The sequence below is a fragment of the Agrobacterium vitis genome (assembly GCF_013337045.2).
In the GTDB taxonomy this organism is placed as follows: domain Bacteria; phylum Pseudomonadota; class Alphaproteobacteria; order Rhizobiales; family Rhizobiaceae; genus Allorhizobium; species Allorhizobium vitis_B.
This window is the reverse complement of the sequence record NZ_CP118260.1, coordinates 1,065,344-1,147,840: the sequence shown is the minus strand read 5'-3', so window position 1 is coordinate 1,147,840 and position 82,497 is coordinate 1,065,344. Positions and strand designations below refer to the sequence as shown.

Annotated in this window: 76 protein-coding genes and 1 tRNA gene (1 of these 77 running past the window's edge); 31 read left to right on the top strand and 46 right to left on the bottom strand. The window is 56.3% G+C overall.

Translation table 11 applies throughout. The annotated features are described in order from the left end of the window. Positions 1–287 precede the first annotated feature (287 nt). From eutC to G6L01_RS22885, 9 genes are all read right to left on the bottom strand, one after another. Positions 288–1,043, bottom strand: coding sequence for an ethanolamine ammonia-lyase subunit EutC (gene eutC, locus G6L01_RS22925; protein ID WP_071205603.1), 756 nt, complete (start codon positions 1,041–1,043; stop codon positions 288–290). After that, the gene (locus G6L01_RS22920; protein ID WP_139190066.1) at positions 1,040–2,437 is read right to left on the bottom strand and encodes an ethanolamine ammonia-lyase subunit EutB; all 1,398 of its coding nucleotides are present in this window, start codon (positions 2,435–2,437) and stop codon (positions 1,040–1,042) included. The genes eutC and G6L01_RS22920 overlap by 4 nt, the downstream gene beginning before the upstream one ends. Before the next feature lie 149 nt (positions 2,438–2,586). After that, on the bottom strand, positions 2,587–3,666 hold the full coding sequence (locus tag G6L01_RS22915; RefSeq protein ID WP_070163361.1) for a lipocalin-like domain-containing protein: 1,080 nt from the start codon (positions 3,664–3,666) through the stop codon (positions 2,587–2,589). Next, the gene (locus G6L01_RS22910) at positions 3,656–6,064 is read right to left on the bottom strand and encodes an ABC transporter permease (protein ID WP_139190065.1); all 2,409 of its coding nucleotides are present in this window, start codon (positions 6,062–6,064) and stop codon (positions 3,656–3,658) included. Before G6L01_RS22910 ends, G6L01_RS22915 begins: the two co-directional genes overlap by 11 nt. Continuing rightward, complete coding sequence (locus G6L01_RS22905; protein ID WP_070163360.1) at positions 6,064–6,720, bottom strand: ABC transporter ATP-binding protein; 657 nt, start codon at positions 6,718–6,720, stop codon at positions 6,064–6,066. Before G6L01_RS22905 ends, G6L01_RS22910 begins: the two co-directional genes overlap by 1 nt. Positions 6,721–6,783: 63 nt before the next feature. Then, positions 6,784–7,332: a DNA-3-methyladenine glycosylase gene (locus G6L01_RS22900; RefSeq protein WP_070163359.1), complete on the bottom strand. Its 549-nt coding sequence runs from the start codon at positions 7,330–7,332 to the stop codon at positions 6,784–6,786. Between the two features lie 47 nt (positions 7,333–7,379). Beyond that, positions 7,380–7,655 (bottom strand): PilZ domain-containing protein, encoded by a 276-nt coding sequence (locus G6L01_RS22895; protein WP_081343937.1) that lies wholly within the window; start codon positions 7,653–7,655, stop codon positions 7,380–7,382. Between the two features lie 61 nt (positions 7,656–7,716). Then, positions 7,717–8,655 (bottom strand): hypothetical protein, encoded by a 939-nt coding sequence (locus tag G6L01_RS22890; RefSeq protein WP_070163358.1) that lies wholly within the window; start codon positions 8,653–8,655, stop codon positions 7,717–7,719. Between the two features lie 178 nt (positions 8,656–8,833). Continuing rightward, complete coding sequence (locus tag G6L01_RS22885) at positions 8,834–9,544, bottom strand: GntR family transcriptional regulator (RefSeq protein ID WP_070163357.1); 711 nt, start codon at positions 9,542–9,544, stop codon at positions 8,834–8,836. Positions 9,545–9,809: 265 nt separating this feature from the next. Between G6L01_RS22885 and G6L01_RS22880 the strand changes: the two genes are divergently transcribed. From G6L01_RS22880 to G6L01_RS22860, 5 genes are all read left to right on the top strand, one after another. Beyond that, the gene (locus tag G6L01_RS22880) at positions 9,810–10,898 is read left to right on the top strand and encodes an ABC transporter ATP-binding protein (protein WP_070163503.1); all 1,089 of its coding nucleotides are present in this window, start codon (positions 9,810–9,812) and stop codon (positions 10,896–10,898) included. A gap of 27 nt (positions 10,899–10,925) precedes the next feature. Beyond that, the gene (locus G6L01_RS22875; protein ID WP_070163356.1) at positions 10,926–12,215 is read left to right on the top strand and encodes an ABC transporter substrate-binding protein; all 1,290 of its coding nucleotides are present in this window, start codon (positions 10,926–10,928) and stop codon (positions 12,213–12,215) included. Positions 12,216–12,292: 77 nt separating this feature from the next. After that, complete coding sequence (locus G6L01_RS22870; protein WP_070163355.1) at positions 12,293–13,198, top strand: ABC transporter permease; 906 nt, start codon at positions 12,293–12,295, stop codon at positions 13,196–13,198. 3 nt (positions 13,199–13,201) lie between these two features. Continuing rightward, positions 13,202–14,020, top strand: a complete 819-nt coding sequence (locus tag G6L01_RS22865) for an ABC transporter permease (RefSeq protein WP_070163354.1) — start codon at positions 13,202–13,204, stop codon at positions 14,018–14,020. Positions 14,021–14,045: 25 nt separating this feature from the next. Further along, complete coding sequence (locus G6L01_RS22860) at positions 14,046–14,822, top strand: aspartate/glutamate racemase family protein (protein ID WP_070163502.1); 777 nt, start codon at positions 14,046–14,048, stop codon at positions 14,820–14,822. Here the strand turns inward: G6L01_RS22860 and G6L01_RS22855 are convergent. The 9 genes from G6L01_RS22855 to G6L01_RS22815 form a co-directional block, all read right to left on the bottom strand. After that, the gene (locus tag G6L01_RS22855) at positions 14,755–16,644 is read right to left on the bottom strand and encodes a putative bifunctional diguanylate cyclase/phosphodiesterase (RefSeq protein ID WP_070163353.1); all 1,890 of its coding nucleotides are present in this window, start codon (positions 16,642–16,644) and stop codon (positions 14,755–14,757) included. The genes G6L01_RS22860 and G6L01_RS22855 overlap by 68 nt on opposite strands. Before the next feature lie 293 nt (positions 16,645–16,937). Then, positions 16,938–17,789 (bottom strand): fumarylacetoacetate hydrolase family protein, encoded by an 852-nt coding sequence (locus G6L01_RS22850; protein WP_070163352.1) that lies wholly within the window; start codon positions 17,787–17,789, stop codon positions 16,938–16,940. 123 nt (positions 17,790–17,912) lie between these two features. Beyond that, complete coding sequence (locus G6L01_RS22845) at positions 17,913–19,319, bottom strand: FGGY-family carbohydrate kinase (RefSeq protein ID WP_070163351.1); 1,407 nt, start codon at positions 19,317–19,319, stop codon at positions 17,913–17,915. A gap of 14 nt (positions 19,320–19,333) precedes the next feature. Further along, positions 19,334–19,657, bottom strand: coding sequence for an L-rhamnose mutarotase (gene rhaM, locus G6L01_RS22840; protein WP_070163350.1), 324 nt, complete (start codon positions 19,655–19,657; stop codon positions 19,334–19,336). A gap of 2 nt (positions 19,658–19,659) precedes the next feature. Next, a complete protein-coding gene (locus tag G6L01_RS22835; RefSeq protein WP_070163349.1) occupies positions 19,660–20,673 on the bottom strand; it encodes an ABC transporter permease in 1,014 nt (337 codons plus the stop codon). After that, positions 20,670–21,671 (bottom strand): ABC transporter permease, encoded by a 1,002-nt coding sequence (locus tag G6L01_RS22830; protein ID WP_070163348.1) that lies wholly within the window; start codon positions 21,669–21,671, stop codon positions 20,670–20,672. Before G6L01_RS22830 ends, G6L01_RS22835 begins: the two co-directional genes overlap by 4 nt. A gap of 9 nt (positions 21,672–21,680) precedes the next feature. Beyond that, entirely contained in the window at positions 21,681–23,216 is a 1,536-nt protein-coding gene (locus G6L01_RS22825; protein ID WP_070163347.1) for a sugar ABC transporter ATP-binding protein, read from the bottom strand. A gap of 106 nt (positions 23,217–23,322) precedes the next feature. Continuing rightward, positions 23,323–24,318, bottom strand: coding sequence for a rhamnose ABC transporter substrate-binding protein (rhaS, locus tag G6L01_RS22820; protein WP_070163346.1), 996 nt, complete (start codon positions 24,316–24,318; stop codon positions 23,323–23,325). A 55-nt stretch (positions 24,319–24,373) separates the two neighbouring features. Further along, positions 24,374–25,186 carry a DeoR/GlpR family DNA-binding transcription regulator gene (locus G6L01_RS22815; protein ID WP_070163345.1) on the bottom strand — a complete coding sequence of 271 codons (813 nt, stop codon included), beginning with the start codon at positions 25,184–25,186 and terminating at the stop codon, positions 24,374–24,376. Positions 25,187–25,388: 202 nt separating this feature from the next. Here G6L01_RS22815 and G6L01_RS22810 point away from each other — a divergent pair, with 202 nt between their 5' ends. The 3 genes from G6L01_RS22810 (at position 25,389) to G6L01_RS22800 (ending at position 29,660) form a co-directional block, all read left to right on the top strand. Further along, positions 25,389–27,500, top strand: coding sequence for a bifunctional rhamnulose-1-phosphate aldolase/short-chain dehydrogenase (locus G6L01_RS22810; protein ID WP_070163344.1), 2,112 nt, complete (start codon positions 25,389–25,391; stop codon positions 27,498–27,500). Positions 27,501–27,538: 38 nt separating this feature from the next. After that, positions 27,539–28,831: an L-rhamnose catabolism isomerase gene (gene rhaI, locus G6L01_RS22805; RefSeq protein ID WP_070163343.1), complete on the top strand. Its 1,293-nt coding sequence runs from the start codon at positions 27,539–27,541 to the stop codon at positions 28,829–28,831. Positions 28,832–29,054: 223 nt separating this feature from the next. Beyond that, complete coding sequence (locus G6L01_RS22800; RefSeq protein ID WP_234891904.1) at positions 29,055–29,660, top strand: DUF1003 domain-containing protein; 606 nt, start codon at positions 29,055–29,057, stop codon at positions 29,658–29,660. 252 nt (positions 29,661–29,912) lie between these two features. Here the strand turns inward: G6L01_RS22800 and G6L01_RS22795 are convergent, their stop codons facing one another. Beyond that, on the bottom strand, positions 29,913–30,173 hold the full coding sequence (locus G6L01_RS22795) for a PepSY domain-containing protein (RefSeq protein WP_070163501.1): 261 nt from the start codon (positions 30,171–30,173) through the stop codon (positions 29,913–29,915). A 259-nt stretch (positions 30,174–30,432) separates the two neighbouring features. Between G6L01_RS22795 and G6L01_RS22790 the strand changes: the two genes are divergently transcribed. Then, entirely contained in the window at positions 30,433–31,095 is a 663-nt protein-coding gene (locus G6L01_RS22790) for a response regulator transcription factor (RefSeq protein ID WP_070163341.1), read from the top strand. After that, positions 31,092–32,414, top strand: coding sequence for a sensor histidine kinase (locus tag G6L01_RS22785; protein ID WP_070163340.1), 1,323 nt, complete (start codon positions 31,092–31,094; stop codon positions 32,412–32,414). The genes G6L01_RS22790 and G6L01_RS22785 overlap by 4 nt, the downstream gene beginning before the upstream one ends. A gap of 8 nt (positions 32,415–32,422) precedes the next feature. On the opposite strand, the gene G6L01_RS22780 is transcribed toward G6L01_RS22785, so the two are convergent. Beyond that, positions 32,423–34,894 (bottom strand): beta-glucosidase, encoded by a 2,472-nt coding sequence (locus G6L01_RS22780; protein WP_070163339.1) that lies wholly within the window; start codon positions 34,892–34,894, stop codon positions 32,423–32,425. 229 nt (positions 34,895–35,123) lie between these two features. On the opposite strand from G6L01_RS22780, the gene G6L01_RS22775 reads away from it, so the two are divergent. Beyond that, on the top strand, positions 35,124–35,783 hold the full coding sequence (locus G6L01_RS22775; protein ID WP_070163338.1) for a TetR/AcrR family transcriptional regulator: 660 nt from the start codon (positions 35,124–35,126) through the stop codon (positions 35,781–35,783). Positions 35,784–35,942: 159 nt separating this feature from the next. Further along, on the top strand, positions 35,943–36,335 hold the full coding sequence (locus G6L01_RS22770) for an acyl-CoA thioesterase (RefSeq protein ID WP_070163337.1): 393 nt from the start codon (positions 35,943–35,945) through the stop codon (positions 36,333–36,335). 4 nt (positions 36,336–36,339) lie between these two features. Here G6L01_RS22770 and G6L01_RS22765 read toward each other — a convergent pair whose 3' ends face one another. The 7 genes from G6L01_RS22765 to G6L01_RS22735 form a co-directional block, all read right to left on the bottom strand. Next, positions 36,340–37,095, bottom strand: a complete 756-nt coding sequence (locus tag G6L01_RS22765; protein ID WP_070163336.1) for a copper homeostasis protein CutC — start codon at positions 37,093–37,095, stop codon at positions 36,340–36,342. Between the two features lie 24 nt (positions 37,096–37,119). Next, positions 37,120–38,328 (bottom strand): MFS transporter, encoded by a 1,209-nt coding sequence (locus tag G6L01_RS22760; protein ID WP_070163335.1) that lies wholly within the window; start codon positions 38,326–38,328, stop codon positions 37,120–37,122. A gap of 110 nt (positions 38,329–38,438) precedes the next feature. Next, entirely contained in the window at positions 38,439–39,905 is a 1,467-nt protein-coding gene (locus G6L01_RS22755) for a M81 family metallopeptidase (RefSeq protein ID WP_071205601.1), read from the bottom strand. An 11-nt stretch (positions 39,906–39,916) separates the two neighbouring features. After that, the gene (locus tag G6L01_RS22750) at positions 39,917–41,836 is read right to left on the bottom strand and encodes a beta-N-acetylhexosaminidase (RefSeq protein WP_070163333.1); all 1,920 of its coding nucleotides are present in this window, start codon (positions 41,834–41,836) and stop codon (positions 39,917–39,919) included. A 34-nt stretch (positions 41,837–41,870) separates the two neighbouring features. Beyond that, positions 41,871–42,647, bottom strand: a complete 777-nt coding sequence (locus G6L01_RS22745) for an SDR family oxidoreductase (RefSeq protein WP_070163332.1) — start codon at positions 42,645–42,647, stop codon at positions 41,871–41,873. A gap of 1 nt (position 42,648) precedes the next feature. Next, a complete protein-coding gene (locus G6L01_RS22740) occupies positions 42,649–43,512 on the bottom strand; it encodes a MurR/RpiR family transcriptional regulator (protein WP_070163331.1) in 864 nt (287 codons plus the stop codon). 19 nt (positions 43,513–43,531) lie between these two features. Continuing rightward, positions 43,532–43,918, bottom strand: coding sequence for a RidA family protein (locus G6L01_RS22735; RefSeq protein WP_012654461.1), 387 nt, complete (start codon positions 43,916–43,918; stop codon positions 43,532–43,534). 112 nt (positions 43,919–44,030) lie between these two features. Between G6L01_RS22735 and G6L01_RS22730 the strand changes: the two genes are divergently transcribed. Genes G6L01_RS22730 through G6L01_RS22720 form a run of 3 tightly spaced genes read left to right on the top strand, consistent with a single transcriptional unit; the run spans position 44,031 to position 47,163 of the window. After that, entirely contained in the window at positions 44,031–44,537 is a 507-nt protein-coding gene (locus G6L01_RS22730) for a hypothetical protein (RefSeq protein WP_070163330.1), read from the top strand. A gap of 42 nt (positions 44,538–44,579) precedes the next feature. Beyond that, positions 44,580–46,061, top strand: a complete 1,482-nt coding sequence (locus tag G6L01_RS22725; RefSeq protein ID WP_070163329.1) for a M81 family metallopeptidase — start codon at positions 44,580–44,582, stop codon at positions 46,059–46,061. 1 nt (position 46,062) lies between these two features. Further along, positions 46,063–47,163, top strand: a complete 1,101-nt coding sequence (locus G6L01_RS22720) for a D-TA family PLP-dependent enzyme (protein WP_070163328.1) — start codon at positions 46,063–46,065, stop codon at positions 47,161–47,163. A 26-nt stretch (positions 47,164–47,189) separates the two neighbouring features. On the opposite strand, the gene G6L01_RS22715 is transcribed toward G6L01_RS22720, so the two are convergent. From G6L01_RS22715 to G6L01_RS22695, 5 genes are all read right to left on the bottom strand, one after another. Continuing rightward, positions 47,190–48,323, bottom strand: a complete 1,134-nt coding sequence (locus tag G6L01_RS22715) for an ABC transporter ATP-binding protein (protein ID WP_070163327.1) — start codon at positions 48,321–48,323, stop codon at positions 47,190–47,192. A gap of 103 nt (positions 48,324–48,426) precedes the next feature. After that, the gene (locus G6L01_RS22710) at positions 48,427–49,629 is read right to left on the bottom strand and encodes an ABC transporter substrate-binding protein (RefSeq protein ID WP_409050079.1); all 1,203 of its coding nucleotides are present in this window, start codon (positions 49,627–49,629) and stop codon (positions 48,427–48,429) included. A gap of 77 nt (positions 49,630–49,706) precedes the next feature. Continuing rightward, entirely contained in the window at positions 49,707–50,561 is an 855-nt protein-coding gene (locus G6L01_RS22705; protein WP_070163500.1) for a carbohydrate ABC transporter permease, read from the bottom strand. 2 nt (positions 50,562–50,563) lie between these two features. Next, on the bottom strand, positions 50,564–51,448 hold the full coding sequence (locus G6L01_RS22700; RefSeq protein WP_012654454.1) for a carbohydrate ABC transporter permease: 885 nt from the start codon (positions 51,446–51,448) through the stop codon (positions 50,564–50,566). Positions 51,449–51,457: 9 nt separating this feature from the next. Next, entirely contained in the window at positions 51,458–52,639 is a 1,182-nt protein-coding gene (locus G6L01_RS22695; RefSeq protein ID WP_070163499.1) for a Gfo/Idh/MocA family protein, read from the bottom strand. Between the two features lie 434 nt (positions 52,640–53,073). On the opposite strand from G6L01_RS22695, the gene G6L01_RS22690 reads away from it, so the two are divergent. Genes G6L01_RS22690 through G6L01_RS22675 form a run of 4 tightly spaced genes read left to right on the top strand, consistent with a single transcriptional unit; the run spans position 53,074 to position 56,981 of the window. Next, positions 53,074–53,826, top strand: coding sequence for a GntR family transcriptional regulator (locus G6L01_RS22690; RefSeq protein ID WP_174376625.1), 753 nt, complete (start codon positions 53,074–53,076; stop codon positions 53,824–53,826). A 28-nt stretch (positions 53,827–53,854) separates the two neighbouring features. Further along, positions 53,855–54,877 carry an SIS domain-containing protein gene (locus G6L01_RS22685; RefSeq protein ID WP_070163324.1) on the top strand — a complete coding sequence of 341 codons (1,023 nt, stop codon included), beginning with the start codon at positions 53,855–53,857 and terminating at the stop codon, positions 54,875–54,877. Continuing rightward, entirely contained in the window at positions 54,874–56,076 is a 1,203-nt protein-coding gene (gene nagA / locus G6L01_RS22680; RefSeq protein ID WP_070163323.1) for an N-acetylglucosamine-6-phosphate deacetylase, read from the top strand. Before G6L01_RS22685 ends, nagA begins: the two co-directional genes overlap by 4 nt. Beyond that, positions 56,073–56,981, top strand: a complete 909-nt coding sequence (locus tag G6L01_RS22675; RefSeq protein ID WP_070163322.1) for an ROK family protein — start codon at positions 56,073–56,075, stop codon at positions 56,979–56,981. The genes nagA and G6L01_RS22675 overlap by 4 nt, the downstream gene beginning before the upstream one ends. A 46-nt stretch (positions 56,982–57,027) precedes the next feature. Here G6L01_RS22675 and G6L01_RS22670 read toward each other — a convergent pair whose 3' ends face one another. After that, positions 57,028–57,219: a hypothetical protein gene (locus tag G6L01_RS22670; protein WP_071205597.1), complete on the bottom strand. Its 192-nt coding sequence runs from the start codon at positions 57,217–57,219 to the stop codon at positions 57,028–57,030. After that, on the bottom strand, positions 57,206–57,619 hold the full coding sequence (locus G6L01_RS22665) for a hypothetical protein (protein WP_139190062.1): 414 nt from the start codon (positions 57,617–57,619) through the stop codon (positions 57,206–57,208). Before G6L01_RS22665 ends, G6L01_RS22670 begins: the two co-directional genes overlap by 14 nt. A gap of 240 nt (positions 57,620–57,859) precedes the next feature. Between G6L01_RS22665 and G6L01_RS22660 the strand changes: the two genes are divergently transcribed. After that, positions 57,860–58,582: a TetR/AcrR family transcriptional regulator gene (locus tag G6L01_RS22660; RefSeq protein ID WP_070163320.1), complete on the top strand. Its 723-nt coding sequence runs from the start codon at positions 57,860–57,862 to the stop codon at positions 58,580–58,582. A 29-nt stretch (positions 58,583–58,611) separates the two neighbouring features. Here G6L01_RS22660 and G6L01_RS22655 read toward each other — a convergent pair whose 3' ends face one another. Then, entirely contained in the window at positions 58,612–59,988 is a 1,377-nt protein-coding gene (locus G6L01_RS22655; RefSeq protein WP_070163319.1) for a sigma-54-dependent transcriptional regulator, read from the bottom strand. Next, positions 59,985–61,856 (bottom strand): sensor histidine kinase, encoded by a 1,872-nt coding sequence (locus G6L01_RS22650; RefSeq protein WP_070163318.1) that lies wholly within the window; start codon positions 61,854–61,856, stop codon positions 59,985–59,987. The genes G6L01_RS22655 and G6L01_RS22650 overlap by 4 nt, the downstream gene beginning before the upstream one ends. A 232-nt stretch (positions 61,857–62,088) precedes the next feature. On the opposite strand from G6L01_RS22650, the gene G6L01_RS22645 reads away from it, so the two are divergent. Further along, the gene (locus tag G6L01_RS22645) at positions 62,089–63,423 is read left to right on the top strand and encodes a dicarboxylate/amino acid:cation symporter (RefSeq protein ID WP_070163317.1); all 1,335 of its coding nucleotides are present in this window, start codon (positions 62,089–62,091) and stop codon (positions 63,421–63,423) included. 73 nt (positions 63,424–63,496) lie between these two features. Here G6L01_RS22645 and eglC read toward each other — a convergent pair whose 3' ends face one another. Together eglC and G6L01_RS22635 are read right to left on the bottom strand one after the other, a co-directional pair. Further along, on the bottom strand, positions 63,497–64,924 hold the full coding sequence (eglC, locus tag G6L01_RS22640) for an endo-1,3-1,4-beta-glycanase EglC (RefSeq protein ID WP_070163316.1): 1,428 nt from the start codon (positions 64,922–64,924) through the stop codon (positions 63,497–63,499). 177 nt (positions 64,925–65,101) lie between these two features. Beyond that, entirely contained in the window at positions 65,102–65,791 is a 690-nt protein-coding gene (locus G6L01_RS22635; RefSeq protein ID WP_070163315.1) for an NnrU family protein, read from the bottom strand. A 272-nt stretch (positions 65,792–66,063) separates the two neighbouring features. Here G6L01_RS22635 and G6L01_RS22630 point away from each other — a divergent pair, with 272 nt between their 5' ends. After that, entirely contained in the window at positions 66,064–66,513 is a 450-nt protein-coding gene (locus tag G6L01_RS22630) for a pseudoazurin (RefSeq protein WP_070163314.1), read from the top strand. 96 nt (positions 66,514–66,609) lie between these two features. Here G6L01_RS22630 and G6L01_RS22625 read toward each other — a convergent pair whose 3' ends face one another. The 3 genes from G6L01_RS22625 to G6L01_RS22615 all read right to left on the bottom strand — a co-directional run bounded on the left by G6L01_RS22625 (position 66,610) and on the right by G6L01_RS22615 (position 68,829). Further along, positions 66,610–67,326, bottom strand: coding sequence for a Bax inhibitor-1/YccA family protein (locus tag G6L01_RS22625; protein ID WP_070163313.1), 717 nt, complete (start codon positions 67,324–67,326; stop codon positions 66,610–66,612). 95 nt (positions 67,327–67,421) lie between these two features. Then, the gene (locus G6L01_RS22620) at positions 67,422–68,246 is read right to left on the bottom strand and encodes an anti-sigma factor family protein (protein WP_070163312.1); all 825 of its coding nucleotides are present in this window, start codon (positions 68,244–68,246) and stop codon (positions 67,422–67,424) included. Further along, positions 68,230–68,829, bottom strand: coding sequence for a sigma-70 family RNA polymerase sigma factor (locus G6L01_RS22615; RefSeq protein WP_070163311.1), 600 nt, complete (start codon positions 68,827–68,829; stop codon positions 68,230–68,232). Before G6L01_RS22615 ends, G6L01_RS22620 begins: the two co-directional genes overlap by 17 nt. Before the next feature lie 384 nt (positions 68,830–69,213). Here G6L01_RS22615 and cyoA point away from each other — a divergent pair, with 384 nt between their 5' ends. The 5 genes from cyoA (at position 69,214) to G6L01_RS22590 (ending at position 74,270) form a co-directional block, all read left to right on the top strand. After that, positions 69,214–70,392: a ubiquinol oxidase subunit II gene (gene cyoA / locus G6L01_RS22610; protein ID WP_070163310.1), complete on the top strand. Its 1,179-nt coding sequence runs from the start codon at positions 69,214–69,216 to the stop codon at positions 70,390–70,392. 40 nt (positions 70,393–70,432) lie between these two features. Then, the gene (cyoB, locus tag G6L01_RS22605) at positions 70,433–72,436 is read left to right on the top strand and encodes a cytochrome o ubiquinol oxidase subunit I (RefSeq protein WP_070163309.1); all 2,004 of its coding nucleotides are present in this window, start codon (positions 70,433–70,435) and stop codon (positions 72,434–72,436) included. Positions 72,437–72,440: 4 nt separating this feature from the next. Continuing rightward, the gene (gene cyoC, locus G6L01_RS22600; RefSeq protein WP_070163308.1) at positions 72,441–73,058 is read left to right on the top strand and encodes a cytochrome o ubiquinol oxidase subunit III; all 618 of its coding nucleotides are present in this window, start codon (positions 72,441–72,443) and stop codon (positions 73,056–73,058) included. Beyond that, a complete protein-coding gene (gene cyoD, locus G6L01_RS22595) occupies positions 73,055–73,453 on the top strand; it encodes a cytochrome o ubiquinol oxidase subunit IV (protein ID WP_070163307.1) in 399 nt (132 codons plus the stop codon). Before cyoC ends, cyoD begins: the two co-directional genes overlap by 4 nt. Before the next feature lie 64 nt (positions 73,454–73,517). Then, complete coding sequence (locus G6L01_RS22590; RefSeq protein ID WP_070163306.1) at positions 73,518–74,270, top strand: SURF1 family protein; 753 nt, start codon at positions 73,518–73,520, stop codon at positions 74,268–74,270. Positions 74,271–74,444: 174 nt separating this feature from the next. Here the strand turns inward: G6L01_RS22590 and G6L01_RS22585 are convergent. Together G6L01_RS22585 and G6L01_RS22580 are read right to left on the bottom strand one after the other, a co-directional pair. Then, positions 74,445–74,534, bottom strand: a tRNA-Ser gene (locus tag G6L01_RS22585). 139 nt (positions 74,535–74,673) lie between these two features. Next, the gene (locus G6L01_RS22580) at positions 74,674–75,414 is read right to left on the bottom strand and encodes a YoaK family protein (protein ID WP_234891905.1); all 741 of its coding nucleotides are present in this window, start codon (positions 75,412–75,414) and stop codon (positions 74,674–74,676) included. A 269-nt stretch (positions 75,415–75,683) separates the two neighbouring features. Here G6L01_RS22580 and G6L01_RS22575 point away from each other — a divergent pair, with 269 nt between their 5' ends. Both G6L01_RS22575 and G6L01_RS22570 read left to right on the top strand, forming a co-directional pair. Then, positions 75,684–76,373, top strand: coding sequence for a response regulator transcription factor (locus G6L01_RS22575; protein WP_070163305.1), 690 nt, complete (start codon positions 75,684–75,686; stop codon positions 76,371–76,373). After that, the gene (locus G6L01_RS22570) at positions 76,373–77,674 is read left to right on the top strand and encodes a HAMP domain-containing sensor histidine kinase (protein ID WP_070163304.1); all 1,302 of its coding nucleotides are present in this window, start codon (positions 76,373–76,375) and stop codon (positions 77,672–77,674) included. Before G6L01_RS22575 ends, G6L01_RS22570 begins: the two co-directional genes overlap by 1 nt. 62 nt (positions 77,675–77,736) lie before the next feature. On the opposite strand, the gene G6L01_RS22565 is transcribed toward G6L01_RS22570, so the two are convergent. From G6L01_RS22565 to G6L01_RS22555, 3 genes are all read right to left on the bottom strand, one after another. Next, positions 77,737–79,548, bottom strand: coding sequence for an ABC transporter ATP-binding protein (locus tag G6L01_RS22565; RefSeq protein WP_070163303.1), 1,812 nt, complete (start codon positions 79,546–79,548; stop codon positions 77,737–77,739). Positions 79,549–80,035: 487 nt separating this feature from the next. After that, positions 80,036–80,197, bottom strand: a complete 162-nt coding sequence (locus tag G6L01_RS22560) for a hypothetical protein (RefSeq protein WP_174096416.1) — start codon at positions 80,195–80,197, stop codon at positions 80,036–80,038. A 108-nt stretch (positions 80,198–80,305) separates the two neighbouring features. Beyond that, on the bottom strand, positions 80,306–80,668 hold the full coding sequence (locus G6L01_RS22555) for a hypothetical protein (protein ID WP_070163302.1): 363 nt from the start codon (positions 80,666–80,668) through the stop codon (positions 80,306–80,308). Positions 80,669–80,889: 221 nt separating this feature from the next. Between G6L01_RS22555 and G6L01_RS22550 the strand changes: the two genes are divergently transcribed. Further along, the gene (locus G6L01_RS22550; RefSeq protein WP_081343935.1) at positions 80,890–81,363 is read left to right on the top strand and encodes a BA14K family protein; all 474 of its coding nucleotides are present in this window, start codon (positions 80,890–80,892) and stop codon (positions 81,361–81,363) included. 416 nt (positions 81,364–81,779) lie between these two features. Beyond that, positions 81,780–82,497 carry the 5' end (the start) of a mechanosensitive ion channel family protein gene (locus G6L01_RS22545; RefSeq protein ID WP_070163300.1) on the top strand. 1,208 nt of this gene lie beyond the right edge of the window, so 718 of the gene's 1,926 nt are visible here — the first part of the coding sequence; its start codon is at positions 81,780–81,782; the stop codon falls past the right edge of the window.

Below are 82,497 nucleotides of genomic sequence, written 5' to 3'. Positions count from 1 at the left end.
TCTCCCGGTAAAGCGCGTGCCTTAGCTTCGAACGGTTTGACCATTCAACGCTTGCATACGCCTAAACTTTCGTCACCGCGCAAAATGACTGATTCTCTTCTGGAATGATATACGCACCAGCGGAAAACTAACAGCATACACAGCTTGTTACGGCAACAGCAGACATATCGAACGTTTCATCGTAAATGTGCCGCATACAGTGAGTCGCGTCAAGTCGGCGCCGGAAGCTGAAGAAAAGCTTAGCCGACCAAATCGGTCAGAGATTAAAATTATTTATTAACAGTTACTTAGGACAAAGATTTCACGTTATGCGGGAGTGAGATCCCATCCGTTGCATTTTCCTTCAGGCCCACACCTGAGAGTTTCAACCGTAAGGCTTCCTTCACCAGCCAGGAAATCTTTTCCGCCGCCGTTTCGTAAGTCAATCCGTCGTCATGAATATTGGAAATGCAGTTGCGCTCACTATCGCGTCGTCCTTTACGCGGCGCAAAGGTGATATAGGCGCCAAGACTATCGGGAACGCTGAGACCGGGCCGCTCTCCAATCAGGACAATAGCCACTTGCGCGCCGAAGGCCGCCGCGGCTTCATCGCCAAAAGCGACACGCGCTTGTTTTCCAAGGACGACCGGGGCGACTGAAAACCCTCCGAGCCGGCGCACAGTCGCCTCATAGACCGAAACCGCATGGCGCTCCACCGCCGCTGCCGAAAGGCCATCGGCAATGATGAAGGCGATTTCGTAGGTCTTGCCCGGTGCCGGAAGGTCATGGCTATCCGGCATGCGCCCAAGATCAGGGCGGGTCAGGTAGGTCGCTCGATCTTTTGCCAGTGAGTGGACTAGCACTGTTTCAATGGGAGCAAGCGCGGTGGCCAATTTCTCGAAATCCACTTCCCCGTGGACGGCATCACGCGCCCTGGCATGGGCCAGTTGAAATTCCAGCACCGCCTGTGTTGGCATCGCATCGCCTGCCCGGCCAAGTCCAATGCGCGCCCGAGTGGCGCTGCGAAACCTTGCAAACGGGTCGAAATCGACGGAATTGCTCATGCCGATGCCTTGTAAGACAGAAGGTTGCGGGAAAATGCGTTGGACTGGGGCAATGGCGCCAATCGACCGGACCGATCGATCATCCCCATCCGCTTCAGCCACGCTTCGAACTCTGGCGCGGGCGGACGGTTGAACTGGTGACGAAGACCGACAATATCATGATAGGACAGGCTTTGATAATTGAGCATGACATCGTCTGCACCCGGCACGGCAATCAGGAAATTCACCCCTGCCACGGTCAGGAGCACCATCAGGTTGTCCATGTCGTCCTGATCAGCTTCGGCATGGTTGGTATAACAGACATCGACGCCCATCGGCACGCCCAGCAATTTGCCACAGAAATGATCTTCCAGTCCGGCGCGGATAATCTGCTTGGCATCATAAAGATATTCCGGCCCAATGAAGCCGACGACCGTATTGACCAGCAGCGGCTTGACCTCCCGCGCCACGGCATAGGCCCGAACCTCCAGCGTCTGTTCATCGACGCCGTGATGGGCATCAGCCGACAACGCGCTGCCCTGCCCGGTCTCAAGATACATGACATTGTCGCCAACGGTGCCACGTTTCAACGACAACGCCGCCTGGCGCCCCTCACGTAAAACCGCGAGATCGACGCCAAAACCCTTGTTAGCGGCCTGCGTTCCCGCAACGGACTGAAAGACGAGATCGAGCGGCGCGCCTGCCTCGATCGCCTGGATCGAGGTTGTCACATGGGTCAGGACACAGGACTGTGTCGGTATTTCGAAACGATCCCTGAGTTTGTCGAACAGATGCATCAACCTTGTACAGGCTTCGAGATTATCACTGGCCGGATTGATGCCGATTACTGCATCGCCAACGCCATAGAGTAGGCCGTCCAAGGTCGAGCCGGCCACCCCTTCCGGGTCATCGGTCGGATGGTTGGGCTGCAACCGGCTGGAAAGCCGACCCGAAAGCCCGATTGTCGAGCGAAATGCGGTGATAACGCTGCATTTCGCCGCAACTGTAATCAGATCGTGATTACGCATCAGCTTGGAAACAGCCGCCACCATTTCCGGTGTCAGACCGGGGGCAAGCGCTGCCAAAACTTCGCTCGTTGCCTCATAAGACAGCAGCCAGTCACGAAATTGACCAACAGTCATATGGGAGACAGGCGCAAACGCTGCGACGTCGTGGCTATCGACGATCAGCCGGGTAACCTCGTCGATCTCATAGGGGATCAGCATATCCTGAAGAAAAGTCTTCAAAGGAAGATCGGCAAGTACATAGCGGGCCGCGACCCGGCGTTCATTGCTGCTTGCGGCAATCCCTGCCAATTGATCCCCGGACTTTAGCGGGGAAGCGCAGGCCATCAGGCTTTTCAGATCGTCGAATACATGGCGTTGCCGCCCAAGGATGATCGAATAAGATGCCATCACCGTTCTCCTTGCAGACAAAGCGGGCAAATGCCCGATATGCCTGTCCATGCCATTCCGACCGCATGATTATCATGAGCCGGGCGCTCGACCTACTGTAAATGCAGCAAAGCAAAGCGCATGCCATATGAACAAACGGCTGTCTGGGTTCAATACCCGGTCATTTCAAGATAGCCCGCACCGGCATGACTACCCGAAAAGCGGATAGGACCTTCCCAATAGGGAAAGGTCAGGGGCATCCAGCTTTGCGCATTCACGGGCGTGGTGCGGATCGACATGGCTTTTTCAGGTAGTTCCAATTGCCACTCCACTGGCATGCTGCGGCCGGCAACCTGAACCTGCTTTACCGCCGTCAGCTTCAGGGCACCAGGTGGCATCGGCTCCGGCACCCCCTGCGGCGTGATCCAGGTGGAGACGGTATAATCGTCACCCTTGCCGCGCAGATGATAGCCCATCAGTTTTGCGCCGTCCTCAAAGTGGAGCGAGAACCAATCCCAACCTTTCTGGTCGGCGGAGAGCGGTTGGGAGGACCATTCCCGGTCCAGCCAGGCCTTACCGGTCACGGCGACAGGGCCATCCGGCAGATTCAAGACACCGTTCACCGAATAGAAGGGTTGGGAATAATAATAGCTCGCCTGCCCTTCCGCAGATTTCACCGAATAGCCATGATCTCCCTGCGCCACCAGCGGACCGGTGGCATGCAGCGATAGATCGTAGGAAAAATCGGCGCCCTTGGCCTTCATAGTCAAGGAGGACAGCGCATCGCCAGTGTTTCCGGTCGGTGCTCCTGCCATGAGTGACCAATCGTCGATCCAGGCGGAAAACGGCGCAAGCGTCACGCCCGCCTGGCCTATCCCTCCACGCGCAAATTTTTCTGCAGCATAATGATGATCCGCCGTGGTCAACGCCGCATGGCCCATCCAGATTTGTGGGCTGTTCCAACCCTCTGCCTCGCCCGGTTTCAATGCTGAACGAAACAGCGTCCATTGAACCCCGTAATCGCGTCCATCCGGTCCGGTCAGATTGGCCGTCACATACCACCACTCGATCCGGTAATCCGGGTGCGGGCCGTGGTCCATTGGAAAAGCAAACGCGCGGCCTGGCTGCGGCAAGGCGAAACCGTCGCCAGCCTTAGCACCAAGACCGGCAAAGCCCTGGGCAAAAACCGGATGACCACCCAGCAGCAGCACAAGAGCGAAAACCATGAACCGACTGATATTAGCGCTCATTGGCAAAGACTTTCAACAAATCCGATGGTTTCAATCGGGCAATGCCAGCAAGCGGGATGAGGGCCGAGAGCAACGAAGCCAACAGTGCAAACCCTACCAACCATAGCCACTGGACAGGAAATACATGCATTGGCAAGCGCCAGCCGAAGGCCTCGACATTGACCACGGCCAACAGAACCCAGGCCAGCCCAAGTCCTACCGGCAGCGCGGCAACGAGTGTAAAGCCCGCAAGGATAAGGGTGCGGGCAAGCTCCAACCCGGTTATCGCGCGACGGGTCAAACCCATTGCCCAGACGGGGGCGATCTGCGGTAGCCGCATGCCTGATAGAGTCATAAGGCTGGCAAACATCGCAAGTCCCGCGACCCCCAACGTCAACACGTTGAGAGCGGCTGTAACAGCGAAGGTCTTTTCGAAAATCGCCAGTGATCGCGCCTTGATCACTGCCTGATCCACGACATTGTCGGGCGGCAAGCCGAATTCGGTCATCAAAGCCTCACGCAGCGCACCGGTCTGTTCCGGCTGCACCCGCAGCCCGAACCGCAAGCGCGAGAGATCGGAAAAACGGCTGACCAATTCCGATTGGGTGACGATCACATCCTCATTGGGATTGCCGTAATCGGAATAGACACCAAGAATACGCGTCTTCCAGCCACCGGGCAGCGTGATCTCATCACCCACCGCCAAGGCCTCGCGGCGCATCATCTGTTCATTGATCAACGCCCCCTCACCCCGCGCCAGCTTGTCCCACACATCCGGCGTGGCGGCAAGCATCGGCCAATGATCACGGTAGGTCGCATCATCGACCACGCCATGAATAATCACGGTTTTGCCGCCGACCTCTCCCTGCGCACTCCAGATCGGCAGCACAGCCTTCACCCGAGGGGCAAGCCAGGCCTGCAAACGCTCGGCCTCGTCATCGTTGCGCGCCGTCACGTAAAGCTCAGCGGCCAATCTTTGATCCAGCCAGCCGACAAAGGTTAGACGAAAGCTTGACACCATGGTTCCCACCCCAACATTGGCCGATAGCGCCAGAAGAAGCGCCATCAAAGCCAACGACAGGCTGGGCAGTTGCTGGCGCGTATCGGCCCAGAACCATTGCCAAACCGGTCGCCTTGCTAGGGACTGCATCAACCGCAGCACGGGCACCAGAATGACCGGAAGCGCAAGCGCCGAGGCCAGCAAGAGCGCTCCCAATGTGGCAAAACCGGCAACAAGACCATTACCGAATTTCATCAAAATCAGCGTTACCGCAAATAGCACTGACGAAGCCAATGCCTGGAGAAACCAGGCGCGTTCCGACGCTAAAGCCCAGGCGCGTGGCTGGGCGGGGGCCAGCAGAGGCATGCGCCAGACCTGCCAGAGACTTTGCCCAGCGGACGCCAGCGTGCCGACAACCGCAATACCAATCCCTGTCGCCCACCATTGGGGCCGAAAAGCCAGCGTGCCGGGAACATCGGCGCCGTAAAGGCCCCTGAGGGTCAGCGCCACATCCGGCAGCAAGACAGAGGCAACGACATAGCCAAGTGCCACGCCCGCGACGCCCGCAGCCAATGCAAAGACCAACAGTTCCAGGAAAAGCAGGAGCATCAAGGCGCTGGCCGAGAGACCGAGAGACCGAAGCGTGCGAAAGGTCGGTCGTCTCTGCTCGAAAGCCAGCCGCACGGCCGCATAGACGATGAACAGGCCGACAACGAAGGACAGCAGTCCGAAGGCCGTCAGGTTGAGATGAAAACTGTCCGTTAATCGCGCAAGATCTCCTTCGCCATCAGGAGATTTCAGGCGCAGATCAGGCGCCAATGCCGCCAGTTGCTGTTGCGAAATCGGCTGTTCTGGTGAGACGATCAGCCGGGTCAATCCATCCCGCTGTGCCAACAATGCCTGCGCCCGACCGATATCGGTAAAGCCGGTCGCAAAAGGCAGATCCTTGACGATATTAAGTGGCGGTAGCGATTGCCCCTGAAGGGCATCCGCGGTGGCTTGCGAAACCGCGATCTGCCCCGGTGGAAGCAGGAAACGATTGATATTGCCATCACCGCGCAAATCGACAGGCTGGGCCATCGATGGAATTGTCAGCGGATCTATGCCGATCAACCGCAGGCGAAACGTGCCAAGTCGCATTTCCCCCTCAACAACCGGGGAAACCAGCAGCCCCGCTCGCCGCAGCGCGACATAGGTCGAAATGGGGATGGGCCTGCCATCTTTGCTTTGGATATCCGACAGGCGGTTTTGCCCAAGCATGGCGGCGGCCCGCGCATAAGAGGCCCGTGCCTCAGCATTGATAGCCTGCACTCCCGACCAAAGTGCTGTCGCCAGCGATAGACCGAGAAGCAGCATCGCCAATTGAAGCGGCTTGCGCCGCCAATGCGACAGCAACGCCAGAAAAGCCGTGCGCAGCATCAGGCCACCCGCCCGGCACGCAAATGCAGGTTTTCATCCAGCATGGCCGCCAATCGGGGGGAATGTGTCACCATCAACAGGGCCGCACCCGTCTCCCGCACCAGGGATAGCATCAACGCCATAACCGCGTTGCCTGTCTCTTCATCGAGATTGCCCGTCGGCTCGTCAGCCAGAACCAGTTTTGGCCGAACAGCTAGTGTCCGACCAATGGCGACGCGCTGTTGCTGGCCGCCGGATAGCTGCTCGGGATAGCGCGACAGAAGCGCCGCAAGCCCCAAACGTTCCGTCAATTCCTGTTGCCATTGGCCATCGTAACGCTCACCCAGCCGGGCGTGGAACGCCAGATTGGCCCGCACATCCAGCGAGGGGATCAGATTGAACTGCTGAAAAATCAACCCGACTGTGCCACGACGCAACCGGGCGCGACCTTTATCATCGAGCGCATCGATATCTTCACCGTCCACGCAAAGCTTTCCAGCATCGGCGCTGTCCAGCCCGCCCGCCAGATGAAGCAATGTGCTTTTTCCGCTGCCGGATTCCCCGGTCAAAGCCATGGTTCGCCCAGCGGCCAGGGTCAGGCTGACACCTTTGAGAACCTCCAAAGGACCTTCCGATGTGCGGTATGTTTTTTTTACTGCATCCAGTACCAGCACCATCGGCCTATCCAGTCGTTTGCATGCTCATCAACGCGGACCATAATCCGTCTGCGGGATATGGCGCTAGAAGACAGCCGGGAAAGGCTTGCTTAGAAATTTAGACCCCGCCAAACCGAAGCGCCAGGGGTGATCGACCGCTTTGGTAATGCCAATGCGAGGACCGATCGCCACACTTGGATGGACCGTGGCAGGCAGAAGCTGAAATGGTGGCAAGGCGAGAGGCAGGCCATCGTGTTGTGCGGTGATGCCCAATGCCTGGGCCAGACGGCCCGGACCTGCGCATAGAAAACGCGGCGCCACGCTACCACGCCGCGCCTGCATGACCTCCACACCCTGGCTTGGCGCGAGCGCCCGGATCAGAACCGCACTGCCGGGCCGGCAAACAATATTCAAGCACCAGTGAATGCCGTAGGAACGGTAGACATAGACGTGTCCGGCTTGACCAAACATCGCATTATTGCGCGGTGTGGGCCCCCGAAAGCTATGGGATGCCGGATCATTGCGCTCATAGGCCTCGGTTTCGACGATCATACCGCCGACACCCTCCACGAAAAGCTCAGCCCCAATCAGCTCGCGGGCAATATCGACAGCACTGCTGTTGAACTCAATCATGGCCTAGTGTTGAACTTTTCCACCTGGGGGACGCTTCTGAGTGCCTGTCAGGCGAATTCCACGCCAATTTCCGTGATTTTCCGCCACCGGACGATGCAGTGAACCTTGCGACCGCCATCCAACAGCAAATCAAATTCATCGGGAACATTGACAAAATTATCGCCCGCCAGTTTCGCGCCACCGGAGGAAATATTCTTGACGGTGCAGCTAAAGCTCGAAAATCCATTTTTCAAGATAATGCGTGCCGCTTGTAAGGTCCGTCCCCGATGGTCTTTACGCTTATTCTCCATTTTAAACCCCCGCCGATCCCAGATATAGACCATCCAGCAGTTATTACAATTTCATATCATCCCGATCACATCCAACCGGTCCAGCAAGACTTTATTATCTCAGCAAAGTCGTAAATATTTCATCCATCTGCATGGCCATTGCTTTTGGGCTGACTTGATTCAGGAGATTATCCATGGCGCGGCGGGCGCACAGCCAATCATTTTTACCATGGGTGCTTCGCGCCCGTTGTAAAACATCGATAATCTCGTCCTCCCCATCTCCTTGGACGAGATAGGGATAATCCTCACCCAGAAATGCGAGAGCATCGTCCTGAGCCGCATTCACCAGCACATTTGCACCACAGGCCGCCGCAATCACACCCTTGGTAAAAGGTTTATAACACCTCGCCAACGTCTCTTTCTGGGGTGCGCGAATGCAGTAATGCAAACTGTAGTCACCCATACGCGTAATGGTCTGGCGCATGGAATCGCTGAAAGCCGCGTCGTGAAAATCAACTGATTTTTCAATTTGAGGCGTCCTGACGGTATTTTTCAGAAAGCCGAAATAACCGGCGCGATAATCGTTACGGTGCTGGTTGCCCATGGCATAGATGCGTTCATCGGCACCATGCAGCAGCAGTCCAACCTGCCCTTTTGCACCAGGCGTGTTTGTCAGCCTGGCCCGCATTGCATCACGCGCCATATGTGAGCTGGCGAGATGCATATCGACATGATTGAAAACCATCTTGTCCAGGGGCGTATCGACATAGTCGAAACATATGCCCCGGCTTCGGCCATGCAGAATTTCCAGCGCCGAAGCGCCAATGGAAAGCGCCGCCCGCTTGGTAAACACATAAATCGCATCTTTAGGCTGAAGGCTCGCCCAGAGCATTTGCAATCCAGGTATTCGCTTGTTCGGCAGAGCCGCCATTTCAAACCGGTATTTGTCGCCGAGATAGGGCCTCGTCAACCTGGACAGTTGAAATGACCGCATGGTCGTACTGCCGAATTTAACCGAGGACCGACGATAGACGAACCTCACTGGATAAAGCATTTCAAAAACCCGCCGCACTACTATGATCTGTCAGGCGGTGGAATCGCTGCCCAGGACAGACTATTCTCTCCAATGCCAAATTCAAGATCTACGACTCGCATCCTTGCCTGACTAGCACCTGAACCATTCAGCGCTGACTTGAACCTGACAAATCGGCCACAAAAAGGCCAAAAGGGCGCTAAAGCCCCAACGCATCTTTCAATGCCAGACCTTCCCGAACCCGCAAATCCAGATCCGCTTCAATATGATCAATGTGATGCAGCATCAGCGCACTTGCACGCCTGGCATCCCGCTGCGCGAGAGCCTCAAGTATCTGTTCATGCTCGTTATGACCGCAACTAGAGGCCCCGGAACCACCATAAAGCGCGATGACCAACGATGATCTGGCCACCAGTTCATCCATAAATTTTTGCAGGATGGCATTGCCGGCAACTTTGGCCAGCATCAGATGGAAATCGCCCGAGGCCTTTATCTCGGCGCGCCTCGCCGCAGGCCCACGCTGGTGCAGATGGCGTTGCTCATCTTCCAACTGGGCACGAAATGCCACCAGATCATCCTCCGTCAGCCGCTCGACAGCTGCCAGAACGATACCGGGCTCGATCATTCGGCGGCAAGCAAACACCTGCACAGCCTCTTCAGGGCTCGGATTGGATACAAAAGCACCCCTATTTCGTTCCGTCTTTATCAGTCCTTCGAATGCAAGCATTTGCAAAGCGCTGCGCACAACGGTGCGACTGACATCAAACAGAAGGCCAACCTCCGCCTCGGAAAGCTTGGTTCCAGGCGTCAAACGCCGGTCGATAATCGCATTTCGCAAGGATTCGCGAATGGTGAACGCACGGTCTTCCAAATTTGAATCGTTAAAACTGATTTTTTCGTCAAGCTTCATAGCGTCACCCGTGCTGATGCCTGCCTTTGTACATCGAACTGACAAACTCGGAAAGTCACGGATTGCTGACAGGCAGGAAATCTATTGCGTACAATTTGACCATTGAGTGCAAACAATCGCACGCTTTTTGCGCAACATTGATTAAGACCCGGAAAATTCCATGGGTATTCAGTGGAAGCCGACAGGATTTTCTGGGTTTTCCAAAGGCCACAAGCATCTGGCACGTAAGATGCATGTAAAGCAGCGGTCATCAAGGGATCGCAGCATGAAACAAGCCGCCGCCATCGATATTGCCGCCGTTACCAAGGTTTACGGCCATACAACAGCCGTTCACAGCATCAGTCTGAAAATTCCGGCCGGCACCTATTGCTGCCTGCTCGGCCCTTCCGGTTGCGGCAAGACATCGACGTTGCGGATGATTGCCGGCCACGAGACCGTCACGACAGGCGATATTCTGCTGGGCAACACCAACATCACCGATCTGGCGCCCGCTGCGCGCGGCACGGCGATGATGTTCCAGTCCTATGCGTTGTTTCCGCATCTCGACCTTACCGAAAATGTCGCGTTCAGCTTGAAAATGAAGGGCATCGACAAAGCCACCCGCCGCGCCAAGGCGATGGAGATGCTGCAATTGATGCAATTAGAGGCCTATGCGGATCGCCGCCCTGCCCAGCTTTCCGGTGGACAGCAGCAGCGTGTAGCGCTGGCACGCGCCTTGATTACCGACCCGGAAGCGCTTCTTCTGGACGAACCGCTGTCAGCACTCGATCCGTTTTTGAAAATCCGCATGCGGGCCGAGTTGAAGAAGCTCCAGACCTCGCTTGGCATCACCTTCGTGCATGTGACCCATAGCCAGGAAGAGGCGATGGCGCTGGCCGACCTGATCGTGATTATGAACGATGGCCGTATCGAACAGGCTGCCGCGCCCCGCACCGTATTCGAGCGTCCGGCCTCAGCCTTCGTCGCTCGTTTCATGGGCGATCACAATGTCATTTCGGGCCGCGTCACCAGCGTTGCCGATGAGATCGCGATGATATCAGTCGCAGGCGGCGCAGATTTCGCGGCCACCGGCAAAGCGGTCATCGGCGAGCCCGCCGATATCGCGGTGCGCACCGACCATGTGCGGATCGGCCAGAGCCAAGTCCCGGGCCTTGGCTTCACCGGCTCTGTCACCAATGTCGAATATCGAGGTTCCACCGTGAAGCTGATGCTGAGTGGTGCGGGCATCGAAGACTTTACTGCCATCCTGACCGATGCCGCCTTCCATGCGCATCCGGTCAAGGTAGGCGAAGCCATTGCCGTTTGCTGGGAGGCGGATGACGCTATCGTTCTCGGCAAACCGGCGCAGAAATAACCAACCAATAACCAGAGGAGAACTTCCATGACTGATACCAAAAAGCCAAAATCCGGCGTGACCCGTCGTTCGCTTTTGAAGACGGGGGCTGCGGCAGCGGGTCTTGCCGCCGGTTCCGGCGCCATCACCGGTTTTCCGACCATCTGGGCGCAGACCAAGATCACCCTTCGTCAATTTGGCACCGGCGTTTCAAACATCAATGCCATCGCCGAAAAGTGCAAGGCCGACCTCGGCATCACCTTGGAAATGACCGCAACGGATTCCGACGCCGCCGCCCAGCGCGCCGTGACCCAGCCGAACTCCTATGACATCGCCGATGTCGAATACTGGATCGCCAAGAAGGTCTTCCCATCAGGCGTGCTTCAACCGATGGAAGTCAAGAAGCTCAAATATTACGACAAGATCGTACCGCTGTTCATCAACGGCAAACTGAAGCCGGAAAGCGTCATTGCCCAGGGTACAGCCCCGCATACCGTCGGCTTCGTCGAAAAGCCCGGCGCGAAAACCTTCGCCAAGGCCCCGACCGAGTGGATGACGATGGTACCGACCATCTACAACGCCGACACGCTCGGCATTCGCCCCGATCTCGTTGGCCGCGACATCACCAGCTGGGCCGATATCATGGACCCAGCGTTCAAGGGCAAGACCTCGATCCTCAACATTCCATCGATCGGCATCATGGATGCCGCGATGATCATGGAAGCCATGGGCAATATCAAATATGCCGACAAGGGCAACATGACCAAAGCCGAGATCGACAAGACCATCGATTTCCTGATCAAGGCCAAGCAGAGCGGCCAGTTCCGCGCCTTCTGGAAGAGCTTCGATGAAAGCGTCAACCTGATGGCCTCGGGCGAAGTCGTCATCCAGTCCATGTGGTCGCCAGCCGTTGCCGCTGTCCGCTCCAAGGGCATCGCCTGCAAATATCAACCGTTGAAGGAAGGCTACCGCGCCTGGGGCGGCGGACTGGGTCTTGCGGCGCATCTGAAGGGCGCGCAGCTCGATGCGGCCTATGAATATATCAACTGGTACACGTCCGGCTGGGTCGGCGGCTACCTGAACCGCCAGGGCTATTATTCCGCCTGCATGGAGACCGCCAAGAACTTCATGTCCGCAGATGAATGGGGCTATTGGATCGAAGGCAAACCCGCCCAGGGCGACATCATGTCTCCCGAAGGCAAGGTGATGGAAAAGGCCGGTGCTGTACGCGACGGCGGTTCCTTCGAAGAGCGCATGGGCAAGGTTGCCTGCTGGAACTCCGTCATGGACGAGGACCGCTACATGGTTCGCCGCTGGAACGAGTTCATCGCCGCCTGATCATATCAATAGAAAACAGTCTTCCCCGTTCGCGGGGAAGACATACGGCAGCCCCCAAGACGACAGGGAGACGAGCGATGGCAACAGTGCGGTTTATAGGCGTCGGCGAGCCGAAGCCAAGGCGCGAAATCCGCGTGCCTGCCTGGCTGACGGCCTATCTCCAGGCAGCCCCCCTGGCTCTTATCCTCGGTGGCTTCCTGCTGTTGCCGATCCTGATGATCGTCATTGTCAGCTTTTGGGATTATGATTTCGCCCAGATGTATCCCGGTTTTGTCACCTTCAACTACGCGGAAACGCTTGGCTCCTGGGTCACCTGGAAAACCTATCTGAACACGCTGAAATTCGCTGCTATTGTCTGGCTCCTGACGCTATTCATCGGTTTCTGGGTCGCCTATTTCCTCGCCTTCCACATCCGTAGCGCCGCCATGCAGAGCGTGCTTTTCCTGATCTGCACCGTACCGTTCCTCACATCGAACATCATCCGGATGATTTCCTGGATTCCTGTTCTGGGCCGCAATGGATTGGTCAACCAGGCGCTGGTCGGGACCGGCATTATTCCCCAACCGCTGGAATGGCTACTTTATTCAGACTTTGCCGTGGTGCTGGCCATGGTGCATCTCTACACCCTGTTCATGGTCACGCCGATCTTCAATACGTTGATGCGGATCGACAAAGCACTGGTCGAAGCCGCAAGGGATGCGGGCGCTTCGAGCCTGCAAATCCTCACCAATGTCATACTGCCGCTCGCCAAGCCCGGCATGGCTATCGGCACGATTTTTGTCGTCACCTTGACCATGGCCGATTTTTCGACGGTGCAGGTTATGTCCGGCGGCCAGAGCGCCTCAGTGGCGCTGATCATGAAAAACCAGATGTCGCTGCTGCAATATCCAGCCGCTGCCGCCAATGCCGTGGTGCTGCTGATCCTCGTCCTGCTGATGGTTGCGGGGATCTTGCGCATCGTCGATATCCGCAAGGAGCTTTGAGCCATGGTCCGGGAAAAACGCAGCCGCGAATTCTATCTGCTCGCCATATTCTTTGCGCTGTTCGTGCTGTTTTTGTATGGCCCGCTCTCGGCGATCCTGATCCTGTCGTTCCAGGGAGAAAATGGCGGGCTGACCTTTCCGCTCAATGGTGTTTCGCTGCATTGGTTTGCCAATCTGTTCGAAACCCAGGCCGTCGGCGATTTTGGCGGCGCCATCAAACGTTCGATCACTCTTGGGGTGATGGTGATGGTGGTCACCGTGCTAGTGTCGCTGCTGGCAGGCCTGGCGTTTCGCCGCAAATTCCATGGGGCGACCGTGCTCTTCTATCTCGCGGTCGCCAGTCTTGTCGTGCCGTCGATCATCATTTCGCTCGGCATCGGGGTCGTCTTCCAGCAATTGGGCTTCCAGCCAAACTGGTACAGTTCCGCCTTCGGCGCGCATTTGACCTGGACCCTTCCCTTTGGTGTGTTGATCATGTTCGCTGTCTTCAACCGCTTTTCACCTGCCTATGAAGAGGCCGCCCGCGACCTTGGCGCATCCTCCTGGCAAACCTTCCGTTACGTGTTGCTGCCGATGATCGCGCCCAGCCTGATCGGTGTCGGCCTGTTTGGATTCTCGCTCTCCTACGACGAATTCGCCCGAACGCTGATGACATCCGGCAGCTTCAACACCCTGCCACTGGAAATCTACGGCATGACGACCAATGTCACCACACCGGTTCTCTATGCGTTGGGTACGGTGACAACGGTGTTTTCCTTCCTGGTCATTTCCCTGACGATTTTCCTCATTCGCCGGGTCAGCCGGCCTCGTGGCCATGCCTGAGTGGGCAACCCTCGATCGGATTTTCATGCGCATTCTGCTTATCAATCCCAATACAACAGCCAGCATGACAGCGACGGCCGCGGACGCCGCCCGCCGCGTTGCCCATGCAGGAACCGAAATCCTGCCGCGCACCTCGCAGATGGGGCCGGTTTCTATCGAGGGTTATTATGACGAGGCGCTAGCTGTTCCCGGTCTGCTGATGGAACTCGCCGACGGAGAAAAACAGGGCGCAGATGCCGCCATTATCGCCTGTTTCGATGATACTGGCCTTGATGCCGCCCGTGCATTGGCCAATATTCCCGTCATCGGCATTTGTGAGGCAGCGATTGCGACGGTCAGCTTCATTGCCCGGAAGTTCAGTGTGGTAACGACCATGGAACGGTCTCGGTTACCGATCGAACATCTCGTTCGCCGTTATGGCGCATCCGACCGCTGCAAAGTGCGCGCCGCCGATATTCCGGTTCTCTCTCTGGAAGATCCATCCTCGAACGCACGGGAGCGGCTGCGGGCGGAGATTGCCAGAGCGCTAGCGCAAGACGATGCGGAAGCCATCATTCTCGGATGTGCCGGTATGGCCGATTTGACGGAATCCTTGAGCAATGAATTCGGCATTCCGGTCATCGATGGCGTTGCTTGTGCCGTCAAGCAGGCGGAGGCCCTGATTTCCCTCGGACTGCGGACAGCTAAAAACAATGCCTATGCCACGCCCGTCAACAAGCCCTATCTCGGTTTGCTTAAAGCGTTCGAGCCGGCTGTTTTATCGGCAGACAAAGCTGACGAGAATCGACAGATAGGTCATTGAAAAAGCGTGCATTTAAAGAGCTGCGCAATGACGATGGACGTTGACCGAGAGACTTGCGTCGCAACATGGCTGCCGCTTCCTTACGGTCCACCGCCTTGGAAAAGAGATAGCCCTGCCCCTCTTCACATCCCAGCCTCAAAAGCAAATCACGCTGCTCCTGTGTTTCGATACCCTCCGCGATGACGCGAAAATTCAAACGGTCGGAAATAGACAATAACCCGCCGACGATGACCGATGCAGGCTCTTCCTCCAGCAACCGGGCAATGAAGGAACGATCGATTTTGATAATATCGAGCGGAACGGTCAGAAGATGCGTCAAAGACGCAAAACCGGTGCCGAAATCATCGAGAGCCACAAGCATGCCTGCCTGACGCAATTGCTTGATCTGGTCCACGACATTGCGCTCGCGACTGCCCAGATAAATCGACTCCGTCAATTCAACGACAATCCGATCTACCCCGACACCAACCTTGTCCATTGCGCCGACTATCCGCTCGGTCAGGGAGCCGTCCAGAAAATCGCCTGCCGATACATTCAAACCGATACGGCCGAATTCAAGTCCGCTGTCCAGCCAATCGCGCGCATCCCGCGCCACATTTTCCAACACGCAAGCCGTCAATGCCCGGGCCAGACGAACATCGCTGGTCGCTTCATGAAAATGCGAGGCGGAAATGATATCGCCGTTACGGCTGGCAAGCCGGCTGAGAGCCTCAAATCCGACAAGGGAGCCAGAAGCAAGATCGACCACCGGCTGATAATAGGTCTCGATCCGATGTTCCCGCAATGCTTCGCTGACCTGCTGGAAAGAGCGAAACCGGCGGGCTATCGTCGAAACAGAACCGACCGAATATTCAACAAACTGCCCTCGGCAGCGTTCCTTGGCTTCATAAAGAGCGAAATCGGCATTCTGGCGTACATCATCAACGCTCTGTCCATGACGCGCAACCGCTCCGCCAATGGTTCCAGATGGATAAACCGTCTGGCCCGCGCAGATGCAGGGTTCCTTCAGGACAGCCAGGACATGAGCCGCATGGTAGCCGAGATCTACACAATCGACCCCGCGAACGATCAGAGCAAACTCGTCTCCACCGAGCCGGAATGCGGTGTCGCAATCCGTCATTGCTTTCAAGCGCATGCCAACGGTGCGGATCAGATCATCACCGGCCTGGTGGCCGAATGTATCGTTGACCTGCTTGAGATTATCGAGATCCACCAGCAGCAATCCCCAGGGATTGCGCTCCACATCTTCATTGATCACAGCTTCATTGAAGCCCGTGCGATTTGGCAATCCCGTCAGCACGTCGGTATAGGCAAGCCGTCTGCGCTCCTTCACCCGCAACTCGCGCTCCAAGCCAATTGCGCAAAGATGCACGCAGGCAGAAACAATGCCTTCCTCGATTTCGCTCGGACCGCGCTTTTGGCGGAAATAGAAGGCGAAGGTTCCCAATACCCGGCCATCGGAAATAATCGGCGTCGACCAGCACGCCAGAAAACCCAGTGGTAAAGCAAGCCCCTTGAATTCAGCCCAGAACGGATCGTTCTCAATGTCGGTCACCAGGACAGGGCGACCACGAAACGCCGCCGTGCCGCAAGAACCGACACCTTCACCGCAGGCCAAACCATTGATCGCCTGGGAATAATGCTCGGGAATGGAAGGACCGGCAAGATGCTGAAGGCGCCCCATATCGTCCAATGTCAAAACAGAACAGACAATATCACCAATCAGCGCCTCAACAGACCAACAGAGGAAATCAACGGTCTCTGCCAAGGGGTCGCCTCTGGCGATCTTTTCCAAGATCCTGTTTTGCAGCTTGATCAACATATATCCCCATTCCCTTTCACTGACCTAGCTTAACCAATAGGAATTAAGGGGCAGTTACAAACATTCGAACTTTCTTTAATACATGATGTAGCGCAGAAAGGCTGGCTGGAAAGCGTGCCTCCCCGCTCTGTTCTAACGATGATTTACAAATTGAAAAAAATTCCGTTCCATTTTGTGGGCCGGAAGACCTGGCCTGCGCGCTCAATCGCGGCACGGCTTAACGGCAAATGCGTCCCCGCAAAGAACCGTTCTAGGCGGGCGTAAGTAAAGCCCGCCCAGAAAAGGCCATCGCCTTAAAGCGCGCCGATCACCGGGTTGACCAGCAAGCCAACACCAGGAATATCCACTTCGAACACATCGCCCGCCTTCATGTACAAGGGCGGCTCGCGTCTCTCGCCAACGCCACCAGGCGTTCCGGTGACGATTACATCGCCTGCCGACAAGGGGGTGAAGGCGGAAAGATAAGCAATCAGCGCAGGAATGGAGAAGATCAGGTCGGCCAATGTCGCCTGCTGAACGATCTCGCCGTTCAGGCGCCCCGTGATGGAAAGCTGCGTATAATCCTCCACCTCATCCGCTGTCACCAGAGCCGGACCGAAAGCGCCAGTCGCTGGAAAATTCTTGCCCGGCGCAAATTGTGAACTATGGCGCTGCCAGTCGCGCACCGAACCGTCGTGATAGCAGGAATAACCGGCAATATGCTGCATGGCATCTTCCTCCGTGATATCGCGTCCACCGCGCCCGATCACCACAGCAAGCTCCGCTTCGAAATCAAGGCAATCCGACTGGCTCGGCTTAATCATCGGTTGGCCATGGCCAATCTGGCTATCGGCAAAGCGGATGAAAACGGTTGGATGACCAACTTCAGGCCGCTTGGTTTCTTCCCGATGGGCGACATAGTTGACGCCGATGCACAGGATCTTGGCCGGGTCAGGAATGACCGGCAGCAGAGTAACATCCGAAAATGCCAGTTCCGGTTTGCGGTCTCCGGCATAGTCGGCGGCGATTTCCAGGAGATCATCCAGGATCGCCTGTTTCAGGGTCAGGCAATCATAGCTGAGACGACCGGTAAGATCGACGATGCCACCGCCGACCACCGCACCGAACCCTGCCCGGCCAAGCCGGGTAAAACTGACGAATTTCATGAGGATGTCTCCGATCTGCATGCTGAAATAACGATGAGACTGGTTCCTATCGGAACACGCCACCATCACCGTATGTCTAACAAGCCGACAAACGCAAACCAAGCGGGTAAAATCGTCCGCACTTCACGTTGGCGTGGAGGCTTCAGGAAAGACCATGCCGCACCGTTCCTGAAAATCCTGAAAATACGTTTTCAAATCAAGCTGATCCGGGTGGACACGGATCTCACCCGGCATCGGCACCACCATGCCTGTCAACAGCGCGGCCCCTTCCGCCGTCCCCGTCGGCGTTCCACCTTCAGCCACCACAACCTCACGCCCGGTACAGGCGGCAAGAGCACGAAGGTAGAGCCAGTTTTTGGCAAACGGCCCTTCGACGATAACAGGGCCTGTCGCACTGATCAACGATAGCGACGATGCCGTCATCATCGCCGTATAAAGGCTCGCCGCTGCATAGAGCTGTGCCGCACCTTCCGGCACCACCGTCCATCCACCGTTTCGGGTCGGATAAGGACCGGAGCCCTCGACCACGCTTGGCAGGCGCATGACATCACCGCTTATTACCTGCCCCGCCGCGCGCTCGATCTCAGCCTCATCCGGGGCCTCCAATCCCTGGATCAATATTTCGAATTCCCGTCCCCCCATATAGCGGCACGAGGGTACGGCCTGGCCATGCGCATCGACATTGGCCAAGGTATCGCGAACCGGATCGAGATGCGCGACCGTGCTGCCGACCGCAAACCCAATGATCCAGGTGCCGGTGGAAACCACAGCGAAAGGTTTTTCACGCCGCAACAGATGCGGCAGCAGCGAGGCATTGCTATCATGAATGCCACAATAGACAGGAATAGAGCGGGAGAGCCCTATCTGTTCGGCCACAGATTGCGTGACATCCCCCAAAACGTCGAAAGCCGAACACAAGGGAGCGAGATAGGGACCAAGCTCCAATCGCTCAACCAGGCTTGAATAACAGCCCCGCTGCGGCCGCCATAAATCCGTATGACATCCCAGCGAAGTCGCCTCATTCGCCGCCACGCCGGTCAGTCTGAAAGCCCAATATTGCGGATAGGTGACAATGGTCGCAACCCTGGCAAAAAGCGCGGGAAAGGTAGTTTTCTGGTAGTGCAACTGGGCGCCGAGATTGAGACCGCCCGGCAGGCGCGGTGAAAATGTTTCATCAAAACTCGGCCGCAAAGCATCATAGGCAAGAGTGATAGCTTCAGGATAGCGGTATTCGTAATCCAGCACCGGCATTGCCAGTTCACCGTCACCGTCAAGCAAAGCAGCACTTGCGCCATGGGTGGTGATGGAAATTGCATCGAAACCAGGCCCGGCGGCGAAAGTTTTCAAAGCGTTCAGGATGAAGGACCACAACTTGTCCGTATCGAAATGCGGATAAGGCCCCTCCCCGACAACTGTATTAGGCATACGCCGACAGCCAAGTTCCATGCCCGTCGAGGCCTGCAAGACGACGACCTTGGCATTGGTCTTGCCAATATCGATCACGGCGACGGTTTCGGATATCCTGCTCATGGCATGTAAAACACTCATAACATGTAAAATACCGGCACGAGATCGACAGCCACCGGCGATCCATCCGGATTGGTCGCCATGATATCACCCATATGCGCCCACCAGCGCTGCATCACCGGGTGCTCAGGCAGCGCGGCCATGCCGTGGCTTTTGCGCCGGGTCAGCAGGCCGAAGAGCGTGTTAGTTTCCCGGTCGAGGTGGATGGAATAATCACTAACGCCAGCCTCATGCAACAACGCCACCAGTTCCGGCCAGATTGCATCATGCCTCTTTTTATATTCGGCCTCCATGCCTGGATGGAGCTGCATCTTGAAGGCATATTTTTCTGTCTCTGCCATGCTCATGTCCTCATATCCCGCATCCGTCGCGCCAGAATTGGCAGGGCGATGGTGATGATCAGCAACAGGCCGATAAAGATCGACATGACGATGCCCGGCACATTCAACAGCCCGAGCCCAAAGGTCACCAGGCCCATGACGAAGGCTGCAATTACCACGCCGCCAATCGTGCCAGCCCCACCAACAATCGATACGCCGCCCAGCACCACCATGGTGACGGCTTCCAATTCCCATCCTTGGGCAATGGATGGCCGTGTCGAGCCCAGCCGGGAGGTCAGGCAAACGGCAGCAATGCCACTCATCAATCCGGTCAGCAAAAACAGGATGAATTTGACCCGATCGACCGGAATGCCTGAAAATCTGGCCGCCAGCGGATTATTACCGATCACATAGACCTGACGCCCGAAATTGGTGGCATGCAGCAGCACCGCAAACAGCGCTGCCAGCACAAGAAAGAGGACGAATTCGAAGGAAAACACCCAGGCCACATAGCCCTGGCCGAAATAGGCGAAGCTTTCCGGATATTTTCCATAGGCCTGATCACCAAGCACGATATAGGAAATGCCGCGAAACAGGCTCATCGTGCCAATGGTGACGACGATAGAGGGCAGTTTCAGCCCAGCCACCAACACACCATTAAAAACCCCGCATAGAAGTCCAACGCCGATACCAATCATCACCAGGCCGGGCGTGCCGATGCCCACTTGGGCTGCCGCACCCATAGCCGTCGAGGCCAGAGCAATGATCGCAGCGACCGAGAGGTCGATCTCACCGGCGATCACCAGCAATGCCATGGCAAAGGCGATCATCGCCTTTTCAGTGAAATTGAAGGTGGCGTCCGACAGGTTCCAGGCATCCAGAAAATAAGGGGAGGCCAGCGCGTTGGCGATGAAAATCACCACTGCGACACCCAATAACAGCACTTCCCAGCTAGCCAACAGGCGGCGTATCGGCGTGCCAAGCTTGTCGGGAATACGGCGCTTGGCCTGGGTTTGTTCAACAGGTGCCATTGTCATGCCGTGACCTCCTGAACCGTACTGCCCCCGGCCCTATCCCGCAGGATGATCCGGCCCTTTCTGCGTTCGGCCCGGGCGTTGAACACCACGGCCAAAACAATCACCACACCGGATATTGCCATCTGGGCGAAGGGCGAAATGCCGATGACAGGCAATGCATTCTTGATAACGCCCAGAAACAAAGCCCCCAGCACGGTGCCAACGACTGAGCCGATGCCACCGGCAATCGAAATGCCGCCGATAACGCAGGCCGCGACGCTGTCCAATTCGAAACCGCTGGCAATATCGACATAAGCGACGGCATAGCGCGACACCCAGAGATAGCCGCAGAGGCCAGCAAGTCCGCCTGATAGCACGAAGGCCAGAAATCGCGTCCAACCGATGTCGATGCCCGCATAAACCGCAGCCGTCGCATTGCCACCGGCGGCATAGGTGGCGCGGCCAAAGGTGGTGCGCCCCAGCACGACAGCCATGGCAATGACCACGATCACTGCCATCCATGCCAGGACCGGAAGCCCCATGATGACGATGCGCGGCAGATTGAGGAAATCCGGCGTCATCTGATGGGCGTTGACCCAGGCCCCGCCAGACAGAACGAAGGCCATGCCGCGATAGATCGTCAGCGTACCCAACGTCACGACGATGGGCGGGATCTGCAATAGCCAGACGAGATAGCCATTAATCGCGCCAAGTGCCGCCCCGATCAGCACCGCCGCCGCAATCAGGAGCACCAGCGGCAGGCCGGGAAAGTTCGAATCCAGCATCGCCACCGCCATGCCGGAAAAGGCCAGATTGGCGGCAACCGACAGATCGATTGATTTGGTGAGGATCACTGTCATCTGCGCCAACGCCAGAATGATCAGGATCGACGTATCGTTGAAGATCGTCGCCAGATTGCCTGGCGAGGCAAAACCGTCTGCACGGGTGGAGAACCCGGCGATCAGCAGCAGGATGATGACACCCAAGGCTATCTCGCGGTGTTTCAGCAGGCTTTTCATTGTCAAACCTCACGCATTGCCGGTGGCGGCCCGCACCAGAACTTCCGGTGTCAGCGCCTCCCGCTCAAAAATTCCAGCCTGCAAACCCTCCCGCATCACCATCACCCGGTCGGACATGCCAAGGATTTCCGGTAGTTCGGAGGAAATCATGATGATCGACAGGCCCTCTGCCGCGAGTTCGGAGATAAAGCCATGCACGGCCGCCTTGGAGCCGATATCGATCCCCTTGGTCGGCTCATCGAGAATGATGACCTTGGGCTTGGTCGCCAGCCATTTGCCGATCACCACTTTCTGCTGATTGCCCCCCGACAGCGTGCCAACCGGTACGGACAGCGCCACCGCCCGCAGGTCCAGCCGCTCGGCATAGTGGCGCGCCAGGGAAAATTCATTGATGGCCTTGAGAAAACCACGTGCCGAAACCCGCGCCAGAGAAGGCAGCGACATATTCTGGTAAATCGGCATTTGCAGCGCCAACCCATGCCGACCGCGCTCTTCCGGCACATAGACGATGCCCGCAGCAATGGCATCGGCAGGCGAGCGGATATCGACCATCTTGCCCTCCAACGTCACCGTTCCTGAGGCCGGGCGGGTAATGCCAAACAGCGACTGGCACAGTTCGGAGCGGCCCGCGCCGATCAACCCGTAAACGCCAAGGATCTCGCCCTTGCGCAATTGAAAAGAAATGTCCCGAAACTCGGTTTCATGGCAATACTGCGAGACGGAAAGCACCGGAGCGCCGATGGCAACGTCGATCTTTGGAAAAGCGTCATGCACGTCGCGGCCGACCATCAAGCGGACGATCTCATCCTGCGGCGTCTGTTGCAGCAGGCCGGAGCCAACCATCTTTCCATCGCGGAACACCGCGTAATTCTCAGCGATTTCATAGACTTCATCGAATTTGTGACTGATGAACAGGATCGCCTTGCCGTCTCGCTTCAGCCCGTCAACGATGCGAAACAGATCATCGATTTCCTTGCGCGACAGGGCCGCCGTCGGCTCGTCCATGATGACAATTCGCGCTTCAACCGAAAGTGCGCGCGCAATCGCCACCAGATGCCGCTGGGCAATCGAGAGATCCTTCAATTTAATGGTTGGATCGATCTTGCTTTCCAGACGGTCCATCAGCGCCCTGGCTTTGGTGTTGATACCGTTCCAGTCGATGAAGCCGAAACGGGTTTTCGGCGCATGGCCGAGGAAGATGTTTTCCGCAACGCTCATCTCGTCAAACAGCACCGTTTCCTGATGGATGGCCGTCACGCCCGCATCGATGGCAGCCTGGGCATTGGCGAAGGTTAGCGGCGAACCATCAATGACGATTTCCCCCTCATTGGGCCGGTAAATACCGGTGAGGATTTTGACCAGCGTCGATTTACCGGCACCATTTTCGCCGATCAGTGCCGTCACCTCGCCAGGATAAAGGGCGATAGTCACACCATCCAGCGCCTTCACACCCGGAAAGATCTGCGAAATGCCGCGCATCTCCAGGATCGGTGCGCGATCACCGAGCGGTATTGCATCAAGCTTTGTGGTTTGGACACTCATCATCGATTGCACCAGATCAGGCCAGGGAAGCCAGGAACGGATAAGGGTTCCCGGCGGCAGATACCGCCGGGTTCGATTGCCTCAGACCTCACTGTATAAAGTGGCTGGATCAGAAGATTTTTGAGAACTGATCGATATTCTTGGCATCGTAGACGAAGGGATCGGCCATCGCTGCCTCACCATTCTCGCCGATCTTGATCTTGCCCATTCGTCCAGCCGGAACCTCGCTGCCGGGCTTGCCGGTCGCGTCACCTTTCACCAGATGATAGGCGATCTGGGTGGCCGAATAGCCGAGATCGATCGGGTTCCAGATCGCAAATTCCTTTGTGGCACCGGATTTGATGGCACCGGCCATTTCCGATGGCAGACCAAGTCCTGTCACATAGACCTGACCAATCTTGCCCGCGTCCTTCACCGCCTGCGAGGCAGCCAAGACACCGACCGTGGTCGGAGCAACAATCACCTTCACATTCGGATGGGAGGTCAGGATGCCATTGGCTTCCCGGTAGCTCTTGTCAGCGAGGTCATCACCATAGACAGTGGTGGTGAGCTTGAGGCCGGGGAAATCCTTCAACTGCTTCTTCATCTCGGCAATCCAGATATTCTGGTTGGTCGAGGTGGTGGTTGCCGAGAGAATGGCGAAATCGCCCTTGCCATCAGCCAGATGGTCGGCAGCCAGTTTCAGGCACATCTTGCCAATCAACTCGTTAGAAGACGGGTTGAGATGCATGATACGGCCAGCAGGCGCCACGCCGGAATCCCAGGAAATCACCTTGATGCCGCGCTGTGCAGCTTTCTTCAGGGCAGGAACCACGGCATCCGGGTCATTGGCGGAAATCGCGATGGCATCGACGCCCTGGGCGATCAGGGAATTGATCACCTCGATCTGTCCTTCAGCCGTCGTTGTCGTCGGACCAGTATAGATGATCTTGACGCCACCCAGTTCCTTGGCCGCCTCCGCCGCGCCCTTGTTGGCCGCCTCGAAGAAACCGTTGCCGAGCGATTTCACCACGATAGCAATCTTCATATCGGCGGCATGCGCCATGCCCGCTGTCGTCACGAAGGCAATCGCCGCCGCACCGAACAATCGTCTTGAAATTTTCATGTCTTTATCCTCCCAGATGTTGAAACCGTTATCCCCCAAACGGCGTATCGCTTCCTCAAGCGACCGAAGGGGCGTCCTCCCTGTCGGCCGAGGTCGAAGCCCGGACCGTCAAAAGCTTTATTCCAGCCGCCTCCACCATATGGGTCGCCTCTTCAGGCACGCCGTCATCGGTGATGATGGTTGAGACCGCATCCAGCCCGCATAAAATCATGCTGGACCGCCGCGTAAATTTCGTCGAATCGACCATGACGATCAGTTCGTCGGCCTGGCGCATCAGCCGTTGCTCACTCTGGATCACCAGCGCGTCCGGCTCCATCACGCCCAGCGCCGAAATGCCCTGCGCGCCGATGAACATCCGGCGGGCATAGAAATTGCGGATCGCATCATTCTCAAAAGGCGACAGGATCAGGCTTTGATCCCGGTAAATCGCGCCGCCCGGCACATTAATCGTGCATTTCGAATGCTTGACCAGATGCTCGGCAATCGCAAAGGAATTGGTCATCACCTGCAAGCGCCGGGCTGACATGAAATGCACCATCTGAAAGGTGGTCGTTCCACCATTGATGATGATCGAATCGCCTTCCTCGCAGAGTTCAACAGCGGCGCGCGCAATTGCGCGTTTCTTATCGATATTGACCGATTCCGACACCCTGAACGGGCGGGCGGCCAGATTGCCCTGCTGCGGAGGATGCACCGCTTCCGCCCCACCCCGCACCCGGCGTAACTTCCCCTGGACATGCAGCGATGCAATGTCGCGCCGGATGGTTGCTTCGGACGCATCCGTCAATTCGGCAATATCCTGCACCGTCACCACAGGCTTTTCCTGGATGGCGCTGAGTATAATGCGATGGCGTTCGCGTTCGTGCATGGCGGTCCTCCTTGGCGTGTTTTAGGCTTAACAGATTGAACATGTCAATCACAAACGATCAAAATAGATTATATTGCAACGCACAATGAACATTTATGATCGTTTGTGATTGACACAAGCGATAAATTTGCGCGATACCCATAACAGGATGGAGCGCTCGCCGATATGGCGGGCCTTAAAATCACATTTTGGGAGGACTTCCATGACGGGCCAAACCGCAGCGGGCCAACCCCGCCTTCTCGACAATCGCTGGGATGATGTCTACGCCGAAACGCTGGATGAGGCAGGCAAGCTGCTCTACCGGTCCAACCTGCTTGGCGCCGACAAACGCATTACCAATTATGGTGGCGGCAACACCTCGGCCAAGGTCATGGAAACCGATCCGCTCACCGGCCAGACGGTCAAGGTTTTGTGGGTCAAGGGTTCTGGCGGCGATGTCGGCACCATCAAACTCGACGGTTTTGCAACGCTTTACCAGGACCAGCTTGAGGCGCTGAAAGGCATTTACCAGGGCGTTCACGATGAAGACCGCATGGTGGGCTTTCTCCCTCATTGCACATTCAACCTCAATCCGCGCGCGGCGTCCATCGATACGCCGCTGCATGGTTTCGTGCCGTTCACCCATGTCGATCACATGCATCCGGATGCGATCATCGCCATTGCCGCATCCAAGAACTCGAAAGAACTGACAAAGGTGATCTTTGGCGACGAGATCGGCTGGTTGCCCTGGCGCCGCCCTGGCTTTCAGCTTGGGCTCGATCTGGAAGCCTTCGTCAAGGCCAATCCGCAGGCCAAGGGCGTCGTGCTGGAAAGCCATGGCCTGTTCACCTGGGATAATGACGCCAAGGCCTGCTACGAGCTTACGCTAGATATCATCAATAAAGCCATCCAGTGGTTTGCGCGCGAAACCGAAGGCAAGGTGATTTTCGGTGGTGCGGCCACGCAAAGCCTGCCGTCCGCCGAGCGTCGCGCCATTGCCGCAAGGCTGATGCCTGAAATTCGCGGACGGATCGGCAAGGCCGAACGCAAGCTTGGTCATTTCGACGATCAGGACGCCGTGCTGGAATTCGTCAACTCCAATCATCTCCAGCCACTCGGCGCGCTTGGCACCTCATGCCCTGATCATTTCCTGCGCACCAAAATCCGGCCGCTGATCGTGGATTTCAATCCGAGCCAGCCGGATGTGGATGCCGTGCTTGCCGGTCTCGATTCCGCCCTTGAGGCTTATCGCGCTGATTACCAGCGCTATTATGAGAGCTGCAAACACGACAATTCTCCGAAAATCCGTGATCCCAATCCGGTGATCTTCCTCATTCCGGGCGTCGGGATGCTGTCTTTCGCCAAGGACAAGGCAACGGCGCGGATCGCTGGTGAATTCTACGTCAATGCCATCAACGTCATGCGTGGCGCATCGACCGTCTCTGAATATCAGGGCCTGCCGGAGCAGGAAGCCTTCGATATCGAATATTGGCTGCTGGAAGAAGCAAAGCTGCAACGGATGCCCAAGCCGAAAAGCCTGGCCGGAAAGGTTGCTTTCGTCACCGGTGGCGCGGGCGGCATCGGCAGAGCGACGGCGGAGCGGCTGGTTTCCGAAGGGGCTTGCGTTGTGCTGGCCGATATTGACGCATCAGCACTTTCGGACACGACAGCTGATTTCGCCAAGCGCCTTGGCGGCGATGCCGTCCGCTCCGTCCTACTGGACGTCACCCGAGAAGATGCTGTGATCAGCGCCTTTGCTGAGGCGAGTGTCGAGTTCGGCGGGGTAGATATTCTCGTATCGAATGCTGGCATAGCCTCATCCGCTCCCGTCGAGGACACCACGCTTGCCATGTGGAACAAGAATATCGACATTCTCGCCACCGGCTACTTCCTGGTGTCTCGGGAAGCCTTCCGGCTATTCCGCCGTCAGGCATTGGGTGGCAATGTGGTGTTTGTCGCCTCGAAAAACGGTCTTGCCTCCTCCCCCAATGCCTCGGCCTATTGCACCGCCAAGGCAGCGGAAATTCATCTTGCTCGTTGCCTGGCGCTGGAAGGCGCCGATGCCGGTATCCGCGTCAACACCGTCAATCCGGATGCCGTGCTGCGCGGCTCAAAAATCTGGAACGGCGAATGGCGAGAACAGCGCGCAGCATCCTCCAAGATCGAGGTGGACGATCTTGAGGAACATTACCGCAAGCGCTCGATGCTGAAACTGAACGTGTTTCCTGAAGATATTGCCGAAGCCATTTACTTCCTCGCTTCGGATGCGTCGGCAAAATCGACCGGCAATATCATCAATGTCGATGCGGGCAACGCCCAGAGTTTTACGCGCTAAACCTCTGGTAAAAGAGAATGCATCCTTGGGAGGAAAGCATGACAGACCTGAACATCACTGCGGAAGCGGTGGCCGCAGACAATGACAAACGGGCAAGCGCGCTAACGTCAGACTATAGCGCGCTTGGCGAAAAGCTGGCGCGCAGCAATATCGACATCGACGCCGTCACCAAATCCGTTTCCGAATTTTTCGTTGCCGTCCCCTCCTGGGGGGTCGGCACGGGCGGCACACGCTTTGCCCGCTTTCCCGGATTGGGCGAACCGCGTCACATCTTCGACAAGCTCGACGATTGCGGTGTCATCCAACAATTGACCCGCGCCACACCGAAAGTCTCGCTGCATATCCCCTGGGACAAGGCCGATCCGAAAGAGTTGACGGCCAAGGCCGCCACCCTGGGCCTCGGCTTCGACGCCATGAATTCCAACACGTTCTCGGATGCCGCCGATCAGGCCCATTCCTACAAATACGGGTCGCTCAGCCATGTCGATGCCGCAACCCGGCAACAGGCCATCGAGCACAATATCGAATGTATCGAACTTGGCGATCAGCTTGGCTCTAAAGCCCTGACCGTCTGGGTTGGTGACGGCTCCAACTTCCCCGGCCAGAGCAATTTCACCAAATCATTCGAGCGTTACCTCGCCTCGATGGCCGAGATCTACAAAACGCTGCCGGATGATTGGCGGCTGTTTTCCGAACACAAGATGTATGAACCGGCCTTCTATTCCACCATCGTTCAGGATTGGGGGACGAATTACCTGATTGCCCAGACGCTGGGGCCGAAGGCGCAGTGCCTTGTCGATCTCGGCCACCACGCGCCCAATACCAATATTGAAATGATCGTGGCGCGGTTGATCCAGTTCGGCAAGCTGGGCGGCTTCCACTTCAATGACTCCAAATATGGCGATGACGATCTGGATGCCGGTTCGATTGAGCCCTATCGCTTGTTTCTGGTGTTCAACGAGCTTGTCGATGCGCAGTATCGCGGCGTTGAAGGCTTCCACCCTGCCCATATGATCGACCAGTCGCATAATGTGACCGATCCGATTGAAAGCCTGATCGCCAGCGCCAATGAAATCCGCCGGGCCTATGCCCAGGCTCTTCTGGTAGACCGCGCCGCACTGGACGGCTATCAGAACGATAATGATGCGCTGATGGCCACTGAAACGTTGAAACGCGCCTATCGCACCGACGTGGAGCCAATCCTGGCAAAGGCCCGGCTCAACGCAGGCGGCGCAATCGACCCGGTCGCGGCCTTCCGCGCCTCCGGCTACCGAGCCAAAGTCGCGGCACAACGGCCAGCGGTCAAAGGCGGCTCTGGCGGTATTGTATAGTTGCATGCTCACAAACGGTTCTTGGTTCCAGTGAATTTTGAAGCTATGCATCAGGGGGCCGGGGCGGCAATTTTGTCGCGCCCGGTCTTTTCTGTCGGAGCCCTGCGTGTCCAACATTTCTCCCACATCCAGCCAGCAAGCCCATCGCTGCTGCCTCTGCCACAAAACCGTTCCGTCACGACATTTGCATCCCGTCAACTCGATGCGATCTTCGTTGATAGGATTGATCGAGGCGCAATGCGGCCCGTTGTCCGCCGATGCCAGGATTTGCGACGACGACCTGTCAGCACTGCGTCGCCAGCGAGTCGAGAAGCTGCTTGAGGAAGAGCGCGGTGAGCTTTCGGACCTTGACCGGCGCGTGATCGCCGATCTTGGCCGCGATGTTTCCACGGTTCAAAACGCAGCAGTGGAGATCGAACGGCCCACCCGGTTTGGCGATCGCGCCTCGGACGCCGTCGCCTCCTTTGGCGGTTCGTGGCGATTCATCATCATATTTTCCATCATCCTCATCACCTGGATGGCAATCAACTCAATCGGGCTATTCCTTCAGCCGTTCGACCCCTATCCCTACATCCTTCTTAATCTCTTGTTGTCCTGTGTCGCGGCAATGCAGGCGCCGATCATCATGATGAGCCAGAAGCGCCAGGAGGAAAAGGATCGGCGGCGGGCGGAGAACGATTACATGATCAATTTGCGCGCCGAACTGGAAATCCGCCAATTGCATGAAAAGATCGACCACCAAATGGCCCATCAATGGGCGCGCTTGGCTGAATTGCAGCAGATACAGATCGACCTGCTCGAGGGACGAATTTACAAAAAAGATATATGAGACTCCATTTTATTAGTTTTATTTAATATTAAGGTAAGAAACTGGTTCTACATTGGTTCTCACAGGGAATGGATCTTCCTCCGGCATCCCCTCTGCCACTCTGAGATCTCTTCGCCCAACCTGTAGCCGCCCGAAGAAGTCCCCTCAACTTCGGGAATTGATTTAGCGCCGCGCCTCAAAACGCGGCGCTTTTTTTTGCCCAACTGTGTTGTTGCGCCATGGAACCGGACGATACATGACCGTATCAAGTGCTCAGTCTCTCTGGTCAATCGGCTTAAACGTTTTCGGATCGAAATAGGCTTCGACTGTATTGCCTCTGGCATCGACAGCGTGGGCTTCATAGCACCCCTCGCCGCTCCTGATGGAGCGAACATTCCAGCCCTCTCCTTCAAGCTTTCTCTGCAAACTCTCTCGGGGTTGCCATTCTTTCAGCGGCACCGCGCATTTTCCCCCGGCCAAAGTCGCGCCTGCTAGAGCCAGAGTGATAGACAAGGCAATCAGCACAATCTTCATATCGAACCTCTCGTCCGCCAACCCATTAAATAATTGTCGGAATCGTTCAGCATCCAAACAGCGAACGTAGGAAATGCCGTTTATCGACGCGAGTGCCCTTTATCGTCAGTTGTGCTGACACCAAGCTGAAGATCCGCTGTGTGCTGCTTTCCAATATTTTTCTGAAATTTCGACCCGCTTAAGCTAGGTGTCATAAAGAACGCTAAAAGCTTCGTATTCCGGGCATTTTGTGCCAGGACCGTTCTGATCGGAGACACGCATGCGGGTATTGCTGGTAGAGGATGACGCTGTTCTGGGTCAGGCCATTCGCGATCATGTCGGGGCGGCTGGTCATGCCGTGGACTGGATGAAGGGGCTACAGGACGCCGAAGCCTGTACCAGAACCGTTGCTTATGGCCTGATCCTGCTTGACCTGCGTTTGCCTGACGGCAACGGCATCGACTTTCTGAAGCGGTTGCGCGAACATGGCGACGTGACCCCAATCATTATCCTCACCGCCCATGACCAGATCTCGGATCGGATCGAGGGCCTCAACTCCGGTGCTGACGATTATCTGGTCAAGCCATTCAATCTCGATGAGCTGACGGCGCGCATATTGGCGGTCGCGCGCCGTTACGCCGCAAAGCCAAATCCAATCATTCGCATCGGCACATTGGAAATCAACCCCACTGATCGGCGTATTGCCGATGGTGCCGAGGCCATTAGCCTCTCCAGCCGGGAATGGGCGGTGCTTGATGCACTTTTGGCAAGGCCTGGTGCCGTGGTCTCCAAATCCCGCATCGAGGAAGCGCTCTATGCGTTCGGATCGGAAATCGAAAGCAATACGGTGGAAGTTTATGTCAGCCGGTTGCGTAAGAAGATCGGCAAGGACCGCTTGCTAACCGTCCGCGGTGTTGGCTACAGCATTGCGGGGGCGGTATGACCAAGCCGAGCATGACCCGCAAACTTCTCCTGTGGCTTTCCGGCGCGATTACCGTGCTTTGGCTGGTGGCAGCAACCTGCGGCGCCATCGTCATGCAGGCCGAGTTCGGCGAGATTTTTGACAGCGCCCTGCAAGAAACCGGCGACAGGCTTTTGCCATTGGTCGTCGATGACATCATGCAGCGCGACCCGCTGAAAAGTCCCTTGCAAATCCTAACGACCGTCGACCCCAAATCTGATGGATATTTGATCTATCAAGTGAGAGATGCAAGCGGGCGGGTGCTGATGCACTCCCATGCTGAGGCAGCAGAACCCCTGCCCGCGCCGCTGACACCCGGTTTCTGGCAAAACGACACATACCGGATCTATACGACCTCAGCGGTCAGCGACACGATCATCGTGCAGGTGGCGGACTCAATGACCCATCGGCATATCTCTGCCCTTGCGGCAGGCCTTGCCATGCTGCTGCCGGTGATTGCACTTGTTCCGCTCAGCGTTTTGGCCGCCTGGTTGATCATCCGCCGCTCCCTACTTCCTGTCGAACAGTTTCGCCAGGAAATCAGCGCAAAGGATCACGGCAATCTGGCGGAAATTGACCTTAGTCCGCTGCCCAAGGAATTGCAGCCCATAGGACGTTCCGTCAATCTTCTGCTCACCAGATTGCGGTCCGCTTTAGATGCGGAGCGCGAATTTACCGCCAACAGCGCCCATGAATTGCGCACTCCGATTGCCGGTGCTCTGGCCCAGACGCAAATGATGCTGGCCCAGTTGAAGGAGCCGGAAACACGCGCACGGGCAAGCCAGGTGGAAGCCTCCCTGCAAAAGCTTGCGAGCCTCGCGGAAAAACTGTTGCAATTGTCTCGCGCAGAAGCGGGCATCGGCTCGACTGGCCAGGCTGTCGATCTTGTACCCGTGCTTGATCTTGTCGTGGAGGATTTCCAGCGCGTGACGGGAAATGCCATTGTTTATCGACACCCGCCAACAGCGACCCTGCCACGCGCCGTCAGCGAAGACGCCTTTGCCATTGTCGTGCGCAACATGATCGAGAATGCTGTGCGGCATGGAACACAAGACGTGGCGGTTGAGGTAACGCTTGGTGAAGACGGCACGATCAGCGTCGTCAACGGTTCTCCCGTTTTCTCACCCGAACACTTGGTGGCAATCCGAAAACGCTTCCAACGCGCCAATGCCACCACACCCGGCTCAGGCCTTGGCTTGTCAATCATCGAGCGCTTGGCAGAGCAGATGAATGCCCGTTTTGACATCCTGTCGCCCGCCAGCGGGCGACAGGATGGCTTTGAAGCCCGCCTGAGGATTTAAGCCACCGATCAGATCGCCCTATCGCCAACAGCACCAAGCCATTCCTGCGGATTGTCAATCGTAATCGTGCTGCGGATGTCCTGGGCATGGGCGCCAATCAGCAGCCGATAGTCACCCGCTGGCGCACGGAATGCCGCCGCATCGACATCGTAATAACTCAGGTCGCGCGGGTTAATTTCCAGCGTCACTGTACCACTTTCACCTGCCTCCAGGGCAATCTTGGCGAAGGCCCGCAACTCCTTCAATGGCCGTTCGACACCAGAGACAGGTGCCTCGACATAAAGCTGCACCACCTCGGACCCCGCCCGTTTTCCGGCATTCGAGACCCTGACGGTGACTTTGATGCCCGATGCAGTCATTTCGCCAGTGGAGGCCTTGGGCTCATCCCAATCAAAACTGGTATAGCCAAGCCCAAACCCAAAAGGAAAGAGCGGCTCGATATGACGGCTATCATGATGACGGTAGCCAATAAAGACTCCCTCCTCATAACGCACATGGCCATCCTTGCCGGGATAGACCGATGGGTCACCGGTCATCGCGGAATTATCCGACAGCTGCTTGGGAAACGTCTGCGGTAGACGCCCACCCGGTTCCTGATCGCCAAACAGCATATCGGCCACGGCATTGCCAAGCTCCTGGCCTGGATACCAGACCTGAAGCACCGCCTTGACCTTTTCCAACCAAGGCATTTCAATCGGACCGCCGGTTTGCAGCACGATAATGCAATTTGGATTGACGGCGCTGACCCGCTCGATCAATTCTTCCTGGCGACCCGGCAGGCGCATGTCGGGCAGATCGAGACCTTCCGTATCCCATTGCCCCTCGCGCCCGACAAAGAGCAGCGCCACATCCGCCCCCCTTGCGCATTCAACTGCTTCCACCATCGAGTCTTCACCGAGAATTCTTTCGATGCCGAAGCGGATCGCGGTGATATGGATGCCGTATTCCTCTGGCGGTGGCGACAGGTATTCAACTTTGATCGCGTAGCTACGGCCAGCCTTCATCTCCACCGAGTGCCGAATTTCGTTATTGGCCGTGCCGAAGAAATTCTCGCCGCGCTTCCAATCGGTATAGCCGTCGATGACAAGTTCTTCATCGACATAGAGCTTCGCAAGACCCGAATTGGTCATGCCAAGCAAATGTGCACCATCCTCCTGCGGTGTGAAGGTGCCGGCGAACCGCACCGAAAAATCCGTCAGAGACAGATCCGGCGATGGCAGGTCGAACCAGAAAAATTCACCCGTCTGCACGGTTTCCGTCGCCACAGGTGTACCTTGGCAATTGACTCCCTTGAAATACTCAACAGTGACCGGCTGCGAAAACAGCTTGACCAAGCGGCTATTGCCGCAGGCTACGCTGTGCTGCACATCGGCACTGCGTTGCAAAGCCGCCCGAATGCCCTCAAGCGGGCTGATCGTATAATGGGCATTGATCTGGGCGCTGCCGCCGCCCATCACCCGGGCAACAGCCGCATTCGGCCCGATAACCGCGACACGCTTCAAGGATGCCTTTACCAACGGCAGGATGCCGTCATTCTTCAGAAGAACCGCACCTTCTGCACCAATCTTGCGGATTAACGCCCGGTCGGCTGGCAGATCCTCGGCGTGTTCGGACAGGTCCGGCGCGGACGAAAACGCCCCGACACGCTCCAGCAGAGTGAGAATTCGTCCCGCCGCTTCGCGTACTGTTTCCGGCCTGACGGTGCCGTCGCGAACCGCCTGCACCAGCTTTTCACCACGGTCGCGGGTTGGGCCGGGCATTTCCAGATCAAGCCCTGCGTTGACGGATTCAGAGGTAGAATGCGAGCCGAACCAATCCGACATGACAATACCGTCGAAGCCCCATTGCTCGCGCAGCACATCCGTCAGCAACCAGGGATGTTCGCTGGTATAGGTACCGTTCAGCCGGTTATAGGAGGACATAACCGCCATGACACCAGCCTTTTTCACGGCCTGTTCAAAGGGCAGAAGATAGATCTCCCGCAAGGCGCGTTCGTCGATATCCGAGGACATGGTCTGCCGTTCGATCTCGGATTCATTGCCGGCGAAATGCTTGATTGTCGCCGCCACACCCTGGCCCTGCACGCCATTGATATAAGCGACAGCCAAAGCCGCCGTCAGCATTGGGTCTTCGGAATAGCATTCGAAATTGCGCCCATTCAACCCGGACCGATGGATATTGACGGTTGGCGCAAGAAGGACACTCGCACCTTTGCTCTTCACCTGTCCCGCCAGGGAAACACCCATGGCTTCGACAAGCGCCGGGTTCCAGGTCGCTCCGAGCGCAATCGCCACGGGATAGCAAGTCGCCTTCACGCCGCCAACCAGTGACCCGCCGCCGCGCGCGCCGTTTGGACCATCAGTTACCTTGATTTTTGGAATACCAAGCCGCTCCACCGGCACAGTGGTCCAGAAGTCCGCACCGGACAGCAATGAAACCTGTTCCTCAAGGGTCATCTCATCAAGCAGACGATCGATCATCAGATACTCCTCCCTATTTACCTACCAACTACTCGGTATTATTACTCCTCGCAAGACAACCTGTCTGCCTTCACCCGGTTTTCGATTGGGCTCCAAAGGCGCTCAGGTTCGGATTGAGCCACCATCCTCTCGTTTTTCACGATTTCGTTTGTCTTTTAGAAAATTGGGTTCCATTTTTTCCAAGACAAGCTCTAAGGATGGCATACAATGCAACCTGAAAGTGAGACAAATGCCAGGACAGGACATATCCGATGCAGGCCGCACTCCCGTCGATACGGTTGCAGGCCGCCGCCGGAATTCGGTGAAAGGGGCCGCACGGCGCGAAGAAATCTTGCAGGCTGCCCTCAACCGTTTTGCCAAGGATGGCTTTCAAAATGCTGCAATTGCAGACATTGCAGAGGATGTTGGTCTGTCGCTTCCTGGTCTTTTGCATTATTTTCCGACCAAAGTGGACCTTCTCCTGGCGATCCTGGAACGGCGAGACAAAGAGACAGCGCCGGACTCAACCAAGAAAACTCCACATTGGCGCGATTTCCTCGGCCTATTGGTCGAGGTCACCAACCAAAACATGCAGTCGGAAGGGGTGGTGCGGGCGTTTTCGATCCTCAACGCCGAAAGCCTGCTTGCCGGACACCCAGCCCAGGCATGGTTTCACAAACGTAGCCTGCATCTGCGACACAAACTGGCCAATATCTTTGCCGATGGCATTATGAATCGTGAGATCAAATCCGAAATAGATCCCCAAGGAATAGCAACGGAAATTATCGGCCTGATGGATGGCTTGCAAATGCTCTGGCTGCGGCTACCCGAAAGTACAGATATGGGCGTCCTGTTTTCCGCTTATATCGAGCGGCTGATCGCCTCAATTGAGGTTACTGAAAAGCAATAAAATCACAAGGTAAAGCTTTTCGGCAAAGCCGCAGTGTCGCTGGCGCATGCCTGCGCTCTCGACCTTTCAGTCTCTAGAGCCTATCTCTTCTTTCGATCGAATGGAGGATTGCGGCGACGCCGCAGCTTCTACTATCCTGTAAACGAAAGTTGGAAGACAATGACTGAGATTGACGAACCCCAGGGCGAGTTGACATTACGCACACTCGCTATGCCAGCCGATACCAATCCCGCCGGGGATATTTTCGGTGGCTGGGTTCTGGCGCAGATGGACGCAGCCGCTGGCATCCGCTCTTCCGAGCGTGCGAAAGGCCGCACGGTCACGGCAGCGGTCAAGGAAGTCAGCTTCAAGAGCCCGGTGAAGGTCGGTGATACCGTGTGCATTTACACATCCATCAGCCAGGTCGGTCGGACCTCAATGACCCTCTATGTCGAGTGCTGGGTGCGCCGCCAGTTCACGCAGGAGCGCCAGAAAGTCACTGACGCCCATTTCATCATGGTGGCGCTGGACGAAAAAGGTGCGCCCCGCCGGGTTGAGCCGGAGGCCGTATAATCCATCAGGGCAGAGTGCGGCAGGTCTCGATGGCCGCGGCAAGTCTGCGAACCACATCGCTATCGGTCTGCGCCTGCCCTGCCGTGGCAAAACCAAACTCGACCAGAACGGGATCGGCTGCCACCGGCACACTACAAGAAGCATGAAACTCCCGCAGGCCAGCCTGCCAGAACGGTGCGATGCGATCAGGCCTCAACCCGCCACCGGGCATGATGACGATCCTACCATCTGCCGCCTTTAAAAGCGACTTCAGACGACCAAAACCAGCAACGACGGATTGCGCGCCACCGGAAGTCAAAATTCGGCCAAACCCGAGCGCAACCGCCTGCTCCAGCGCTTCATTAAAGTCTGGCACGAGGTCGAAAGCCCGGTGCAATGTCATGGCGAGGCCAGACGCGACCTCCGTGAGTTTACCAAGCACCTCAATGTCCAACCGTCCGTCGAACCGAGACGCCCCAAGCACGACACCAGCCAGGCCTGCCTGCCGTGCGGCGTGGATATCCGCCGTCATGACGGCGACCTCATCGGTTGAGAACACGAAGCTGCCTGACCGTGGCCGAATCATCGCAAAAACCGGGATCGGTGCCTGAGCGGCGCGCTGCATCAGACCTGATGTCGGCGTCAGCCCCCCGCAGTCAAGGGCGGCGCATAGCTCGATCCGGTCCGCGCCACCGGCAATTGCCGCCTCCAGCCCCGCAACGGAATCGACGCAGACTTCCAGCAAACCGCCGTCGTTCTTTTCTGGTTCACGTCCTGCCATGATGGTCTCTTCTCTGTATTCCGGTCATTGAGCGCCCCTGAACGGCCGTGGCTTTTCCAGCATCAGCAACAGCAAAATCCCGCAGAATCCGGCCAAGGCGCCGAGCATTGCCGTGCCGGAATAATTGCTGACGCCGGTTCCGAATGCAAAGAGCAGCGAGTTCAATCCACCGCTCAGGAAGATATTCACCGCAATAAGCGAACTACCAAGCCCGGCACGGTCGGCAATCAGGTTTTGCAAATAGGTAATCGGCACGCTGATGATCGCCGCCGCCCCGAAACCGGCAATGCCGGAGAGCAGATAGACATGTTCTGGTCGCGAGGCGAAACCGAGACCTAGCAGGTAGACGCAATAGATCAGTGCACCAGCAACAAGCGTCGCCACGCTGGAGGTCTTGCGCTCCACCCAGCCCCAGAACAGAATGAAGACGATTTCCAGAAAGGCGACGATACCGACGATAATACCGACATCGCCGGTCGTGCCATGCGCTGGCCCGGTCATGACCAGGGGCAGCACAACGCCGTTCATTTGCAGCATGGCAGTGATCAGGGCGATGGCGCCAAGCCGCAACAATAACCCAGGTGAGGCGATTTTCGACAAGGATGAAAAAAACGCCAGACTTGCCGAGGGTTCGGCCCGTGCCTCCGCCTTCGGCAACCAGACCAGAAACAACATGAAGCAGGCAAGTCCGCCGAGGCTGGCAAACAGAAAAGCAGGCAACATGCTTTTCTGACCGGCCAGAAAGAAGCCAACCAGACCCGGCACCAAGACCCAGGAGGCCGAGATAACGGCCCGCACGCCGGAATTGACTGCAATCAGTTCACGCACCGGCATATCCTTGGATGCGGCACGCACATTGGCAAATATCAGCGAATTCAATGCGTTGTAAACCGGCAGCAACAGGAGCGCGGAGCCAACAAAGATGATCTGGTTCGGTTCGAGAAACACCACCCCATAACCGACCACGCCAAACAAGCTGACGATGACCATCGGCATGCGAAAATGTCCAAGCCTGTCGGCCAATATTCCCACGGCAACGCTGGCGGCGACATTGACGCAAGAAGCGATGAAGATCAGCAGCGAGTAATGCGCATTGCTCAATCCCAACTCGTGTATGCCGATGATCGACATATAGGGAGCCGTGGTCGCGCCAGACAAGCCGAAGAAGAAAATCGCAATCGCGCTAATCCGGATACCCGGATTGGCGGCGATGATGGAGAGAACTGGCGGCATGAACGCGCTATCTTTGTCAAAACAAGCTGCCGCTGGCTTTTGCCGGCGGCAGCTTTGGGGAATGAGATTGCTGATCTCTCGTTTAAAGTTTGCCTGGAAGCCTTGCGGATTCAGTCTTTCCCTGAACGATTGTCGCTACCCGCCCACCGCGCTGAGGTCGTCGCTTTCGGCTGGTAATCGAAATCCTTGACGAAGGGATAGGTCGGTTGTTTGCGGCGCTTGCTCGGCAAGGCTTCGATATCCTGGTTGATGACCCCATCGGTCAGCGCCATCAGGTTCGGATTGGAAATTGGCTGAAGTTCGGGAGAAAGATAGCCCGACTTTACCACCAGCAACCGCACCGCTTTCGGATCAATGCCATGCCGGGTGAAATCGGCCAGAGTGTGGTAGGGCCTGCGCTTACTGGCGAGAATAACGGTAATCCCACCGATTTTGACGATAGCCTGTCGCTCCGTCGCCACACCCGGATCATCCAGCCTAAACACCTCGCAATCCACCTCAACCGATGGGCTTGCCGGATCGAGTGAGCCACCGACTTTCAACGCCAATTTCGCCCCCACGCCCGCGGAAAAACAGGCATCAACGGCGGGCTTGTCGGTAATCCCGCCAATCACAGCCCCCTCGAAATCACGGGCAATCAATGCTGCCAAGACATCGGCGCGGTCGCCAACGCCACCGCCGGTGGGGTTGTCGCCGGAATCCGCCAGAATAATCGGCCAGGTCTGGGTTGTTTGGGCGATGTCGAGCATATCCTTCAGGGACCCCGTCACCGGGCCGAACCGGAAGGCTTGGCGCGCCTCCCAGTAAGATCGGGCAATCTCTTCAGCCACCTTTTGCGCCTCGCTTCGATCCACGCCTGTGACCACGGCACAGGCCGTGGCGCGCGGCTCATCGGCCCAGACATAACCAACCATCAGATTGGCATCCCATATCCCCGGTCGCTGATCATGCTGCGGCAATTTCAAGTAAAGGCTTTTGGCTGGTTCGTCTTCGGTAGAGGTTCGTTCTCCGGGAAGAAGAACCGGCACAGGTGCCCAGGCGACACCGGGCTTTTCGCCAGTCCGCAGTGCCTTTACCAGCATGTCCCAGGCCCGCACCATGGTTTCGCGCACATCGATATGCGGCGCGGTCCGGTAACCCGCGAAAATATCGAGCTGATCGACGATTTTCTGGGTGACATTGCCATGCAGATCATAGCTTGCCGCCACCGGGCAATCCGGGCCAACCACGGCGCGGGCTGCCGCGATCCAGTCACCCTCGGCATCATCAATGCCTTCAACATTCATGGCGCCGTGCATGGCGAGATAGAGCCCATCCAGCGGCAGCGCGGCCTGCAACCTTTCCAGGAACTCGGCCTTGAAACTCTCATAGGTCTGGCGCGAAACCGGGCCGCCTGGAACGGCGCGGGCATGCAGCAAGGGCAAAGGATTGACCCCCTCCGTGCCAAGAAAACCGAAGTAATCGGCACCTAACAGATCGTCACCGCGCAGCACGCGAAAATCCTCGATCTGCATCAGCACCGGCGATGACGTGCTGCATTCCGTGTGAATGCCACCAACGGCAATTCGAAGTTCCATGTCCGATTTCCTTAAAAACGTGGCATTAGTGGCGCGAGAGCTGCAAACCGCTGCCAGTCCTTCTGATCCCTGGGGGTCCAGGCGGCCTCTGCAACAGCTGGCAGGCGGGGGAAGACGAGGTGGTTGAAGTAATCCCGGTTCAGGAAATGCTCTGACCAGATACAGGCCTGCACACCCCGCATCCTCGGCTTTAATTCCTCAGGAAATTCCGCGACGGCTTCATAGGTGTAGGTATGGTGCGGCGGCACGGTGCCGGCCCAGCTGGCGCCCGGCTCCTGCCACGCTTCGTCCTGCACCATATCGAGATAATAGGCCTGACCCGGCGTCATCACCACGTCATAGCCCTGCCGCGCCAGATCCAGCCCAACCTCCGGCTTCTGCCAAGCCATCAGCAATGTTCCCTGCGGATCGACACCGCCGCCATGGGAGACTTCGTCCCAACCGGCCAGTTTCTTGCCGCGTTCTTTCAACATCTGCTGAATACGCTTCATGAAATGGCTTTGCAGCCCAAATGTGCCGTCAATACCCTCCTCATCCATCAGCTTTTTTGCGAGTGGAGAGGCCATCCAGGTATTCGCCGCAACCTCATCACCGCCGACATGCACGAGAGCGGAGGGAAACAGCGCCGCCATTTCATCCAAGACCTTGCCGAGAAACACATAGGTCTGCTCAATAGCCGGGTTAAGCGCGTTATTCGGATAGCCCTGGACGGAACGATAGCTGTCAGGCGCTTCCTGGCCATCGACCAGCTCAGGCAAGGCCGCCAGGATCGCGGTGCTATGACCTGGAATATCGATTTCCGGCACGACTTCGACATGCAGCAAGGCGGCGTGGGCGACGATGTGGCCAACATCCTCCTGGGTGTAAAAGCCCCCGACCGGCTCTGCGCCATTGCCAAGCTGCGGCAACATCGGCTCATCCGGGCCACGCAGCACACCAACTGTCGTCAGTTGCGGATACGCCTTGATTTCCAACCGCCAGGCCTCGTCATCGGTCAAATGCCAGTGGAAAATATTCAGCTTCATCCAGGCCATGATGTCGATCAGCCGCAGAACGTCCTGCGTCGGATAAAATTGCCGGGACACATCCAGATGGCAACCGCGCCAGCCATAACGCGGCGCATCCTTAATTCGGCCGGACGCCGGAAACCGGAACTGCGCGGGGTTCTGCCTTACGCCATGCAGCATTTGCGCCAAGGCCGTCAGTCCATATTGCCGTCCCGCCTCATCTCCAAAGGACAGCGTAATCTGCTGCGCAAAATCAAGCCAATAGGCGGATGCGCCAAGTGCGGGATCATGGGCGAACTTCAAAGCCGTGCCCTGATCGACCGGCGCCAGCGAAAACGGCACATGACCGACTGCAAAAAGCCGCCGGTAAAGCGCATTGATCCGTTCAACCGCCTGCAAGCTAGGAAGATCCGTATCCTTGGTGGGATAGATCGCCATCGGAAAACCATCGCCCGCCATGAGGTTCGCCTCGACGGGCCAGGGCAGCAGCGAAAAAGGCTTGCTGACCTCCCCCTTCGGCAACAGAACTGGCGCAGGTTCGCTCACCCGGCCTTGCAACATCAGATCATCGACGGTGACCGCGACATGACGTCCATCGGCAAGTGTCAGATAAGCCGATTTTGCGCCATCCGTGCGGTGCCGGGCAGGCCGCCAGAGGCCCTGAACCGTAAACTGCCAGCACGCTCCTGGTGCCAAAACCAGGCCTTCCGGTGGTGCAAACTGGTGAAAATTGGCGTTGCGCCGCAAGAAAAGCGCGTTGTCGCAGACCGGACCGTCTTTCACCCGCGTCAAGGCAGTATAGGCAAGCCTGAAACCGCTGATGGGCTCGGACGATAAATTGTAGAGGGTGAAGACGAAACCGCCGCCGTCATCGCCATCGACAGGATACCAAGCATTGTCCAGACGAAAAGCTGCTTCAGCCATGACGGTTCCCTTTAAACTCTGAATGGTTGGAGGATCAATAATGCACGGACTGTGAAAATGTCCGGGCGAGTTCGCTTTGGCCTGCCGTTAACCCGCAATCAACGGGAAGGCAGACGCCGGTAATGGCCGCAGCCTGATCGCCAGCCAGAAAAAACACCGCATTTGCAACATCCTGCGCGGTGGCGATCCGTTGCAGCGCATACCAGCGCTTGGCCTCTTCGAACACGGCAGGATTGGCAGCGGCGCGCGCTTCCCAGGCCTGGGTGCGCACCGTGCCGGGTGCCACGGCATTGGCGCGAATGCCGAATTTCCCATATTCCACCGCGATCAACCGGGTCAGATGGATCAGCCCAGCCTTCGCCGCGCTATAGGCGGGATGTCCGAACACGGCCATGCCATTGACCGAAGCTATATTGATGACCGAGCCTTGTGACTGCTTCAACTGATTTTCCAACGCCCTGAAGGTCAGAAATGCCGCTTCGAGATTGAGCGCATTATCCTGGCGCCAGATGGCCGCATCGGTATCGTGCAGACTGACTGCCCTTGCCGCCCCAGCATTGTTGACAAGGGTCTTGGTAACCCCAAACGTCTGCACCGCAGATGCCAGAGCGTCGATGCTGGCCTCGTTGGTGACATCACAGACGATAGGTACGAATATATCCCCGGACCCGAGGCTGACCGCAGCCGTATTCACCGCGCTCTCATCAATATCGGCCAGCACCACCACATCGTGGCTTCCGGCCAGACGGCTGGCAATTGCCCGCCCGATATCACCGGCGGCACCTGTTACCACAGCCACGGATTTCGCCATTCTAGTCTCCGAGAATCTGACGGTCGTCGCCATCGCGATGTTCGACCAATTGTTGTTTGATATGGCGCAGCGTCACCATGGAAAGCTTGCGATTGCGATAGGCAACCAGACTGGCGATGACATCGACCATGGCCAGATAGGCAAACCGGGTCGAAGTCGGACGAAAGATATTATCGCCCTCCGGCAGATCGATACCCACAACCAATTCGGCAGCCTTGGCGACGACGCTGTCACTCTGGGTAAGCGCGATCGTGGTAATGCCATTGTCACGCGCCAGTTCGAAACAGCGCGCCAGCTCCAGATTGCGGCCAGAGAAGGAGGAGCCGACAATGATATCATTGCTGCGCGCCGCAGCTGTCAGCATCAATTGCATATGGTGGTCATTGCAAGCCGTAACCCGTGACCCCAGCCGAAAAAGCCGGTTCTGCAATTCCGAAGCAATCATCGAGGAATTGCCGCCCGACCCGAATGCATAGATCATTTCGGCCCGGGAAATCCGGTCCGCGACCTTTTCGATCATGGCGGCATCCAGCGAGCGATGCATCATAAACAGAGCGTTCTGCGCCTTGGTGATGACGTCCTCAGCAACATCCTGCGGCTCGGTGCTTTTCGCTTCCGGGTTCAGGTAACGCACGCCGACATAGGCGGTCTTGGCCAGATTGACCTTGAAATCCGAAAAGCTTTGGCATCCAAGCCTGCGGCAAAAACGGGTCACGGTCGGCGGCGACACTTGCGCCCGCTCCGCCAGCTCAATGATCGATGCGCCGACGGCAAAATCCAGCTCGCTCAGGAGGATGTCGGCAATCCGCTGTTCGGAAGGCGAAAATTGCGTGCGATCTTCCTGTATGGTGGCAAAGATATCCATAAGCCCTCGCAAACCAACCCTATTTGGTCGCCTTATAGGCTATGCAGTCGATCTCGACCTTGCAATCAACCATCATCGAGGCCTGCACACAGGCGCGGGCTGGCGGATGTTCGCCGAAATAGCCCTGATAGATCTTGTTGAAGCTCCAGAAATCACGGGGATCATCAATCCAGACGCCGCAACGCACGACATGCTCCACGCCGTATCCAGCCTCATGCAAAATGGCGATCAGGTTGCCGATCGCCTTATGGCTCTGCTCGACAATCCCACCCTGGATGATCTCGCCGTCTTCCATCGCTACCTGGCCGGAAACATGCAGCCAGCCGTCGGCTTCAACCGCTCTGGCAAACGGCAGTTTCTGCCCACCGGCACCAGCTTTTTCCGCACCATACCGCTTGATCGTCATCTCGACCTCATGCAAATTATTTTCGTGATCAATTGACAATTCACCATAGAAAACCGAATTTGACTAGGGATTTTCATAGAACATGAAAATAATTTAGACAAAGGTGGCTGAGATGCGCGATCCCTTCAAAAACCCCTTCCCGGCAACGGATGCTGCGCGCCATGCAATCTGGGAGATGCTGGTGCCGCGCGATATAGATGCTTTTCTGGCCGCGGACTGGTCGATGGTGGAAGGCGATTTCGTTGAGGACGGCTTCATCGGCATCAACGGCAATCGCGATCCCAATCCGGACCATTGGCGTCTGACCTTCCCCAATCTCGCGGCCTATCGTGACGAATGGCTGCGCCAGGCCCAGGATTTTGGCGGACAGAGCCATGGTGAAGACCCGCGCACGGCGATTTTCTTTACCACCACGCTGGAAGAGATCGAAATAGAAGGCGAGACGGCTTTGGTGCGCAAAAAATTCGATGGCGGCATCAAAAAAACCGATGGCGGTTTCGACACCATGCAGTGGCAAACGCTCTACTATTGCCGCCTGCATCAAGGCCGCTGGAAAATTTCAGGCTTTACTGGCTATTTGCCCAACCCGATGGGCTCAACCCCCATTAACATCGCCTGATCGCCAACCATCTGACCATCAACCGTGATTGGAGGCCACTCCGTGCGCATTTTCACAGCCGCCCTTGCAACGGAAACCAACACGTTCTCGCCGATCTGCATTGACCGGCGTGCTTTCGAGGCTTCCCTTTACGCCCCGCCTGGGCAGCACCCGGCAACCCCCACGCTCTGCACCGCGCCAATCACCGTTGGCCGTGAGGTGTGCGGCGAAAAAGACTGGGTGCTGATTGAAGGCACCGCGACCTGGGCCGATCCAGCCGGGCTCGTCAATCGACAGACCTATGAGAGCCTGCGCGACGAAATTCTCGACCAATTGACGGCAGCGCTTCCCGTCAATGCCGTCGTACTCGGCCTGCATGGTGCCATGGTGGCGGATGGCTATCTCGACCCGGAAGGCGATTTCCTGAGCCGCATCCGCACCATTATCGGGCCGGATGTGCTGCTTGCCGCAGAACTGGACCCGCATAGCCATCTGACAGCCAAGCGGGTTGAGGCGGCGGATGTGTTCGTTGTCTTCAAGGAGTTTCCCCATACCGATTTTGTTGACCGCGCACGTGATCTCTGGCGGATCGTCGTCGATACGTTGGAAGGCCGCATCACCCCCATCATGTCGGTCTTCGATTGCCGGATGATCGATGTCTTTCCCACCTCGCGCCAGCCGATGCGCGGTTTTGTGGACAAAACGATGCAGATCGAACAGGACGATCCCGATGTCCTGTCACTCTCGGTCATTCACGGCTTCATGGCTGGCGACGTACCGGAAATGGGGACGAAAACCATCGCCATCACCAATGGAAAGGCCGAAAAAGGCCAGATGCTGGCCCGCAGCCTTGGTCTTGAACTGTTTGAAAAACGCGGCACGTTCATGATGCCGCAGATTGATGAAAAACAGGCCGTGGCCGAGGCGCTCGCAAATCCGGCCGGGCCTGTCGTGATTGCCGACATGTGGGACAATCCCGGCGGCGGTACGGCTGGCGATGCGACTGTCCTGCTTGAGGAACTTCTCGCGCGGAGTGCAACCAATACAGCGGTCGGAATGATCTGGGACCCGATTGCCGTGCAGATCTGCATGGCGGCTGGCGAAGGGGCCGAAATCCCGCTGCGCTTTGGCGCGAAATCCGCGCCGGGCACCGGCAACCCGATCGATGGGTTGGTGAAGGTGGTAAAACTCGTAGCTAACGCAGAAATGCGGTTTGGCGAAAGTGTCGCACCGTTTGGCGACGCCGCTCATATCCACCTAGACGGTATCGACATCGTGCTGAGTTCCGTTCGGGTGCAAAGCTACGACCCTTCGCTGTTTACAGCACTCAGTATCGATCCAACCTCCAAACATATCCTTGCGATCAAATCCACCAATCATTTCTATGCGGCTTTTTCGAAGATCGCCTCTGACATCCTTTACTGTTCAGCGGGATCACCTTATCCCAATAATCCGGCCACCAACCCTTATCGGCGCGTTCGGCGTGATATCTGGCCGATCTGTGCCAATCCATTTAACCTCGCCCAGGACACGGAGACTGCCTGAAATGAACCGCCCAATTGACAGACCAGGTCCAAGACCCGGCGATACGGTTCTCTCGCTGTCGACCCCGCTGCCGCTGATTGACGAGGATAGGCTTGCCGCCAATATCGCCCGGGTTCAGTCCTATATGGACGCCCACGGCCTTGCCTTTCGCCCGCATATCAAGACCCACAAGATTCCAGCCTTGGCCCGCCAGCAGCAAGAGGCAGGCGCTACCGGCATCAATTGCCAGAAAATTACCGAGGCGGAGGTGTTTGCCGATGCCGGGTTCGAGGACATATTGATTACCTTCAATATTCTTGGGCCCGAAAAGCTCGTGAGGCTTGCTGCCCTGAATGAGCGGATTTCCGGCCTGAAGGTGGTGGCCGACAGCATCGTGACCATTGAAGGCCTTTCAAGCTATTTTCAGGATCGCAAACCTTTGACCGTGTTGGTGGAATGCGACACCGGTGCCGGACGTTGCGGTGTGCAGACACCCGCCGATGCCGTGGCCCTCGCACAGGCGATTTTCGCCAGCAAAACCCTTCGGTTCGGTGGGGTGATGACATATCCCAAGGCGCACACCGAGCTAGCAGTCGAAAGCTTTTTTGCGCAAATCCTTGCCAGCCTTACCACTCTCGGCATTGCCTGTCCGATTGTCTCGAACGGCGGAACGCCAAGCCTGTTTTCCGCCAATCTCGTGCCATCGGCAACCGAATATCGGGCCGGTACCTATATCTATAGCGACCGGAGCATGGCGAAGGCCGGACACGGCACGCTCGACGATTGCGCCATGCATATCCTAGCCACCGTCGTGTCACGCCCGACGCCCGACCGCGCCATTCTGGATGCCGGCTCCAAAGCGCTGACATCCGACCTGCTCGGCTTTAACGACTATGGCTTGATTGTTGACTATCCGGATGCGGTTATTACCGGTCTCTCCGAAGAACACGGTACCGTGGATCTGTCGAGGATTACCGGTAAGCGGCCCGAGATCGGCGAAAAAGTGCGTATTATTCCCAACCACACCTGCGTCGTGTCAAACCTGTTCGACACCATGACATTTCACCGAAATGGTGTGGTGACGCGGGTGGAAGATGTGGCGGCACGCGGCTTGGTCTGGTAGCCGCGCTTCCGCCTATTCGCCTGCCCTTATTCCTGAACCGCCTTCAGCGCATCCGGAAGCGTTTCCGCCTGCCAATTGATATGGCGTTCGAGCGCCTCGCCATCGGCATCGAACAGATGGCAATCGCTGGCCTTGATCGTCGTTGTCATGGGCTGGTCTGGCTGAACAGGCGCAGAGCCGGGGAAGACCGCGCAATAAGGTTCACCATTCGCCAGTGACGCGTAGGCGATTGTGCTGGCACCGAGCCGCTCGACAACGCTCGGCGTTACAGTGATGGAAAACTCCCCTTTGCCGAGCGCCAAATGCTCTGGACGGATGCCAAGGGTCAGATCCTGCCCCAGCATATCGGGACGCCCGGTCACGGGAATGGTCACCATCCGGCCTTCATAGGCGACGGTAACACCATTGGGTCCAACCCCCTTGCAGGAAACCGGCACGAAATTCATTTTTGGATTGCCGATAAAACCGGCAACGAACAGATTTTGCGGCTTGTGGTAAAGCTCCAGTGGCGCGCCGACCTGGGCAATATGACCACCATGCAGCACGACGATCCGGTCAGCCATGGTCATCGCTTCGATCTGGTCGTGGGTGACGTAGATCATCGTTGCTTTCAGCTGCCGGTGCAGCCGCGTCAGCTCGATGCGCATGTCAGCACGCAAGGCAGCATCCAGGTTGGAAAGCGGCTCATCGAACAGGAAAATCTTCGGCTCGCGGACAATCGCCCGGCCAATGGCCACACGCTGGCGCTGACCACCGGAAAGCTGGCCCGGCTTCTGCTGCAAGCGCTGATCGAGCTGCAAAACCTTGGCCACTGCGTCGATCTTTTCATGGATCTGCGCCTCCGGCATTTTCTCGACCCGCAGCGGAAAGGCGATATTTTCAAACACCGTCATATGCGGATAAAGCGCATAGGACTGGAACACCATGGCAATGCCGCGCTCAACCGGCGGCAGCGCATTGACCCTGGCCCCATCAATGACGATATCGCCGCTGGTGGTATCGTCCAGTCCGGCGATCATCCGAAGCAGCGTGGACTTGCCGCAGCCGGAGGGTCCGACGAAGACCATGAATTCGCCGTCCTTGATGTCGAGCGAGACGCCCTTGATGACATCGAAATGGCCAAAGGATTTGACGACTTTGTTGAGATAAAGCTGGCCCACCGCGCTGCGTCTCCATACCAACCGGTGGCCAAACGGCGACCGGCGAAATTCCAAACAAAAACCGGCTGCGAACCCATATGATCCGCAGCCGGAACCCCGATGATTATTTGTACTGGTCGATAGCAGCCGAGGCCTTTTTCAAGGCGTCCGCAGGCTCAGCCTTGCCAGTGACGACAGACTGAACCATTTCGATCATCACATTCTGGAAGCCCTTGTAATCCTTAAACAAAGGCTCAGGACCACCGAAGGCGATACCATCGATGAATGGCTTCCAATAGGGCTTATCCTTGATCAGTTGTTCGACCTTTGCGGAAGGACGAAGCGGCGTCAGACCGGAATCGGTCGTCAGCTCGTATTCTTCCTGTGGTTCCGGCGAGGTGATGTATTTGGCAAATTCGGTTGCCTTGTCCTCGACACCGGAGCCTTTGAAGATCGCCAGGCTATCGGTAATCAGCAGCGTGCCGGGACCCTTGGCCGAGGGACCGAGCGGCAAAGTCGTCACACCCCAATGGATGTCGGTCTTCAGCAGACGATAGGCCGCACCGGTGCTGTTCTGGATCATCCCGGCCTTGCCGTCGAGGAAGATGGCGCGGATTTCGTTTTGCTCGTAGGCAGTTGCCCCTTCAACCGAATAGGGAGCGATGTCCTTGTAAGCCTGAAGCGCTGCCAGCACTTCCGGGCTGTCCATGACGATCTTGCCGTCCTTGTCCATCACCTGACCGTTATTGGTATAAACCCAATGCATGAACTGGTGCATGGTGTTGTCGAAGGTCTTGGCTGGCATGCCGTAACCGGCAATACCGGTCTTTTCCTTGATCTGCTTGGCAAAGGCAATTTCTTCGGCCCAGGTCTTCGGCGGGGTTTCCGGGTCAAGACCGGCTTTCTTGAACAGGTCCTTGTTCCAGAACAGCGCCTTGGTGGAGAAGGCAATCGGCACACCCCACTGGGTATCGTCGAAGGTCACGGTATCGACGATATTCGGATAATAGCTCTTCTTTTCGGCATCCGTCATCGGCACCTTGACGATCAGGTCGTTCTCGGCGAACTCCTTCAATGTGCGCGAACCGACATAGGCCATGGCAACCGGCGTTCCGGCGGCAGCCAATGTGGTTGCCTTATCCTGGCACTGTTCCCAGCCGACCACTTCGGGCGCAATTTTCCAGCCGGGGTTTTTGCCTTCCCAGACCTTGATATATTTCTCATGCACCGGATCGATCTTGTCGCCGCAATAGATCCAGCTGATTTCCTTATCCGCTGCAAAACTCGACAGCGCCGAGCTTGCCAGCAGCGCCAGCGCGCCCGCCATGATGGTCAAAGTGTTTTTCATCGATGGTTCCCCTTTGTTGACGTTAAACGTTTCTTGGTAGTCTTGAAACCGGCTGCCTACTTGACTGCACCCGCCGTCAGGCCACTGACCAGATAGCGTTGCAGGAAGAAGATCATGATCATCGCCGGCGCAATACCGACGAAGCTTGCGGCCATCAGCTCGTTCCAGATCACTTCCTGACGGCCGAAATAGGCAAACAGGCCAATCGGCAACGGCATATATTCCGTCTTCGAGTTGAAGGTCAGCGCGAAGATGAAATGCTGGGCATAGGCCGTAATGAAGGTGGTGATGCCGACAACGGCAATCCCAGGCATGGCAAGCGGCAGAACCACGCGCCGGAACGTATAGAAATAGCTGGCCCCATCCACATAAGCTGCTTCCTCAAGCTCGCGTGGAATCCGCATCATATAGGTTCTCAGCAACCAGATGGCCGTCGGGATCAGGAAGGCGATCAGCGGCACGATCAGCGCGAAATAGGTGTTCAGCATTCCCGAAATCCGCATCAGCCGAAATATCGGAATGAGCAGGACCGCGCCGGAAAACATGTTGACGGCAAGAAAGGTTCCCAGCAACACGCCCCTGCCCCGGAACTCGAAACGGGCAAAGGCGTAGGCCGCTGGCACGACGAGCAGCAGAACCACCACCGTTGCGGTGATCGAGATGAAAAAGGAGTTGAAGATATAGCGGCCAAAGCCCGGAACATGGTCCCACATGGTTCGGTAGGCTTCGAATGAGCCATTTTCCGGCCAGAATCGATAAGGCGACGAAAACAACTGACTGAGCGGCTTCAACGACACCAGGAACCCTTCCACGAAAGGCGCCAGCACGAAGGTCAGAAACACCGCAATACCGCAATAGATGCCGATGATTTCATACCATTTGTAGCGATTGATCATCGCCTGCTTGTTGATGCTCATCGGGAGTGCTCCTGCGAAAGGCGGCTGGTGACGCGGAAGTAGAAGTAGCTGAAGATCGACAGGAAGATGCAGATCAACACGGCGCGCGCCGCCCCTTCACCGTATTTGTAAGACCCAATCGCCGTCTTGTAGGTATCGATGATCATCGTCGTCGTGCCGCCGCTTGGGCCACCGCGCGTCAATATCCAGATGATATCGAAGGAATTGAAGGTCGAGATCAGCGAAATCATCGACATGGTAATCATTGCTGGCATCAGTAGCGGCAGGGTAATCCTACGGAACCGGTAGAACCGCCCCGCACCATCCGTCCAGGCCGCCTCATGCAGATCCTGGGGGATCGCCTGCATCGCCGCCAACAGATAAAGCGTCACCATCGGCACGCCGATCCACACATCGGTGAAAATTGTCGCCCAGAACGCCGTCGATCCATAGGCGAGGAAGGCAACCGGGCCATCGACCAGGCCAACACGTTGCAACATGCCGGAAATCATCCCGAACTGGCCGTTATACATCCAGCCCCACATGAAAATGCCAATCGCCATCGGCACGATCCAGGGCGGCATGGTCAGGATGCGAAACAAGGTTCGCCCCGGCACAGCAGTATTCAGAAGCGTCGCGCCAAACGTGCCGATAATCATCTTGAACAGCACGGAGAAGAACGTCCACACGAAGGTGCGGATAATGACATCTGCAAAGGTGGCGTTGAAGATCTTGTTGTAATTATCCCAGCCAACCCAGTTCGTCACCCGCTTCAACGACGCATCGGTGAAGGACAGGATGAAAGTATCGACCAGCGGATAAGCAACGATGATGGCGATATAGATGGTTGCCGGCAACAGCAGGCACCAGGCGAAGAAAACAGCTCTGCGTTTCGCCTCCATGACCATCCCCTATGCCGACTTTGCAGGAGCGGCGGACGCCTCGCCATGCAGGCAGGCGTCGTAACGCGCCCAGACAGGCGCGAGATCCACCACCTTGCGCTCGGCTCGGGCCTGATCTAGCGCCAGGGCCAGAATGCCCGCCTCGATAGCGTCGAGAGCCGAAACCGGTTGTTTCGCACCGGTTTCAATAAAGGCCAGCACATCGGCTGCCATTTGTTCGTCGGCGCCGTAATGCTGCGATTTCTCAGAGGGTGCGCTATAGGTCTTGGCAATGACCTTGTCGTTGTTACGGGCATTGTGGACATCGAGGAAGCCGCGCACGAAATCGCCCTCAGCCATGCCCTTCGAGCCGATCACACAGAAACGGCGAAACTGATCGGGCACATTGAGATTGGTGTGAAATGTCATCGCCACGCCATTCTCATATTCGATGATCGCGGTCTGATAATCGATAATGTCGGCGTCACTTTCGAAAACTTTATCAGATCCTAGCCAACCGCTTGGTTTGCGGTGATAGACTTCCATGTCGTTGACGCCATCCTGCTCCGGCGCATTTTCCGGAATGAAGCTCTTGCGACCACCAAAGCTCGCGACGAACCGTGGCCGAGCGCCAACAACACCATTGTAAAGATCAAGATCGTGGCAGCATTTCTCCAGCATGAAACCGCCGGTATAGCGCCCGTAGCGGCGCCAATCGCGCATGAAGAAGGCGCCATGATAGGGCTCGATATGCTCCGACGCCTCGATGGAGACGACATTGCCAAGCAGGCCATCCGCCTGCGCCTGGCGCAAATCGCGGTAGAGCGGCGAATAGCGAAGAACGAGGCCGACCAACAACCGGTCATGACCATAGGTATGCAGAAGCGAGGCGAGTTCGAGGCTTTCCTCGATGGAAATTACGATCGGCTTTTCGGTAAACACCGTCAAACCGGCCTGAAGCCCTAGCCGTATATGCTGGAGATGCAGATGATTGGGAGAGCCGATCATCAGCAGATCAAAACCGCCTTGCGCAATCAACAGCTCCGGCGTCTCATATGTCTTGCCGGGCGATACACCAGCCTCAATCAAGCCAGGCAGACCTGCTGGATCAGGATCGACATAACCGACAATTTCGAAAGACGGATCGATCTCACTGAGCACTCGTCCGAGATAACCAAGCCGGAAACCAAGCCCGATAATGGCGACTTTCATGCTGGAATTTTCCCCGTTCACGTAATTTATTTTCTTGAGACTGCGAATTTTCAGCAGTTTCGTCAATAGGAAAAGCAATTCTCCGCAAGGTCGTGAAATTTATTTTCACACTCAGCGATGACCGCCTAAACCCTTCACAACTTCATCATCGTCTCCGTGCGCACCACTGGGAATGCTGAGTTCGAAGAGCTATGCACGATTGTTCCATTTCTTTATTCTTGTTAATGAATAATACCAAAAAAATGCCAATCGTCCAGACCGAATGATAGTTACCCCTATTTTTTGAGGGAAATATCTGTTTTCTCAGCGTAATCCACCCTGCAGCTCTGATCTTTGAGAAGACCAATGAAACATTATTGCTAAATTGGTATTGCCTTGGTACTGTAAACAAAAAACAACCATAGGCATTCTGGCTAGGATACGGGGAACGTGACATGCAGACGGATGTGCTTGCTTTTGCGAGCCTGCAATCCAGCCGGGGCGGCCCGCTTTATATCAAGTTGAAGACGCTGATCGAAGATGCCGTTGAAGCTGGGAAGCTTAAGCATGGCGACGCCCTGCCTGCGGAGCGTGACATCGCGGAAGCCGCAGGTATCAGCCGTGTTACGGTGCGCAAGGCGATAGACGACCTCGTTGCTGAAGGCCTCCTGGTTCGCCGCAGAGGCGCTGGAACCTTTGTTGTCAAGCCCGTCAAGCGCATGCAGCAACCGCTGACACGATTGACATCCTTTACCGAGGATATGGCCCGGCGCGGCATGGTCAGCGGTTCACGTTGGCTGGAGCGCGGCTTGTTTTTGCCGACGCCCGAGGAAACCATGGCGCTTGGGCTTTCCGGAACGGCTCGCGTAGCAAGGCTGGTGCGGCTGCGCACCGCCAGCGACATGCCGATTGCGCTGGAACGCACCAATCTGCCGGATGATCTGCTGCCGGACCCTTCTCGCGTCGAAAACTCTCTCTATGCAGCACTTGGCAGTGTCGAGATTAGACCTGTGCGCGCCAATCAGCGCATTTCGGCAGTCATATTGACGGATGATGATGCCAAACTGCTTGGCATGCCGCCGGGCTCTGCCGCGCTTTCGGTGCAACGGATCGCCTATCTGGATACAGGCCGGGTAATGGAAGTGTCGCGGGCGCTATACCGCAGCGACGCCTATGACCTGGTTGCGGAATTGACCATCGGCTCCTGATCGGACGCCGCAGGATAAGGAAAATACGATGACGACCACCATGCGCCAGGAAATAAACGAGATTCCACAGGCGGTCAGCAGGCTGCTGAACGATAGCCGTGCAAGTTTGGAGCAAGCGGGCGCAGCACTCCGCAAGCGCGATCCGGCGGTGCTGGTCACCATTGCGCGTGGTTCTTCCGATCATGCTGCCCATTTCCTGAAATATGCCGTCGAACTGGAACTCGGGATCGTCGTCGCCTCGCTCGGCCCGTCCCTCGCCTCGATTTATCAGGCACCGCTGAAACTGGATCGGGCGGCGGCACTTGCCATCTCGCAATCCGGGGCCAGCCCGGACCTTGTGGCGCTCGCCAAATCCGCCGTAGCCGGTGGGGCAACGACAATTTCACTGCTCAACACCATTTCTTCACCGCTGGCCACAGCCTCTGATATCGCCATCGACATTCAGGCCGGACCGGAAATTGCCGTTGCGGCGACGAAATCCTTTGTCAATTCCATCGTCGCTGGCCTGTCATTGATCAGCGCCTGGAGCGACAACGCCCGCCTAGCAGCCGCGGTCGAAGCCCTGCCCACGCATCTTGAAAAAGCGCTGGCCCTGGATTGGAGTGGATTGGTCGAGGTATTGAAAGACGCCGATTCGCTCTACATGCTCGGGCGCGGCCCGACGCTGGCCATTGCTTGTGAAGCGGCACTGAAATGTAAGGAAACCTCTGAACTGCATGCGGAGGCCTATTCTTCGGCTGAAGTGTTGCATGGTCCGGTATCCCTGGTGTCTGCGAATTTCCCGATCATCGCCTTTGCCGCTCGTGACAAGGCGGAAGCCTCGATCGCCGCGACGGCCAATGGACTTGCCGCCAAGAACGCCTCTGTGTTCCTGACATCCGCCTTGGCAAAGGAGGCAAACCGCCTGCCTTTCATCGAAACCGGCCACCCGCTGACCGATGCGTTGGCATTGATTGTGCCCTATTATGGCATGGTGGAATCACTGTCGCGCGCCCGGGGCCTTGATCCAGACAAGCCCGCCGCCCTGAAGAAAGTAACGGAAACCCGATGAATTCGTCTCTTACGGCTCCCTCCTCTTTCGCTGTGACAGGCGGCCGGATCTTCGACGGCGTACGGTTTCATGACCATCAGGCCCTGATTGTCGATCAGGGGCGGATCGCTGATATAATCTCCCAAAATACCGTACCTGCTGCCCTTGCCAGGGTTGATGCAGGCTCGGCTCTGGTCGTGCCAGGCTTTATCGATCTGCAAGTCAATGGCGGTGGCGGCGTGTTGTTGAACAACCAGCCGGATCTGGAGGGTATCCGGACGATTTGCGCCGCCCATGCAAGGTTCGGCACCACAGCGCTGTTGCCGACATTGATTACCGACCATCCTGCCCTGCGCGATCAGGTTCTGAGCCTTGGCCACCAAGCTCAGGTCGAACAGATCCCAGGCTATCTCGGACTTCACCTGGAAGGTCCACACCTTTCACTAGCGCGCAAGGGTACCCATGATCCCGCCCTGATCAGACCCATGAATGATGATGATCTGGCAAAGCTTATTGCCGCCGCTGGCACATTCGGCGCTGCACTGATCACCATTGCGCCGGAAAGCGTTACCCCGCAGCAGGTGAAAGCCCTGCGAGCAGCGGGTTATCACATCAGCCTTGGCCATACGGATGCAAGTTGCGCGCAGATTGGCGCCTATGTCGAGGCGGGCGCGACGCTCGTCACCCATTTGTTCAACGCCATGAGCCAGATGGGCAATCGCGAACCGGGCCTTGTCGGAGCAGCGCTGTCTTTAGAAACGCTGTCTTGTGGGATTATCGCGGACGGTTTCCATGTCGATCCGGTCTCGATGGGCATTGCCCTTCGCGCCAAACGCGGGTCTGGCCGGATTTTCCTGGTCACCGACGCCATGTCGAGCATCGGCACCGATGAAACTGGATTCATGCTGAATGGTCGCCCGGTCTACCGCCAGGGCGGACGGTTGACTTTAGCCGATGGCACCCTGGCTGGTGCAGATATCGATATGCTGTCCTGCATTCGGTTTGTCCATGAAAAGCTTGCGCTAACGCTTGAGGAGGCGCTGAACATGGCGTCGCTTTATCCAGCTGAGGCGATTGGATGCGAGACGAAAGGTCAGCTTGCGCCTGGCAAGGATGCCGACTTCCTGTTGCTCACCCCGCAACTCGACCTGGTTTCCACCTGGATCGCTGGCATATGCGTTCACAGCACAGCAACACATTCCGAGGCCAGGCGCGCATGATCGTTTGTTTCGACATTGGCGGAACCGCCATCAAGGGCGCGATTGCCTATTCACCTGAGGATATTCGTCCCTTTCCGCGTCAGCCGACGCCGGGCCAGGACTTCAATGCATTTGTCGGCGTCATCAGGTCAATCATTGCCGAGGCGGGAGAGACACCAAGCTGCGTGGCAATTTCCATCTGTGGCATTATAGATGTGGATAGCCGCCGCGCTGTCGTCGCCAATATACCCTGTCTCCATGGCCGTCTGCTGCAACACGATCTGGAAGAGGCCCTGGGCCTGCCTGTGCTGATTGCCAATGATGCCGATTGTTTCGCAATCGCCGAAGCCGGATTGGGCGCGGGGCGCGGCCACCGCGTGGTGTTCGGCGTTATTCTCGGTACAGGCGTCGGCGGCGGCCTGGTGGTCGATGGCAGGCTGATCAATAGCGATGGAGGCTTTGCCGGAGAATGGGGCCATGGACCAATTGCCGCGACCGAGGTCGGCGAACCGCCCGTCACCATACCTCGGTTTCAATGCGGCTGCGGTCAGAAAGGCTGTATCGACGCCATCTGTAGTGCGCGCGGCATGGAAAAGCTCCATACACACCTGAGCGGCGAAAACCGAACCAGTGAGGACATCGTCAAGGATTGGGAGACCGGCGAGCCCAAGGCAAGCCAGACCATTGCGGCATTTGTCGAACTGCTTTCCAGTCCACTTGCTCTTGTGGTCAACACAACGGGAGCAAGCATACTGCCAGTCGGCGGCGGCCTGTCCAATGCGACCATATTGGTTGAAGCCATCGACTTAGCCGTCAGGGCCAGGATCTTGCGACGGTTCAACTATCCTATCGTGGTTCCAGCGCAATGCCGACTGGAGCCGGGCCTGATCGGGGCCGCCTTGCTGGGGCTTGCAAGGCAAAATTAAACCCTGCCTTCAATTGCCGCTTTTCCTTTCAAATACCCTTTTCCTGTCAAATGCCCACAATCATAGCCGCGACAAACAGGAAGGCGGCGGCGCAAACAACAAAAGGAACTGCCCCGGCAATCCTTTCACGAATGCCAATCGAATGGCCGGTGACAGACTGCATGGCAGATTGAGACGTTCCGGCACTGGCCAATATAGGCGAGACGGCATCAAGCATCAGACGCTCAACAATACTCATCGCAGCCTCCTTCACAAAACGTGTATTTATAAAATAGGAAAAAACCACCGAGGAGAATTGCGTGGCAATTCTTGCGTTCTTCGCGAAGCTTTTGCTCCTGCTCGGCATATCGATCCTTGCCGGGCTGATCGTTACCTGGGTTGTCGTTCCAAAACCTAGAAAACACCGAGGTTTTCTTCTCACTCCGGATCGTCACAACAGGTTTATGTGTATCGCCCTCAACACGCGATTTGCTGTCTTCGGCCAGATCGAAAGGAACCCGAGTCAACCCAAACAGGTCGTAAGAAAACATATTTACAGCTATCGGCATCGTCACCCCTTTGAAAATTGCAGGACGTTCGCCCCGTTTATTTTCATTCCAACGCCACTCGATGGTGACAGTGATGTGCGTTTTCGTCAATATAGTCTATAAAATTACTATTCTACCTATTCACACAAATAGAGAAATTTTGTTTTCAAAACATCGAAAAGCCTAAAAGATCCTGTCCAGATCGAGCATCGGCCTCTCCGCCGCTCACTCATTCCGTATTCACCGCCTCCAATCACAATTTACAGACTTTGCATGCACGTAATTAACCGACGCAATGTATTTCATGTAAATCTAATTTTCTATTTCAAAATACCATGAAGTGAGATTCCCATGACAGGCCAACGGCTGGAACAGACTTTCGAGGAAGGGCCTGAACCTGACACCGAAAGCCCAGAACCCTTGCAATGCCGTCAGGCGCGAATGATTCGCCATCCCGATGCAACCCGAGCCATTATTCTGGATGCGGCCATTCAGGAGTTTGCCGCCAAGGGTTTCGCAGGCGCCCGGGTGGATGCTATCGCGTTGCGTTCGAAAACCAACAAACGAATGCTCTACCATTTCTTTGGAGACAAGGAGGGCCTTTACGTCGCAGTTCTCGAGGTGATTTTCTCCAATGTCACCGCTGCTGGAAAAAGCCTTCACCTGTCTCGCCGTCAACCGCTTGATGGCATACGTGAACTGGCTTTGCACACCTGGAACTATTTTCTGACCCACCCGGAATTCGTCAGCCTGCTTGCCACCGAAAACATTCTGAAGGCTGAATATTCAAGCCGGTCCAAGACCATTCCCTCGACCCATGCCCCCCTACTTGCGGAAATCGAAAAGCTGTTACAGCGAGGGATCGAGCAGGGCCTCTTTCGTGCCGATGTCAATCCGGTGACGGTCTATATGACGATTGCCGGGCTAAGCTTCTTCTACATCAACAATCGCTACACACTGGCGCTCAATCTTAACCCGAACGTCTGGCAACCGTCTGCTATCGACGCCTGGGGCGAACATATTGTGATGGTCACGCTGGCTTTCCTTGCGCCGGAAACCAGGACAGGAACCTGACTTGCGATCACCGCATAGAGCTTGTTTGCTCAGCCTTCCTCCCCACCCGCAAATGCTTTGCGCACAATGCCATGACGCTGAAGTTTGTCATAAAAGGTCTTGCGGGGAATTTTCAGGGCCTCGATGGTTTTGCGCACATCTCCCTCATAGTGGCTCAGGGTCTCACGCATGATATCCGCCTCGTAGCGATCAAGCCGTTCCGGCAAGGATAAACCAGGCAGATCGGTGACAACCACACTCCCGCCGCCCGAATCCATATCTTCCAACCCAAGAACGAAGCGTTCGGCAAAATGCGTCAATTCTCGCACATTGCCTGGCCAGTCGTGGTCCCGCAAATAACGCTCGACACCGTCTGACACCGGCGGTGGCTCGCGGCGGAACCGGCTAGCGGCCCGCTCAATGAAATGGGCAAACAACAGCGGCACGTCATCACGGCGTTCGCGCAAGGGTGGGATGGTCAATGTCACCACATTCAGGCGATAATAAAGGTCCTCGCGGAATTCACCGCGCTGGGCAGGATCACTGAGATCGACTTTGGCCGCGGCGACTACGCGCAGGTCCACCGGACGCACCTCGTTAATGCCGAGTGGCGAGACTTCCCGCATTTCCAGCACCCGCAGCATCTGCACCTGGGTCGCCGCAGGCATGCTCTCGATTTCATCGAGAAACAATGTGCCGCCGCTGGCATGTTCGATACGACCGATCCGCTTTTTCTGCGCACCGGTAAAGGCACCGGCCTCGTGGCCAAACAACTCGCTTTCGATCATGCTTTCCGGCAGGGTGCCGCAGTTCAATGCGACAAAATTGCCCTTCGCGCGTCGGCTCCAGCTATGCAGCAGGCTCGCCACCACTTCCTTGCCACTGCCAGTTTCCCCCGTCACCAACACATCGACGTCGGTATCGGCGATCTGGCGCAAAGTGCGCCGCAGCCGCTCCATAGCCGGTGTCTGACCAATCAGCGGTAAGCCGTCCTGGGCCGCATCGGCCACCTGACGCAGCTTGCGATTTTCCAATACGAGCCGCCGCATTTCAACGGCGCGATGGACGCTCTGCTGGAGCCTGTCGGTAGCAAACGGCTTGGTGATGAAATCATAGGCCCCGTCCTTGATCGCCTGTACCGCCATTGCAATATCGCCATGGCCCGTTACCAGAATGACTGGCAGATCCGGATCCAATGTCTTGACCCTGCTGAACAATTCCAGGCCATCGATATCAGGCATACGAATATCGGAAACGATGACGCCGCGAAAATCACTGGAAATCCGACGAAGTGCCTCCAGCGGCGCTGAAAATGCCTGAACAGAAAATCCTGCCAGTTCAAGGGTCTGCCCTGTTGCCGCCAGCAGATCCCGATCATTGTCGATCAGGATGACATTATTGGTCGCCGTCGCCTGCGATGACGTCATGATATATCCGCTTTCAAAAGATGGATGGTAAAGCATGTACCGGATGGCGTGCTCTCGACGCTAATCCGTCCGCCATAGTCACTGATGATGTCACGGGAAATTACCAGGCCGAGACCCAGGCCTTTTTCCTTTGACGTGGTGAAGGGGGTAAAAAGCAGACGCTTGATGTCCTCTGGAATGCCGGGACCGTTATCCTCAATGGTCACCACGACATGTTGGTCCGACTCTTGAACCGAAATGTCGACCCGGCCATCGCTGCGCTGCTCCAATGCTTCGAGCGCATTCTGCAGAAGATTGATTAAGACCTGCTCCAGGCGAACCCTGTTGCCTTTGACGGTCAGATCCGGCGCAACATCTGGAAGCGATAGTGCCTCCAGCCGCCCCGCAAAACGGCTGCGCAGCAGCATGACCGCACCCTCTATCGCCGCTCCAAGCGGCACTGGTTCCGGCGCGGTTCGACCCTTGCGGGCAAAAGCCTTCAATTCTTCGGTGATCGTGCCGATCCGCTCCGTCAGCGAAGCAATGGCGCCAAGATTGCTGTTTGCCTGTTCTGGCTGGGCACGTTCCAGAAACACCCTGGCATTTTCGGCATAGGCCCGGATCGTGGCGACAGGCTGGTTGATTTCATGGGCAACCCCCGCCGCGACCTGCCCCAGGATCGCCAACCGGTTGGCCTGGACCAATTCCTGCTGCACACCTTGCAGGCGCTGTTCTGTGGTCTTGTGGCCGGCGATCTCCAATTCCAGCCTGTCGCGGGCTTGTGAAAGGTCCCTGGTTCGTTCATCCACCCGCCGCTCCAGCTCCAGCTGGTCGGCCTCCACCCGCGCGAGGCGAATAACCGTTGCTTGCCGCCGCCAAAGAACCAGCGAGACGACCAGAAAAAATGGAGCCAGCAGGGCCAGGGTCAACAGTCGCCATTCCCGCGTCGAGGCTGCGATTGCCGGTTCAGTCGGGACGAGATAATTGAGATGCCAGTTGGTGGTCGGCACGGCAACCGATAGATCAAGGTAGTCAGCAGGTATGGCGCCGGGAAAAATCGTCCGCACCAAAAGCTCATCCGGTATAGCGCTGCCTGGCACCTGCTGGGCGCGATTGATCGGCAAGGCCTGCAAAGGCGCATCGCCGAACTGCAAACTGTTGCGTATTTGGGTCAATTCCTCTGGCTGCAACGTCGATAATGTCATGAAGCGCCAGGATGGAAGACTGGAAATCAGCACCACCCCATTCCCGTCGGTGACAAAAGCCGCTCGACCCTCTTCCCGCCAATCGCTTTCCAATTGCGCAAACTCTGCCTTCACGACCACAACCCCCAAAGGGGCATTAACCGGGCCGACACGCCTTGAAATATAGAGGCCTGGACGCTTGCTAATGTTACCGAGCGCGAAATGTTCGGCGGCACCGATCGCCATGGATCTACGAAAATAGTCCCGAAAAGAATAATCGACACCAACAAAGCTCACTGGCTCGCGCCAATTGCTGGAGGCGATGCCATGCCCTGTCGCGTCCGTGACGTAAAGAACCGAAGCACTTGTACCAGCCACCAACCGCTCAAGTTTATCGCTCAATCGTTCCGTCGCAGCGACTGTGTGTAGGCTCAAGGCATCAACAACCTGCTGGTCCTCCGACAAGAGTAACGGCAAGGACCGCGGTCGCTCCAAAACCGCCCGCAGGAAAGCAACCTTGAGATTGGCGCTAGTACGTGCCTGCTCGGACAAATCCTCCAATGCCGCAGTGCGGGCGTAACGGCCTGCCAAATAAAGCGCAAGGAGAGTGACGACACAGGCTAGGAACGCCAGAAAAAGCCAGGGCTTTCGCGGGCGCCTCGCATAGGCAGGCAGGGATCTGGGCTTGTCATGCACGATAATCATGATCAACTTTGTGCATTTTTCCGCACAACACACAAGACACCGAGCGAAAACTCGCGCGAAAATCCGCAGTGGATCATGGCTGAAACACGGCTTTTCAAAGGCTTGCCCCGGGATTGTTCTCTGGCACGGCAATTGCTTGAGCAATACCGAACATCGATGTCGATGTTGGCACGTTACATAAGCTCCCGGGAGGCCGATGGAATCGGTTGGGAGCACCTACCGGAGGGACCCGATGCATATTTCCACCTCTACCGCCCCACAGGGCGGCAAGCTCCCATTTTACCGTCATCTGTATTTCCAGGTTATCGTTGCGATTATCGGCGGCATCCTGCTAGGGCATTTTTATCCACAAACGGGCGAATCTCTCAAACCACTTGGTGATGCTTTCATCAAGCTCGTCAAAATGGTCATAGCACCGGTTATCTTCCTGACCGTGACCACCGGTATTGCCGGCATGTCCGATCTGAAAAAGGTCGGTCGTGTTGCCGGCAAGGCGATGATCTATTTTCTGTTCTTCTCCACGCTCGCACTCGTCATCGGCATGGTCGTATCGAATATCCTGCAACCCGGTGCCGGCATGCATATCAATCCGGCGACGCTCGACGGCAAGTCTGTTGCCAACTATGCCCAACAGGCCCATGATACGACAATTACCGGCTTCCTGATGAACATCATACCGGACACGATCGTTGGTGCTTTTGCAAAAGGCGACATTCTCCAGGTTCTGTTCTTCTCGGTGCTGTTCGGCCTGGCTCTCGCCATGGTCGGCGACCTCGGAAAGCCAGTCACCAACATCTTGCAAGCGTTCACGGCGCCGATCTTCAAGCTCGTCACCCTTCTCATGAAGGCCGCACCAATTGGTGCTTTCGGCGCAATGGCCTTCACCATCGGCAAATACGGCATTGGCTCGATCGCCAACCTGGCGTTCCTGATCGCGACATTCTACCTGACGTCACTGCTATTCGTTTTCGTCATTCTTGGCGGCGTTGCCCGCTATAACGGCTTCTCCATCCTGGCGCTGATCCGTTATCTTAAAGAAGAACTGCTGCTGGTGCTGGGGACCTCGTCTTCAGAATCCGCACTTCCTGGCCTGATGGCCAAGATGGAGCAAGCAGGTTGCAAGCGCTCGGTTGTCGGCTTAGTTATCCCAACCGGCTATTCCTTCAACCTTGATGGTACCAACATCTACATGACGCTGGCAGCGCTGTTCATCGCCCAGGCGACGGATATCCAGCTTTCATTTGGCGACCAGATCCTGCTGCTGCTTGTGGCTATGCTCAGCTCGAAGGGGGCCGCAGGCATTACCGGCTCGGGCTTCATCACCCTGGCTGCAACGCTATCCGTCGTCCCTTCGGTCCCAGTCGCCGGCATGGCGCTAATCCTCGGCATTGACCGGTTCATGTCCGAATGCAAGGCATTGACCAATTTCATTGGCAACGCCGTGGCAACTATCGTCGTCGCCCGCTGGGAAAATGAACTCGATCAAACGCAGTTCCGTGCTGCCATGGCGGGTGAGTTGCCGGAAGAAATCGATATCGTTGCCAAACCGGTTCCAACGGCCGCCTGATAAACCCGGACCCCAAACACAACAAAGCCCCGGCATATTCAGCCGGGGCTTTCCTTTGGACAATCAAGCAGAATTAAAGAAGATGATCGCTGGTCGTTGTCGTCGCAGCCGCATACTCCTCAAGGGAATAGGCCTTGATATAATCGACCTTCAACTCTGAGCCATCGCTGAAATCAGAACTGCTTGGCGTCCCGGCCATCCCGCCAACCGCCAGATTGACCACCATATACATCGGCTCATGCATATCTGACGGCGTATCCGTTTGATGCACGGCAACGTCATCAATATACCAGGTCAACGTCGTTTCCGTCCACAACACCCCGTAGGTATGATAGCCTTCGGTATCGGTGTAAACCGTCGTGGCATCGGATGTCTGCTCGCCAGTTTCATTGCTGTGAGCGGTCACAATGACTTCGCCTTGGTTCTGGCCACGCATTTCGACCACATCCAGTTCCGGTGGCCAACTCCCGTCAGCCGGCAGTAGCCAGAATGCCGGCCATGCGCCCTGATCATCAGGCATATCGGCGCGGATTTCGAAATAACCGTAGGTCTGGCTAAACGTGGACTCGGTGCTAAGCATGCCAGAGGTATACTCATAACCATTGATCTGGCTCTGGATATCTTCCGAAGCAACGGATGCGGTGATGGTCAACACACCGTCAGAGATGGAGAAAGGATTGACCGACGACGTCGCCTCATAGGACGGATTGATATACCATTGCAACTCGCTGTTATCGACCAAAGTGCCGCCATTGGACGCAAACCAGCTATAGCCCGTATCCCAAGTTCCGCTCGTGCCGTCATGCAGGGACAAGCTGTTGAAATCATCTGAAAATGTTTGCGTGAGATTGGTACGATCCAGTGTCAACTGAAACTGGTCGGAGGTAAAATCGGAAATTACGGTATCACTGAACAGGATGCTTTCGCCATTGCCGAGATCGAGTGAAACATCACTTCCGGTCTGGGTCATATGACTTTGTACTTCGGTAAAGTCCGAGAAATCATAATTCTGCAAGCGCACGGTATCATCGCTGGAGAAATCAGTGATCCTGTCGCTGCCATTGCCGCTGCTGAATACAAAGGTATCGGCGCCGCCGCCGCCGATCAGGACATCGTTGCCACCATAGCCGTCAATGGTCTGGATACCTGTGCCGCCGGTGATGATGTTGTTCAGGCTGTTGCCGAAAGCATATCGGTTATCGCCTGTCACGACCAGGTTTTCAATGCCATCGCCAAGCGTGTAACTCATCCAGGTATTGACGGTGTCAACACCCGCGCCCCCTGATTCGCTGGCGCGATTAATACTGGAATAGAGATAATAGACATCGTCACCCGTGCCACCATTCATAGTGACACTGACCGAGCTATCCCCATACATTGCATCGTTGCCGCTTGATCCATTCAGCGTCAGGCCACTTCCCGTTGCTGAATACCAATGGGTCGGATCGCCACTATAATAAAGCGCCTCGCCCAAGCTGTTGAGAAGATATTTGCTGGCCATGCGAACCTCTTTCAGTTGCAGTCAACACCTTACCCCTTTGGGAATGATAGGACTTTATTCGCCGAGAACCAAACGATCTTTCCCGTAATGATAATGTTTTTTCAGTTCCGTAGGCCTTGAACGAGCCATCTCGGCTGATTTCGAAGCGGTCATATCAAAATAGAACAATTATATCGATTAAACCCCATAGAGCGCCAACAGCAGGGGATCGACACCGAACAACACTTCATGGAAGGCAAACAGCAAAGCGAAGGTGCCTGCTGCGGTCAGGACAAGCGCCATCGACATGTCGCGGTCCAGACGCAATCTGGCACGGCCAGACAAAATAGCGGCAAAGGGCAGAACCGACGTTGCGGCACCCAATTCCGGCCCAACTGCGTCGATAATTTTCCGACTGCGGCGCTCCAGTACCGCCATTCCCACCAGCGAGAAAAGCGAAAATCCGCCAAATAGAATAACGCCACGCATTTCACCATTTGGGAAAATATGACCGAAAGCCCAGAGGAAAAATCCCCACAAAACCGGATGACGGGTTATCGAAACGATGGCACCAGGCTTTCGCCCTGACCTGAAGGTCACCGAATATGGGTTGGGACTGATCAAACCGCACACAACCAGAAAAAGACCGATCGGCACGAGCACCAGCGTCAGCCATGCCTGCCAGGCCCTGTCCATCCACAGCGCCACGTCATCGGCTTCCATGAAGGCGAAGAATATCCAGACCAAGCCTGCCAGCGACAGGATCGAATAGAGAACCATATAGGTCGTGCGCCCCAGACGGGACACAAGCCGACCTTTGATGCTGGGTAGTGCCGGGACGGAATGCGTCAACACAAAGGAAATCAACGCCAGGACCAGGTTAGCCATGTAACCATCCCATAACGCACACATCAATGAGAGACAGCAAACCACACACTCCTAAGGCCGAGGCCGCTGCACCATGACCATAGGCAACGCCCCAGGCTTCTTGATAGCGCGTCCCTTTTCAAGGAAACCGCATTCCACTTTTCCCGGATAAACTCAAGCCAGGCCCCCACCTTTTGAGGGTCACAAACGCGCGATTTGCGCAAGATCAAAGTGATGCCGCATCCGGTGATTTAAAAGCGTGAGCGAAGAGACACAAAAGAGAGTGAAACACCATGCATATCGCCTTGAAGCGCCTCGCCGCCCTTACCATCATCGGCGCGATGTCGACGGCATCGGCCTTCGCCGCTGATTACGAAATCCATATGCTGAACAAGGGGGCCGATGGCACACCCATGGTGTTCGAACCAGCCGCGCTGAAAATCGCTCCTGGCGACACCGTAACCTTCATCCCAACGGACAAGGGACACAGTGCCGAGGCCATTACCGGCCTGGTACCTGAGGGTGCGGAGGTCTTCAAAGGCAAGATCAATGAAACCGTGAAGGTGACATTCACCCAAGTCGGTGCTTACGGCGTCAAATGTGCACCGCATGTTGGCATGGGCATGGTGGCCGTTGTGGTGGTCGGCGACGTTCCGCCCGCCAACGCCGCTGCCTTTGCGGCCTCGACCCTGCCCAAAAAAGCCAAGGACAAATTGCTGGCTGAACTGGATACGCTGCACTGAAAATCGACTGCGCAGACCGAAAAATTACCATAAAAACAAAGCCGCCGTTCCCTCAGGACCGGCGGCTATTTTGTCTTCAGTCCATGTCAGCGAAGACTATTCCCGTTCACCGGTGAAATTCAGCAGAAGCTGGAAGATATTGACGAAGTTCAGGTAAAGCGAAAGAGCGCCGAACACTGCCAGCTTTTGGCGCGATTCCTGATCGATATTTTCGGCATATTGCTCCTTGATATTCTGGGTGTCCCAAGCCGTCAGGCCGACGAAAACCAGGATACCAATCACCGAGATCGCAAATTGCAGCGCGCTGGAGCCTAAGAAAATGTTGACGATGGAGGCGATGACCACGCCAATCAGACCCATCATCAGGAAGGAGCCGAATTTCGACAGGTCACGCTTTGTGGTGTAGCCGTAAAGGCTCATGGAGCCGAACATGGTTGCGGCGATGAAGAATGTCCGCGCAATGCTGGTACCGGTAAAGACCAGGAAGACTGAGGCCATCGACAGGCCCATGACCGCACAAAACGCCCAGAACGCCATCTGCGCCGCACTGGCCGACATGGTCTGAATGCGGAAGGAGAAGAAAAACACGAAGGCGAGCGGTGCAAGCATCACCACCCATTTCAGCGGCGACTGGAAAATCGGCACATACAGCGCTGGTGTCGAGCCGACAATAAACGCAACAAGACCGGTGATGACCAGGCCAAGGGCCATATAATTGTAAACGCTTAGCATATGCCTACGCAGGCCCTGATCGAACAAGGCACCCGCCTGCGCCTGTGCGCCGAAAGGATAGTGTTTATTCACAGGTTCCATAATTGAGGTCTCCTCTTGATGTTCAGGCTGACAATGAATGTCACGCCATAAGTCATTACAGGCCCGCCGCTTTTTAACGCGGCGCCAACCCGGTTTCAGTAAAGCGTCCTGGCAAGCTGGCCAGCCACATCTGTCAATTCGTCGCCCGAGCGGTCCTTCGACACCAGCGCGTAAGCGACCTCGCCGATCTGCCAATAAGCAGCCTTTGCACCATCCGTCTGAGCGAGCGTGACATTCTGGACAGCGAAGGAGCCCGTGCGGGCGGCAAACAACGTTACCTCCGAGCCCCGCTTCGGTTTGACGGCGATTTCAACACTCGGTCCGTAAGCCGAGGGGAAAATCTGGCTATCGGCAATCGTCCAATTGCTGGGCATATCCGGCATGACGATGCCAGTCGCAGAGCGAATTTCCTTGCGGTCAAACATTGGCGCCCCGGCTTGGCCGTCACTCCCTTGAACCTGCGTGACCTGATGAGGATGAAGACTTTCCCGCAACAATGTCGTTTCATGGGCTTGTAATGCTTCGCGCACGAAGGCCGGTGTCGGCACGGAGGCGACAACCTGGGTGGCCGCGAATGGATTGATAACGGAATGCGCGACCCAACCAACGCCGATAAAAATAGCCACCGCAGCCGCCCGGCGCAGCACTGTCATGCGGCCTGCCTGCATCAAAGCCTGCTCCAGCTGGCGAGCCGCATCCCGGGTCTCCGGCCGCGCCGCGCCCAAATCAAGCGCCACTCGGTCATGGGCCAGCCCCAAGCGCAACTCGTCGCGCACACGCAGATCGGCCATCATCCGCGCCGCTGCATCGGGATGCCTGGAAAGATAGGCCTCGACCTCGATCCGCCGCTGAACGGTCAGTTGATCGTCGATATAGGCCTGTAGATCAAAATCCAAAACTGGATCAGGATGGTGTATCATCGGAACCTCCAACAATGCGAAGGCCTACCGGTTTGGAGCCGCCCTGCCCTCTTTGGGCTGGCTTCTCAACCGGTGGCGGTAGCGCCCGCCGTCCCGCATCTGTCATTTCAAGATCGCGCAGCCGCGCCCGCGCCCGCGACAGCCGCGACATCAGCGTGCCAACTGGAATATTCAAAACATCGGCAGCCTCCTGGTAGGAGAGCTCTTCGATCGCCACGAGATGCAGGGCCTGGCGCTGCTCTTCCGGCAAATCCATAAAGGCTCGGCGCACCTGCGCCAACCGCACCACATGCTCCTGCTCGGCCCCTATGACCGGATCGACAAGATCAGCTGCCAGCGCATCGCGCCTCGCCGCAGATCGCCTGCGTCGCAAGCTATCCACGTGGGTATTGTGCAGGATCGAAAACAACCATTGGCGGATATTGCCACCGCGCCGGAAGCTGTTCTGGTGCTCATAGGCCCTGACCAGGGCATCGTTGACGAGATCCTCGGCTTCATCGGTATTGCGCACAAGCGACAGGGCATAACGCCTCAGCGCTGCCAATTGTCCAATCACGTCAAAGGGGCCGGATCTGTTGTTCATACCCCTATATACGCAGGAGAGGCTGTTGATATTCCCGGGGACGAATAATTTTTTGCCAATTTTCCGATTCCGGGTGAAACCGTTGGCGCACCCGCATTGGCCAGGCAGTTTTTCAAGGGTGCGACAATTTGATTATTGCCATTTCGAGCCTTTTGCCACGACAAAAAGTGGCATTTTTCATCTCGCAACTGCGAAGAGAACTTCGATGGAACCCACTGATTCGCAAGGGTTTTTGAAAGGCATACCCGCACCACTGCGATAGCACACAACAACCATAGGAGGATATATTTCCTATATTAGCGACACTCCCTGCGACAAAACGCGCATTTAATCTCACCGGAAAAGGATTAATTCGCGCTTATGCGCTTGATGAGAGTCAAAGTAATGAAAAAATTCCCGATCCTATCCTCCCTCCTGCTTTTGCCCATGCTGCTGCTTTCGGGCTGTAACATGGTGGTGATGTCCCCCGCCGGTGACATTGCAGCGCAACAACGCGACCTCGTGGTCTTCGCCACCGTGTTGATGCTGATCATTATCGTCCCGGTGATCCTGCTGACGTTTTTCTTTGCGTGGAAATATCGCTCTTCCAACACCTCGGCGGTCTATCTGCCGGACTGGAACCATTCCACCAAGATTGAAATCCTGATCTGGTCGGCACCCGTCGCCATCATTCTGGTTCTGGGAACGGTAACCTGGATCTCCACACATAAGCTCGACCCCTACCGCCCTTTGGAGCGGATTGATGCCGAGCGAACCATTCCCGCCGACGTGAAGCCGCTGACTGTTGAAGTCGTCGCTCTCGATTGGAAGTGGATGTTCATCTACCCGGACCTCGGGATTGCCACGGTCAACGAACTGGCAGCACCGGTTGATGTTCCGATCAATTTCAAGATTACCGCTCAGTCGGTGATGAACTCCTTCTATATCCCGGCGCTTGCTGGCCAGATCTACGCCATGCCTGGCATGCAGACCAAGCTGCACGGCGTGATCAACAAGGAAGGCGTTTATGACGGTTTCTCGGCCAACTATTCTGGCGCTGGTTTTTCCAACATGCGCTTCAAGTTCCACGGTCTGACCGATCAGGGCTTTGCCGACTGGGTAGCTCAGGTCAAGGCGAAAGGCACCGCGCTTAACCGCGACGCCTATATCAAGCTTGAAAAGCCAAGTGAAAAAGATCCGGTGCGCTACTTTGCATCCGCCGACAAGGATCTTTTCAACGCCATCATCAATATGTGTGTCGATCCTGCGAAAATGTGCATGAGCAACATGATGCATATCGACATGATGGGCGGAGCTGGCAAGGAAAGCGCCGAGAACCGCGAGAAACTGCAATATGACAACCGTGGTGTCGATCTGAGTGTCACGCCAGGCCATGGCACCGACGCGAATGCGCCACAGGATCATTCGCAGGCTGCTCCTGCTACCGACAGCATGCCCGTCGCATCCACAACTGACGCCGGCAACCACACAATGCATCATTCGATGGCCGATCATTCCATGCCTGGAATGGACATGCCTGACACAGATAACGGCGCGACCGCGCCAGCTCAGCCTAAAAACTGAGCCGGCAATCTCGCGATATTCAACTTAAACGGGGCCTCCCATGTTCTCAAACCCTGACCTTATGAAGTTCATCTTCGGCCGGTTGACCCTAGATGCGATCCCGTATCACGAACCCATTCTCGTGCTGACCTTTGTGGCTGTCGCGATCGGTGGCATTGCCGTGCTCGGCGCCGTTACCTACTTCCGCCTCTGGGGCTATCTCTGGAATGAATGGTTCACCAGCGTCGATCACAAGAAGATCGGCGTGATGTATGTCATTCTGGCGCTGATCATGCTGTTGCGCGGCTTTGCCGATGCCTTGATGATGCGTGGCCAGCAGGCCATGGCCTTCAACGGCAATGAAGGCTTTCTGCCGCCGCATCATTATGACCAGGTCTTCACCGCCCATGGCGTGATCATGATCTTCTTCATGGCCATGCCGTTTGTAACCGGCTTGATGAACCTCGTCGTTCCCTTGCAGATCGGCGCGCGCGACGTGTCCTTCCCGTTCCTCAACAACTTCTCCTTCTGGATGACGGTTGCAGGTGCGGTGATCGTAATGATTTCGCTGTTCGTCGGTGAATTCGCCCGTACCGGCTGGCTGGCTTATCCGCCGCTTTCGGGTGGCGATTACAGCCCCGGCGTCGGCGTCGATTACTACATCTGGGGACTTCAGGTGGCCGGTGTCGGAACGACATTATCAGGCATCAACCTGATTGCGACCATCGTCAAGATGCGCGCTCCGGGCATGACCATGATGAAGATGCCAATCTTCACCTGGACCTCGCTCTGCACCAACGTGTTGATCGTTGCCAGCTTCCCGATCCTGACTGCCACGTTGGCTCTGCTGACGCTCGACCGTTATGTCGGCACCAATTTCTTCACCAACGATCTCGGCGGCAACCCGATGATGTATGTGAACCTGATCTGGATCTGGGGTCACCCGGAAGTCTATATTCTGGTTCTGCCCGCCTTCGGCATTTTCTCAGAAGTGGTTTCGACCTTCTCCGGCAAGCGCCTGTTTGGCTATACATCGATGGTTTACGCCACGGTCTGTATTACGGTCCTGTCCTACCTGGTGTGGCTGCATCACTTCTTCACCATGGGTTCGGGCGCCAGCGTCAACTCGTTCTTCGGCATCACGACGATGATCATCTCGATCCCGACGGGTGCCAAGATCTTCAACTGGCTGTTCACGATGTATCGTGGCCGCATCCGGTTCGAAGTGCCGATGCTTTGGACCATGGGCTTTATGGTGACTTTCGTGATCGGCGGCATGACCGGCGTTCTTCTTGCCGTGCCACCAGCCGACTTCGTCCTGCACAACTCGCTGTTCCTGATCGCCCACTTCCATAATGTCATCATTGGCGGCGTGGTGTTCGGGCTGATGGCTGGCGTCACGTTCTGGTTCCCGAAAGCGTTCGGCTACAAGCTCGATCCGTTCTGGGGCAAGATGTCCTTCTGGTTCTGGTTGGTTGGCTTCTACTTCGCCTTCATGCCGCTGTATGTTCTCGGCCTGATGGGTGTCACCCGCCGCATGAGCCAGTTCGACGATCCGTCGCTGCAAATCTGGTTCATCATCGCTGCATTTGGTGCCTGCCTGATTGCGCTTGGTATCGCCTCCTTCGTCATCCAGCTCGTCGTCAGCTATTTCAAGCGTCACGAACTGGCGGACCTGACGGGCGACCCATGGAATGGCCGGACTCTGGAATGGTCTATTTCTTCGCCACCGCCGGCCTATAACTTCGCTTTCACGCCAGTCGTCCATGATACCGACGCCTGGGATGACATGAAGAAGCGTGGCTATAGCCGTCCTCTGCTGGGCTTCAAGCCGATCCACATGCCGAAGAATACCGGCACGGGCGTTATCCTTGCGGGTCTCAGCGTTGCCATGGCATTCGGCCTGATCTGGTACATGTGGTGGTTGGCCATCGTGTCTTTCGTGGCGATCATCGCAGTGTCGATCTCGCACACGTTCAACTACAACCGCGACTTCTATATCTCCGCCGAAGAGGTGGTGAATACCGAGGCAACGCGGACCGCGCTTCTGGCAAGGAAGGGGTGATCAGATGGATCCCAGAACTTTAAAAACCGCAAAGCCGGAATTCTACCTGACGGAAGAGCATCATCCGGAAAGCAGCACGAACCTTGGGTTCTGGCTCTACCTGATGAGCGACTGCCTGATCTTCGCAATGCTGTTTGCCACCTATGCCGTGCTCGGTCGCAATTATGCGGCTGGCCCGGCTCCGGCCGACCTGTTCGACCTGAAACTGGTAGCGATCAATACAGCCATGCTGCTGTTTTCCTCGATCACCTATGGCTTTGCCATGCTGTCGATGGAGAAGAACAACAAGGCCGCTACGCTGATCTGGCTGGGCGTGACCGGTGTATTCGGCGCAATCTTCCTGGCGCTCGAACTCTATGAGTTCGTTCACCTGATCCATGAAGGAGCAGGTCCAAATCGCAGTGCCTTCCTGTCAGCCTTCTTTACGCTGGTCGGCACCCACGGTTTGCACGTTACCTTCGGCATCATCTGGCTGGTAACGCTGATGGCCCAGGTCGGCAAGCATGGACTGGTCGAAGCAAACCGCCGTCGCCTGATGTGCCTCTCGATGTTCTGGCACTTCCTCGACGTTATCTGGATTGGCGTATTCTCCTACGTCTACCTGCTGGGAGTGATCGGATGAACGACAATTCGCACGCACATTCGCATGGCCACGGCCATGATCATCACCATGGCGGCCACGAAGCCAGCCACGGCTCGATGAAGACCTATATGATCGGCTTTATCTTGTCGGTCATCCTGACGTCGATCCCGTTCTATCTGGTGATGAGCGGCAGCCTGACCAACAAGGCCTTGCTGGCTGGTATCGTCATGGGCCTCGGTGCCATCCAGGTTGTGGTTCATATGATCTACTTCCTGCATATGAATACCAAGTCGGAAGGCGGCTGGAACATGATGGCGTTGATCTTCACCATCATCGTTGTCGTTATCGCGCTCTCCGGCTCACTCTGGGTCATGCATCACTTGAACACCAATATGATGCCGATGAGCCCGGACATGATGCGTAACGTTCCGTAGGGACGCCGATATCCGATCGGGCGGCATATTCATGTCGCCCGATCCGTTTCAGGACGATTGATACATGTCAGACCAGCAGGCCATCAGGCGTATTTCGATAAAGAAGGTTGCACTATCCAGCTTTCTATTGCTGGCAACGGCCTTGTTCATAGCCCTCGGCATCTGGCAAATCGAACGCCTTGGCTGGAAACAGGCATTGATCGCTCGCGTCGATGCACGTGTTCATGCCGAGCCGGTGGATGCACCATCCCCAGAGCAATGGCCGTCCGTCAATCGAGACGCCGATGAATACCGCCATATCAAGGCCTCCGGCATTTACGAGCACGACAAGGAAACCCTGGTCTACGCCGCCACGGAAATGGGCGCGGGCTATTGGGTCATGACCCCCCTAAAGACTGAAAACGACGGAACCCTGTTGATCAACAGGGGCTTTGTACCGATTGACCGCAAAGACCCTACCCGCCGGGCACAAGGTCAAATCCCTGGAAACGTGACAGTAAGCGGCCTTCTGCGCATCAGCGAACCGAATGGAACCTTGCTGCGCTCCAATGATCCCAATGCCGATCGCTGGTATTCACGCGACGTCGCAGCCATTGCCGACAAGCGCGATCTGACCCAAGTGGCGCCGTTTTTCATGGATGCCAGCAAAAGCGATGTGCCGGGCGGCTATCCGGTCGGCGGCTTAACCCAGATCCGTTTTCCCAATAGCCATCTTCAATATGCAATAACCTGGTTTGCGATGGCCGTGATGAGCCTGGCATTCCTATGGTTCCTTCTGACGCGTAAAAGCGCCGCAGAAGACACCCACGACATGTGATCGAGACCAAGGCTGCTGGAAACAGCATCGCTATTTCATAGTGATAAAGCCACCCAAGACGGCCCTCACCTTCGGAGTAGGAGGGTGAAACGAGGACGTCAACTGTCAAACCGAGCCTAATAGCTTGACAATTCAACACATAACTATGTGATTTAATTTAACTATCATTGGGCATGGCGGAAGAGGTGGGATTCGAACCCACGGTACGGTCTCCCGCACGCCGGTTTTCAAGACCGGTTCCTTAAACCACTCGGACACTCTTCCTAAGCCCGATGCCGTATGCCGACATCCAGACTCTGTCTGGTTTGCAACAGAATCTCTGGCAGGCGTTATATCCAGCCGATCAGGAACGTCAACCACTTTACAGCGCGTCAATGACACAACATGCGAACCAGATTTGCCTTCAACGCTGCTTTTGCGAGGAATAGTCCTCAAGCATTGGGTAAAGAGCAGCAAGCGCCAGAGGTATCGCCAGAAACCCCGCAGCGGAAACGCCGATTCGTTGAAACAGGATAGCCCCGACCACGCCGCCGCCGAAAAATAATCCAACCATGCGCACCAGCAGCCAAAGCTTCGCTAAATCGGCCCGGACCGGCGGGTATGTGACTTTACCATTTGAGTATCCGTTCCAATAGAACAGCTTACCAAGTTCGATGCCGGTATCGGTAACCAAGCCCGTCACATGCGTCGTTCTAATGCGCGCACCGGAGAGTTTTGTGATGATGGCATTCTGCAAGCCCATGATGAAGCAGAGAAGCATGACGATGAAAGCGATGGCCTCGCTCTTTTCGCTGAAGCTGATCGCCCCGGAAAGGGCAAACACCCCCATCAACCACGCCTCGACCGCCAGCGGCAGTGCATAGACCGATTTCAAATCCCGCCTGCGGCCCCAATTGATCAAAATTGCAGAAAAACCAGCGCCTGCAAGAAAGAAACAAAGCGCGAGCAACCCCATTAGCAAAAGTTTTAAATCGCCCAACACCAGATTGTCAGCCATAGACGAAACAATACCCGACATGTGAGACGTATATTGACCGACCGCCATAAAGCCGCCAGCATTGGCCGCGCCGGCAATAAAGGTCAGATAAAACGCCAAATGGCGGTCGCTCGTCTCGGTGCGATCGCGATGGGCAAGACTTTTCAAGTGGCTTTTCATGATGGATACGAGTCGGGCAAGCGCCAAGTCGGCGGGTTAAAGATGCAGTTTTCAGTCCGGGCTGATCGATTTGCAAGCCCAGACACGGGCCACAGCAGCCAATCCGATGCGCCGTGGCATGATTGTGGCTCTAACCGAACATGAATAGCCGCCACATGTCGGCACTCCATCTACCATAAGCACGTAAACTTATGTAAAACTTGAAACCCCTGGTCGATTTTCACTTATAACAGGCCACCGCCACCAAGAGCAGAAAAATGACGCGTGTTCTTTTGATTGATGACGACCTGGAATTTACCGGATTGCTTTGCGAATATCTGACGGATGAAGGGTTTGATGTACTCTCGACAGACGATGGCGCCAAGGGGCTTGCTGTTGTCGACAGTGGCGCGACCGATATCATCGTTCTCGACGTCATGATGCCAATCATGAATGGCGTCGATGTGTTGCAGAGCATCCGAAAATCCAGTGAAATTCCTATCGTCATGTTGACAGCCAGGGGGGATGACAAGGATCGGATTACCGGACTAGACCTTGGTGCCGACGATTACGTCTCCAAGCCCTGTTCGCCCGGTGAACTGGTCGCCCGGCTGCGGGCAATATTGCGTCGGACGGGCAAAACACCGCCCGAACTTCCATCTCAACCGCTCAAAAGCGGCGAGCTCATTCTTTATCCGACAAGCAGGCAGGCGCATATCAATGGTGAGGCTCTCGCCTTGACCGGCACGGAATATAATCTTCTGGAGCTTCTGGTTCGTAATGGCGGCAAGGTCGTTTCCAAACACGATATTTCCCAAAGCGTATTCGGCAGGCCCCTGACGCCATTCGACCGGCGCATCGATGTTCATCTGAGCAGTATCCGCCAAAAACTCGGCCTCAGAAAAGACAGACAAAGCTGGATCCAGTCTGTTCGGGGGCAGGGTTATATTCTGCTACAGGACAGCTGATGCCGCGGCTTTTCTGGCGTTTTTTCGTCATTGTCTGGCTGACAATCACGCTGACAACCATGCTTGGCATATCGCTTCCACGGTTCAACGGCCAGCTCCCACCACACATGCGCATCGCTGAAGTGCAGAACAAGATCATTGCCGCGCAAATCGCCGAGATGCTCCAACGTGTCGGGCCGCAGGAGACACAGGCGTTTATCCGCAGCATAACACCCACAGGAGACGATGGGAATTTCCAACTCCAGGCAGTGCCGACGGCTGCCCCGCAAACCTGCACCAAGGATCAATTTCCAGGCAGCATTGCCATATCCTACGCCAACCAATGCTATACCCTCACCATTGATGAATCATCTATCGGCAATGACTGGCCACTTGTGTTGCCTTGGCTGATAGGCCTCGTCGCCAGCCTGTTTTCTGCCTACCTGTTGACGAAATATCTGCTGACACCCATTGAGCGGCTTCGCCACGGGCTGAAAACACTAGCAGAAGGACACTTCAGCATCCGCATCCACGATCGCGTCAAAAATCGAAAGGATGAAATCGGAATTCTGACAGAGCATTTCGACATCAGCGCCATGCGCCTACAGGAACTGCACGAGAGCCGGGAGCGGCTGTTTCATGATATTTCCCACGAACTACGCTCACCCCTTTCACGCCTGCAAGCTGTTACAGGTATCCTGCGAAAAAACCCAGGCCGCCTGCCCGGCCTGCTGGATCGCATGGACCACGAAATCGAGCGGCTGGACCGGCTTGTCGGTGAGATCCTCACCCTGGCCAGACTATCCTCCAAGACAGATGAAGAAAATCAGCTCCTGGTTATCGATATTCTCGATATTCTTGATGAGATTGTTCAGGACGCTACTTTTGAGGCACAGGAAAAGGCCGTATCAATTGATTTTCAGCGCAGTGGTAGTTTCGTCGCCGCTGTCAATGGCGAACTTATCTATCGGGCTATTGAAAACGTCCTGCGCAATGCGATCAAATATACCGGAGAGGCGACAGTCATCCTGATTTCGACGACCATCTCGCAGAATGGACTGATACTCACCTTCACGGACGAAGGTCCTGGCGTCAAGGAAGAAGACCTTGAGAGTATTTTTCGCCCCTTTATCAGTTCAGGCAGCAGCGGCAGTGCATCCGGATATGGCCTTGGCCTGGCAATAGCCAAGACGGCGGTGGAGCGGCATGGAGGCAAGGTCTTTGCCGGCAATGTCAAGCCGAAAGGCTTGCGGATCACCATGATATTGCCCGGCGATAGCGACACCCGGTCGGAAAACAACAACGCCATGCGGCAGAACTGATACCAAGGGCCATCTTCGATGACCCTTGGTATGACGCAAAGCGTTATCGTCTCTTGAAAAGCCTATTCGCCGAAGACCATGCCCTTGGTCAATTCCAGCGCCTGACGCTCGAAGAGACCGCGGTAAATGCCTGGTTTCATTCTGATCAGGCTCTCATGCGTCCCCTCCTCGGCGATCCGGCCATGATCGAACACCAGCAGCCGGTCGAGGGCTCGCACGGTCGACAACCGATGCGCCACGACCAGGGTGGTTCTGCCCTGCATAAGCCGTTCCATGGCTTCCTGGATCAGCATTTCCGATTCCGAATCCAGGCTTGACGTTGCCTCGTCCAGAATAAGGATCGGCGCATCCGCAAGGAAGGCACGGGCGATCGCAATCCGCTGGCGTTCACCACCCGAAAGCTTGATGCCACGCTCACCCACCAGTGTGCCGTAGCCCTTCGGCAAGGCCTCGATAAAGCCATGGGCACTGGCAAGCCTTGCAGCAGTCTCGATTTCCTGCTCGCTGGCCGAAGGCCTTGCATAGGCAATGTTTTCGGCAAGCGAGCGATGAAACAGGATCGGCTCCTGCTGCACGATGGCGATCTGCTGGCGTAACGAGGTTTGGGCAACGAGCGCAATATCCTGACCGTCTATCCGGATTGCCCCGCCGTTGACGTCATGCAAGCGCTGAATGAGCTTGATGAACGTTGTCTTGCCTGAACCGGAATGGCCAACCAGCCCAACCTTCTCGCCGGGTTGGATCACGACGGAAAAGTCCTTATAGAGCGGCGCAAAATGATTGCCGTAGTGAAAGGACACCCGATCAAATTCGATCTCGCCACGTTCGATCACAACAGGTTTTGCACCGGCCACATCCACGACGCCCAGAGGTTGGCCATGCAGGAAAACTAGTTCCTCCATGTCATTGACCGATCTCTGCAAGTTACGGATATGCATACCAATTTCCCGCAGATAGCCCTGTAGGATGAAAAAGGCCGTCAGCACGAACGTGATGTCACCGGGGCTGGCCTTGCCAGCACTCCATAGCCAAAGAGCCAGACCCAAAACGCCACCGCGCAACACCATCAGCAAGGCTGCCTGCAGGCTGCCGTTCAGCGTGCCGCGTGTCCAGGTGCGGCGCGTCCTGTCCTGCCATTTTTGCAGCACCCAACTCAAGCGGGTTTCCTCGCGGCTTTCCCCACCGAAGGCCTTGACCACAGCATTACAGGTCACGGCATCGGCCAGAGACCCACCCAGTTTTGTGTCCCAGCTATTGGCCATGCTGGCCATCGGCGCGACGTAACGCAGAGCCATGATCGCAGTAAACATCACGAAACAGATGGACCCAACCCCGACCAACAGGCCCATCATCGGCCAATGCCACGTCATCAACACAGTGGAACCGATTAGCATGACAAGCGAGGGAAACAGCGCGACGAAAACCGTATCGTTCAACAGGTCGAGTGCCCACATGCCGCGTGTCACTTTGCGCACCGTCGAGCCAGCGAAGCTATTGGCATGCCAATCGCTGGAAAAACGCTGAATGCGGGAGAAAGCATCGGCGGCAATGTCCGACATCGAGCGCAGCGTAAAGCCGATGATGGCGGTAAACGTTGCATGGCGCAGCAAAACCGCTCCGGCGGAAAGCGCCATCAACCAGGCAAAAGCCGCCATTGCGCTGTCCCAGGCGAGGCTGTCATCGGCGCGACCGGAGACGACCGCGTCAACCAACCGACCGGAGAACAGCGGCGTCAACACATCGGCCAAAGTGGAAAGCAATACGGCAAACAGCATGAAGACCACACGCCCCGGCTGCCGGCGCCAATGAACCGCACAGAAACCGAAAACGCTGCGAAATGCCCCGCCACGGCGAGATTTATAACCTAAAGCCATAGGAAAACTCCGGCGCGAGCCGGCTCCGACATATGAATAGAATGGAAACCGCGCGGAAACGCGATAAAGTGGCGTTAGAGGGAGAAAATTCTATTCCCGGATAAACCGGATTCAACACAAGGTAACGGACTGACCGTTACGCACACGCAGCTTAACTGCGGATGGCCCCTGCCAACATGAAATTGGCGCTGGCCACCGGGGAGGTGGAAAAATATGCCATAAAGCCTCCCTGATTGGTGTTGAACATAAATGGTTTTTAGATCGACTCGATTCTTAAGCCAATAAGTGATTTACAATTTTGGGATAAAACGCACTGACTGCGGTATTTCCGCAACAGCCGCCCTTTCTAAAAGGAGGACTGTTGCGCTGGAGCGGGGTAATTTCAGACGGTTGATTCCGGTAGAGCGACTAGGGCATAAGACGCTGTTTTTACATATTTATCTGAAAAATCTGTTCGGTTACCTCGCTCCAGTGCTGATCGCGTATTTTACGGATTGGTTTGGCTGGAGCTGTTGAGGGGATTTTCTGGCTCCACTTCACCGGGATGGTAGCCAATCACATAGTAGCCACCGATAACGCAGCCAATGATGAAGAGGGAGCCGACAAAAATCTGCATGCGACGTCTTGGTTTGCTAGCGTGTTGTGTCATGTCACCTCAAAATTGTATTTGACTTGATTTACTTTTGGCGGGGGCGCATCCCCAGATCCGAAGCGCTGCATCCTCTCGGCCACGTTTCAAAGAGATGCAGCAGAGGCATTACTTTCTGTTCATCAATGCCTGCATTTCCTCGAAACGGCGTCGGCGGTCGTCGGCGCGCTCACCTTGCGAATAGCAGGTGCTGGAGATACAGAATTTGGTCAGACCGAAAGGTGCGGTTGCTTTTTGAAATTCGCAATCGATGACGTCATCCATTTTCGTGGCGTCGACATCCTGTCGCTCGGAAAAGCTGATGCGTGCCCCTGGAGGGGTCAATTCAGGAAAGCTCTGTGTCTGGCCGATTTTCACATCCGGCTTCATCAGAAAATTTTGCAGCACCGTATGACAGGCCTGCTCAAGCTGCGGCGATTGGGCCATGGCCGGCATGGCTGTGGCCAATAGAATTGGGAGAACATATTTCATCGAGAACCGCTCGCGTTTGTGAAGTCCGCAATAAAGCTTCCACAGAGGATTTTGTTCCCGAGAAGGTGAGTTCAGGCGCGACTTTCACTGAGATGGCAAGAGGGGATATCATATGCATCGGCATACACCCTAAAATGCGAGGCCTAAACTCCCAGATCGGGGAACTTTTCTTGCTGGCAAACAGTTTACGGGTGAAATCAAAGACGGAAACAGGTGAGGAAATGAAAAAATTTGCCGCAATTCTGCTGTCAGCCGCGACACTACTGACAGGTATAGCGCCGGTTAGCGCATCTGCCGCACCAACAGCGCTTTCGCAACCTGCACAGACGCAGAGCATTCCCAGCGCAACAGCACATGGCGGCGTCCAGGTCGCGGAAAATAGTTGGGCTGATGATCGACGCCAGCGCCGCTATGTTCCTGGTCCCCGTCGCCATGGCGACCGCCACTGGGATGGTCGCCGCAGCTATAACCGCCATGATCGTGACAGATATCACCGTCGCCATAACCGGAGCAATGCAGGCGCGATTATCGGTGGATTGGCCGCCGGTGCTATCATTGGCGGCGCCCTCAGCGCGCGCCCACAGGGTGGAAACTCGCACACTCAATCGTGCTATAATCGCTACCGGTCCTATCGGGCCTCGGACAATACGTACCAGCCCAATAACGGCCCCCGTCGCCAGTGCGTTTCACGGTAATTCTGTCTTCACCAACGGTAAATTGGCGCGAAACTCTGTTTCGCGCCAATTTTGCATTAAAATTCCTGTCATATCGCTACGCTTTGCTGATTTTTCAGAAAATCGCGCTAATACTTCCTCAGGCATAGCATAGCCGGATGGCTAACCGCCGGGGGAAAGAGATGAGACAGCTTATCACAACGTGCCAGCATTCTGGCCTGATCATCGCCATCCTCCTCCTCTCAAGCCTTTCTAGTGGGATATCATCACGGGCTGCCGCGCAAGACAGCACTAAGGTTCCATCCAAGGCTGTAACGCAGCAGAACAATGTAGTCCCCCAGCAAGCCCTACCCGCAACCACCCCTGGATCGTCCCCAGCACCCGAAGTAACCGCTGCCCAAGCGACGCGATCCAGTTCCGCCAGCATGGAAGCGGACATGATGACAGCGGCCTACGGGGAAGTGGTAAATGCACTTCGGCGTGGCGGGACAGTCGCCTTGACCGGCTTGCAAAGCTTGCCAGCCGCATTCAGCAACAGCATGCAATCCTTGCATGAAGAGCAAACCGGCATGAAGGAACTCAGCCTGACGGCCGCGGGTGCCATAGTTGCCGGGCTTGTGACGGCCGCCGTGTTTTTGCTGGCCTTCGGGCGGCTCATGCCCCGTCTTCGGCCGGATCGCGGGCCACCTGCCAAAGCCTTATTGGTAGTCCTGCGGCTCGCCGGAGATCTGCTCGCGGTTGTCATCTTCGTGGTTCTGGCGCGCAATGGCGCCCATATGGGCCTGGTCTCCGGCTCATTTGGCAAAGAGGTCACCTTCGGCTTCATTCATATTGCCATGACGACCGCGATTTTTGCCAGTTTCGGACGCTTGCTCTTCGCCAGGATCAATGGTTCCGAACCATTATTCGATATTGCCGACGCATCCTGGCATCTGAAAATGATGGTAGGCTTCGGCTTTCTGTCCGGCTTTACCCACAGCAGCCTTAATCTGGCCGATGCCCGCGGGCTAGCTCCAATGGCGGTGGATGGCTGGCTGTTCCTCAGTTCCACCATCATCACCGCCTATCTGCTTGTCTGGTTTATTGTCGGGCGGAGCGACATCGCCAATTCTCATTCCGGCCATGCCAACGGATGGCAACGAATTACCGGCAATC

What these genes read in the sequence shown, in the direction of transcription:
- G6L01_RS22745 (WP_070163332.1), bottom strand. Translation starts at nt 42,647, where the DNA reads ATGGCGAAATCCGTGGCTGTGGTAACAGGTGCCGCCGGTGATATCGGG.
- G6L01_RS22570 (WP_070163304.1), top strand. Translation starts at nt 76,373, where the DNA reads ATGCCGCGGCTTTTCTGGCGTTTTTTCGTCATTGTCTGGCTGACAATC.
- G6L01_RS22750 (WP_070163333.1), bottom strand. Translation starts at nt 41,836, where the DNA reads ATGGCTGAAGCAGCTTTTCGTCTGGACAATGCTTGGTATCCTGTCGAT.
- rhaS (WP_070163346.1), bottom strand. Translation starts at nt 24,318, where the DNA reads ATGAAAATTTCAAGACGATTGTTCGGTGCGGCGGCGATTGCCTTCGTG.
- G6L01_RS22645 (WP_070163317.1), top strand. Translation starts at nt 62,089, where the DNA reads ATGCATATTTCCACCTCTACCGCCCCACAGGGCGGCAAGCTCCCATTT.
- G6L01_RS22560 (WP_174096416.1), bottom strand. Translation starts at nt 80,197, where the DNA reads ATGACACAACACGCTAGCAAACCAAGACGTCGCATGCAGATTTTTGTC.
- cyoC (WP_070163308.1), top strand. Translation starts at nt 72,441, where the DNA reads ATGGATCCCAGAACTTTAAAAACCGCAAAGCCGGAATTCTACCTGACG.
- G6L01_RS22650 (WP_070163318.1), bottom strand. Translation starts at nt 61,856, where the DNA reads ATGATTATCGTGCATGACAAGCCCAGATCCCTGCCTGCCTATGCGAGG.
- G6L01_RS22685 (WP_070163324.1), top strand. Translation starts at nt 53,855, where the DNA reads ATGACGACCACCATGCGCCAGGAAATAAACGAGATTCCACAGGCGGTC.
- cyoA (WP_070163310.1), top strand. Translation starts at nt 69,214, where the DNA reads ATGAAAAAATTCCCGATCCTATCCTCCCTCCTGCTTTTGCCCATGCTG.
- G6L01_RS22755 (WP_071205601.1), bottom strand. Translation starts at nt 39,905, where the DNA reads ATGGAACTTCGAATTGCCGTTGGTGGCATTCACACGGAATGCAGCACG.
- G6L01_RS22905 (WP_070163360.1), bottom strand. Translation starts at nt 6,720, where the DNA reads ATGGTGCTGGTACTGGATGCAGTAAAAAAAACATACCGCACATCGGAA.
- G6L01_RS22700 (WP_012654454.1), bottom strand. Translation starts at nt 51,448, where the DNA reads ATGGAGGCGAAACGCAGAGCTGTTTTCTTCGCCTGGTGCCTGCTGTTG.
- G6L01_RS22860 (WP_070163502.1), top strand. Translation starts at nt 14,046, where the DNA reads ATGCGCATTCTGCTTATCAATCCCAATACAACAGCCAGCATGACAGCG.
- G6L01_RS22730 (WP_070163330.1), top strand. Translation starts at nt 44,031, where the DNA reads ATGCGCGATCCCTTCAAAAACCCCTTCCCGGCAACGGATGCTGCGCGC.
- G6L01_RS22830 (WP_070163348.1), bottom strand. Translation starts at nt 21,671, where the DNA reads ATGAAAAGCCTGCTGAAACACCGCGAGATAGCCTTGGGTGTCATCATC.
- G6L01_RS22850 (WP_070163352.1), bottom strand. Translation starts at nt 17,789, where the DNA reads ATGAAATTCGTCAGTTTTACCCGGCTTGGCCGGGCAGGGTTCGGTGCG.
- G6L01_RS22620 (WP_070163312.1), bottom strand. Translation starts at nt 68,246, where the DNA reads ATGATACACCATCCTGATCCAGTTTTGGATTTTGATCTACAGGCCTAT.
- G6L01_RS22785 (WP_070163340.1), top strand. Translation starts at nt 31,092, where the DNA reads ATGACCAAGCCGAGCATGACCCGCAAACTTCTCCTGTGGCTTTCCGGC.
- G6L01_RS22780 (WP_070163339.1), bottom strand. Translation starts at nt 34,894, where the DNA reads ATGATCGATCGTCTGCTTGATGAGATGACCCTTGAGGAACAGGTTTCA.
- G6L01_RS22865 (WP_070163354.1), top strand. Translation starts at nt 13,202, where the DNA reads ATGGTCCGGGAAAAACGCAGCCGCGAATTCTATCTGCTCGCCATATTC.
- G6L01_RS22765 (WP_070163336.1), bottom strand. Translation starts at nt 37,095, where the DNA reads ATGGCAGGACGTGAACCAGAAAAGAACGACGGCGGTTTGCTGGAAGTC.
- cyoD (WP_070163307.1), top strand. Translation starts at nt 73,055, where the DNA reads ATGAACGACAATTCGCACGCACATTCGCATGGCCACGGCCATGATCAT.
- G6L01_RS22825 (WP_070163347.1), bottom strand. Translation starts at nt 23,216, where the DNA reads ATGATGAGTGTCCAAACCACAAAGCTTGATGCAATACCGCTCGGTGAT.
- G6L01_RS22555 (WP_070163302.1), bottom strand. Translation starts at nt 80,668, where the DNA reads ATGAAATATGTTCTCCCAATTCTATTGGCCACAGCCATGCCGGCCATG.
- G6L01_RS22875 (WP_070163356.1), top strand. Translation starts at nt 10,926, where the DNA reads ATGACTGATACCAAAAAGCCAAAATCCGGCGTGACCCGTCGTTCGCTT.
- G6L01_RS22855 (WP_070163353.1), bottom strand. Translation starts at nt 16,644, where the DNA reads ATGTTGATCAAGCTGCAAAACAGGATCTTGGAAAAGATCGCCAGAGGC.
- G6L01_RS22910 (WP_139190065.1), bottom strand. Translation starts at nt 6,064, where the DNA reads ATGCTGCGCACGGCTTTTCTGGCGTTGCTGTCGCATTGGCGGCGCAAG.
- G6L01_RS22810 (WP_070163344.1), top strand. Translation starts at nt 25,389, where the DNA reads ATGACGGGCCAAACCGCAGCGGGCCAACCCCGCCTTCTCGACAATCGC.
- G6L01_RS22790 (WP_070163341.1), top strand. Translation starts at nt 30,433, where the DNA reads ATGCGGGTATTGCTGGTAGAGGATGACGCTGTTCTGGGTCAGGCCATT.
- G6L01_RS22775 (WP_070163338.1), top strand. Translation starts at nt 35,124, where the DNA reads ATGCCAGGACAGGACATATCCGATGCAGGCCGCACTCCCGTCGATACG.
- G6L01_RS22590 (WP_070163306.1), top strand. Translation starts at nt 73,518, where the DNA reads ATGTCAGACCAGCAGGCCATCAGGCGTATTTCGATAAAGAAGGTTGCA.
- eutC (WP_071205603.1), bottom strand. Translation starts at nt 1,043, where the DNA reads ATGAGCAATTCCGTCGATTTCGACCCGTTTGCAAGGTTTCGCAGCGCC.
- G6L01_RS22670 (WP_071205597.1), bottom strand. Translation starts at nt 57,219, where the DNA reads ATGAGTATTGTTGAGCGTCTGATGCTTGATGCCGTCTCGCCTATATTG.
- G6L01_RS22880 (WP_070163503.1), top strand. Translation starts at nt 9,810, where the DNA reads ATGAAACAAGCCGCCGCCATCGATATTGCCGCCGTTACCAAGGTTTAC.
- G6L01_RS22895 (WP_081343937.1), bottom strand. Translation starts at nt 7,655, where the DNA reads ATGGTCTATATCTGGGATCGGCGGGGGTTTAAAATGGAGAATAAGCGT.
- rhaM (WP_070163350.1), bottom strand. Translation starts at nt 19,657, where the DNA reads ATGGCAGAGACAGAAAAATATGCCTTCAAGATGCAGCTCCATCCAGGC.
- G6L01_RS22720 (WP_070163328.1), top strand. Translation starts at nt 46,063, where the DNA reads ATGAACCGCCCAATTGACAGACCAGGTCCAAGACCCGGCGATACGGTT.
- G6L01_RS22660 (WP_070163320.1), top strand. Translation starts at nt 57,860, where the DNA reads ATGACAGGCCAACGGCTGGAACAGACTTTCGAGGAAGGGCCTGAACCT.
- G6L01_RS22760 (WP_070163335.1), bottom strand. Translation starts at nt 38,328, where the DNA reads ATGCCGCCAGTTCTCTCCATCATCGCCGCCAATCCGGGTATCCGGATT.
- rhaI (WP_070163343.1), top strand. Translation starts at nt 27,539, where the DNA reads ATGACAGACCTGAACATCACTGCGGAAGCGGTGGCCGCAGACAATGAC.
- G6L01_RS22635 (WP_070163315.1), bottom strand. Translation starts at nt 65,791, where the DNA reads ATGGCTAACCTGGTCCTGGCGTTGATTTCCTTTGTGTTGACGCATTCC.
- G6L01_RS22615 (WP_070163311.1), bottom strand. Translation starts at nt 68,829, where the DNA reads ATGAACAACAGATCCGGCCCCTTTGACGTGATTGGACAATTGGCAGCG.
- G6L01_RS22690 (WP_174376625.1), top strand. Translation starts at nt 53,074, where the DNA reads ATGCAGACGGATGTGCTTGCTTTTGCGAGCCTGCAATCCAGCCGGGGC.
- G6L01_RS22815 (WP_070163345.1), bottom strand. Translation starts at nt 25,186, where the DNA reads ATGCACGAACGCGAACGCCATCGCATTATACTCAGCGCCATCCAGGAA.
- G6L01_RS22845 (WP_070163351.1), bottom strand. Translation starts at nt 19,319, where the DNA reads ATGAGCAGGATATCCGAAACCGTCGCCGTGATCGATATTGGCAAGACC.
- G6L01_RS22735 (WP_012654461.1), bottom strand. Translation starts at nt 43,918, where the DNA reads ATGACGATCAAGCGGTATGGTGCGGAAAAAGCTGGTGCCGGTGGGCAG.
- eglC (WP_070163316.1), bottom strand. Translation starts at nt 64,924, where the DNA reads ATGGCCAGCAAATATCTTCTCAACAGCTTGGGCGAGGCGCTTTATTAT.
- G6L01_RS22900 (WP_070163359.1), bottom strand. Translation starts at nt 7,332, where the DNA reads ATGATTGAGTTCAACAGCAGTGCTGTCGATATTGCCCGCGAGCTGATT.
- G6L01_RS22625 (WP_070163313.1), bottom strand. Translation starts at nt 67,326, where the DNA reads ATGGAACCTGTGAATAAACACTATCCTTTCGGCGCACAGGCGCAGGCG.
- G6L01_RS22710 (WP_409050079.1), bottom strand. Translation starts at nt 49,629, where the DNA reads ATGGCGGGCGCGCTGGCGCTGCTGGCAAGCTCGGCGCTGTCGAGTTTT.
- G6L01_RS22915 (WP_070163361.1), bottom strand. Translation starts at nt 3,666, where the DNA reads ATGAGCGCTAATATCAGTCGGTTCATGGTTTTCGCTCTTGTGCTGCTG.
- G6L01_RS22870 (WP_070163355.1), top strand. Translation starts at nt 12,293, where the DNA reads ATGGCAACAGTGCGGTTTATAGGCGTCGGCGAGCCGAAGCCAAGGCGC.
- G6L01_RS22675 (WP_070163322.1), top strand. Translation starts at nt 56,073, where the DNA reads ATGATCGTTTGTTTCGACATTGGCGGAACCGCCATCAAGGGCGCGATT.
- G6L01_RS22770 (WP_070163337.1), top strand. Translation starts at nt 35,943, where the DNA reads ATGACTGAGATTGACGAACCCCAGGGCGAGTTGACATTACGCACACTC.
- G6L01_RS22655 (WP_070163319.1), bottom strand. Translation starts at nt 59,988, where the DNA reads ATGACGTCATCGCAGGCGACGGCGACCAATAATGTCATCCTGATCGAC.
- G6L01_RS22885 (WP_070163357.1), bottom strand. Translation starts at nt 9,544, where the DNA reads ATGAAGCTTGACGAAAAAATCAGTTTTAACGATTCAAATTTGGAAGAC.
- nagA (WP_070163323.1), top strand. Translation starts at nt 54,874, where the DNA reads ATGAATTCGTCTCTTACGGCTCCCTCCTCTTTCGCTGTGACAGGCGGC.
- G6L01_RS22565 (WP_070163303.1), bottom strand. Translation starts at nt 79,548, where the DNA reads ATGGCTTTAGGTTATAAATCTCGCCGTGGCGGGGCATTTCGCAGCGTT.
- cyoB (WP_070163309.1), top strand. Translation starts at nt 70,433, where the DNA reads ATGTTCTCAAACCCTGACCTTATGAAGTTCATCTTCGGCCGGTTGACC.
- G6L01_RS22920 (WP_139190066.1), bottom strand. Translation starts at nt 2,437, where the DNA reads ATGGCATCTTATTCGATCATCCTTGGGCGGCAACGCCATGTATTCGAC.
- G6L01_RS22740 (WP_070163331.1), bottom strand. Translation starts at nt 43,512, where the DNA reads ATGGATATCTTTGCCACCATACAGGAAGATCGCACGCAATTTTCGCCT.
- G6L01_RS22575 (WP_070163305.1), top strand. Translation starts at nt 75,684, where the DNA reads ATGACGCGTGTTCTTTTGATTGATGACGACCTGGAATTTACCGGATTG.
- G6L01_RS22550 (WP_081343935.1), top strand. Translation starts at nt 80,890, where the DNA reads ATGAAAAAATTTGCCGCAATTCTGCTGTCAGCCGCGACACTACTGACA.
- G6L01_RS22795 (WP_070163501.1), bottom strand. Translation starts at nt 30,173, where the DNA reads ATGAAGATTGTGCTGATTGCCTTGTCTATCACTCTGGCTCTAGCAGGC.
- G6L01_RS22835 (WP_070163349.1), bottom strand. Translation starts at nt 20,673, where the DNA reads ATGACAATGGCACCTGTTGAACAAACCCAGGCCAAGCGCCGTATTCCC.
- G6L01_RS22890 (WP_070163358.1), bottom strand. Translation starts at nt 8,655, where the DNA reads ATGCTTTATCCAGTGAGGTTCGTCTATCGTCGGTCCTCGGTTAAATTC.
- G6L01_RS22695 (WP_070163499.1), bottom strand. Translation starts at nt 52,639, where the DNA reads ATGAAAGTCGCCATTATCGGGCTTGGTTTCCGGCTTGGTTATCTCGGA.
- G6L01_RS22630 (WP_070163314.1), top strand. Translation starts at nt 66,064, where the DNA reads ATGCATATCGCCTTGAAGCGCCTCGCCGCCCTTACCATCATCGGCGCG.